Below are 110096 nucleotides of genomic sequence, written 5' to 3'. Positions count from 1 at the left end.
TCTCACAGTTCGCGAGCCCGGCACGGGTGGCCTCCGGGTCGAAGGCGCCCTGTGCCGCGAAGCCGACGACTGCTTCCTGGTTCTCCGGCTGACTCGTGGCGTAGTGGTGCTGTGCCGAGGTGTCCCATCGGCCGTAGAAGAAGGGGCTGATGGCCTCCCAGTCCGAGCCGGTGCCGTTCGTGATCGCCTCCAGGGCGGCGAAGGCCGACGGGAACCACGGCTCGTCCTTCCGCGCCAGCGCGAGCTCACGCCGCATCCCCCCGGGGACGTCGATGCCGACGGCTCGCGTGCCGGGGCCGACCAGGGCGAGCTTGCTGACGCTGTGCGGATACCGGGCCGCGTACTGCGCCGCGATGTTCGCGCCGCCGGAGTGGCCGAGCAGGTCCATCCGATGGAGTCCTAGGTGCTCGCGCAGGGCCTCTACGTCCTCGACGAGGCGGTCGCACCGATAGGAGGAGGGGTCGTCGGGAATCGCGGACCGGCCGGTGCCGCGGGTGTCCAGGACGATGAGCTGCCGGTGCGCGGCCAGACCACCGAGGTCGCCGAGGTAGCGGGAGCCGGCGGGGCCTCCGGGAAGGCAGACGACGGGGTCGCCGTCGCCGAGTACGTGGTGAGCGAGCCGGGCCCCGTCAGGAGCGGAGTAGAAGAGGGAGCGGCGGCGGGGATGAGCGTGAGCGTGGTCCATGAGGCGGATCCTGACAGCTATAACCAGGTTATACAACCCGGTTATAGAACCTGGTTATGCCGCCGGTGCCGCAGGACTGTATAACCGAGCCATGGCAGGTGGCGAGGACACTCACGCGAGCTCGAAGACGCTGACCGAAGGGCAGGCCGAGCGGATGCTCGCCGGCATGAACGAGGTCATTCGCGCGGGTGAGGAGATGCGGAAGCTGCGCGCGGAGATGATCAAGCTGTTCATCGATCTCGGCTGGACGCAGGAGAGGATCGCTGCGCTCGCGGACATGAGTCAGCCCGCCGTGTCCAAGCAGGTGACGAAGCACAAGGCGGGCGACCGGCCGCCGCGGATGGAGCTCCACCTCGACCAACGAGACCCCCCATGGCTCGAAGGCCGCCTGTGGGGCCTCGCCGAGGTGATCTCCGAGACCCTGGACGACAGCGCCCACTGTTCCCGTTACGTGGATGACCTCGGCCGAGGGAAGAAGCGCTTGACGCCCCAGAACGTGGACGAGCTGCGGAGGCTCGTCGAAGAGGATCTCCGGCAACACCGGACGAAACTCCCGGCGGGCTGCAGGTCCGCGTACGACGAGATCAGCCGCCACCTGGACGTCCCCACGAAGCCCTCCGCCACCTCCACGTCCGCCCCCGGCTCGGCGTCAGCACGTCGAACGCTGGCCCAGACGCTCCAACGCGCCCGGCTCGGAAGCCACGGCTAGCCCTGGGGTGTATGTGCCGAGGGGGAAGGGTTTTTCGGGGAGTGGTGACCTGTCGTCGCGTCAGGTCGGCACTGCGGTGGCGGTCTTGACCCGCTACAACCTCCGGCCGCGCAAGCGTGGAGAGCGTCAAGCCGCTGACGGCATGGGGCAGTTGCGTCGTCTGTTGGCGGCCGAGTGTGTTGTCGCGCCCGGCGGCCTGAGGATCCGGGACACCGTCACCGGGGTTACGGTCACGCCCGGATGCTGCTTCGGCCTGGAGAACTGGCGGGACTGGCTTGGCCTTTTGGGCGGCGATGAGCCTTGGCTCGGCCATGACACCGAACCGCGTGTCGAGCACGCAGGGTCGGTCATCCGGCTCTGGCCCGACGCGGACCGCCAGGAAGGGGCGCCCATCGCCATCCCCCGGGCGGAGTTGCGGGAACTCCTTGGCTCGGTCCAGGACGACCTCTCGGGCTTCCTGAAGGCCGTGGAGCGGTGGGCTTCCACGTACTTCGCGGACGTCGCTGCCGGGCTGGTCTCGGTCCTCGATGAGGCCTTCACCGTATCCGTGGCGCTGGACGATTCGCCGTAGATTTCGAAAGCGGGTGCGAGTACCGCAGGTAACGCCAGCGTTCCTCTCTCTCCCTGAATGCAAGTCACTCGAACTTCTTGTTTCCCGTGAGTCGGCTGTGCCAAGGTGAGCTTCCTCGCGCTCCGGGAATGATCAGATCCGCCTTTCCGTTCCGGATTCGTGCCGTCGACCCAAAAGGTCTTCTGTCGGCCGTATCGGACGGTCCGCGGTTTGTTGATCCATTTTCCCCTCTCGGTAAGCGATAGGTATGCACCAATCAGGCACCCATTTTTGATGGGTGTTGTTTTCCGCGTGCCGTCTTTCGGCTTGGAAGGAAAAGGTTCCGTGCAATCCCCCCACCCCCCACGCCCGACCCGCCCCCCTCGTACCGGTGCGAGCCCCGAAGAATCCGACACGAGCCTTGCCGCCCGGCTGCGAGGCGGGTCGGAGGGGGAGTCGGACCAGCCCGTAGCGCTGCTGCTCGCACGGCACTGGCAGGCGACGTACGACTACTCGGCCATCTGCCTCGCTTCTTGGTCGAGTTCGGCCTCGATGGTCGCCGCGGCGTCCTTCCACCGAGTGCTCGAACAGATGGCGAGCGCCGAGCCGGGCGGGGCCCTGCGTCCGTATCTCCTGGTGACCGTCCGGGAGACGGTCAGGGGATGGACCGTCGACGAGCGAATATCCGCCCTCATGCCGGAACTCCGCAAACCCACCGGCGGTCGCGGTATGCGGGCGGCGACGACCATGACACCCGAAAAGCGGCGACTCGCGGCACGCTCGTTCTGGGCTCTTCCCGGAGTGGCCCAGTGTCTGCTCTGGCACACCGCGGTCGAGGCCGACGACATATCCATACCGGCTGGTTTGTCGGGCTTGAGTGTCGACCTCGCTGCCGCCGCCCTCGAACAGGCGCGGGAGCAATTCCGGGCGGGCATCCTCCGCGGTCACCGGGAACTCGCGCCCACCGAGGAATGCCCCCTCTACAACCGAATCATCGACGTCACGATGCGTCGTGGCGGCACCTTGCTTCCCGATGTCCAGCAGCATCTGTCGTCGTGCCGCCACTGCTGTGACGTGACCGAACAACTCAGCTTTGTCGAGGGCGAGTTGGGCACGCTGCTCGCCGAAGCGGTCCTCGGGTGGGGCGCCCGCCGCTACCTCGAGTCGCGGCCGGGGCGAGGGGGCGCCACGAAGCGTGGCGCGGGAACTGCCGGTCAAGGCGGCAGGCACGCGGGCGGTGGTGGACGACACCGACCGCCGTCTCACGTCCCTCTGCCGGCCGGCGGCCCGCACGCGTCGACGCGTCCGCCTTCCAGGGCGCTGCGCACCGGTGCGGCCGTGGGGTCCGCGGCCCTGCTTGCCACGGTGCTGGTCATCGCCCTCTCGTCGGGTGACGGCGGCGGCGACGGTGCTGTTCCCCCGACCGGGATGACCGGCATGACCGGCAGCCATGACGCCCGCCCCAGCGCGGACCCCGAGCCGCCCTCGGCCGGTACCTCCCCACCCACATCGGCGGGGCAGCCCGGCAGGTCCGACCAGGGCAGGCTCCGCAATACGGAGGCAGATCTGTGCCTCGACGTCCGGGGCAAGGTGAAGCCCGGCGCCGAGGTGAAGCTCGCGAAGTGCTCGGCCGCGGAGAGCCAGCAGTGGTCGTACGACAAGAACGGGCTCCTGAGCAGCGCCGCCGATCCTCAACTCTGCCTCGACTCACACCGGGACGACGGCGTACTCATCCTCGGGCCCTGTGTGGCACCTTCGACCGCGCATGCCGACGAGGTGCGCTACGACCTGACTGCACGCGGGGAGTTGCTGCCGCGGTGGCACGAAGGACTCGCGGTGGCGCCTGCCTCGTCGCGCAAGGGAGCGGAGGCCGTGGTCAAGGTCCGTGACGGATCGCCGGAGCAACGATGGGAGCTCGACTCCTCGACGAGTTCCCCGAAATCACGGTCGACCAAGGGGAGGGCCGAACCCACCGTGAAGGGTGTGATGGGTGAGAAGGGCGGAAGGGGCGGCGAGGGTGACAAGGGCCGCGCCGGAGCGCCACGCGGTGGTGACCACGTCTGCACAGTCTCGACCTGCGAACCCACCTCGCCCCGCGCGCGGAGGCCAGGGCCTACGGAGAACACGGAGGAAGACCGAGGAGAGCGGGACGACGGCGCCAGGGGCCACGGTGGCGGAGGCCACGGCGAGGGGGGCCACGGTGGCGGAGGCCACGGCGAGAGGGGCCACGGTGGCGGAGGCCACGGCGAGAGGGGCAAGGGGGCGAAGGACAGGGACCGGCAGTCTTCGCCCTACTCGACCCGGCACGGCGAACCCGAAGAGCGGTATGCCGAAGCCGGCCGCCGCGCCGATACCGAACCGATCGGGCAGAAGCGTTCTCGTGAGCGCCTCGGGACTCCCGCCCTACGAACCGGAGTTCTCGGCCGGAGCGCCATCGAGTGAGGGGCGGCATGCCCCACGGATGCGTCCGTCGATCCGGCCGCCGCCCCGTCGGTGCCGTCAACTGTCAGTGGTACCTGCCATCGTGGGAGCCATGAGTGAGTCCGTGGAGCGCGTGGACGAGCGCGATCAGGTGGTGGCAGTCGTGGACCGGGACGAGGCCATTCGGCAGGGCTGGCTGCACCGCGTGGCGACCATCGTGTGTCGTGACACCGCCGGGCGCATTCTCGTTCACCGCCGGCCCGGGGACATGTCGCGCTTTCCGGGCCAGTTCAACTGGATGCTGGGCGGGGCCACGGAGGTGGGGGAGACGTATGAAGAGGGCGCCGCGCGGGAGTTGTCGGAAGAGCTCGGGGTCGAGGGGCGCCCGCGGTTCGTGTTCAAGTTCCTGTGCGCGGGCGTGATCAGCCCCTACTGGCTCGGCCTGCACGAGGTCGTGGTGAAGGGTCCGGTGAGACCGGATGCCTCGGAGATCGCGTGGCACGCCTGGTTCACGGAGCGCGAGTTGGCTGACCTGGTGCGTCACGAGGCGTTCGTTTCGGACGCTAGGGAAGCCTTCGACCGATACCGCGCCCTCCCGCAACCACCGAAAGCCCGTACGTGAGTTGAGCTATCGCGCCCGTAACGGTCGAGCCGCGGGTGAGCCCTCACCCCTCGCCGGCGGCGTACAACGTGCTGCCCACCTTCCGGGCCAGATGTGCGGTCCACCGGACGGTGTCGTCTCGGTCCGCCACGCCCGCGACTCCTGTGACCGAGACGAGTACGCCCCCGACGCGGGCGTGAGCGGCGTACTCGGTGCGGACATTGCCCTCGTACTCGATCTCGTGGATCTCCACGTACGCCTCGTCGCCGAGCCCCTTCAGCGGTTCCACGGAGTACTTCTCGTCGGCCGTGCCCGCTTCCATGTCGGAGGAGAAGGAGGGGCAGTGTCGCCTGATGTCCTGTTCGAGGCGCATGTAGTGGCGGGCCGATGCCGCGGGCAGCGAGGCGCGAGCCACTGCACGGCCACCGCTTCCCCTTCGTTACCGATGACGCGCTGCGTGTGGGCCGCCGTTTCCGTGCCGCGATAGGTGGCTGTGCCCAGCCAGGCCGGGTCCGCGTCCCCGAGGAGGCAGTACTGCCAACGCCCCCTCCGCTTTTCACGCGTGCTCTCGAAGGCCATCGCGAACTCGTCCCCGCGCGTCAGGTGCCGGCCGAACGTGGAGTCGGGCAGGAGCGCCTTCTTCAACTCTGCGCCAGAAAAGACCTGTTGGGGCCCGGTCATCGCGTCCCGGCCGGGTGCGGTCACCGGGCCGGTGGGCGACAGGACCTCGGGGGTGGGACTCGGCTCCGTACGCGATGGTGAAGGGGAGTGGGATGAAGGGGAGGAGAGGGGTGCGGGCGGCGTCACGCTCCTGCCCGTCCGGTGGTCCCTCTCGCCGCCGCATGACGTCAGCGCCATGGTCACCGCCACACCTGCCGCCAGCGTCGCGACCGCTCGTCGTCCGTTCACCGAATCCTCCTAGCCGGCCGATCATCGGCCGCGTCAACCTAGCCGAGAGCGGTGGTGGGGGGCGCGGGAGCCCGCGGTTAATGGCGTAGCGGCGTGGATCGCGCCGGTGACAGACTGCACCGATGATCGACGTTCTTCCAGGTGGTCTGACGGCGCGGCATCCCGTAGAGGGAGACCATCCACAGGTGCTCGCCGTGCTGGACGAGTGGTGGGGCGGCCTGAAGGGGCCTGCGGGGGCGTTGGAGCGTTCGCTGCTCCTGCCCAGGCTGTACTTCCAGCACTTCACCACCACCAGCCTTCTGGTCGAACGCGAGGGGGCGCAGGCCGACGGGCGGCAGGGTGACGGAGGGAACGTCGTGGCCTTCCTGGTCGGCTTCATGTCGCAGACCGAACTCGACGCCGCGTACGTGCACTTCGTCGGTGTCGACCCGCGACTGCACGGGCAGGGCATCGGGCGGGCCCTGTACGGGGCCTTCTTCGCTCTCGCCCGTTCACGCGGCCGCCGATACGTGCACTGCATCACCAGTCCGCAGAACACCGCGTCGCAGTCCTTCCATACGCGCCTCGGTTTCACGGCATCGGGCGTGAAGCCGGACTACGACGGTCCGGGCCTCGACCGGGTGACGTTCACGATCGACCTCGCTGCTCGGTGACGAGCCTGAGGAGCGGTGGGCCCCGGGGGATTCTCAGCTGTCGGGGAAGGGCGTCTTCGTCAGCTCTTCGGAGACCTGCCAGACGCGGTGGGCCTCCTCGGCGCCACGCAAACGGGAGTAGAGCTTCTGTTCGCCGGGAGGGCCGACCATGTGCCCCGGACCGCGAGGCCCGTAGAGCCCGCCACGCCGGGCGTCGGGGGAGGTGGCGGCGTACAGCGCGGGGAGTTTCGCGGTCTGTCGGTCCTGGGAGCCCAGGCGCTCCGCTGAACGGTCACCATCACGTCGTCCAACCGTAGAAGCAGGGGGTGTTGGCGGCGAGGTGTCCCGTGGGGGTTAATGGCGGGGTGGGTCGTCTGCTGCCGAGTGTCTGTGCGAGGGGCGGGAGTTGCCTGTGAGTTCTGAGTCTTCCGGGGCATTCGGTTCAGAAGGGTCAGGGGGGTCGGAGGGGGACCTGGGGCCGGAAGGGGCGTTGGAGTCGCAGGAGTCGTCGAGGGCTGATGGATTCACCGGCGGCGCGGCTGCGGGTTCCGGGCGGCGGTTTGTCGGCCGTTGCGTGGTCGTCAGCGGGGGTGCCCAGGGGATCGGCGCGGCGACGGCTCGGCGGCTCGCGGTCGAAGGGGCCGGGGTGGTGATCGCCGATGTGGATGTCGACGAGGGCGAGCGCACCGCGCGTGCCATCCGGGACGGCGGCGGTCATGCCGTCTTCCAGGCGTGTGACGTCGCGGAGGAAGAGTCCTGGGCGCGGGCGGTGGCGGCCGCCCGCGCCCGCTTCGGCCCGGTCTCCGGCCTCCTCAGCAACGCCTACACCGTCCGCGGCGGCGCCGCCGACGCGATCGAACCGGCCGACTGGAACCGGCAGTTGTCGGTCATGCTGACCGGCGCGTTCCTCGGCGTACGGGCCTGCCTCGACGACCTGCGTGTCACGCGAGGCGCGGTCGTCCTGGTCTCGTCCGTGCACGCGGTCATGGGGCTGCCCGGACGTCCCGCCTACGCCGCGGCGAAGGCGGGCCTGACCGGTCTGGCCCGCCAACTGGCGGTGGAGTACGCACCCGGCGTTCGGGTCAACGCCCTCCTGCCCGGACCCATCCTGACCCGGGCCTGGGACACGATCGGCGCGGCGGACCGGGCGCGCAGCGTCGAGCAGACCCCGGCGGGCCGCCTCGGCCACCCGGACGAGGTCGCGGCGAGCGCGGCGTTCCTGCTGAGCGACGAGGCGTCCTTCGTCACCGGCGCCAGTCTCGTGGTGGACGGCGGATGGAGCGTGTACAAGACCTCCGCCTGAGTCGGCCCACCGGCGCGCCGCCGACCTCGTACGTCAACTGCCGTGCTGCCCATGGAGGTTCACCGTTGAAGATCACCCGTGTAGAGACGTTCGCGGTGCCGCCCCGCTGGCTGCTGTGCCGCGGGGAGACCGACGAGGGAGTGGTCGGCTGGGGCGAGCCGGTGGTCGAGGGGCGCGCGGCAACGGTGCGTACGGCCGTCGGTGAGCTGGCCGAACTCCTCATCGGCAAGGACCCGTCGGGCATCGAGGACCACTGGCAGGTCATGACGAAGGGGTCCTTCTACCGGGGTGGCCCGGTCCTCTCCAGCGCGGTCGCCGGTCTCGACCAAGCATTGTGGGACATCGCGGGCAAGCGGCTCGGCGTGCCGGTGCACGTACTGCTCGGCGGCCCGGTCCGCGAGCGGGTACGCGCCTACAGCTGGGTGGGCGGTGACAGCCCCGCCCACATCACCGAGCAGGTGACGGCACAGGTCGAGGCGGGTTTCACCGCGGTGAAGATGAACGCGAGCGGCCGCATGAACCCGCTGGCCACCGTCGCCGACATCGACGAGATCGTCACCCGCGCCGCCGCGGCCCGCGAAGTCCTCGGCCCCGGAAGGGACTTCGCGCTGGACTTCCACGGCCGTTTCCACGCCGCGAACGCCCGCAGGCTGCTGCCCCACCTGGCCCCGCTCGCCCCCATGTTCGTCGAGGAACCGCTCCTGCCGGAGTACGGTCATCTGCTGCCGGCCCTGGTCGCGTCCTCACCGGTGCCGATCGCCACCGGCGAGCGCCTGTACTCACGACAGGACGTGCTGCCCGTTCTCCAGGCCGGCATCGCGGTCCTCCAGCCCGACCTGTCCCACGCGGGCGGCATCTCGGAGGTGCGCCGCATCGCCTCCCTGGCCGAGACCTTCGACACCCTCATCGCCCCGCACTGCCCCCTGGGCCCCGTGGCGCTGGCCGCCAGCCTCCAGATCGCCGTCGGTGTCCCCAACTTCCTCATCCAGGAACAGTCGATCGGCATCCACTACAACACCGGCGCCGACGTCCTGTCCTACCTCGCCGACACCGAGGTGTTCCGCTTCCATCAGGGCCACCTCCTGCGCCCGACCGGACCCGGGCTCGGCATCGAGATCGACGAGGCGGCCGTACGCGCGGCCGACGACAGCGAGGCCGACTGGCACAACCCGGTGTGGCGGCACGAGGACGGCTCGTTCGCCGAGTGGTGAGAGCGGCAGGGGCGCCGCCGTGAGCGTGCCGCCAGGTAAAGCCAGCCGTTGTCGGCCCTCACAGGGGCAGGGCGCGCTCGTTCACCACGTGCTTCATGACGAGCGTGGAGCTCAGGCGCTGCACCCCGGGCAAGGTGGCGAGCTTGTCGTCGTACAGCCGCTGGAAGGCGGGCAGGTCCTTGGTGACGATGCGTACGAGATAGTCCGGGTCTCCGAAGAGGCGCTCCGCCTGCAAGATCTCGGGGATCTCGGTGAGGGCGTGTTCGAAGGCGGAGACCGTGTCGCGGTCCTCCTGGCGCATGGTGACGAAGACCAGAGCCTCGAAGCTCAGTCCCACGGCGCGCGCGTCCAGGATCGCGCGGTAGCCGCGGACGGCGCCGCTCCGTTCGAGTTCACGCAGTCGGCGATGGCACGGCGAGAGGCTCAGCCGTACGCGCGCCGCCAGCTCCGTGACCGTAAGACGGCCGTCCTCCTGGAGCTCGGCAAGAATCTTCCGGTCCACATCATCCATGGGGGAGATTCTGCCACTCAGGCTGCCTGAGCTGGCAATACTTGGAAACACGTTTGGCCTATTCGGAACTAATCTCCTACTCAGAACCTGTTCGAGAGGGAGAAGTACGTCGTGGCCGTCAGTTCCATCACCGCCTTCTGGGCCGTCTCAGTCCTGCTCATCCTCGTGCCGGGAGCGGACTGGGCCTACGCGATCAATGCGGGGCTCCGCGATCGGTCCGTGGTCCCGGCCGTGAGCGGCCTGCTGCTCGGCTACCTCGCGCTGACCGCCGTGGTCGCCGCCGGCGTGGCCGCGGTGGTGACGCGGACGCCGTCCGTCCTCACCGCCCTGACGGTCCTCGGCGCCCTCTACCTCGTCTGGCTCGGAGCCACGACACTCGCCCGGCCCGCGGTCGCCGGGACGTCACCCCAGGAGGGAGACGGCGAGGCAGCGGGGGCCCGGGTCCTCAAGGGGGCGGGGATCAGTGGCCTCAACCCCAAGGCGCTTCTGCTGTTCCTGGCCCTGCTGCCGCAGTTCACCGCCCCGCACGGCAGCTGGCCGCTGGCGGCCCAGATCGGCGCGCTCGGCCTGGTCCACACGCTGAGCTGCGCCGCGATCTACCTGACCGTGGGCGTCCTCGCGCGCACCATCCTGCGGGCACGCCCCAAGGCCGCGCGCGCCGTCACCCGCGTCTCGGGCGCTGCCATGATCCTGATCGGCGTACTCCTCCTCGCGGAGAGCCTCGCGGCCTGAGGCGCAAACGGCGGGGGGCCTGAGGCGCACACGTCACGCCTGAGGCGCACACGTCACGCGGTGTCCTGCTCGCCCCGCCACTCGTGTGCGAGCAGGGACCAGATCTCCATGTCATGGCGGATGCCGTTGTACAGCGACTGCTCGCGCAGGGTGCCGTCCAGGTGCATACCCATGCGCTGGGCGACGGCCCGGCTGCGGGCGTTCCCCGTGCTGTTCCACCACTCGACGCGGTGCATGCGGCGCTCGCCGAACGCGTACGCGATCAAGTGCCGTACCGAGGCGCTGATCAGACCGTTGCCCTCGCCCGCCGGCTCGGCCCACACACCGATCTCGCAGTTACCCCTCTCGGCGTCGAAATGCACGAACATCACGCCACCGATCAGGACGCCGTCCCGCCAGATCCCGTAGATCCGCCCGGCATCGGCGGCCTGCTTGTCCGCGTAGCTCTGGAGGGTGGCGCGGGCGGAGTCCAGGTCGGTGGAGCGTGCGGCCCAGGGGATCCACGGGTCGGTGTTGGCGCGAGCCCGGTCGATGTGGGCCAGGAACTCGGCGTCCTGCCAGGGCTCCAGCATGCGGAGCTCGGCGTTCTCGGTCAGCGATATGGCGTACATGACTGGTCCTATGCGGTTGTCCGGCTGGGCGCGCGCGGGCGGGTGCCCCGGCGTCGTGCACCAGGTACGTAACGAACGTTGGGTATGTACTCTAACGGCCATGACGCCGCCCGCCCGTACAGACCATGACGCCCGCAGGACCGAGGTCTCCCAGGCCGTGTGGCGGGTCCTCGCCTCCCACGGTTTCGGCGGCCTCACCCTGCGCGCGGTCGCCGCGGAGATGGGGGCCACCACCGGCCTGCTCACGCATTACTTCCCCAGCAAGCGCGCGCTCCTGAAGCACGCCCTCGAGGTACTCGACCGGCACTCGGCCGACCGCCCACGCCCGGCGGCGGAACGGGCCGGTGAGGCATCCGGTCTGGCGATGCTGCGGGCGACGCTGCTCGACATCCTCCCGCTGGACCCGGAGAGCGCCGCGAGCAACCGCATCTGGGTGGCCTCCTGGGACGTGGCGCTCGCCGATCCGGAGCTGGCCCGCGAGCACGCCGAGCGCTATCGCCGTGCACGCGAGCGGATGGCCCAACACATCGCGCGGGCCCAGGAGGTGGGCGAACTTCCCCTCGGCCCGCGGCCTGATGACACCGCCGTGGCTGCCCAGAGCTTTGTGCTCGGCCTGGTCGTCCAAGCCCTGTTCGCGCCCCAGGAGTTCCCTGCCGAGCGGCAGATCGCGCTGGTCGACGCCTATGTGGCGCGGCTGGGCGACGGACGCCTCGGAGAAGCGGCGGGGTGATGGGAAGCCCCGGAGTGAACCGGGCGGCTCGTCGCGCCGGTCACCGCTGCATCCTCGGGTCGTGCGTCGGGTCGGCGTACATGGGCGGGCAGCCTTGCTCGACGGCCTCGGGGCGTAATTCGTAGTGCCAGGATTCGTTCCGGTAGATCTGGCACAGCCCGTAGCCCGCACCCCGTGCGGACAGCCACGCCGTGGCGTCGGAGCGTCCGATGTCGATCGCGCCCCCCGACACGTGGGGAGAGGTGTCCGGCGTGGCCACCCACCGGGCGGCCTTCTCCTTGGAGCCGTACGTGGAGACGGCCTCGCGCAGCAGCTGATCCTGATACTCCGGGGAACGCCAGCCACTGTTGACGTAGAACGTGATCTTGTCGTCCGCGGCGTCCTTCGCGGCCCGGCGCAGGGCGGCGAGCAGATCGGGGTCGAGTTTGGCCACGGCCGGAGTCTCGTCGTCGAAGACCGTCACGCCGTCGGGGACGGCGCCACCCGCCTTGCCCAGTGATATCGACGCCGAAGCGGATGAGGACTGCGATGACTGGCAGCCGACGACGCCCATGAGCGTCGCGCCGCCGATCGCGAGGGCGGCGATGACGATCGACCGGCCTCGGCGTGCGAAGACGGTCGACCGCCCTCGGCGTGCTGACGTATCTGCCGTCTCTGCTGTTCGTGCTGATTCGTTGTAGGTCATGTCCGCAGTCAAGGCAGCGCGGTGTTGCCGGCCCGTATGCGGTTTTCGATATGCCGACGATACGCGCCGACTCGTAGCCTCGGAGCATGCGAGTGCTGATCGTCGAGGACGAGCCCTACATGGCGGAGGCCATCCGTGACGGCCTGCGCCTGGAAGCGATCGCGGCCGACATCGCGGGGGACGGAGACACCGCTCTGGAGCTGTTGAGCGTCCACGCCTACGACATCGCCGTCCTGGACCGGGACATCCCCGGACCCTCCGGTGACGAGGTCGCCAGAAGCATCGTCGGCTCCGGCAGCGGAATGCCGATCCTCATGCTCACCGCCGCCGACCGTCTCGACGACAAGGCCACCGGCTTCGAACTGGGCGCGGACGACTACCTCACGAAGCCGTTCGAGCTCCAGGAACTCGTGCTCAGGCTCAGGGCACTCGACCGCAGGCGTGCGCACAACAGGCCGCCCGTGCGGGAGATCTCGGGGCTGCGGCTGGACCCGTTCCGCCGCGAGGTCTACCGCGACGGCCTCTATGTCGCGTTGACCAGGAAGCAGTTCGCCGTGCTCGAAGTGCTGGTCGCCGCCGAAGGCGGGGTCGTCAGCGCCGAGGAGCTTCTGGAGCGAGCCTGGGACGAGAACGCGGACCCGTTCACCAATGCCGTACGCATCACGGTCTCGGCGCTGCGCAAGCGGCTCGGCGAGCCGTGGCTCATCGCCACGGTGCCCGGGGCCGGATATCGCATCGGCACTCAGCCGGAGCGTGGACGCGAGGGAGCAGAGCATGGATAGGACGCCCGGGTTGAGCGTTCGCTTCAAGCTCACCCTCAGCTACGCCGGCTTCCTCATGCTGGCCGGCGGCCTGCTGCTCGCGGCGGTTTGGATGTTCCTCCTTCGGTACGTCCCCGATCGCGCGATGCTCTACGACCCCGATGTCAGACCCCACGGGGTCTTCCCCGTACGGTCCGTTCTCCTGGACGTCTTCGCTCCGCGGGCGGCCGCCGTCATGGCGTTCCTGCTGGTGTTCGGCCTCGTGGGCGGGTGGATCCTGGCCGGCCGGATGCTCGCACCGCTGACCCGGATCACCGACGCCACCGGCATGGCCACCAGGGGAAAGCTCTCCCACCGGATCCGACTGCCCGGCCGCAAGGACGAGTTCCGTGAACTCGCCGACGCCTTCGACATGATGCTCGAAAAGCTGGAGGCGCACGTCGCGGAACAGCGGAGGTTCGCGGCCAACGCCTCGCACGAACTGCGCACCCCCCTGGCGATCTCACAGGCACTGCTCGACGTGGCGCGCACCGATCCGACGCAGGACCTCGGCGAGACCGTCGACCGGCTGCACGCCGTCAACACCCGGGCGATCGAACTCACCGAGGCGCTGCTCGTGCTCAGCCGCGCCGACCAGACGTCATACGCGCCGGAGCCGGTCGACCTGTCCCTGCTCGCGGAAGAGGCCACCGAGACACTGCTGCCGCTCGCCGAGCGGCGCGGTGTCACCATCAAGACCTCCGGTGACATCGCCCCGGCCTTCGGATCGGCTGCGCTCCTGCTGCAGTTGACGACGAACCTCGTGCACAACGCGATCGTGCACAACCTGCCCGAGGGCGGCACGGTGCGGGTCGAGACCGGCGCCGGCCACGAGAGCGTGGTGCTCACGGTCGAGAACAGCGGCGAGATGCTCTCCCCGAGGTTGGTCTCGACTCTCACCGAGCCATTCCGGCGCGGCGTCGAACGCATTCACGGCGACCACGAGCACGAGGGCGTCGGCCTCGGTCTGGCCATCGTCAAGCGGATCACCGAAGTGCACGAAGGCACCCTCACCATCTCCCCCCGCCCGGCGGGAGGCCTCCGCATCTGCGTTCAACTGCCCGCACCACCGGCACATTTCACCAAGAGGACGTCCGACCAGTGAGTGAAGCGACACGAGAAGTCATGGCTGCGCGGCCTCAGGCCGATACCGAGGAGCGCGCCGAGGTCCTGGGCGCCGAGGAGAGCGGCCGCTCCCGGCCGGGCCCGTGGAAGCGCGGCCCGGTGTTCGCCGCGCTTGCGTTGCTGCTCGGCCTGCTCATGCTGCTGCACGCGAAGATCACGGACAGGGGTGGCCTCGGCAGCCTGGTGGAGACGTTCCTGCCATGGTTCGGCCTGTTCGTCCCGGTGCTGCTCGCCGGGGCGTTGTGGCGCCGCTCCGCCTCGGCTCTGCTCGCGCTGTCGCTGCCGGTCGTGGCGTGGCTGAGCCTCTTCGGCGGCCTTCTCATCGGCGAGTCCAAGGCGGGCGGCGACCTCACCGTGGTCAGCCACAACGTCAACGCCGAGAACCCCGACCCGGCAGGCACCGCGCGCGACCTGGCCGCTTCCGGGGCGGACCTGCTGGCCCTGGAGGAGATGACTCCGCAGGCCACGGTCACGTACGAGAAGGAGCTGGCGAAGGCGTACCCGCACCACGTGGTGAAGGGCACCGTCGGGCTGTGGAGCAAGCTGCCGCTGTCGGGGACCCGGGCGGTCGACGTCGTGCGGGGCGATGTCGGCCCGCTGGCGAGAACCCGGCCGGCCGACCATCCGAAGGACCCGCCCCGGGCGCTGCGCGCCACGGTGGCCACGGACCAAGGGCCGCTCGCCGTGTACGTGGTGCACCTGGGTTCCGTGCGGCTGCAGCCCAGGAACGGCTTCTGGACGGATTCGCGCGACTTCGGCGCGGACGCCCTCGCCAAGGCGGTCGCCGCCGAGCGCAACGAGCGGCTGGTGGTCCTCGGCGACATGAACGGCACCACGGACGACCGCGCGTTCGATGCCCTCACCTCGCAACTCCACTCCGCCCAGGACGCGGCGGGCGACGGCTTCGGGTTCACCTGGCCCGCGTCCTTCCCGATGGCGCGGATCGATCAGATCCTGGTCAAGGGAGTGCAGCCGCAGAGCTCGTGGGTCCTTCCGGACACCGGCAGCGATCACTTGCCTGTGGGGGCCGGGATCAGCTGGTGAGCACCGTACGTTGGTGGACGATGGGGCGGCTTGCCCTTCGCCGTGGACGAGGTACGAGAGTGACAGGAGGCGGCCGCTGTGGCGCGGACCGAGGAGACCCCGCAGGAGCAGGCAGCGGCCTGGGCCTCGCTGTTCCGGGAGCCGGGTCCTTCGGCGGGGCTGCGCGGGGCGTGGGCGCATGGTCTCGCCCGCAACCCGGCCACCCCGGACGACCTGCGGGGCGGCCTCCTCGGGCTGTCGCATCACCTGCTGTGGCGTCGCCTGCCGACCGCGGTGGTGGAGGCGGCCATAACCCATCCGGACTGGAAAATACGGACGTTGCTGGCCGAAGCGCAGCCGGGCCTCACGGCCGACCAGTGGAGCCGCCTGATCCTCGGGGAAGCCGACTCCCGGCGCCGGTGGATCCTCACCATGATCGCGGCGGACCGGCGCGTCGAGGTCGGCGGCGCCGCGCACCGGCAGCTCGCCGCCGACCCGTCCTCCCAGATCCGTGAGGAGGCCGCTCGCCTCACGGGACTGCCCGTGCGGCTCCTGACCGCGCTGGCCACCGACCCCGAACCGCCGGTGCGGGCCGCGGCCTGCCGCGAGGCGTGGCCCCATCTCGACGACTCTCGGCGGCAGGGGCTGCTGGCCGACCCCGACAGCAAGGTCCGCGCAACGGCGTTGCTGCGCCACCACCAGGATCACCCGCTGTCCCGAGCGGTCTACGAGGACGAGGGATTCACGGATGACGCGGTGGCGAGCTGTTGGCTGGAGCGCGAACTAGCCGAACACCTGGCCCACCACGGGGACGCGTCCCGGCGTGGCTCCCTGGCGAGCAATCCGCGTCTGGAAGCGGACCTTGTCGCCCTCCTCGCCCAGGACCCTGACGAGGACGTTCGCTCCATGGTGGCCAGGCGCCCCGACCTCACCGAGGAGCAGCGGGCGGCCATCCCCATCACCTTCGATGCGGGCGGCCATCACCACGCGCTCGACTGGGTCAAGGCGCTGCATCACGACCCCTCAGCCATGCGCCGCCTCGCTTCCTCCACCCACCCCCTCGTGCGCAGGAGCGTCGCCCGCGCCCGTCGTCTGCCGCCGGACGTCGTCGAACGCCTGGCCCGGGACGAGGACCGAGTCGTGCGCCTCTTCCTCGCCGAGTCCTGCGACGACGCACCCGCCCACATGCTCCTGGAGGTGTGGCAGTGGTGGACCGGCAGCCTGAGCACACCCGACCGCCCGCACGGACACCCGAACTTCCCCCGCAGCGGCCTTCTGCGCTACACCGACGACGAGAACCCCCGCATGCGCCGGCTGGCCCTGGACGACCCGGAGTCGACGCCCGAGCTGGTGGAGCGGTTCAGCCGGGACACCAGCGACGAAGTGCGCTGCCGAGCGGCCACCGACCCCCGACTGAGTGCGGCATCGGCCACACGTCTCCTCGACGACCCGCACGATTCCGTACGCCACGCTGCCGCTCGGCACCCGCGGCTGCCCGCGCGGGTGCTGGTTCGGTTGCTCGGGGACAGCAGCACCGCGGAGAACGCGGCCATGCACCCCTGCCTGCCCGTCGACGTCATGCGACAGATGATCGAACGCCTCCAGGGCTGACGGGCCGCCTCAGCGCCCTGGGGTTCGTGAGCGGTGGGCCGCGATGCCGGTGAGGGCCGGTTCGATTTCCGGGTGCAGGACCAGTGCGTCGTCGTAGTCGCCGCGGTGTTCGTGGCGGTAGGGGAGCGGCTCGGTGAACGGCAGGGCGCGGAGTCGCTCGCGCAGTTCGGCCGTGCGGTCCCGGTAGCCGGCCGCGTCGAGACGGTCGGCTCCGTAGACGACGTACGGCGGGAGCGCGTCCATCCCCGTGTACCAGAAGGTGCCGTGCAGCACGGGGAAGAGCACCTCGTCCAGCTGCCCGTGGATCCCGCGCGGCCCGAAGCCGGACTCCCGCGCGCCCACCGAGGTGATGACCATGGCGCGCTTGCCCGCGAGGCCGCCGTCGCCGTAGCGCAGAGTCCGCCCCGAGTGGTCCTGGAGTCCGAAGGCGAAGCCCTGCACCAGCACTCGGTCGAACCATCCCTTGAGGATGGCCGGCGGCCCGAACCACCACAGCGGGAACTGGAAGACCAACGTGTCGGCCCAGGCGATCTTCTCCTGCTCGGCGGCGATGTCGTCCGTCAACTCGGCGGCACTGTAGGCATGTTCCTGCTCGGCGCCGACCAGCAGCCGCCCGTCCGTCTCGCGGTGGAAGTCACCGGAGTCCACGACGGGCTTCCAGTTCATCGCGTAGAGATCGGACTCGCGGACCTCGTGCCCGAGATCACGCAGTTCCTGAATCCCGTCGTCACGCAGCGAGCCGTTGAGGGATTGCGGTTCGGGGTGTGCGAATACCCAAAGAATCTTCATGCCATCGATCCTGCGCCGCGGCCGGGCGTCGGACGAGTGGCCAGATGGTCAGGGAGTGCAAGGATCTGGCCAAGGGGTGGCGTCGGGGGGTCTGGGCAGCTTGGTCGCCGTCGCGTGGGTGCGGCCGGCTCAGCCCCCCGCGCGCGTACTCTCCCGCACCACCAGTTCGTATCCCGCGGTGAGCCGCGTGTGGGGGGCCATCGTGCCCGCGTCGATTCTGCGGAGCAGTGCGTCCACGGCCAGCTCCGCGATGCCTCGCTTGTCGGGGGCGATGGTGGTCAGGCTCGGCACGCTGTAGCGGGATTCCTCCACGTCGTCGAAGCCGATCACGGCCAGGTCGTCCGGGACCCGCAGGCCGCGTTCGTGCGCCACCCGCAGCGCTCCGGAGGCCAGCATGTCGTTGAAGCAGAAGACCGCGTCCGGCGGGTCGTCCAGCTTCAATAGTGTGTGCATCGCCGTGGCTCCGGCGGCTCGGGTGAACGACCTTGTGCCCGGCGCGAGTTGCGGGTCGTGCGGGACGCCGGCCGCGTGCAGTGCGGTCAGATAGCCGTGCATGCGCTGGACCGTCGTCGCGTGGGCGGGGCCCGCGGGCTGGCCGATGACGGCGACGCGGCGTCGGCCGAGGGACAAGAGGTGGTCGGTGGCCTCGCGTGCCGCCGCCGAGTTGTCTATCAGGACGTGGTCCGCGGGGATCTCGTACGACTGCTCGCCCAGGAGTACGAGCGGTACGCGGCCTTCACGGGCGGCGAGAAGCTGCTCGTCGAGGCGGAGCGGGCTGAGCAGCACGCCGTCGATGAGCGGGTCACTGAGCCCGCAGGCGATGCGGAGCTCCTCGTCCGCGTTGCCCCCGGTGTCCTCGATGAGCACGGTGCAACCGCGCTTCTTCGCGGCCGCGATGACCTGCGCGGCCAGCTCGGCGAAGTACGGTGCGACGAGTTCGGGCACGGCGAGGGCGATGATGCCGCTGCGTCCGGTGCGCAAGTGCCGTGCGGAGGCGTTGGGTTGGTAGCCGAGATCGGCGATGGCGCGCAGGACGCGCTCGCGTGTCCGGTCGGCGACCCTGATCTCGCCGCGGACGACGTTCGACACGGTCTTGATCGATACCCCGGCGCGCTCCGCGACATCCTTCAGGCGGGTGCCTGCCACCGCGTTCTCCTTCCCCCTGACCTCCCCCGACAGCAGCAGCGTACGTCATGGTCCAACGTTGTAACCGGCGGGAGCGGACAGTGATCGGCGCAGTACGTGAACAGGTAATGCAGGCCCAGGTGTTGACGTCGTATTGCCAGCTGAGTACAACGTTGTAAACGCAGCAGGCGGCCACAAGATGCGGTTGTCGCTGACGTGCATTGCAACGTTGTACTCGTTTCACGCCTTGCCTGCCTTGCCAGTCTTGTCCGCCGTGGAAGGACGCATGCCCATGCGGGACCGCATACCGACCCCGTCGCCGCCCGCCCCCTCCCGCCGCCGTGTGCTGCGCGGAGGGCTCGCGCTTGGTGCGGCCGGCGCCGCCGCGCTCACCGTCGGCGGCTGCGGCAGCACCATCGCGCAGGGGTTCACCGGCGGTGCGCCGTCGCCGTCCCGGCTGAACTTCTGGAACCCGTTCACCGGCGGTGACGGCGAGCGGATGCTGGCGATGCAGGACGCCTACCGGGCCGCACACCGATCGACCGAGCTGAAATCGGCGACGTTCCTGTGGGGCAACCCGTACTACACGAAGCTCACCCTCGCCACGCTCGGCGACCGGCCGCCGCAGGTCGCGGTGGTCCATCTGTCGAAGCTGCCCACGCTCGCCGAGGCCGGTCTGCTCACGGAACTGCACTCCGAGGATCTGGCGCGGCACGGTCTCACCGAGGACAAGTTCGACGCACGGCCCTGGCGGAAGTCCCAGTTCGGCGGGGCGCCGCACGCCGTGCCCCTCGACACGCATCCCTTCGTCCTCTTCTTCCGCACGGACATCGCCAAGAAGGCCGGACTCCTTGACGGGCAGGGCCAGTTGGTGGACGTGGACGGGCCCGACGCCTTCATCGACGCCTTGCGCGCGGCGAAGGAGGTGACCGGCGCCTGGGGCGGTTCGGTGGCCTCGGTGAAGGAGTCCTCGATGCAGTTCCGCCTGTTCTGGTCGCTGTACCGGCAGCTCGGCGGCGGCGACCTCGTGGCCGACCAGGGCAAGCGGGTGGTCATCGACACCGCCGCCGCGGCCGAGGCGCTCGCGTACATCCGGCGCCTCAGCCAGGAGAAGGTGATCCCGGCGAACACCGACGGGAAGGGCGCCATCACGCTCCTGACCACCGGCAAGGCCGGCTTCCTGATGGACGGCGTCTGGCAGGCCCTCGCGGTCCAGTCGGCGAAGGTGAAGTTCGACATGCGGCCCCTGCCGCGCGTCTTCAAGGACGCGCCCTACGCCTGCGCCGCCGACTCGCACGCCCTGGTGCTGCCGAAGGCGCCCACCGAGACGGCCCAACGCCTGGATCTCTCCCTGGGGTTCATCGCCTCGATGCTGCACTCCAGCAAGCTGTGGGCCGAGGGCGGCCACGTCCCCGCCTGGCTGCCGACGCAGCGTTCACGCGCGTACAAGGAACTGGTTCCGCAGTCGCACTACGCCACGGCCGCCGACGGGGCGGTCTATGACCCGGCCGCCTGGTACGGCGGCGCGGGAAGCACCCTGCAGATCGTGGTGGGCGACGCCGTGACCTCCGTCTTCACCGGCGACACCAGCCCTACCGCGGGCGCCGCGCGGCTGCGCCGCGACTTGCGGGAACTGGCGTCGCGCCCCGCTCCGGTGTGACCGGCCCACCCCCACCCGCCGCTCGGCCCCGCCTGCTCCACCTGCCCCCGGATCCCGTACGCCTTGACCGAAAGGCCGAACCGTGGCCACGACGACCGCTCCCTCCCCGACGTCCAGCAGAGGCGACCGCTGGGCAGGACCGGGAATGCTGCTGCCCTTCGCCCTCTTCTACCTGGTGTTCCTGGTGGGACCGCTCATCTACACCGTGGTGGCCGGATTCTTCGAGACGAGCCTGCTCAAGAGCGGCCTCGGTGACTTCGCCGGCCTCTCGAACTACTCGGCGGTCCTCGGCGACGCGGAATTCTGGCGGACCCTGCGCAACACGCTGTGGTTCACGGTCCTGACGACCGTGCCCCTCGTACTGCTCAGCCTGGCTCTCGCGCTGCTCGCCGACCGGTTCGTGCGCGGCCGTTGGTTCTTCAGGTTCGCGTTCTTCGCGCCCTTCGTGCTGCCGTCCGCGGTCGTCTCGCTGCTCTTCATGTTCATCTACGCCGACCAACTGGGCCTGGCCCAGGAGGTGGTGACGTGGTTCGGCGTCGAAACCCCGCCGTCCTGGCTCGGTGACCCGGACTGGGCGATGATCTCCATCGCCGCCGCCACGGTGTGGTGGACGATCGGCTTCAACTTCGTGCTCTACCTGGCCGGTCTGCAGGACGTGCCGCGCGAGGTGCACGAGGCGGCCGCCATCGACGGCGCCGGACCCTGGCAGCGCATCCGGCACGTGGTCGTGCCGATGCTCGGCCGTACGACGACGCTGGTGACGGTGTTGCAGATCATCGCCTCGCTCAAGGTCTTCGACCAGATTTACATGATGACCAACGGCGGCCCCGACGGCAGCACCCGCCCTTCGCTCCAGCTCATCTACGACACCGGGTTCGTCGAGGGCCGCGTGGGCTACGCCTCGACCGTGTCGCTGCTCCTGTTCCTGGTGATCCTGTTCGTCTCCCTCGTCTGGTTCGCCCTCGTACGCCGCGCCGAGAAGGAGAACTGACCATGACCGCGATCGCCACGCGACCCGAGACGCAACAGCGCGGTGGCACCGCGCCACCGGCCCCACGCCGCGACTCGGAGCGCCTGTTCAACCGGGTGGCGCTCGGTACGCTCATCGCCCTCGCGCTGCTGTGGCTGGTCCCGCTGGCGTGGGCGCTCGCCACGTCGGTGCGGCCCGCGCAGGAGGTCGTCACCGATCCCACCGGGTGGTTCACCGCGCACCCGACCCTGGACGCGTACGGCGAGATCTTCGACGCGGGCAAGCTGCCGTACTGGTACGCCAACAGCTTCATCACCTCGACCCTCACCACGGTCCTCACGGTGGTCATGGCGTCCCTGGCGGCTTTCGCCCTGTCGCAGACGCGGTTCAGGCTGCGCCGCGCCGCGTTCGTGCTGCTGCTCGCAGGGATCATGATCCCGGGCCAGGTCCTGATGATCCCGCAGTTCCTCGCGCTCCAGTCGGCGGGTCTGCTGAACACGTACTGGGGCGTGGTGCTGCCCCAAGTCCCCAATGTGGTGGCCGTGTTCGTCTTCAAGCAGTTCTTCGACGGGATCCCGCGGGAGCTGATCGACGCGGCACGTGCCGACGGCGCGGGCTGGCTGCGCACCTACTGGCAGATCGTGATGCCGATCTCCCGCCCGGCCGTATCCGCCGTCACGATCTTCGTGTTCGTCGGAGTCTGGAACAACTTCCTGTGGCCGCTGCTCGTGGTGACCGACCCCGAGATGATGACGCTGCCCGTCGGACTCACCTCCGTCCAGGACGTGTTCGGCGTCCCCTACGCCCAGCTCATGGCGTCCGCCGTGCTCGGCGCGATCCCGCTGCTCGCCGTCTTCGCGCTGTTCCAGCGCCGCATCGTCGAGGGCATCGCAGGCACCGGCCTCAAGTAGCCCACCCCGCACCCGAGTCAGAGACCGCACCACAGAGAGGCACCAGAACATGCCGCACACCGCACGGTTCGTCATCGACCCCGAGTTCAGCGTCGGAGACGTCGACCCGCGCCTGTACGGAACCTTCGTCGAGCACATGGGACGCTGCGTCTACACCGGCATCCACGACCCCGGGCACCCCACCGCCGACGCCGACGGATTCCGCGGCGACGTCGCCGAGCTGGTCCGCGAACTGGGCACAGGGCTCGTGCGCTACCCCGGCGGCAACTTCGTCTCCGGCTACCACTGGGAGGACGGCGTCGGCCCGGTCGCCGACCGCCCGCGCCGACTCGACCTGGCCTGGCGCTCCATCGAGACCAACCGCGTCGGCACCAACGAATTCCTCGGCTGGGCCCGCCAGTTGGGTCTCGACCCGATGATGGCCGTGAACCTCGGAACGCGCGGGATCGACGCAGCCCGCGCCCTGGTCGAGTACTGCAACCACCCGAGCGGCACGGCCTGGTCGGACCTGCGCATCAAGCACGGCGTGAGCGAACCGCACGGCGTGAAACTGTGGTGCCTGGGCAACGAGATGGACGGACCGTGGCAGACCGGCCACAAGTCGGCCACCGAGTACGGACGGCTCGCCGCCGAGGCCGGAAAGGCGATGCGCCAGGTCGACCCGTCCATCGAACTCGTCGCGTGCGGCAGCTCCAACTCACGGATGCCGACCTTCGGCACCTGGGAGCGCGAGGTACTGGAGCAGACCTACGACGAGGTCGACTACCTCTCCCTGCACGCCTACTACGAGGAGTTCGACGGCGACCGCGCCAGCTTCCTCGCCTCAGGCGCGCACATGGACCAGTACATCCGCGACGTCGTGTCGACCGCCGATCACGTGCGGGCGGTGCGGGGCGCCAAGAAGCACATCAAGCTCTCCTTCGACGAGTGGAACGTCTGGTACGCCGCCCGCTTCCCCGGCGAGCGCAACCTGGAGACCGCCGAGACACCCCGGCTCATCGAGGACACGTACAGCGTGACGGACGCCGCCGTGGTCGGCTCGCTGCTCATCACACTGCTGCGCAACGCCGACCGGGTGGCCGTCGCCTGCCTGGCCCAGCTGGTCAACGTCATCGCACCCATCCGCACCGAGCCCGGCGGCGCCAGCTGGCGCCAGACCATCTTCCACCCCTTCGCCCAGGCGGCCCGGTTCGCCACCGGACGCGTGCTGCGCACCGACGCCACCGGCCCGCGCATCGACACACCTCAGTATGGGGACGTATCCGCACTGGACACCGTGGTGACCCACGACGAGGAGACGGGCGCGCTCACCGTTCTCGCCGTCAACCGTGACCAGGAGCAGCCGCTGCGCCTGGAGGCCGCGCTGCGCGGTGCCGTCGCCGGATACCGCGTCGTCGAACACCTGGTCCTCGCCGACCAGGACCCGGACGCGGTCAACACCGAGGCGGCACCGGACCGGGTGGCGCCGCGCCGAGCGACCGAAACGCACATCACCACCGAGGGAGCGCTGACGGCCGAGCTGCCGCCGGTCTCCTGGAACGTCATCCGGCTCGCACCCCGACAGAACTGACCACAGCACACCGTTCGCTCCCCACCACCACAGAGTCAGGAGAGGCCCATGTCAGCGCACGACCCCGCACGACCACGTCTCCTCCGCCCCACGCTCCTGTTCCCCCTGTTGCTCGCCCTCCTGGCGGCGCTGTTCGTCACGCAGTCCGGGACGTCGGCCGACGCCGCGACCGGGACTTTGCTGCGCGACGGCACCGGCCTCTACCCACGCGCCGTCAGACTCGCCCACAGCGGCGAAGCCAACGGCCGGATCCTGGCCTCCGTGGTCACGTTCGACGGCAACAACGGGCTCGGCGCCATCCACGAGAGCACGGACGGGGGCGCGTCGTTCCGCGAAGTCGGCGCCGTGCGCGACCCCGAGGCGGCGGGCGGGCAGGGGCTGTGCTGCTCGACGCTGTACGAACTCCCGCAGCGCATCGGTGACCTGCCCGCGGGGACGCTGCTGTGGGCGGCGTCGATCGGACAGGACGAGCCGAACCGTCGCATGGCTCTACGGGTCTTCAAGAGCAATGACGTGGGCCGCAGTTGGAGCTACCTGTCCACGATCGCCACGGCGCCGAACGACAAGGGACTGTGGGAGCCGGAGTTCTCCGTCGATGCCTCCGGGCAGCTCGTGGCGCACTACTCCGACGAGACCGACGCCGCCCACAGCCAGAAGCTGGTGGCCGCCCGCAGTGCGAACGGGGTCACCTGGGCCGGACACCACGACACGGTGGCCGGCACGCTCGCCTCGGACCGGCCCGGCATGGCGGTGGTCCGCAAGATGGGCGACGGGACCTACTTCATGTCGTACGAGATCTGCGCGGCCGCCGGGCAGTTCGTGTGCGTCGTGCATTACCGGACCTCCAGCGACGGCTGGAACTGGGGCGCCACCAGTTACCTGGGAATCCGCCCGGAGACCGCCGACGGCAAGTACTTCAAGCACGCGCCGAACCTGGCGTGGGCGCCGGAGGCGGGTAACCCCAAGGGCAGGCTCTTCCTCGTCGGTCAGGTCATGTACAACCGCGACGGCAGCAGGGCGGCCGGCAGCGGGCGCACCGTGTGGGTCAACAGCGCCGGTGGCGCGGGCAGTTGGCGGGAGATTCCCGCGCCGGTCGCCGTCGAGTCGACGACCGTCGACTACTGCCCCAACTACAGTTCCAGCCTGCTGCCGTCGGCCGACGGCAACCGTCTCCTCGAGATCGCGACGGACTGGTCAGGCTCGGTCTGCAAGCCGTACTTCGCGACCGGGGCGGTTCCCGCGGCCTGAGCAGGCAGGTGTCCGGCAGGGTGAATGCGCAGCCACACGGGGGAGCCCGCCCGCGAGCCTGCGCCGCCCTGCCCGCGCCAGCCGCTACCGAGAGATCATGACCTACGACCCGCTCGACGAGATGTTCCGCCGGATCGACCTGGCGCAGGCCATGGAAGAGCAGTTCGGCAACAGCCGGGACTGGCCACTGCGCCTGCGTGCCGCGCATGCCCAGCTGGAGCAGCTGCGCAGACTGCTCGGCGACTCCCCCTACGAGACCTTCGCCGCGAGCGCCGTGGAAGCCGTACGGCGCCGTGCGGAGAGCCAGGGCCCGCGGGACCTGCACAGTCAGTACCTCGGCCGGGAGCTGCACGAGCAGGAACACATCCTCGGCGAGGACGCCGCACATGTCGCCTGGGGGATCGCGAGCGGGCTCACGGTGCTGCTCGACGACGAGCTGTACGAGAAGGTCATCACCGTCGCGGCGGCGGCGTGCGGGGCGGGAGCCGCCGCCGGCGCCTGAGCAAGGGGACCGAGGGGACAATGGCCGCATGACCACCCAGGCACAGGCCCAGCCACCGCACCCCGGCTCGTGCCGCTGCCTGTGCGGAGCCCACCCTGAGTTCCCCGCGTCATGCACCGGTCATGCCGAACCAGGCCTGACCGGTGCCTTCGACTCACCCTTGTGCCGCAACTGCCACGACATCCGCATGGGCCTCGCCCCCCAACGCGCCTCCGCCCTGGAAGCGGTCACCGCCACCTGCACCTGCCACTGCGGGGTCAACCACCCCAGCAGGCCCGGAGTTTGTGCAGCGGCCTCCGAGGACGGGGTGACGATCGACGGCAGACCTGCCTGCCCCGAGTGCGAGGAAGCCAGCCGCGGCAGCTGACGGTGTCGGCGAGGTGAGCAGGGAGAAGTTGAGCAGGAGGAACTTGAGCAGGAGGAACTTGAGCAGGAGGAAGGGGAGCACCCGTGCCGGGGTGCTCCCCTTCCTCCTGCTTCAGCTGCCCTCGATCACGGCGCCCTGAGGGGCGTCAGTGGCTCGGGCCCTGCTTGCGGTCGCGCCAGGACTCGCCCTTCGCGCGGCGCTCGCCCTTGGCGTCGTCGAACTCGATCTGCTCCTTGCGGACCGTGTCCGAGACCTCCTCGGTCTCGGTGACCTTCTCGGTCTCGAGACGGACACGCTCGACCGGCACGGACTCCTTGCTGACCACCGCCTTCTCGGCGTGCAGGGTCACCTCGGTCTGCTCCTCGCCGATGTTGGCGCGCGTGCGGTCACCCTCGCGGATGGGCTCGCGTACGACGCGGACCTCCTCGTGGGAGATCGGGACGGAGGTCTTCACGTCTTCGTTGACGACCACCTTGCGGAGGCGGGCCTGCCCGACCTCCTGCTCTTCCGTCCCGACGCGGAGGCGCTCCTCCGAGCGGATCATCTCGTCCCGCTTGCCCTCGTCGCCCGCGCCGGAGCGCGTCGCGAACTCACGCGCGCCCGCGTTGCTGCCGCGGCCCTCACCGGCGCCCATGCCCATACCGGCACCTGCTCCGGCCATGCCCGCGGTACCGGAGCGGCCACCTGCCGAGGGGGCAGGCGTGCCACTGGGGCGCGTGAGGCCGTAGTGGGTGTAGAGGTCCTGCTCCTCGCCCGGCTCGAGGTGCTGGTCGGCGTCCACGCGCGGGGCGTCCTTGACGGCTTCCTTCGTTGCCGTCACGTGGAGCTCGTCCTGCTGTCGGCGGGCTCCGGCGAGCGGCACGAAGCTCTGCTTCATGCCGAAGAGACCGGTCTTCACGGTCACCCACTCGGGACGCCCAGTTCGGTCGTCGAGATACACCTGCTCGACGCTGCCGATCTTCTCGCCGGTACGGTCATAGGCCGTAAGGCCCGCGAGCCCGTCGGCGCTGGTGAAGGCCTCGCCCTGAGTCATGGGTGATCACTCCCTCGCAGCGCGCGACGGGCAGAATCGAATCTCGCCACGGACGCCGCACGCGTCCCCTCCATCCCGCTCCGGACCGGAGCGGGGCGCAACCAGGAGAGTTACGGAGCGTGCTCGGACAGCTCGTTCGAGGTCCTTTTACGGGCTGTTTGCGGCGATCGGGGTGACTTCGCCCACCCTCCCCTCGACTCACCCATTCGAGTGACGGGATGTGCGGGTGCCGAGGGTGTCGGGGGCCCGGGTCCAGGGCATCGAGGGCCCGGGGCTAGGGCAGGGCTGCCCGCAGCAGGACCTGCTCCGTCTCGGAAGGGAAGAAGCCGGAGATCCCCTGCATCAGACGCAGTGCCGTGGTCACGCGCCGGGGGAGGGGCCGCGGCAGTCCGGCCGGAGTGAGGACTGCCACGCACGGCTGCGTCCGGGCCCGGTCCAGTTCGTGCTGGGCGCGCTGATCCTCTCCGTTGCGGATGTGCACCAGAGCGCGCCGGACACTGCCCGACGCCTGTTCCGAGACGCTCAGGAGGGCGGTGATGCCGGACGCGGTCGCATCGGCCCCGGTGGGGCCGGCGGCCGGCCGGGTCATGGTCGGCGCCGCACCGGCGAGCGTGCAGTCGCTGGCGGCCAGTCGGAGGTGGATGCTTGCCTGGTCCAGGATTTTGACGATCGCGCACAACCGTCCCGTGTCGAACGAGGCCATGGGATGACTCCTCTTCGATACCGCGTGGCGAACACGCGCACGAGTAGTTCGTCCTTCAGGCGTATCACCGCTGCACGCCGCACCCGAACCCCCATGGGGGGAGCGCACGCGGCGCGCAGGGAAGGGCGAACGCGAGCGCACCGCCCGGGATTTCCGCCCGGGGGCGCACAACCAGGGCCCGTCCTGGACGGCTGCGTACGGTCAGGCGGACGCGTCGGCCGGTACGCGCGCCATCTCCACCGTGAACTGCGCTCCGGCCAGCAGCGCCAGGTTGGACACCCAGAGCCAGACCAGGAAGACGACCACTCCGGCCAGTGAGCCGTAGAGCTTGCCGTAGGTGCCGAACCCCGTGGCGTACAAGGTGAACAGGCCCGAGGACAGGAGCCACAGCAGCGCTGCAAGGAGGCCGCCCGGCAGACTGCGGCGCCAGCCGCGCTCCGACGGCGGCGCGTTGCGGAAGAGCACGAGGACGAGCAGGACCACGAGACAGACCAGGGCGGGCCACTTCATGACGGTCCATGCGGTCTGTCCCGCGTCGCCGACCCCGATGCGCCGCCCGACGGTCTCGACGAGGGAGCCGCTCAGTACGAGCAGGAGCGCGCTCGCGGCGAGCAGCGCGAGCAGCGCGGCGGCGGTCATCAGCACGCGGTGCGCCTTGCGCCACATCGGCCGGGTGTCCTTCACGCCGTGCATCGCGTGCAGGGCCCGTCGGAAGACGGCCGCGTAGCTCGACGCGGACCACAGTGCGCTGACCCCGCCGGCGATCACCACGGTCACGGCGGCGGACCGCGCGCGGGCCATCTCGGTGAGGGCCTCGTTCAGGGCGCTGCCCGACTGCGCGGGTGCCCAGTCGGTGACCTCGGCGATGAGTGACTGCGTGGTGTGCGGACTGACCAGGCTGATCAGGCTGACCGTGACCAGGAGCGCGGGCAGCAGGGCGAGAATCGCGTAGTACGTCAGCGCCGCGGCCCAGTCCGACACGTCGTCGTTCCACATCGCCACCGGGGTGCGGCGCAACGCGGAGCCGCGCCGGGTCCACGGTGAGGGAGCTCCGGCAGGACCGGCGGCGGGGAGAGACCCGGGCCCGTCCGGGACGCCGGCGCGCCCCGCACCCTCAGGCGTCGCGGAACTGGTCATGGGCTGCTCCTCGCGGTTCGTGCGGACGGTTCGTGCGGACGGGGGGCGTGCGGACGGCGCACTGTGCCGTTTTCCCTGCTCGACCCCTTGGACACGTGTCGCGCGGGTCCGTCACGAGGAAGCGGGCGGAACGTAATCTTCCCCTTCCCGTCACCTGCGGGTCGCAGCGGGTCCGCGTACGGCGACCGGTAGCGGAGGTAGCCGTTCAGTGACATCGCGGACAGGGCTGTGACGGGGGAGCGGGCAACGGTCGCGGGATGTCGCGGGTCGTATGTGGCGTGGGGGTCGGGCAAGCCGGCCCTCCGGGAACGGGGAGTTGACGATGATGAGCGTTCGCATGAGCCGAGGACTGTGTGCCCTGGGTGCCGCGGTGGCCGTGGCGGGTGTGGTGGCCGGTACGAGCCCGGCGGCCGCCGCCGGTTCGCCCCGGTTCCTGGCTCCGGCGGAGCTGCCGCCGCACGCGTCGTCGGCGTGGGTCGCGGGCCCGGTGACCGCCGGGCAGCCCGACCCGCTGCCGATGTGCGTGGGAGAGGCCCTGCCGTCGATCTCCGTGCACCGCGACTACCGCACGGACCTGGACACCAACGCCCTCCAGGTGACGGTGGTCGAGCGCAGTGAGCAGCGTGCCAAGGACTTCGCGGCGCTGCTGCGCAAGAACCTGGAGGGCTGCTCGAAGAAGCTGATGCAGCAGTATCCCGACGTGACCGCGACCCAGAAGTTCTACGGGAAGCTGAACGTCGAGGAGGGCGCCCACGTCTACGGCGTCCACACCGAGGCCACGACGGGCTCGTCGGACATCAACATGCTCTCGGTCGGCCGGGACGGCACGACGGTGACGCTCGTCAAGTGGGGGCAGATGGGCAACTTCGCCCACGCGCAGGTGGCCGACTTCAAGACGACGACCATCAAGGCCGTCAAGAAGCTCTACTGACGGACCAGGACCGAACAACTGACGGAACTGGACCGAAACAGCGCCTCTGGTGCCGCCCATCGTCACGGCCGATGGGCGGCACCCGTGCGTGCAGATGGGCGGCATCCGTGCGTGAAAGGGGGATCTGGGCCGGGTTGGGACCCCCTACTTCCAGCCAGACTAAGGTTAGGCTAACCTTCACGCCGTGAGATCAGGTGAACGCGCAGGTAGCGCCACACGTCCGCGCGGTCACGAACTGTCCGCCGAGCACATGACCGTGTCGTACGACGGCGTCGACGTCGTCCACGACGCCGCCATCCAGCTCAGGCCCGGCGAAGTGACCGCTCTCGTCGGCCCGAACGGGAGCGGCAAGTCGACACTGCTGCGCACCGTCGCCCGCTTGCAGGGTGCCCGGCTCGGCACCCTGACCCTCGACTCCGGCACGGCCGACGCCGCCGACGCCTTCGACCTCACGTCCCGCCAGTTCGCCCGGCGCGTCGCGCTCCTGACCCAAGGACGCCCCACGCCCGGCGGTCTGACCGTCCGTGACGTCGTGGAGTTCGGCCGCTATCCCTACCGGGGGCGCTGGGGTCAGGCCGATCCCGGGGGCGCCGCCGTGGTGGAACGTGCGCTCGCCATGACCGGCGTCGACGGCCTCGCCGACCGCGCCGTCGACCAACTCTCCGGCGGACAGCTGCAGCGGGTGTGGCTCGCCGGCTGCCTCGCCCAGGAGACCGGCGTGCTCCTCCTCGACGAGCCGACCACCTACCTCGACCTGCGCTACCAGATCGAACTCCTCGACCTGATGCGCGACCTCGCGGACGACGGCGGCATCGCCGTCGGCGTCGTCCTGCACGACCTCGACCAGGCAGCCGCCGTCGCCGACCGGATCGCCCTCCTGGACGCCGGGCGCATCGTCGCCGACGGCGCCCCCGAAGACGTACTGCGGCCCGAGCGCCTCTCCGAGACGTACGGCATCCGCATCGAGGTCGACACAGACCCCCTCACCGGCCGGCTGCGCACCCGCGCGATAGGCCGCCACCACAGCAGAAGTGAAAGGCTCCACACCTCCTCATGAGACGCTCCCTGATCGCCGCGACGGCCGCCACCGCCGCGGCCCTCATCCTGTCCGGTTGTGGCACCTCCGAGCCCGCCAAGGCCAGTTCGGACAAGAAGTCCGAGCCGATCACCCTCACCGACGCCAACGGCGAGACGGTGAAGCTGGACGGGCCGGCCAAGAAGGTCGTCGGAACCGAGTGGAACGTCGTCGAGTCCATGGTCACGCTCGGCGTCGACCCCGTCGGTGTCGCCGACGTCAAGGGCTACAAGGCGTGGGACTCGGCCGTTCCGCTGAAGAACGACCCCAAGGACATCGGCACCCGCGGTGAGCCGAGCATGGACACCCTCGCCGGTCTCACCCCGGACCTCATCGTCACCACGACCGACATGTCGGCCTCCGCGGTGAAGCAGATGAAGAGGGTCGCCCCCGTACTCCAGGTCAAGGCCGCCGACGGCTCCGACCAGGTCGGGCAGATGATGGACACCCTCGACGTCATCGCCAAGGCCACCGGCACGACCGGGCAGGCCAAGAAGGCCAAGCAGTCGTATGAGGCCAAGGTCGCCGAAGGCAAGAAGGCGCTGAAGGAAGCCGGGCTCGACGGCTCGAAGATCGCCATGGCCGACGGTTACGCCGCCTCCAACCAGGTGTCCCTGCGCGGCTACACGAGCAACTCCCTGCTCGGCGCCGTCAACGAGGACCTCGGCCTCAAGAACGCCTGGAAGCTCAAGGGCGACAAGGACTACGGGCTCGCCACCACCGACGTCGAGGGCCTCACCGCGCTCGACGACGACGCGAAGCTCGTCTACATCGGCAACAAGGGCGACGACAGCTCCGACGTGTTCACCGACGAACTCGCCGACAACTCCGTCTGGAAGTCCCTGCCGCTCGTCAAGGACGACGAGGTGCACCGTCTGCCCGACGGCATCTGGATGTTCGGCGGCCCCGAGGCGATGGAGGCGTACATCGACGCCCTCGTCGACAGCCTGAAGAAGTAGGAGACCGTGGCCGTCACCGCAACGCCCTCAGCCACGCCCGAACGCGCGGCCGCATCCCCATCGGGCGCGGTCGCGGTGACGGCCGGTCTCGTACTTCTGGTCGCCGTTCTCGCCGTCGTCGACATCACGCAAGGCACCGCGTCCGTCGGCCCCGGCCACGTGTGGAAGGCCCTCACCGGGCAGGCCGAGCAGGGCGAATCCTCCGTCGTCATCGCCTCACGCATGCCGCGCATGGTCGCCGGGATACTCGTCGGCGTCGCGCTCGGCGCGGCCGGCGCGACCCTGCAGGCCGTCACCCGCAATGTGCTCGCCGCACCGGACACCCTCGCCGTCAACACCGGTGCCTACCTCGCGGTGACGATCCTGGTCGCCAGCGGCGCCACGGCCCCGCTGCTCGCCTCGTCGGGAGTGGCGTTCGTCGGCGGCCTCGCGGCGGCCGCCGTCGTGCTCTCGGTGTCGGGACGAGGCGCCGGAACGGTCCGCCTCGTCCTGGCGGGCAGCGCCCTCGCCCTCGGACTCAACGCCGTCACCGAGGCGTTGCTCCTGCTCTTCCCCGAACGGACCGAGGGCCTCTACCAATGGGGCCAGGGGAGCATCAGCCAGAACGGCTTCGACGGCGTGGTCCAGATGGCGCCCGTCATCGGGGCCGCACTCGCCGGCCTCCTGCTGATCGCCCGTCGCATCGACGCCCTGGCCCTCGGCGACGACGCCGCGCACGGGCTCGGCGTCCCGGTCCGTGGGACGCGCGTCTCGTCCGTCGTCCTCGCGTCGATGCTCGCCGCCGCGACGGTGACGCTCGCCGGGCCGATCGCCTTCGTGGGGCTGTGCGCCCCCGCCCTCGTGCGGCCACTCGCCGGTCGTTTCCGCGCCCTCGTACGCCACCGGGCCCGCATCCCCGTCGCGGGTCTGGTGGGCGCCACCCTCGTACTGGGATCGGACGTGCTGCTGCGCGCCGTGACGTCATCCCAGACCGCGGTCGCCGTGCCCACGGGCGTCATCACGAGCGTCGTCGGCGCCGTGTTCCTCGTCGTCATGGCGATGCGCACCCGCGACGGCGCCGGGGCCGTCGCGCCGGAGCGGCTGCGCATCCCGAGCCGGACGGCCTACGTCATCACCGTGGTGCTCCTGGTGGGCGCGCTGGTCGGCGTCACGATCGCCGCGGTGCTGGTCGGTGACAGCACGTTCCTGCTCGGCGACGTGGCCAACTGGGTCCGGGGTCAGTCGGGTCAAGCCATCACCTTCGTCCTCGACACCCGGGTGCCACGGGTGCTCGCCGCGCTCTGCGCGGGTGCCGCGCTCGCGCTGTCCGGCACGCTCGTGCAGTCCGTGACCCGCAACCCGCTCGCGGAACCCGGCGTCCTTGGGGTCTCCGGCGGGGCGGCGCTCGGCGCCATCATCCTCGTCACCTCGGTACCGGGCGCCGGATCGTGGAGCATCGCGGGAGCGGCGTTCGCCGGAGCCGCTGTCAGCTCCCTGGTCGTCTTCGGGCTCGCGGCGAAGGGCGGGTTCCAGAACAGCAGGCTCGTCCTCGTCGGCATGGGGGTGTCATCGGGATCCCTGGCCCTGATCAGCCTCGTCATCGTGCTCACCGACCGGTTCAGCGCGACCAAGGCGCTGATCTGGCTCTCGGGCTCCACCTACGGACGGAGCGGCACCGACATCCTGCCGGTCGCTGCCGTGCTCGTGGCCGCGACGGTCGTGGCGGTCTCCCGCCGCAAGGAACTCGACCTCGTGTCGCTCGACGAGGACACGCCTCGGCTCCTGGGGCTCGACCTGGCTCGTGGGCGCCTCGGCTTTCTCATCGTGAGCGTGCTGCTCAGCGCCACCGCGGTGGCCGCTGCCGGCACGATCGGCTTCGTGGGACTCGTGGCGCCGCACGCGGCACGCGCGCTGGTGGGCCGACGCCACGTCCGGGTCGTCCCGGTGGCGATGCTGCTCGGCGCGTCCCTCGTCTGCCTCGCCGACCTGCTGGGCCGTACCGTGATCGCCCCGGCGCAACTGGGCGCGGGGCTCATGACGGCGGTCGTCGGGACGCCGTACTTCGTGTACTTGCTGGTACGCAGCCGGCGTTAGCCGCGGGCTGCGCCGACCAGCGTGCCCGACAGCCGCACGGCCCCGCCGCGACGGGGGGACGCGGCGGGGCCAGTTGAGCGAGTGCCCCGCCGATCGAGCCTCACGCCTGCCGCGGGGGATTGTTTTCGGCGATTCCACCGGGCGGCAAGGCGCGAGGAGCACCGCGCCGCCCGCCACCGGGGCGGGTGGCGGGCGGCGCGGCGGGTGATGCGGGCGATGCGGGGCCGACGGGGGTCAGCGGCGCATCGGTATCTCCGCGGGTTCCCCGGACTCGGAGTCGGGGAACGTCTTCATGCGCACCGCTTCCGTACCGCTGTCGTTGTGCCGCAGCGCCCAGTTCTCCAGCGTCGTACGGCAGGCGTGGTCCAGATGCCGTACGGCGGTCAGGTCGAGCTCGATGGGCCGGTCCTTGGGCAGGGCCTCCAGCGTCTCGAGAATGCGGGGCAGCCGCAGGAACGTCGCGTTGCCCGTGAGGGTGACGACCATCCGGCCGCCGGTCAACTCCCGTACGTCCAGGTGGATGTGCGAGGTGTCCCAGGCGGACTTGACCACCGCGAGCACCAGGCCGAGCACCACGCCCTCGAACATGTTGGTCACCACGATGGCGATCGCGGTGGTGGCGAGCACCAGCGCCTCGCCCCGGTGCTCGCGGGCGAGCGGGACGATCGCCTTGACGGGGATCAGCTTGCAGCCCGCGTGGACCAGGACGCCGGCGAGCGCCGCCAGCGGGATGATGCCGAGTGCGGCCGGGAACAGCACGGCGAACAGCAGCAGCCACGCGCCGTGCAGGACCCGGGAGAGCGGAGTACGTGCGCCGGCCTCCACGTTGGCCGAGCTGCGGACGATGACCGCGGTCATCGGCAGCGCGCCGAGGACGCCACACGTCGCGTTGCCGATGCCCTGGGCGACCAGCTCCTTGTCGTACTGCGTGCGCGGGCCGTCGTGCATGCGGTCCACCGCGGCGGCGCTGAACAGCGATTCGGCCGAGGCGATGAGGGTGAAGGCGAGGACCGTGCCGAGCACGGCGACACTGCCGAGGGCCGCGAGGTCGCCGAACCCCGGCGGCTGAATGGCGTCGACCAGTCCGCGTACGGTCACGTTGGCCACGTCGAGGCGCAGCCCCGCGGCCACCGCGGTGGCCAGCGCGACGGCGGCCAGTGGTGCGGGCACCACGCGCACGGCCGCGGGCAGCTTCGGCCACAGCACGAGCACGGCGATGGTGCCAAGGCCCAGGAGCGCGGCGGTCAGTGAGGCGGTGTCAGCCAGCACGTCGGCGAGGAGTCCGGGCAGTCCGGCTATCTTGTCGAGCCCGGAGCGTGGCTGCTCGGCCCCGGCCATGGTGTAGAGCTGGCCGAGGATCAGAACGAGTCCGATGCCGGCCAGCATGCCCTGCACGACGGACACGGAGATGGCGCGGAACCAACGGCCGCAGCGCAGCAGGCCGAGGACGATCTGCAGGACGCCGGTGAGCAGCACGATGGCGCCGAGCATGCCGAGGCCGAACTCCTGTACCGCCTCGAAGACGAGGACGGTCAGTCCGGCGGCGGGCCCGCTCACCTGCAGGGCGCTGCCCGGCAGGAAGCCGACGACCAGGCCGCCGACGATGCCGGTGACCAGGCCCAGTTCGGCGGGCACACCGGAGGCGACGGCCACGCCGACGCACAGCGGCAGGGCCACGAGGAAGACGACGAGCGAGGCGAGGAAGTCCTGGCGCCGGACGCCCGGTTCACGCAGCGGGCGGAAGGGGGAGCGGAGAGTGGAGAGGAATGAGGACATGAGGGTGGGGGGTCCTGTCGTGAGAGCGAGCCGGTCGGTGGGGCGTGGCGGCTCTCACAGCGGACCGAACGCCGGCCGGCCGTCCTGCGAGGGGCGGTGGGCGGTGACGGTGCCTGTGTGCACTTCGTAGTACCAGGCGTGCAGGGTCAGTGAGCCTTCGCCGATCCGCTCTCTCACGCAGGGGTAGGCGCGCAGCCTCTCCACCTGGGCGAGCACGTGGGTCTGCACGGCTTCGGCCACGTCCGTGGAGGCGGGGGAGAGGCAGCGCAGGGCGGCGTCCGAGGCGACGGAGTGGTCCAGCCAGTCGCGCACGGCCGGTACGCCCGACAGGTCTTCGCCCCGCACCAGGGCGCCCACCGCGCCGCAGTGCGAGTGTCCGCAGACGACGATGTCGCGGACTCCGAGCACGCACACCGCGTACTCGATGGTGGCCGCCTCGCTCATGGGGTGACTGCCCTGGCCGAGGCCGTCGCGGGAGTCCCGCGCGTCACGGGAGGGGTAGGGCGGTACGACGTTGCCCGCTGTACGGAGTTCGAAGAGTTCGCCGGGGCGTGCTCCGGTGATCAGGGTCGGTACGACGCGTGAGTCGGAGCACGTGACGAACAGGGCTTCGGGCGACTGCCCGGCCTCGAGGGCCTGGAAGGCAGCGGCGTTTTCAGGGGCCGCGACATGCGTCGCGGCGAAGGAACGGGCGTTGTCGATCAGGGACTTCATGATGGCCTGCCTCCTGCGTCACTCCGGCGGAGCCGGGACGCGGTGTGGTCGGGTCGATGGTGACAGTGAGGCGGCGCGGGCCGCTGCATGGAACAGCGGGCACCACGTCGCCCCGGATTCAGCCTGTACGGCAGCTGTGTCTCTCACTTTGCCATCGCATTAACCTCTGATGACAGAGCAAAAACCTGCCAAAGATTGAGTAATAAACGCCCCTGAACTGCGAGTTGATCGAACGCTCAACCGCAGACCGAACCTCCACGTGAAGATCATGTGCAGCCGGTGAGATGGTTCCGTTCGCAGGCCTGTCGGTGCCGCCCGCTACCGTTCATCTGTGATCAGTGCCGCAGTGCCCCTTCTCTTTCTCGACGTCGATGGCCCCCTCCTTCCCTTCGGAGCGACACGACAACAGCTTCCGAACGGATATCCGACCTACGGCACCGGAGGTAAACCGTCGGAAGCCGACGCGAACCCGCTGATCACCCGGATCGATCCCGCGCACGGGCCGCGCCTGTTGGCGCTGCCGTGCGAGCTGGTGTGGGCCACCACGTGGATGGCCGACGCGAACGAATGCGTCGCGCCGTGGCTCGGTCTGCCGGAGCTGCCTCTTTTGCTCTGGCCGGACTCACCCGAAGAGTCCGATGAGTCCGAAGAGGACGAGCGGCGGGGCCTCCACTGGAAGACTCGCCCAGTTGTTCGGTGGGCGGCTGGGCGCGCGTTCGCCTGGGTTGATGACGAGATCACCGATGCCGACCGGTTCTGGGTGGAGGCCCACCACTCAGGGTCGGCCCTACTTCTGCGGGTCGACCCCACGCGAGGCATGACGGACGAGGACTTCGGCGTCCTCGGCAGGTGGCTGCGAGGCCACTCGGGCGTGCGTTGAAGCCGCCGCATCCGCGGACCTCGGGGGCACCCGTGTCACTGTGGTGTCATGTCCATCGACGTGCGCCCGGCCTCGGTCTTTGAGGATGTCCGGGCCGTGATCGGTCCCAAGTCGGCCGGTGCCAATGTCTGCTGGTGCCTGAGCTATCGGATCCCGTCCAAGCTCAACAACGAGCTGCGCGGGCCGGAGCGAGGGGAGTATGTCGCCGGGTTGTGCCGTGCGGAACCCCCGCCGGGGGTGCTCGCCTATGACGGGGGCGAGCCGGTGGGGTGGGCCGCGGTGGCGCCGCGCGCGGAGACGTCCTTCGCGCGGAACCGGAAGATTCCGCACGTCGACGATCTGCCGGTCTGGTCCCTGTGGTGCCTCCGGGTGCGTCCGGGCCACCGTAAGCAGGGGATCTCACACGCTCTCATCGCCGGCGCGGTCGACTTCGCCCGCGTCCACGGAGCGCCGGTGGTCGAGGCATACCCGCTCGACAACGGCGACGCCAAGGTCGACCTGACGATGGCGTACGCGGGGATCCGCAAGAACTTCGAACGTGCCGGATTCACCCACGCCGCCGACACCACCTCCGTGCTGGCCGGCCACCCCCGGATCCTGATGCGGCTCGACCTGCGCTGATCTACCGCTGCCCTACCCCTCGGAACGCGCAGGTCAGTTCGCGGCGTCCGGGTCGATGACGTGCACCGCGGCCTCCTCGGCGGACGCTGCCCCGCCGTCGATTCCCATGTCCTCGCCGACCATGTCCTGCGCGGCGTCGGTTTCCGGGTCCCCGCTCGCCCCCTCGTCCGGGGCGAAGAGGCGTCCTGCGCGGGCGTCGCCCACCTCCGCCTCGTCGATCGGCTCGCCGTCCGTGTCGGTCGTGTCGCCGATGCCGTCGTCGGCCTCGCCGGGATCGGGAACCTCGAGCGCGGGGTCGGGCCGCTCCTCGGACAGGCGTTCGTCCAGGCTCTCGCCCTCCTGCTGCTCCTGAGCGGTGGTGCCGGTGTGGCCCACCCCGAGGGGCCGCTCCGGGGGCGACCAGCCCTCGTCGTACGGATCCGCCCCGCGGTCGTTGAGCGTGTCCTCCGGATCGAGGATGCCCTCGTCCTCGCGGACCTCCTCCGCGGCGGGCTGGTAGACCTCGTCGCCCATGACCTCGTCGTCTCCCACGGTGCTCGTCCTCCTTCATGCGCGACTGATGCTGGTGTCCTGTCGTGTATCCACCCTGATCCAGAACACACGTTCCGGCATGCGGGGGAGGGGTCACCGTGTACCCGGCGGGCGCCACTCCAGGAGCAACAGCGTCGCGTCGTCGCGCAGTTGGTTGTCCTGCCGGTCGAGGATGGAGTGGATGAGCTGACGCAGGGCCTCGGGCGCCGGTTCGCCCGCCGCGGTCGCGCGGATGATGCTGTCCGTGAACCGCTCAAGGCCGAACTCGGCGCCACCCCCGGTCCGCAGCTCAGTGACGCCGTCCGTGTACATCAGCACCCGGTCACCGGGTTCGAGCGCCTCCTCATGGACCTCCCACGCCACACCGGCCAGCTCGGCTGGCGTCCCCATGGGCGGCTGGGCGGGCCGCTCCAGCGCACGGTCGAGCACGCGGTGGTCCCGGATCAGCAGGGGCGGCGGATGACCGCAGTTGCACCAGCGCAGCACGCCATCGGTCAGGTCGAGCTGGGCGAGGATCCCGGTGCAGAACTGCTCGGGCAGCCACCCGGCCAGCGCGTGCTGGATGGTCTGGACGAGCTCGGGCAGATCGGCCTCGGCGCGGCGGGCGTTACGGCAGCCGGCCATGGCCACGGCGGTCGTGAGCCCCGACGCGAGGTTGTGCCCCATCGCGTCGAAGATCGCCACATGCAGGGTCGACGGGGTCAAGGAGTGATCGAACGCGTCGCCCCCGATCTCGTACGCCGGTTCGAGGACGGCGGTGGAGATCACACGGGAGTTGCCGATCGTCCTGGGCGGCAAGAAGGCCCGGAGCATCTCGGCGGGCAGCTGCATGGCCTCGGACCGGGTCCGGCGCGCGAAGCTGTCGCTCGACGCACGCTTCGAGGTGATCGTCATGGCGAGCACGGAGGCCAGCATGCGGCAGCGCCGCAGCAGCGCGACATCGATGACCGACGCCGTGGCCCCGATCACCCCGAGGCGCTCGGCGCCGTCGATCAGCGGCAGCCAGGCGACGATTTTGCCCTGCGGCAGCTCCTCGACCCGCAGCGCGTGCGCCCGATAGGCCGAACCGGCGACGGAGTCGTCCACATCGAGGGACGGCATCCCCTCGGCCAGCGAGATCAGCCACCGCTGCTGGAGGTCCACGAGATACACGTCCACCCCGTCGAGCCCCACGGCGTCGGCGAAGCGCTGCGCCAGGGCGGGCAGCTCCATGGGAGCCGCCGCGTGCGCCGCGGCGAGCAGCTGCTCGAACAGCTGCTCCCCGGGGCCGGGCTGCCGGGGGCCTTGCTTCCCGGGAGCCCTGGCCCCGGGGTCGGGCTCCCTGGGATGGCTCGACATCTGTGATCACCGCCTCATCAGCAGTCTCACATCAGGCCCGGCATCCCGCCCGGCCTCGGACCGCAGGGGCCCCCATTTCACGTACAGGCGCCGTGTTTCGGGCCTCATCGGGCTCACCCCGGCCCCCCGGACCGGCCGTCTCAGTGATCGACCCCGGTCCGCGGAGGCCCGTCCGCGCAGCGTAAGGTCGCGGACCGGCCGTCTGCGGCCCAACCGAACCAATACAGTCACCCGAACAAGGAGCTGCTGGTCATGCCAGCCAATGACGCCGCTGAGGCGCCGATCTACGAAACCCTCGTCCAGGAACACGGCGACGTCCTCGCGACAGCCCGCAAGGCCGCCGAGGAGACCCAGCAGAGAGCCGAGGCCGTCCTCGACTTCCGGGGGCCGCTCGCGGTCGTGCCCGACGCCCCCTCCGCCGAGCCCGCGGCGTAGGCATCACCCCGGGGCGGGGAAAGCTCCCGCCCTCACATGCCCCGCCGCCCTTTGTGGGCGACGCTGGAAGCACACGTACGCCGTCACGGTCCCCGACGGCCGGAGGTGCTGATGGATCCCGTCGAGGCGCTGGAACGGATCGCCTTCCTGCTGGAGCGCGGCCGCGCCCCGACCTACCGGGTGCGGGCCTTTCGCACCGCGGCCGCGGTGGTCGGCGGTCTCGCCGACGGTGAGACCGCGCGGCGCGTCGCCGACGGCTCCCTGGAGTCGCTCAAGGGGATCGGCCCCAAGACCGCCGGTGTGATCCGCGAGGCGCTGTCCGGCGACGTGCCGGGGTATCTGGAGCGGCTCGAAGGCGAGGCGGACGCCCCGCTCGCCGGGGGCGGCGCCCGGCTCCGGGCGCTGCTGCGCGGCGACTGCCACCTGCACTCGGACTGGTCCGACGGCGGCAGCCCGATCGAGGAGATGGGCCGCGCGGCACAAGCGCTCGGCCACGAGTGGGCCGTGCTCACCGACCATTCGCCGCGGCTGACCATCGCGCGCGGTCTCTCGCCGGAGAGGCTGCGCGAGCAGTTGACCGTGGTGGCCGGCCTCAATGAGCGCTGGGCGCCCTTCCGGCTGCTCACGGGCATCGAGTGCGACATCCTCGACGACGGCTCGCTCGACCAGGAGCCGGAACTGCTCGACCAGCTCGACGTGGTGGTCGTCTCCGTCCACTCCAAGCTGCGCATGGACGCCGCGGCGATGACGCGCCGCATGGTCGCGGCCGTCAGCAATCCACGGGCCGACGTGCTCGGCCACTGCACCGGACGGCTCGTCACCGGGCGCGGCAGGCCGGAGTCGCAGTTCGACGCGGACGAGGTGTTCGCCGCGTGCGCGGCCGCCGGCACGGCCGTCGAGATCAACAGCAGGCCGGAGCGCCTGGACCCGCCGCGTCGGCTGCTGCGGACGGCCGTGGACGCCGGAGTGCTGTTCTCCGTGGACACCGACGCGCACGCGCCCGGTCAGCTGGACTGGCAGGTGATCGGGTGCGAGCGTGCCGAGGAGTGCGGGGTGCCCGCCGAGCGCGTGGTGACGACCTGGACCGCGGAGAAGCTGCTGGCCTGGACGCGGGAGAAGCGGGCGGCGGCCTGAACACGGCACGACGGCACGACGGCGCGACGGCACGACGGCGCGACGGTCCGGGGCCACGGCTTCAGCCGTGGCCGATGCCTTCAGAGACCGCCCGCGAGGACCCGGTCGGGCGTGAGGGGCAGCTCGCGCAGCCGTAGCCCCGTCGCGTGGTGCACCGCGTTGCCGATGGCCGCGGCCGTTCCCACGATGCCGATCTCCCCGATCCCCTTGCTGCCCATGGGGTTGAGATGTGCGTCGTCCTCGTCGATCCAGTGCGCCTCGATCGCCGGTACGTCCGCGTTGGCCGGTACGTGGTAGGCGGCCAGGTCGGCCTCCGTGAAGTCGCCGAAGGCGGGGTCCATGGTGCTGCCCTCGGTCAGCGCCATGCCCAGGCCCATCGTCATCGCCCCGATGAACTGCGAACGCGCGGTACGGGAGTTGAGGATGTGCCCGGCCGCGTAGACCCCGAGCAGCCGGCGTACCCGGACCTCGCCCGACACCGTGTCGACGCCGACCTCGGCGAAGTGGGCGCCGAAGGCATGGCGGGCGTAGTCGCTGTCCGCGTCGGCCTCGCCCGCGGTGTCGGCGGTGGCGCCGACGCCCTCCGGGGGCAGCTGCTGGCCCTCCTGTCCTGCCAGGCGTGCGGCGAGCCGCGTACAGGCCTCGTGGACGGCCCAGCCCCAGGAGGCGGTCCCGGAGGAACCGCCCGCGAGCGGCGCGTCCGGCAGGTCGCTGCTGCCGATCTCGGTCCGTACGGACTCCAGCGGGACGCCGAGCGCTTCGGCTGCGACCTGGGCGAGCACCGTGCGGGCGCCCGTTCCGATGTCGGTGGCGTTGACGCGGACCACGAAGCTGCCGTCCGGGTAGGCGTGGGCGCTCGCCTGTGACGGCGCGACGACCACCGGGTACGTGGCCGCGGCGACCCCGCTGCCCACCAGGACCGGCCCCTCGGCGCGCGAGCGGGGCCGAGGGTCGCGCTCGGACCAGCCGAAGCGCCGGGCGCCCTCGCGCAGGCACTCCGCGAGGTGACGGCTGCTGAAGGGCTTGGCGGAGTCGGGCTCCGTCCGGGTGTCGTTGCGCAGCCGCAGCTCCACGGGGTCGATGCCCAGGGTCACGGCAAGCTCGTCCATCGCCGACTCCAGGACGTACATGCCGGGCGCCTCGCCGGGCGCGCGCATCCAGGAGGGGCTCGGCACGTCGAGCGGCACCACGCGATGAGTGGTGCGGGCGTGCGGCGAGGGGTACATGACACGCGTGGCGGCGGCGGCCGTCTCGACGAACTCCTTGACGCGAGAGGTGTGCGCGGTCACCTCATGGATCACGGAGGTCAGCCTGCCGTCCCTCTCGGCGCCCAGCCGTACCCGGTGCAGGGTCGGCGAGCGGTGGCCCACCACGGCGGGCAACTGGCGCCGTGGCAGGACGAGTTTGACGGGCCTTCCGGTCTCGCGGGCGGCCATGGAGGCCAGCACCACGTGCGGGCGGGGTGTGCCCTTGGAGCCGAATCCGCCGCCGACGTGCTCGGAGACGACCGTGATGTCTTCCTTGGGCAGCGCGAAGAGACCCGCGAGGACGTCGCGGACGGTGGTGGCGCCCTGGCTGCTGTCGTGCACGGTCAGCCGCCCGTCCCGCCACTGGGCGGTGGCCGCGTGCGGTTCCATGGGGTGGTTGTGCAGCGGCGGCACCCGGTAGGTGACGTCGACGCGGGAGGGCGCGTCCGCGAACGCGCCCTCCGCGTCGCCGCGGACATGCTCGCCGGAGGTGCCGTCCTCGTCCTCCGGCACGTAGGCCTCGGGGTGATCGGCTTTCAGGGTGACGTCGTGCGGTTCTTCGGCGTAGGTGACCTGGACGGCTGCCGCGCCCTCGCGTGCTGCCTCCAGGCTGTCGGCGACGACGAGCGCGACGTACCAGCCCCGGTGCGGGACGCGCGCGTCCTGCAACACGGCGAGCGTCGCGTCGTCCGGCTTCTCCAGGCGCGGCGCGTTCAGGTGGGTGAGGACCTCGACGACACCGGGCAGCTCCCGGGCCGCCGTGTCGTCGACCGCGGTGACCGAGCCGCGCGCCACCGTGGCGGGCACCGGCCAGGCGTAGGCGCACCCCTCAGGGGTGTGCTCGGCGGCGTAGCGGGCGGTCCCGGCCACCTTCTGGGGGCCCTCCCTGCGCTCGGCGGGGGCCCCGAGGGCGCTGGCGGTGTCCGGCATGGGAGTTCTCCCTGGAAGCGGAGGCAGTCGGGTCACGAAGAGGTGAGGCGGCGCAGCACGTCGCACGCGAGATTGCGGGCGAGGCGCACCTTGAACGCGTTGTCCCGCAGCGGTTCGGCCGCGGAGAGTTCGGCGTCCACGGCGCTCAGGAACGCCTCGTCGCTCGCCGGGCCGCCGGCCAGCGCCTCCTCGGCGTGCCGGGCGCGCCAGGGCCGGTGGGCCAGGCCGCCGAACGCGATCCGCGCCTGGCGTACGACGGAGTCCTCGACGTCGAGGACCACGGCAACCGAGGCGAGCGCGAAGGCGTACGAGGCGCGGTCGCGGGCCTTGCGGTAGGCGGAGGGCAGCCCGGCGGTCCCGGGTGGGATCCGCACACCGGTGATCAGCTCGCCGGGTGCGATCTCGGTGTCCTGTTCCGGACGGCCGCCGGGCAGGCGGTGGAACTCGGCGACGGGCAGGGTGCGTCGGCCCCGCACGCCCTGGAGCTCCACCTGGGCGTCGAGCGCGGCGAGCGCGACCGCCATGTCCGAGGGGTGGGTGGCGATGCACTGCGGTGAGTGGCCGAGAACCGCGTGGTCGCGGTGGACGCCGTCGCGTGCTCCGCAGCCGGTGCCGGGCTCACGCTTGTTGCACGGCTTGCCCAGGTCCTGGAAGTAGGGGCAGCGGGTGCGCTGGAGGAGGTTGCCGCCGGTCGTGGCCATGTTGCGCAGCTGGCCCGACGCCCCCGCGAGGAGCGCCTGGGCGAGGACGGGGTAGCGCTCACGCACCAGCGGGTGGGCGGCGAGGTCGCTGTTGCGCACCGTTCCGCCGGCGCGGAGGGACCCGTCGGGCAGTTCCTCCACGGCGTCCAGCGGCAGCCTGCTGACGTCGATCAGCGTCCCGGGGCGTTCGACGCCCAGTTTCATCAGGTCGACGAGATTGGTGCCGCCGCCCAGATAGCGGGAGCCCTGACGGCCCGCGTGGGCGGCGGTCGCCTCCTCGACGCTGTAGGCACGCACGTACCGGAAGGGCTTCACCGGGCCACGTCCTCTACTGCCTCGACGATGTGCGGATAGGCGCCGCAGCGGCAGAGATTGCCGCTGAGCCGCTCTCGGATCTCGTCCCTGGTCAGCTCGACGGGGGCGCCCGTGTCCGCTTCCGGATCCGTCACGTGGGAGGCGCGGCCCGCCGCGGCCTCCTCCAGTGCGCCGACCGTCGAACAGATCTGGCCCGGGGTGCAGTAGCCGCACTGGAAGGCGTCGCGCTCCAGGAAGGCACGCTGTACGGGGTGCAGCCCTTCACCATCCTCGGCGTGAAGCCCTTCGACGGTGGTGATGTCGCACCCTTCATGGGCGACGGCCAGCAGCAGACAGCTGTTGGCCCGGCGTCCGTCGACGAGGACGGTGCAGGCACCGCACTGGCCGTGGTCACAGCCCTTCTTGGCGCCGGTGAGACCCATCTGTTCGCGCAGGACGTCGAGCAGTGTCGAACGGTGGTCGACGGTGGGGCGGCACGGCGTGCCGTTCACCGTCAGGGGCACTTCCGAGCGGAACACATCGGTCCCCATGGCGCTCTGCTCCCTCGTCGAAGCGTGGTCTGCGGTGTCACCGCGTAACCAGCCTGAGTCAGGACACACGTTCCGGCATCACGGCTTGCGGGCCAGGCCGCCGTGTTCGCCGATGGGCTCCGGGGTGGGGGAGTCGGGGGCCGGGCGCCAGAACGGGACCGAGACGACGCCCGGCTCCAGGAGTTCCAGGCCTTCGAAGAACGCCGCGATGCGGTCGACGGGCCGCAGGAAGTAGGGGACGGCGCCGGTTTCGTTGTAGGCGTCCTGGGCCTGCTCGTAGTCGGCGTCGGTGCCTCGGGAGCCGTCGTTGATCGAGAGGTAGCTGCCGGAGGGCAGGCCTTCCATCAGACGGGTGACGATGGCCCGCGCCTGGTCGTGGTCGCCGATGTGCCCCAGGATGTTGCTGAGGATCAGGGCGGTGGGGCGGGAGAGGTCGAGCGTCTCGGCCGCGGCGGCGAGGATGCGGTCGGGGTCGGACAGATCGGCGGCCACGTACGCGGTTGCTCCCTCGGGCGTGGAGGTGAGCAGGGGCGGGCGTGCGCGAGGACCATCGGGTCGTGGTCGACGTAGACGATCCTGGACCTCGGATCGAGCCGCTGGGCCACCTCGTGGGTGTTGTCCACGGTCGGCAGCCCGGTCCCGATGTCCAGGAACTGCCCGATGCCCGCCTCGGAGACCAGGTGGGTGATGTTGCGGCGCAGGAAGGCGCGGCTGCTGCGGGCGACGGTGACGATGCCGGGGAAGACGGCGCTGTAGGCGTCGCCCGCCGCCTCGTCGACGGGGTAGTTGTCCTTCCCGCCCAGCCAGTAGTTCCAGATCCGGGCCGAGTGCGGCACCGTCGTGTCGATCTTCTGATGCGCCGCGGGTCCGGGCGTCGTGGCGTGGTCGGTCATGGGCAGCGTCCGTCTTTCCCCGGGGCGTGAACTGTTCGACGCACAACCTATGTCCCAACCGCGCGGCCGCATACACCAGTTCACGTTTCTCGATGTGCTCTTCGACGCTACCGGTTCCGCTTCTGCCGCCAGCCGAGCACGATCCCGAGCACGACGAGTATCAGGACCGGGATCATCAGCCATGTCGGCATGCTCCCCACGCCCTTGTACGCGATCGCGACCACGTCAACAGATGTCTGCATGAGCCCTCCTGGGGTTCGGGTGTTCTGTCGAGTGCCCGCGGCGGCGAGGGAAACGCATGCGGTCCCGGTAGTTGTCCGCCCGCGCGGCCTCGGCGAGGATGCCGCCCTTACGTGAGGCGATCGCCGCGTTCTCCGGGGCGCGTGCGGCCGAAAGGAAGGCAGCGCGATGGGATCACACGCGGCGACGAGCCGACGCAGGCCGATCGTGCTCGCCGCGCTCGGCACCACCCTGCTCGCAGCCCTGCTGTCCATCCCGAGCGCCGGGGGAGCGCCGCAGTCGGCCGACGCCTGCGGCAGCGTCGGCACCGAGCTGCCGCGCGGCGACTGCGGGCCGTTCTGGCAGGTCGTCGCCGAGGACTTCAACGGTGACCGGGTGCCGCTCGGCGCGTTCAGCGACTGCGATCACCATGCCGACACCTCCGCCGCGTACTGCGGCGGCCTCGACGGCTCCTACCGCGCCAACTGGTGGGCCTACCCGACCGGTTGGCGTGACACCTCCAACGACCGGGACCGGGACGTCGTCGGTGTCTACCACCCGGAGGACACCGTGAGCGTGGGCCCTGCGCAGAACGGCGACGGCCGCATGCGCATCCGGATGTGGCGGCCCGCCGACGGAGGTCCTGTCCACGCCGCCGCGGTCGTACCGCGTGCCGTCATGCAGATGAAGTACGGCAAGTACAGCGCCCGCATCAAGGTGACCAAGCCGGCCCCCGGATACAAGTCGGCCTGGCTGCACTACGGCGGGGGCTGCGAGATGGACCACCCCGAGGGCAACTGGGCCGGGTCCCTCACCGCGTTCCACCACCCGTGCGGCGGTGGCGAACAGGGCACGTTCCGCGGCGCCGACGAGTGGACCGAGTGGCACACGGTGTCGACCGAATGGACCCCGGGGCACGTGCGCTTCTTCGTGGACGGCCGGGAGACCGGACACGACACCCGAGGCGTGCCCGACCAGCCGCTGTCCTGGATCCTGCAGAACGAGAGCGCGCTGGAAGGCCCGGGAGCGGCGCCCGGCAGCAGCGCCCAGCTGGAGATCACCTGGGTCGCCGCGTACGCGTACGACTGGAAGTAGCGCCGCAGGGCACCCGAGTACCCGCGCGGGGTGAGGTTTCAGCGGGAGCAGTTCGGCAAAGCGTACAAATATGGTGCAAATCGGCTACACGATGATGACCGAGCAGGCGGGCCCCCGTGCCCTCGTCGACGACCTGGTCGCGGCGGAGCGGGCCGGGTTCGACTTCTCCGTCACTTCTGATCACTACTTCCCCTGGCTCGACTCGCAGGGGCACGCGCCCTACGCGTGGAGCGTGCTCGGCGCGGCGGCGCAGGCGACCTCGCGGATTCCGCTCATGACGTACGTGACCTGCCCGACGGTCCGCTATCACCCCGCCGTGGTGGCGCAGAAGGCCGCGACGATGCAGCTGCTCTCCGAGGGCCGCTTCCGGCTCGGGCTCGGCTCGGGCGAGAACCTCAACGAGCACGTGGTCGGCGCGGGCTGGCCCTCGCCACAGGTCCGCCTCGACATGCTCGAAGAGGCGGTGGAGATCATCCGGGCGCTGTTCACCGGCGAGAACGTCAACCACCAGGGCACCCACTTCGACGTGTCGAACGCCCGCCTGTGGGATGTGCCCGACGAGCTGCCGCCCATTGGAGTGGCGGTTTCCGGCGGCCGGTCCTGCTCGTTGGCCGGGCGCCTTGCCGACCTGGTCATCGCGACCGAGCCCAAGGCCGAGCTGCTGGAATCCTTCGACCGGCACGGCGGCAGCGGCAAGCCGCGCGTCGGCCAGCTGCCCGTCTGCTACGACACCGACAAGGACGCGGCGATCGCCCGCGCCCGCGACCAGTTCCGCTGGTCGGTCGGCGGCTGGCCCGTCAACTCGGAACTGCCGGGGCCTTCCGGCTTCGCGGGCGCCACTCAGTACGTCACCCGCGAGGACATCGCCGAGCAGATCCCCTGCGGCGACGACGTCGACTCCTTCGTGGACGCCGTACGCCCCTTCGTCGACGCGGGCTTCACGGAAGTCGCCCTCGTCCAGGTGGGCGGCGACCAGCAACGCCCCTTCATCGACTGGGCGGAGCAGAAACTCCTTCCCGCGCTGCGCGAACTCTGAGCAGCTCAGGAACATCAGATACCTGTTCGCACATCGGGTACCCGTGATCACACGTCAGTTACCCGCGACCCACTGGAGCACAGCGTGAACGACACACCCGACCCGGCCGCATCCACCGCACGGTCCGACTCCCCGGACCTGGTGCAAGTGGTACTCGGCGAGTGCTCCGCGGCCGACGCGGACGCCGTCTTCGGGGTCCTGCGCGCCCACTTCCCGTCCGACCGGGGCGAAGAGGCGCCCCACCGGACGGAGCAGCCGCGCCCCGCCGTCTGGACCGGCGGATTCCTCGCCGCCGACAGCACGGGGCCGGTCCGCGGTGTGCTGCTCGCGGACTCGGTCACCGCCGACCTGCAAGGCAGCCCAGTGGCGGTGGACCGGCTGCGGGCCACGCTCGAATCGGCCTTCGTCGTCTCGGCCACCGGCACCGCGTCCGGCGACCAGGAAGTACAGGTCCAGCTGCGCCTGACGGGCGCCGAACACGGCGAGCCGCCGCTCCCGGGTCACTGAGCGGCTGCGCGGACGCCGACAGGGCCTACTCGCCTCCGTCGAACATGATGACCAGGCCGTGCGGCGCGTCGTCGCCGAAGAGGAGCTCGTGGAGCTCGGCGCCCTCGGTGGCGGCGGCGGTGCTGCGCGGGAACATGGCCTGCTCGTACGAGGAGAGGGCGGCCTCGACGTCTTCCGGGTGCGTGGCGATGGCCTTGCCGAGTTCGGCGCCGTCGTACATGGCCAGGTTGGCGCCCTCGCCGTTCGGGGCAGCGAGGTGCGCGGCGTCACCGAGCAGGGTCACCCCCGGCACGCGCTCCCAGCGGTGCTCGGCAGGCAGGGCGTTGAGCGTGCGCAGGACCGGGGCGGTCTCACCGTCGGTGATCAGCGCGGTGAGCTCGGGCGCCCAGCCGTCGAATTCCCGCGCGATCCGCGCGGCGGCCGCATCGGCATCGGTGAAATCGATGGCGTCGAACCACTCCTTCGGCTCGGTGAGCGCCACGTAGGTGTGCAGCGTCCCGCCACTTTCCCGGTGTGCCTGGATCCCCTTCCCCGGCGCGAGCGCGAACAGCGATCCGCCGCCCACCGCCTTGGCGGCGGCCGGGTGCCGGGCGTCGGCGTCGTCGAGATGGGTCTCGACGAACGATCTGCCCATGTACTCGGGCGTGGCGTCGGAGAGCAGCGGCCGCACCCGCGACCAGGCGCCGTCGGCGCCGATGAGCAGACCGGTGACGGCGGTGCTGCCGTCGGCGAAGGTCACTTCGTGGCGGCTGTCGCCCAGGGAGCGGACGCCGCTGACCTTGTGGCCCCACCGGACGGTGCCGGCCGGGAGGGAGTCGAGCAGCATCTGGCGCAGCGCCCCGCGCTGTACCTCCGGGCGTCCGCGTGCGCTGTCGTCGTCGTACAGGACGGTGCCGTCCGTGGCCAGGACCCGTGTCGCCTCGCGGCCCTCCAGGATGAGGCCCCGGAACTCGTCCATGAGGCCCGCGGCTTGCAGTGCCGGCTGGCCGGTGTCGTCGTGGATGTCGAGCATCCCGCCCTGCGATCGGGCCGTGGGGGAGGCCTCCGCCTCGTAGACCGTGGTCCGTATCCCGTGAACGTGCAGGACGCGGGCGAGGGTCAGTCCGCCGAGCCCGGCGCCGATGATCGCTATGTCGGTGGTGTGCGTGTTCATGGTGGCTCCTCAAGTCATGCGCCTCCCGGGGTGTGGGCCCGACGGGCCACCTCTGGTGACGTATCTCTGGAATGACGTTCCACAAACACACTGGAACCTCGTTCCAGAGTTGTCAAGCTGGAACGAGGTTCCAGAGGTATGCCAGGATGTGTGCATGGCAACGAGGACGCGTGGCGCGGAGCGCCGAGAGGAACCGCTCTCCCGGGAGCGCATCGTCGAGGCGGCGATCGCACTGCTGGACTCGGCGGGCGAGGGCGGGCTCACCTTCCGCGTGCTTGCCGAGCGCCTCGCCACGGGCCCCGGCGCCATCTACTGGCACATCGCGGGCAAGGAGGAGCTGCTCAACGCCGCCACCGACGCCGTGATCGCCGAGACCGTGGCCGGCGGCACCACCGACACGACGCCGCGGGAAGCGATCCGCGCCCTCGCGCTCGGCGTCTTCGACGCGATCGAGGCGCATCCGTGGGTCGGCACGCAACTCTCCCGCGCCCCGGGGCAGTCGCCGATGCTGCGAGTCTTCGAACACATCGGACGTCAGGTCCAGGCGCTCGGAGTGCCCCGCCAGGCCCAGTTCACGGCCGCGTCCGCGTTCCTGAACTACATCCTCGGCGTGGGCGGCCAGAACGCCGCCGACGCCCGCGCCCACCAGGCACGCAGGCCCGGCACGAGCCGCACCGACTTCCTCGACGCCGCCGCGGCCGCGTGGTCCGAACTCGACCCCGACGAGTACGCGTTCCTCCGCAGCGTCGCGGATCAGCTACGCGTGCACGACGACCGGGCGGAGTTCCTCGCCGGGATCGACCTCATCCTGACCGGCATCACCGCCGGTCACTGATCGGCCGGGCCGTACCAGACCGTCGTGGCGTTGCAGAACTCGCGGATGCCGTGGCCCGCGAGCTCGCGTCCGTAGCCCGAGCGCTTGATGCCGCCGAAGGGCAGGCCGGGGTGGGAGGCGGTCATGCCGTTGAAGAAGACGCCGCCCGCCTGGAGGTCTCGTACGCAGCGTTCCATGTCGGCGTCGTCGCGCGTCCAGACATTCGAGCTGAGCCCGAACGGCGAGTCGTTGGCCAGCGTCACGGCCTCGTCGAGACTCGCCACGCGGTACAGCGTGGCCACCGGGCCGAACGCCTCCTCCCGGTGGATGCGCATCTGCTCGGTCACGTCGGCGAGGACGGTGGGGGAGTAGTACCAGCCCCGCTCCTGCTCCTTGGGGCGCTGTCCGCCGCACAGTGCGGTGGCGCCGTGGGCGAGCGCGTCGTCGACGAGCTCCTCCAGATCGCTGCGGCCCTGCTCGGTGGAGAGCGGACCCACGTCGGTCTCCTCGCTCGCGGGGTCGCCGACGGTCAACTCCCGCATGCCCGCGACGAATCGGTCGCGGAAGGCGTCATAGACGTCGGCGTGCACGATGAAGCGCTTGGCGGCGATGCAGGACTGACCGTTGTTCTGCACCCGGGCGGTCACCGCGGTCGCCGCGGCGCGCTCGACATCGGCGCTCGGCAGCACGAGGTAGGGGTCGCTGCCGCCCAGCTCCAGGACGGTCTTCTTGATCTCGTCACCGGCGGTGGACGCCACCGAGCGGCCCGCCGGCTCGCTGCCGGTGAGGGTCGCCGCGACCACCCGCTCGTCGCGCAGGATGCCCTCGACGGCGCCCGAGCCGATCAGGAGCGTCTGGAAGCAGCCCTCGGGGAACCCGGCGCGGCGGAAGAGGTCGTCGAGATAGAGAGCGGTCTGCGGCACGTTCGAGGCGTGCTTGAGCAGACCGACGTTGCCCGCCATCAGGGCGGGGGCGGCGAACCGTACGACCTGCCAGAGCGGGAAGTTCCACGGCATCACGGCGAGCACGACACCCAGCGGGCGGTAGCGGACGATGGCCCGGCTCGCGCCGGAGTCCTCCACGTCCGCCTGCGCGGGGTGCTCGTCCGCGAGCAGCTCCTCGGCCCGCTCGGCGTACCAGCGCATGGCCTTGACGCACTTGGCCGCTTCGGCCTTGGCGGCCTTGATGGGCTTGCCCATCTCGGTGGTCATGGTCCGGGCGATGAACGCGTTGTCCTCTTCCAGCAGGTCGGCCGCCCGGTTCAAGAACTGGGAGCGCTCGGCGAAGCTGCTGGTGCGGTACGTGCCGAACGCGGTGTGGGCCGCCGCCACACGGCGCTTGACCTCCGCGTCCTCAAGCGGCTCGAAGGTTTCGAGCGTCTCGCCGGTGGCGGGATTGACCGTGGCGATGGGCATGCCGTTTCTCCTCGGGACGCATGGCGCGACCGCGGAGGGCCACCGTGGGGCTCCTCCCGGGAAACGCGCGCGGCTGGGGCTGCTGCAGTGGCTCCGGACGTAGCGGGCCCCGCGTTTCACCCTAGAGCGACATACGCGGAGCAGCATGCTCAGGGACCTGACGGGTGCCCGCACATCCGGAGCGCACACCTCCGCAGCAGATCTAGAGGATCTCCAGCGGCTCCTTGCGCACGGGCGCCGGGAACGCGGCGTCCAGCGTCTTGAGGTCCTCGTCGGTCAGGGCGACGTCGAGGGCGCCGTGGTTCTCCTCCACATGCGCCGCGGTGGACGCCTTCGGGATGGCGATGACGTCGTCGTGCCGCAGCACCCAGGCGAGCGCCACCTGAAGCGGAGTGCACCCGTGCGCCGACGCCACGGACTCCAGGGCCTCATCGCCGAGGAGCCGGCCCTGCTCCAGCGGGGAGTAGGCCATCAGAGGCACCGAGCGTTCGCGGCACCAGGGGAAGAGGTCGTACTCGGGGCCGCGGCGGGTGAGGTTGTAGAGCACCTGGTCCGTCTGCGGGCGGGCCCCGTCGGGGAGTTCCGCCAGGTCGTCGACATCGAGGTTGCTCACGCCCCAGGCACCGATGCTGCCGCGGCTCACCAGGCCTTCGAGCGCCTCGACGGTCTCGGAGAGCGGCACGCCACCTCGCCAGTGCAACAGGTACAGGTCGATCCGGTCGGTGCCAAGACGGCGCAGGCTCGCGTGGCAGGCGTCGACGGTGCCGCGGGCGTCGGCGTTCGACGGCAGCACCTTGCTCACCAGGAACACGTCGTCGCGACGCCCGCGAATCGCCTCACCGACCAGCTCCTCCGACGCGCCGCTCCCGTACATCTCGGCCGTGTCGATGAGCGTCATGCCCAGGTCGATGCCCCGGCGCAGGGCGGCGAACTCCTCGGTGCGGCGCGCGGGATCGTCGCCCATGCGCCAGGTGCCCTGACCCAGGGCGGGCACACTCGCGCCGGAGGGGAATGTCACCGTCTTTGCCGCAGTCATCGCGTATCCCTTCTCGTGTCCCTGCGTGTGCAGGCTCGTCACGCCCAGAACTTCACACGGTCCGGCGCCGTCGCACAAGCGATCACCACCAGTACGCGGGGTAGCGCGGCGCGCTGGGACGTGCACACGAGGCGGCCCACCCCGCGAGGACCACGACGACGACCGCCCCTGCGAGCAGGGGCACGAAGGTCGCGGGCCGGGGATGGTGCAGGACGATGACGACGGCCGTGGCGCACGCAGGGGAGTGCGGGGTGCGCGCCACGGTCATCACGGCGAGGCCGATGCCCGCTGCCAGCGCCGCGGCCCACGGTGCGCTGCCAAGGGCGGCGAGCACCGCGTACCCGACACCGGCGCACAGCAGATGGCCCGCGATCACGCTGCGCGGCTGGGCCAGCGGCAGCCGGGGGACGCTGTGCACGATCGCCGCGGATGCCGCGAGCGGGGGTATCAGGACCGGCTCGTGGACGACGGAACCGACCGCGACCAGGGCCAGCAGCACGGCCGTGACGGCGCTGATGTTGTGCAGGGTGGCACCGGTCGGCGGCGGGGCGGGGGCGCGGCCCGCCAGGCGGGGCAGGATGCGGGGGCGGACAGGTGGAAGCGCGCGCGGGTGGGCAGGCGCGGGCGGCGCCTCAATGATTTTCGTCGGTGCTCAAGAGAAGGACGTTCCGGACTTCAGCCGGCGGGACACCCGGACGGCGGGTGACAGAGGGCAGGAGTCGCCACGGCCGCCCATGCGGTCGGCAGGGGGCGCGGGCAGCATCGGCGGCCGAGGGTCGGGGCGTCCGCGTACTCACCCACGATCTTACGAAGCCCGGTGCCGCGGCCCGCGGCCAGGGCCGGTGATCACCGTGCTGACCAGGCCCAACACAGTGATCACGGGTTTCATGCCCTGCTCACGCCCTACTTGCGCCCACGTGGCGAGGTGGCTGATCGACGCTGGTTCCTGGCCCCGCCCCGTCCGTCGGGGGCTCGCTCGGCGACTCGGTCGTGCCCGCGCCTCGTAGCAGGACGAGGGAGAAGACGCCTGCCGCGGCCATGACGGTGGCCGCACCGAGCGCGGCGAAGCCCATCCCGTGCGTGAAGGCGTCGCGCGCCGCCGTCAGGACGCTCTCCGCCGTTGCGGCCGGGAGGTGCGCGGCCACGGTCGTCGCCCCGCCCAGCGTCTCGCGTACCGCGTCGGCCTGTGGAACCCCGGCCGGCAGGGCGTCGGCCATGTCACGGCTGTAGACCGCCGAACCGATGGAGCCGAGGATCGCCATGCCGAGCGCGCCGCCCAGCTCCTGGCCGGACTCGAGGACGGCCGCGGCCGAGCCCGCGCGCTCCGGCGGGGCGGCGCCGAGGGCGAGTTCGTTGGCCAGCGTCATGGCGGCGACCAGGCCGCCCGCGTAGAGCGATGCGGCGGTCAGCGGGACCCAGAGCGCCGTGTCGGTGTGCACCTGGGTCAGCCAGAGGAAACCGCAGGCGGCGAGGAGGAAGCCGCCACCCATGACGTACGCCCGGTCGACTCGCTGCGCGAACGCCGCCGCTGTTGGAGCCGTGACGGTCATGCCCGCGGCCGGCAGCATGCTCCACAGCGCTGCCTCGAACGGGCCCATGCCGAGGACGGACTGCAGATACTGCGTGAGGAAGACGGCCATGCCCACCGTCGCGAACATGGCGAGGAGATTGGCGACCATCGGGCCGCCGAAGGCGCGCCGGCCCAGCAGTCCCAGGTCGATCATCGGGTTCGCCACCCGCCGCTGCCTGCGGACGAACGCGCAGCCGAGCGCCAGTCCCGATGTGACGCCGAGGGCCGGCAGCGGCTCGTAGCCGTGCTGGGCCAGTTCCTTGATGCCGTAGATGACCGGGAGCAGGGCGGCGAGTGACAGCGCCGCGCTGAGCAGGTCGAAGCGGCCCTGTTGCGGCGTCTTGAACTCCGGCACCAGGAACGGCACCAGGGCGAGCAGTAGCACCATCGCGGGCAGATTGATCAGGAAGACCGAACCCCACCAGAAGTGTTCAAGGAGCAGTCCGCTGACCACCGGGCCGAGCGAGATACCGGCGGCCATGACGGCCGTCCACACGGTCACCGCCTTGCCCCGCTGCTTCTCGTCGCGGAAGAGATTGCGGATCAGGGCGAGCGTCGACGGCATCAGGGCGGCACCGCCGAGCCCCAGCAACGCCCGTACGGCGATGAGCAGTTCGGCCGAGTGTGCGTACGCGGCGGCGATCGAGGCCGCACCGAAAACGCTGGCGCCGACGAGCACCAGGGTGCGCCGCCCGATCCGGTCGCCGAGTGCGCCCATGGTGATGAGCAGGCCGGCGAGGACGAAGCCGTACATGTCGAGGATCCACAGCTGCTGGGTGGCGGTGGGCTCCAGGTCCTGGCTGATGTAGGGGATCGCGAAGTAGAGGACCGAGACGTCCATCGAGACAAGCAGCAGGGGCAGCATCAGGACGCCGAGGGCGGTCCATTCCCTGCGGCCCGCACGGGGGTTGGGTGTGTTCTCCATGTCCGACACGGAATCGGGTCGGCGCGTACGCCGCAAACGATGACCTAGTGCGCTTCCCCAATAAGTGCCTGTGCACTGGGGGATCGGAGAGATAGTGCACTAGTACAGTGCGCTCATGGCCACCGATCCGCCCTATCTCCGTATCGCGCGCGACATCCGGCAACGGATCGACTCCGGCGATCTCGCCCCGGGTGACCGTGTGCCCTCCACCCGGCGCATCACCCAGGAATGGGGTGTGGCGATGGCGACGGCCACGAAGGCGCTCGCCGCGTTGAACCAGGAGGGGCTGGTGCGTGCCGTGCCCGGTGTCGGCACGGTGGTGGCGGAGCCGGTGCGGGAGAGCCGTGTGGCCTCCGGTCAGGGCCTGACCCGCGAGCGCATCATCCGCAGCGCGATCGTGTTCGCCGACTCGGAGGGGCTCGGCGCGCTCTCCATGCGTCGCGTCGCGGCCGAGTTCGGGGTCTCCACCATGGCCCTGTACCGGCATGTCCCGAGCAAGGGCGAACTCGTACGGCTGATGTCGGAGGCGGTGTTCAGCGAGGAACCGCCGGGACCTCGGCCGCGCGGCTGGCGTGCGCAACTGACGCAGGAGGCACGGTGGTTGTGGGGCCTGTATGAACGTCACCCCTGGCTGGGGCGCGCCATGGCCGGACTCACCCGGCCGATGGCATCGCCCCACGCCATGCGGTACACGGAGCGGGTCCTTGCCGCCCTGAGCGGGGTCGGGCTCACGCCGTACCAGATGATCCACGTCCACCTCGCGCTCCTCGGGTACGCCCAAGGGGTCACCCTGGCCATCGAGCTGGAGTCCCACGCGCGGCAGGACACCGGCATGACCCCGGAGGAGTGGATGGCGTCCAACGAAGCCCGGATGGAGGCGATCCAGACCTCCGGGGGCTATCCGGTCCTCTCCACGCTGTTCGGCGACGACGAGTTCGATCTCGAGCTCGGCGAGCTCTTCGAGTTCGGACTCCAGCGGTTCCTGGACGGGGTCGAGGCACTCATCGCGAAGCGCTGAACCGATCCGTCAACGCACCATGCAGGGGCGCTTGTCGTCGAACTGCCAGTCCGGGATGAGGTAGCGCATGCCGGTGGCGTCGTCGCGTGCGCCCAGGGCCTTGTGCCGGTAGAGGTCGTGGGCCGCCAGGAGACGGTCCATGTCCAGCTCGACACCGAGGCCAGGGGCGTCGGGTACGGCGATCTCCCCGCCGACGATGCGGGGCGGGGCGGTGGTGAGGCGCTCCAGGCCCTCCTGCCAGATCCAGTGGGTGTCCAGGGCGTTGTAGTCGCCGGGGGCAGCCGCTCCGCAGTGGGTGACCATGGCCAGGGAGATGTCGAAGTGGTTGTTGGAGTGACACCCCCAGGTGAGCCCCATCGCGTTGCACAGCTGCGCCACACGTACGGAACCCTGCATGGTCCAGAAGTGCGGGTCCGCCAGGGGTATGGAGACCGACTGGAGGGCCAGGGCGTGGGTCAGTTGCCGCCAATCGGTGGCGACCATGTTGGTGGCGGTCGGCAGTCCGGTGGCGCGGCGGAACTCGGCGAGGACCTCGCGCCCCGAGTAGCCGCCCTCGGCGCCGCAGGGGTCCTCGGCGTAGGCGAGCGTGTCGGTCAGGGGGGCGCACAGCTCGATCGCCTCGCGCAGGGACCAGGCGCCGTTGGGGTCGAGGGTGATGCGGGCCCGGGGGAAGCGGTCCTTCAGGGCGCGCACGGCCGCGACCTCCTGCTCGCCCTCCAGGACGCCGCCCTTGAGCTTGAAGTCCCGGAAGCCGTAGCGGTCGTGGGCGGCTTCGGCCTGCCGGACGATCGCCTCCGGGGTGAGGGCCTGCTCATGGCGGATGCGGTGCCAGTCGACGGGGGAGTCGGGTTCGCGGACGTAGTCGAGATCGGTGCGGTCGGGGTCGCCGACGTAGAAGAGGTAGCCGAGGACACGGACGGAGTCGCGCTGCTGTCCGTCGCCGAGCAGCGCCGCGACGGGCACCTCCAGGTGCCGGCCCAGGAGATCGAGCAGCGCGGACTCGACGGCGGTGACGGCGTGTACGGCGGTGCGCAGGTCGAAGGTCTGGGCGCCACGGCCGCCGGAGTCGCGGTCGGCGAAGCGGTCGCCGATCTCGCGCAGGACGCGCTTGTAGTCACCGACGCGGGCGCCGACGACGAGGGACTCGGCGTCGCGCAGGGTCTGGGTGATCCTCTCGCCGCCCGGCACTTCGCCCAGGCCGGTGCGGCCTTCGGAGTCCTTGAGGACCACGATGTTGCGGGTGAAGTAGGGGCCGTGGGCACCGGAGAGGTTGAGCTCCATGCAGTCCCGGCCTGCGACGGGATAGACGCTGAACGCGGTGACGGTCGGCTGCCTGTTCATGATCAGGAATTCCTCAGGTGTGAGAGGGCGGGCGGAGGGATGGCCGGGCGGGTCAGAGGCTGAGGACGTCCAGCGCCCACTCCACCGCGAGGACGCCGCCGAGGCCGAGGATCGCGAGCACCGTCGTATAGGTGGTGCGGACCTTGATCGCCTCGATGACCGAGAGGTTGAAGTACTCCTTGAACAGCCAGAATCCGGGGTCGTTGACGTGCGAGAAGGCGATCGATCCGCAGGACACGGCGAGCACGAGCATCTCGGGATGGACACCGCTGCCCGCCAGGAGCGGCAGGACGACACCGGAGGCGGTGACGACCGCGACCGTCGCGGAGCCGAGCGCGATGCGCAGGATCACCGCGATGAGCCAGGCAAGGACGAGCGGCGAGACGGTCCAGCTGTCGGTGGTGTCCTTGATGTGGTCAGAGATGCCGCCTTCGACGAGGACGTTCTTGAACGCGCCGCCCGCTCCGATCACCAGGAGGATCATGGCCATGGCCTGCGCGGCCGACGTACAGGAAGCGCTGACGTCGGACAGGCTGCGGCCGATGCGCGGCCCGAACGCCCAGATCGCCAGGAGGAGTGTCAGGAGCAGGGCGATCGGCGCGGAGCCGATGAAGGTGACGACGTGCAGGAACGGGCTCGCTCCGGAGGTGGCCATCTCGGTGACCGAGGCACCGGCGATCAGTACGACGGGGAAGAGGGCCACGGTCAGCGACAGGCCCATGCCGGGCATTTCCTCGTCGGTGAACTCGCGTTCGCTGACCAGGCCCTTGGGGATGGACGGGTTCATCGCCCTGACGAACGGCAGCCGCGGCCACGCCAGCGCGATCAGCGCTCCGACGGGTATCGCGATGAACAGGCCGTAGACCAGGGTCAGACCGACGGAGGCGTCGAACGTCGCGGCCACGGCGGTGGGGCCGGGATGCGGCGGCAGGAAGCTGTGCATCGTGGAGAGCGTGATGGACATCGGAAGGCCGATCCACAGCAGCTTCGCCCCGGTGACGCGCACGAGCGTGAACGCGATGGGCACGATGATGATGAAGGCGACCTCGTAGAACATGGTGACGCCGATGAGCATCGACGTGACCACCATGGCCACTTGGACCCAGCGCGGTCCGAACGCGTCCAGCATTTTGTCGGCGATGCGCTGGGCGGCGCCGGAGTCCCCCATGACGCGCCCGACCATAGCACCGAGCCCGATGACCAGCATCGTGTCGCCGATCTGGCCGCCGATGCCCTCCGAGAGGACGTCCGGGATCGTGGCTACGGGAATTCCCTGCACCAGCGCGACGCCGACGGCCACGAGGAGGAGGGCGGCGAAGCCGTTCAGTTTCAGGCGGGTCATGAGGAACAGCAGGATCACGACGCTGACCCCGACCACGACGAGCGGCATGTCAGTTCCCCACCAGATCGAGGCCCGCGTCGAGCACCTTCTCCAGGTCGGCGGTGTCGGCCGGGCCGGGATCGGTGAGGGGCGCGCGCACCGGGCCGACCGGGAGGCCGCGCAGCCGGGCGGCGGCCTTGACCAGCGAGACGGCGTAGCCCGGCGCCCGGTCGCGCAGTTCGACCAGCGGGACGTAGAACTCCCTCAGGAGCCGGTCCACCGCCGTGTCGTCCCGCTCCCGCAGCGCGGCGAAGAAGGCGTCTGCGATCTCGGGGGCGAAGGCGTGGACGGCGGAGGAGTAGGCGGGGACGCCTACGGTGGCGTAGGCGCGGGCCTGGATCTCCGCGGTGGCCGCGCCGTTGAAGAAGAGGAAGCCGTCGGGGGCGGCAAGGGTCAGGCGCTGCAGCCGGTCCAGGTCGCTGTGCCCGTCCTTGAGGCCGATCACGGTGGGGATGTCCGCGATGCGGCGCAGGGCGTCGGCGCCGAAGGTGACCTGGCCGCGCTGGTAGGCGATGAGGGGCAGCCGGGTGCCCGCGGAGATGCGGCGCAGCTGCTCCACCAGGCCGTCCTGCGAGGCCTCGACCAGGTAATGGGGCATCACCAGCAGGGCGTCGGCGCCCTCCTCCTCGGCGATCCGGGCGAACCGCAGTGACTGGGCCCATCCGTATCCGGTGCCCGCCACCACCGGCAGCCGCCCGTCGGCGACTTCGACCGTGACCCGGATGACCGCGCGGTACTCCTCCTCGTCGAGTGAGAAGAACTCGCCGGTGCCGCAGGCGGGGAACACCGCGCCGGGCTCGGTCGCCAACTGGGCGGTCAGATAGGCCCGGTAGGCCTCCGCGTCGAGGCTGCCGTCACTCCGCATGCTCGTGAGCGGGAAGGACAGGACTCCGCGCGCCATGCCTTCACGCAGTCGCCGGGCGACGTCCCGGGGCGTCGTACTGAGCTTGTTCGTGCCGGACTCGCTGGGCTCATTGGACTCGCTGCGCTCGCTGGGCTCGTTCACGAATCTCATCTCTATATGCAGATGCTGTCCACGTATGAGAATGGAGGCTAGAGTCATGAACGATCAGGGGTCAATGGGTTCGGCGCCGCGGATCTACGATGGGCGGATGCCGGAGAGTGGAACGGGCCGCGGAGCGGGCACGGGCGTCCGCAGAGCGGATGCGGGTGTCCGCGGCGTGAAGTCGGCGCTGCGCACGGTCGCGCTCCTCGAACTGCTCGCCGAGCGCGCCGACCGGCCCGCCCGACTGGACGAGCTCGCCGAGGAGTTGGACGTACCGCGCAGCAGCATGTACCAGCTGCTGCGGACCCTGACCGACTGCGGCTGGGTGCGCACGGACACCACCGGATCCCTCTACGGCATCGGGATCCGCACGCTGCTCACGGGTACGAGTTACCTGGACGGTGACGCGCGGGTGCGCGCCATCCGCCCGTATCTGGACGAGGCCTCGGACGCCCTGGGCGAGACGATCCACCTGGCGCGGCTCGACGGCCCGCACGTCGTGTACCTCGCGACCCGTGAGTCGCACGAGTATCCGCGCACCATCAGCCGGGTCGGCCGCCGAGTCCCCGCGCATGCCGGAGCCCTGGGTAAGGCGCTGCTCGCCGAACGCCCGGAAAGTGAACTGCCGCTCGCCGAAGGCGCGTTGACCGCGCGCACGCAGCGCACGCACACCGACCGTGCCGCCCTCCTCGCCGATCTCCGGCGGGTCCGCGAGCGTGGTTACGCCATCGACCGCGAGGAGACGGTGACCGGCATCGCCGGCTTCGGCTTCGCCCTGCGGTGCGACGTGCCGGCCGTCGACGCCATCAGCTGCTCGGTGCCCGTGGCCAGGCTCACCGACGAACACCAGGACCGCGTCGTGTCCGTCATGCGGGAGATCCGGACGAAGGTCGAGGCTCTCCTGTCACCTGCCTCTGGTGCTCCCGACTGGCGCTGACCGGGTCCGTCGCCTTGCCCGTCGGCCAGCCCGTCGGCCGACTTGATAGGTAAGCCGCCACTTGCCTATTATGGGAGTCATGTCGGAGGATGTTTTCAAGGCGCTGGCCGACCCCACCCGTCGGCACATCCTTGACGAGCTGGTGGAACGGGACGGCCAGACCCTGTTCGAGATATGCGCCAGGCTGCTGAACAAGCACGGCCTCGGGATCTCCCGCCAGGCCGTCAGCCAGCACCTGGCCGTACTGGAGACAGCCGGCCTCGTCCACTCGCGACGCGAGGGGCGCTACAAGTTCCACGACCTGAACACCGAACCGCTCGAGCTCATCGTGACCCGATGGCTCAGGCCCCAAGCACCGGAGCGAACTCCATGAGGATTCACCTGACCAGCGTTTTCGTAGATGACCAGGAGAAGGCCCTGCGCTTCTACACCGACGTGCTCGGCTTCGTGAAGAAGCACGACGTCCCTGTCGGCGACGACCGGTGGCTGACCGTGGTCTCGCCGGAAGACCCCGAAGGCACCGAACTGCTCCTCGAGCCCTCGGGTCATCCCGCGGTGCAGCCGTACAAGACCGCGCTCGTCGAGGACGGCATCCCGGTGACCTCCTTCGCCGTGGAGGACGTGGCCGCGGAGTTCGACCGCCTGCGAGGGCTCGGGGTGAAGTTCACCCAGGAGCCGGTGGAGATGGGCCCGGTCACCACCGCGGTCCTCGACGACACCTGCGGCAACCTCATCCAGATCCAGCACTGAGCCGGGATTCAGATTCAGCACTGGGCCGAGATCCAGGTCCAGCACTGATCCGGAACCCAGGAAATCCAGCCCGGAAAAGTCGGTAGCGCGCCGGGTCATCGCGGACGACCATGGCCCGCATGAGCGACCAACCCGAACGATGGAGCCAGGCGACCACCTACCCCGACATGTGGGCGGACCCCGACGACGACCCCCGCAACAGCGACGGGGTCAGTCCGGACGGTGAGCTGGCGACGCTGCAGGACTTCCTCACGAGCTACCGCCTGACCCTGAAGATGAAGTGCGAGGGCCTGGACGCGGAGCAACTGGCCCGGCGTTCCGTTCCGCCGTCGACGATGTCACTGCTCGGCCTGCTGCGGCACCTCGCCGAGGTGGAGCGGGACTGGCGCAACTGGATCAGGGACGGCGAGCCCCTGCCGAAGCTGTACGGCGAGCGCGACGCGGACTTCAACGGGGCCGTCGGCGACCAGGCGCTGGTCGACGCCGCCCACGCCGACCTGGCCCGCGAGCAGGCGGCGCTGGACGCCGAACTGGCCGAATATCCGGACCTCGGTGAGCGCGTGGGGAAGGAAGGCTTCGCCATCCGGGAGCTGATGGTGCACAGGATCGAGGAGTACGCCCGGCACTGCGGGCAGGCCGACCTGTTGCGCGAATGCATCGACGGCAGGGTGGGCCAGTGACGGGACCGGCGGGACGGTGTGATGGGGTGAGGCTGCGGACCCGCTCGTAAACCTGTGCGATATGCGCCCCTTGTGGGTGTTCCTGCTCACGTCTTCCGCTCGGCTGCGGCCTGTCGCCTGGACGACCGGCTACCGAGCGGTGTGTGCATTGTGCGAAGATCCGGAGACCGTTCGACGGTCGCCGCGGCAGACACGCCGTGGCGGTCGACTGTCGGCAACGGCCGCATGGCCAGGCGGACTTACCGGATGAGGAAGGCGGGAGCAAGCGGTGGCGTCACAGCCATGGACTTCCGGCGTGCGTTCAGTCGGCGAGAGCGACACCGCGGCCGCCCGGCAGTTGTCGCAACCGTTGGTACTGCTGGTGGAGGACGACGCAGGCGACGCGCTCCTGGTCGAGGAACTCGTCGCCGACAGCGCACTCAAGATGCGTCTGCAGTGGGTGCGCTCCATGGCCGAGGCACGTGAGGCGCTGGCCTTCGAGGTACCGGACTGTGTGCTGCTCGACCTGCATCTTCCGGACGCCCAAGGGCTGGAAGCCGTGTCCATGGTCCGTTCCCACGCCGATCAGGTCGCGATCGTCGTGCTCACGGGCCTCGCCGAGGAGGAGACCGGCTCCGCCGCCGTCGCCGCGGGGGCCCAGGACTACCTCGTCAAGGGCCGCGTCGAACCGGACCTGTTCGGCAGGGCCGTGCGCTACGCGATCCAGCGCAAGCAGGCCGAGCAGGCGGCCGTCGCACTGCAGGCCGGCCAGATGCAGGCCCAGGAGAACACCAGGCTGGAGCGGGGGCTGCTGCCGAGGCCGCTCCTGAACAGTGCGGGCGTGGACGTCGTGGCCCGCTACCGGCCCGGACGTGCCCAGGCCCTGCTGGGCGGCGACTTCTACGACATCGTCCAGAGCGCGGACGGCACCGTGCACGCACTCATAGGGGACGTCTCCGGACATGGACCCGATGAGGCGGCCCTCGGCGTCGCGCTCCGCATCGCCTGGCGCACGCTGGTGCTCAGCGGCATCACCGGCCCCGAACAGGTGGGCCGACTCGAAGAGATCATGCTGGCCGAGCGGGTGAAGCCGTACGTCTTCGCCACGCTGACCAGCCTCTCCGTCCCGGCCGGAGCACCGTACGCGCGCCTGACGCGCGCGGGCCACCCCGGGATGCTGCTGCGCACCCCGGACGGTGGCGTCGAGTGGGTGGAGGTGGCCGGCGGGCCGGCCCTGGGCGTCGCGCCCGGTGTGCCGCTCTGGCCGGTCGAGGAAGTGACCCTGCCCGCGGGGTCGGCGCTGGTGCTGTTCACCGACGGCCTTTTCGAGGGACACATCGGCAAGGGACGGGAGCGCCTGGGCGAGGAGAGACTGCTGGACCTCGCCAGGGAGCTGGGCGCGCTGACACCGTCGGCGTTCGTCGACACGCTGATCCAGCGGGCGGAGAACCTGGCCGAGGAGCAGGGCGGCCTCGCCGACGACGTGGCCGTGGTGCACCTGCACTGGCACGGGGACGGCGAGGGGCCGACGGAAGCCGTGACCGAGGGCCGCTACAAGAGCAGTATCGGAGAACAACGCCGTGGTTGAGACGACGAGCAGAGCATGGATCGGCCGGCGGCTGACCGTGCAGGGCTGGTTCCAGCTGGTCCTTGTCCTGATGGTGCTCCTGGTGGTCGCGGGCACCGTGGTCGGCGCCCGTCTGCTGGGCACGACCGCGGACGTGACCGACCAGCTGGTCGACCGCCTGGAGCCGGCCCGCACGCAGACCTACCGTCTGCAGGCCGCCTTGGTGAACCAGGAGACCGGCATCCGCGGTTACGCCATCACGGCCGACCGCCAGTTCCTCGACCCCTACGTCAAGGGCAAGCGGGACGAGGCCCGCGCCGCCGCACAGCTGCGCGAGCTCATCGGGGACCAGCCCCGGCTGATGGCGGACCTCAAGGCGGTCCAGCGCCAGGCGGCGGACTGGCGGCGTGCGTACGCCGAACCGCTGGTGGCCGAGGTCACGCCCGGGGAGCCACGAGCCGTCGCCGGGACGAACGCCGGGCGCGGCAAGGAGGTGTTCGACGAGATCCGGACGGTGTGGGCCACGCAGAACGCCGACCTGACCCGGGCCGTCGACGACGGCAAGGCCGAGCTCGAAAGCTCCCGCACGATGCGCACCGTCATCCTCGGCGCCATGGTGGTGGTCTTCCTGCTGGCGGGGATGGCCCTCGCGTTCCTGGTGCGCGCGCTGGTGGCCCGGCCCCTCGAGGCGCTGCGCGGCTCCTCCCGCCAAGTGGCGCGCGGCGACTTCGACCATGTCATCACCATCGACGGCCCCGCGGACCTCAGGGCGGTGGCGGCGGACGTGGAGGGCATGCGCCTGCAGATCGTGGAGGAACTGGGAGCCTCACGCCGCCAGCGGGACGCGCTGACCCAGCAGGCGGCCGAACTGGACGCCCAGGCCGTGGAACTCCGCCGCTCCAACGCGGAGCTCGAGCAGTTCGCCTATGTGGCCTCCCACGACCTTCAGGAGCCGCTGCGCAAGGTCGCCTCCTTCTGCCAGCTACTGGAGAAGCGGTACGGAGACACCCTCGACGACCGTGCCAAGCAGTACATCGACTTCGCGGTCGACGGCGCCAAGCGCATGCAGGTCCTCATCAACGACCTGCTCACCTTCTCCCGCGTCGGGCGCCTCAACGACGCCCGGGTGCCCGTCGACCTCGACCAGGTCCTCACCAAGGCGCTCGCCAACCTGGACACCTCCGTCCGGGACACCGACGCGCTCATCGAGCGCCCCGAGACCCTCCCCGAGATCGTCGGTGACCCGACGCTCCTGACGATGCTCTGGCAGAATCTCGTCGGCAACGCGATCAAGTTCCACCATCCCGAGCGTGCCCCGCTGATCCGGATCACCTGCGAGAAGGACGAGAGCTCCGGCAACTGGAACCTCTGCGTCACCGACAACGGCATCGGTATCCCCGAGGAGTTCGCGGAGAAGGTCTTCGTGATCTTCCAGCGACTGCACGGCCGCGATGCCTACGGCGGCACCGGCATCGGCCTGGCCCTGTGCAAGAAGATCGTCGAGCACCACGGCGGCCACATCTGGATCGACAGCGGCCATACCGGCGGCACTCGCCTGTGCTTCACCCTGCCGTCCGACGCCGAGCCCGACGCCGACACCGACACCGACCTGGACACCGCGGAGAACACCGCGCTCCGCACCGAGGAAGAAGCCCTGACATGACCACTCCTTCTGCCGCGCCGGTCGACGTGCTCCTCGTGGAGGACGACCCGGGCGACGAGCTGATGACGCGCGAGGCGTTCGAGGACAACAAGATCCGCAACAACCTGCACGTGGTCCGGGACGGCGAGGAAGCCCTCGACTTCCTCTACCAGCGCGGTGACCACACAGGAGTGCCGCGTCCCGATCTCATCCTGCTCGACCTCAACCTCCCCAAGTACGACGGGCGTCAGGTCCTGGAGAAGATCAAGTCGGACCCGGACCTCCAGGACATCCCGGTGGTGGTACTGACCACGTCGGCAGCGGAGGAGGACATCCTGCGCAGCTACAAACTGCACGCGAACGCCTACGTCACCAAGCCGGTCGACCTGGACCAGTTCATCGCCGCGGTACGCCAGATCGACGACTTCTTCGTCCAGGTCGTACGGCTGCCGCGACGTCAGGCCTGAGGCGGCGCAGCGGGGGAGGGGGTGTCGTTCCCGGTGGGAGGGGCACCCGCTAGATTCCTCGGCTGTGACTGAGACTTCCTCCTACCTCAAGACAACAGCCGATGCCTACGGGGCCGTCGCCCTCCTCTACGACGAGTTGTCCCGCACCGCGTTCGACGCCTTCCCGCTGGACCGCGCGGTGATCGCCGCGTTCGCCGAACTCGTGGCGGAGCGCGGCGGACAGGTCGCGGAACTGGGATGCGGCACCGGGAGGACGACGGCGCGCCTGCGGGACCTCGGTCTCGACGTCTTCGGCATCGACCTGTCGCCGGGGATGATCGACCTCGCCCGTGCGAACCACCCGGGCCTGAGGTTCGAGGTCGGTTCCATGGACGCCCTGGACCTGGCCGACGGCGTGCTGGCCGGCATCGTGTCCTGGTACTCGGTCATCCACACCCCGCCGCAGGAACTTCCCCCGTACTTCGCCGAGTTCGGGCGGGTGATCGCGCCGGGCGGCCACCTTCTGCTGGGCTTCTTCGAGTCGGAGGGCGAGCCGGTCACCGCGTTCGACCACAAGGTCACGACCGCTTACCGGTGGCCGGTCGACGGCCTCGCGGAATTGGCCCGCGAGGCCGGGTTCGTGGAGATCGGCCGGATGCTGCGCGAACCGATCGAAGGCGAACGGTTCCGCCGCGGCCATCTCCTGATGCGCGCGGGGGACTGACTCAGGCGGCTGCTGGAATCCTCCGGGTCCGCGCGGCGGAAATGGACTCGCCCCAGCCCGGCGCTGTCCTTATCCTCGGCGGAGCGGGATCGCGCGGTCCCGCAGGTTGCGGAGCCGTGGCAGAGCGGCCCATTGCGATCGGCGTGCGGGAAGCCCCTCGCACGTCGACTGGCGGGACCCGGGCGGGCCTTGCCCTTCCCCGCCCGCGGGTTCGAATCCCGCCGGCGCCGCAGCCGATCCGTACGAGAGCTGCCGACTGGAGTCCGCATGAGCACGCCCGCCTCCGCCGCTCCGGTGTTCGTCGGAGCGGAACAGACCGCGGCCGCCGGGCGAGGGGAGATCAGCGTCCTGTGGTCGCTCGGCGGCCCCACGAGGGATCTGGACGCCGGTGTCGTCCGGCTGGCCCCGGGCGCGAGCATCGGCGAGCATGAGGAGCACGAACTCGGGGTCCTGTTCACGGTGCTGAACGGCACCGGTGAACTCCGTACCCCGGACGCGACCTGGCAGCTCACTCCCGGCGCCCTCGCATGGCTTCCCGCGGGCGTGACGCGCTGCGTGGACGCGGGGCAGGAGGGGCTCGTCTACACGACCGCCCACCGCCGCCGCCCTGCCCTCGCCACCGGTCCGGGCGCGGGAACCGACGCGGGCGAGCCGGTCTGCCTGCTCGGTCGCGTCTGCCCCGACTGCGGGCGACTCGCCACCGAACGTGACGCCCGGTTCTGCGCCCGCTGCGGAACACCGCTGGCCGACTGACGGGCACCCTCGACCGCCCCGGACAGGAGCTCCTCACGATGCCCGAACCGAAGTCGGTTCACCCCGGTGCGCAGGACGTTCTGTCCGGTGACCATCGCTTTGCGCACCTCCTCGCCGAGAACGTGCACTGCGTGCTCGGGGACCGGATGGTGCTGCGCGATGTCTCGCTGAAGGTGTCCCGGGGCGAGCGGGTGGGCCTCATCGGCGAGAACGGCCGGGGCAAGTCGACGCTGCTGCGCGCCATCGCCGGGGCCCTCCCGCCGCAGCGGGGTCACGTCGTACGGGCCGTCGCGGGCCAAGTGGGCTTCCTGCCGCAACAGCCGGGCTTCCCGGAAGGCGCGACCGTCGAGACCGTGATCGCGCGGGCTACGGCGGAGTTCGCCGACATGGCCGAACGGATGCGGGAAGCCGAGGAGTTGATGTCGTCGGGCAAGGACGAGGACGACCTGAGCGAAGTGTTCGACGAGTACGGCAGGCTCCAGGACGAGTTCGCCCGACGCGGTGGCTGGGAGCTGGACGCCCGCGTCGGCGAGGTGCTCGACGTCTTCGGGCTCGGCGGCGTGGACCGGCGTCGTCCCACCGAGACGCTCTCGGGAGGCGAGCGTTCCCGTCTGGCGCTCGCCGAGTTGGTCCTCACCGAACCCGCGGGGCTGCTCCTCGACGAGCCGACGAACCATCTCGACGACCGTGCGGTGGACTGGCTCGTCCAGTGGCTCGCCACGTACCAGGGCCCGTGTCTGATCGCCTCCCACGACCGGACCCTGCTCGACACCGCGGTCACCGCCATCGTCGACCTGGACGGCCCCCGCGGCTCCACCGTGCGCTACGGCGGCGGCTACCGCGACTACCTCGACGAACGCGCCGCGGCCCAAGCGCGTTGGTGGCAGCAGTACCGCGACTGGCGACAGGAACTGGCCCGGGCGCGGCAGCGGCTCGAGCGGGCCGGCAGGTCCGGGCGCACCTTCGGAGCGATGCGGGACGGCGACAAGCTGTCTTACAACCTGGCGGGAGGCGGCGCCCAGGCTGCGGCGTCCCGTGCCACCCGCGCGGCCCGGCAGCAACTGGCGCGGCTCCTGGACGAGGAAGTGCGACGCCCGCCTGAGCCACTGGCCTTCCACCCGCCGTTCCAGGCTTCGGAGAAGGGGGAGCCCCCGCACGGCGTGCTGCTCCGGGCCGAGGGCCTGGTCGTGGGCGATGTGGTGCGTGGTGTGGACCTGGAGCTCACCCCCGGCTCGCTGCATGTGATCACCGGAGTGAACGGCGCGGGCAAGTCCACGCTCCTGACCGCCCTGGCGGGTCTACGAGCGCCGGACGCGGGGGCGGTGGTGCGTGAACCGGGGCTGCGCGTGGGCTACTTGCCGCAGGAGAGCCACTTCTCCCAGGAGCGGCGCGGTGTGCTGGCCACCTTCGCCGCACACCGCGCCGCCTACGTCGACGACGCCGCGCAGGAGCTGACCCGGTTCGGCCTGTTCGGGGCGCCGGACTTCGATGTTCCGGTGAACCGCCTCTCCGTGGGCCAGCTGCGACGCCTCGACCTCGCCCTGCTGTTCTCCCGGCGCCCGCACCTGCTGCTGCTCGACGAGCCGAGCAACCACCTCAGTCTGGCGCTGGTCGAGCAACTGCAGGAGGCAGTCGAGCAGTTCACGGGCCCGGTCGTGCTGGTCACCCACGACCGGGCCCTGCGCGAACGCCATCGGGACAGGCTGTGGGAGCTGACCGACGGACGGCTGGTCCGGCGGGCCTGAGCCGCCAGGCCGGCGTCAGTTGTCCACGTCTCCGTACGTGGTGCCGACCTTGAGCCCGTCGATCCAGTTGATGACGCGCTTGTCCTTGACCTCGGAGCCGTAGGATCCGAAGCGGGTGTCGTTGCCGAGGTCGTCCCAGGTGCGGCCGGAGAACTCGGCGACCTTGGTGCCGTTGTAGAAGGCCGACACCCACCCGGCGGAAGCATCCGAAGAGGTGTGGATGCCGAGCACGATGCGCTTGTACGTACTGGTCGTGACGGGCGTGGACCACTTCAGCGTCCACTTCTCACCGGGCTCGATGTGGAACAGCTTGAGCGCACCGCCCTCGACCTTCATCAACACCGGGTAGTTCTGCTGGTGTTGGTCGTTCGTGCCGTACGACTTCCACTGGAAGATCGTGCCCGCCTCCGGGGTGTTGGTGGAGGTGTCCCAGCCGATCCAGTACGTCGAGTTGTTCCTGAAGGTGTACCGCGAACCGCCGACGCTGATCCCGTGTGCCTCGCAACGCTCGAGGCCGAGCGGCTTGTTGAACTTGAAGACCTGGCCGCGGCCGTCGTTGTTGTCCTGCGCGGACACGCTGCCGGGCGAGTCGCACAGGGTCGAGGAGAACACTCCGGTCCCGCCCGAGGCGTCCCCGTCCCAGATCACGGAGGCGTCGGCGGGTGCCGCGGTGAGCAGGACCAGGGAGGTGGCGGCCATGAGTGTGCCGGTTCGTTTGCGCATGAGGGGGCTCCTTGCGAGTGGGGGGAGGGATACGCGTGGAGGGTAAGCGGTTTCTAGCACGGTCGTCGTTGAACGCTCAAGGGGTAAGCGGTAGTTGAGGTCCCCGATATAGAAACCGGTATCTTCCGCAAGTCGGTTCGTCGGGGGTGGTGACGCCACGCCGTCACACCTCTAACATCCGATGTACGCGCCTCAGCCCGTCCCCATGCTTGTCTCCTGACCCGTTGAGCGCCCGAACTGGCTCTTAACGTCGGATGAATCAACTAGGGGCAGTTGTAGAGGAGATTCGTGATGCGCAAGGTGATCGGCGTCGTGCTCGCGCTCCTGCTCGCTGTCGTCGCCGACGTCGGAGCGGCAGCGGCCACCCCTCCCGCCGCGGCCACCCCTCCCACAGCGGTCACCACGCAGGCGGACCGTCCCATCGGCCCCCGCCCGCAAGGCATCCCCGGCGAGATCGAGACCAGCGACGACAAGGACCTCGCGGCCTGGCAGCGGCTCCAGTACGGGATGTTCATCCACTGGGGCCTGTTCTCCGAACTGGGCGGCGTGTGGAAGGGGAAACCGGTCACCAAGGGCTACAGCGAACAGATCCAGATGTGGGCGGACATCTCCGAGAAGGAATACCTCGAAGTGGCCGAGCGGTTCAGGCCCGACCGGTTCGACCCGGCGGAGATCTGCTCCCTGGCGAAGCAGGCGGGGATGCGCTACGTGGTCATCACCAGCAAGCACCACGACGGTTTCTCCATGTTCGACACCGGCACCACGGACTACGACGTCGTCGACGCCACTCCGTACGGCAAAGACCCGCTCAAGGCGCTCGCGGACGAATGCCGAAGCCAGGGACTGAAGTTCGGCTTCTACTTCTCACTCGTCGACTGGCACCAGGGCCACGACTTCGACGGCGACAACAACAATCCGATCCCCGCCTCGATGGAACCCGTCATCGAGGGGCAGCTCCGTGAGTTGATGACCGGTTACGGGGACATCGCCGAGGTGTGGTTCGACATGTCGTCGCCCACCGCGGCCCAGAGCGAGAAATTCACCGGGATCGTCCGTGAACTCCAGCCGAAGGCGGCGGTCAACAGCCGGGTGTGGAACAACAAGGGCGACTTCCGGACGCTCGGCGACAACGAAATCCCCACGGTGGCGCTCGACGGCGCCTGGCAGACTCCCGCGTCCATCTACCACGAGACCTGGGGCTACCGCAGCTGGCAGAAGCGTGAGGATCTGCCGGGCAAGGTGAAGGACTTGGTCGGCGGCCTCACCGGAGTGCGCGCACGCGGCGGCAACTACCTCCTCAACATCGGCCCGCGAGGGGACGGTTCGGTCGTGGAGTTCGAGGCCGACGTGCTGCGTGGCATGGGCGCCTGGTTGAAGCGCCACCCCGACGCCGTACTCGGTGCTTCTGCCACCCGCTTCGGCGGCCGGCCGTGGGGCGAGGTCACCGTCAACGACCGCGATCTGTTTCTCCACGTGAGTCAGTGGCCGACGTCCGGTGAACTCCGGCTGCCGGGCCTTGCCACCTCCGTACGCGATGTCCGTGAGGACGGCTCGAAGGACCGGCTCGCGTGGCGCTGGGACGGCGACGACCTCGTCGTGAAGCTGCCCGAGCGCCCGCACGACGACGTGCTCCCCGTCGTGAAGGTCGAACTCGGCGGCGAACTCCGGATCATCCCGGAGCGCACGGTCGCCATCGGCCAGGACAAGGAGACCGTGCTGGACCCGGACGACATCGAGCACGGCTACAGCTACGCCGACAACGGCAGCTACTACAGCACCCGCCGGACCACGGTGCGGCACACCGCCTACCTCACGGCCGACCGCACCGAAAGGCTCTCGGTGGCGGTCCGCGGAGAGGCACGGCCTGAGGCGCTCTACCGGGTCCAGGTCGGCAAGCACACCAGGCTGGTGAAGGGGGCGGACCTGACTGACCGTGCCGTCGGACCCTTCTCCGTACGCGCTGGAAAGGTGACCCCCGTGACCATCACCCTGGCGGCTCCGGAGCACGCGGGGGAGGAACTCGGCCTGCGAATCGACGCGTTGACGGTCGAACCCGCCGAGCACCCGACGCAGAAATCCAATTGACGTCGTAGAGACTCCCGTTCGGCCGCCCGGTGACGATCAGCCGAGCACGACCGGGAGTTTCGCGGCCAGGCCGCCCAGCGCGGACTTCTCCGCGTCGGTCGGTCCGCGCCGGCCCGTGCCGACCAGCAGTGCGTCCGCGTCGGAGAAGGAGGCGGGGAAGGCGGCGCCGACGATCTCCTCCAGCATCTCGCGGCACCGGGCGAGCCCTTCCACGGGAGGACCGGCCACCCCCGGAAGGTGCGCGATCAGGTCGAGGTGGTGCAGCGTCCACTCCATGACGTACGTGGTGAGGTAGTCGCCCGTGGTGAGAACCTCGTCGCGCGTGCTCACCCGGGCGGCGGTGTCGGCGAGCCCGGCGGCCCGGCCCGCGGCCGAACCGAGGTCGTCGAGGTGGAACTTGAGCAGCCAGGGCTCCTCGTACGCGGCGGCGAGCCGGACGGTCAGCGCGTCGAGCGGATCCTCGCCGGTCGGCGGCGTCGCGGTGACGTCCCAGTAGGTCAGCGCGTCGCGGGTCGGCTCCGCGTCGGCCGGCGTCGCGAGGGTGATCAGTACGTCCTGGGCGTCGATCACCAGGTGGCACACCAGGTCCCGCACGAGCCAGCCCGCGCAGCCGGAGGGCTGCGCGAAGGCCTCGTCGGGGAGTTCGGCGACCGCAGTGCGCAAGGCTGTCCAGGAGCGCGAGAAGAGATCCACGGCGCCAAGGTAGTGCGGCGCGGCCAACGGGGACAAGCACTCCCGCCGCACTCCCGTCGCGGGGCCCGCGGCACTTCCTCACTCCAGCGGCGTGGCCCGGATCGCGGAGATGTCGAACTGCAGCCGCACCTTCTCGCTCACCATGGCGCCGCCCGTCTCCAGACGCTGGTTGTAGACGAGGCCCCAGTCCGTGCGGTCGATGGTGGTGGTGCCGTCGAAGCCGGCCCTCTCGAAGCCGAACGGGTCCACGACCGATCCGAGATAGTCCAGCTGCAGCTCCACGGGCCTGGCGACGCCGCGGATGGTCAGCTCCCCGGCCATACGGAAGGTCTCCCCGCCCTCGTGGACGGTGGAGGTGCTGCGGAACGACATCTCCGGGTGGCGGCGCGCGTCGAAGAAGTCCCCGCCGACGAGGTGTGCGTCCCGCTGTTCCACGCCCGTGTCGACGCTGTCCACCCGGATGACGATCTCGGCCCGCGACTCGGAGGGCCGGGCTCCGTCGAAGTACAGCGTGCTGTCGTAGTCCCCGAAGGCGCCTCGCACGGTCGTGACCATCGCGTGCCGCACGGAGAATCCGATGCGGCTGTGCGGGCGGTCGATCGTCCACTCCCCGGTCAGCGCGCGCAGCGCCGGGTCGAGTGCGGCACCGGTGGTGGCAGAGAAAGGCGTGTGGTGGCCGACCGCCGGTACCGGCTCGAGGGTCGGGGTCTGGCGACGGCTGAAGATACCCATGATGTCGCGTCGTCTCCTTCGGAATTGATCACTCCGTGTTATCACGCCAAAGGCAGGTGCCCCTCAGCGAGATGAGGGGTCTCGTCCGGGTTCGACGCGGCGGGCTGGAAAGATGCACAAGATCGGCACGGATGTGGATGCACGGTTCGCTGGCCCGGGGTCACACACCGTCACCCGGCTCGAATAGTCCGGCGCCGAGGCTGTCATCCGCATTCAAAAGGTGCATACTTGAAATAATTCTGAGGGTCGGAGGCGCAAATGATCGCACTCGGAATCATCCTGCTCATCATCGGCCTATTGGCCGGTATCTCCATCCTGTGGACCATCGGCGTCATCCTCGTCGTCGTCGGTGTGATCCTGTGGGTTCTCGGATCCGTGGGCCACGCGGTGGGCGGGCGAAAGCATTATTGGTAGGCGCGGCGGAACCGCATGACCCCGCAGACGCGACAGGCCTGACGTCTCGCGTCAGGCCTGGCGTTTGCGGTGGTAACGGTTCCGCGATGTGCCCTGCGGGCCCTTCGGCCCGAAGTCCGCATGCGGATGGCTCCTCCGGGTAGCAGGCTGAACTCGATCACCTGCTGGACGGAACGGAGTCGGTGTATGGCCGGCAAGGACGGCGGGCAGCGGACGGAAGCCGCAGCCCAGGGGCGGTTGGACCGTGTGCGCCAGTGGTGGGGGCGAGCCCGGGACACAGCGGGCTACGAACGCCACACCCTGCTCCTGGTCGTCAAGAGCACATTGGCCGCGACGCTGTCCTGGGTGGTCTCGTACTACCTCCTGAACGCGCCGTCACCGGCGTTCGCGCCGTTCTCCGCGGTGTTGATCATGCAGGTGACGGTGTACCAGTCCCTCCTGCAGTCGTTGCGCTATCTGGGCGCGGTGGCTGTCGGCGTGGCGATGGTGGCGGGCCTGGGGTTCCTGGGCGGCCCCGACCTGCTCACGTTCGTCCTGGTCGCCCTGGTGGGCCTGTCCATCGGACGGTGGCCCGCGCTCGGCTCGCAGGGATCACAGGTCGCCACCGCGGCGTTCTTCGCCTTCTCCACCTACGCCGCCGCCACGTCCGCCTCTCAGAAGATCACCCAGCTCGGGGAGATCATCCTGCTCGTCCTCATCGGCTGTGGCATCGGGGTCATCGTCAACGTCACGGTGGCCCCGCCGATGCGTTACCGCAGCGCCGAGTACGGGATCCGAACACTCTCCACCGCCCTGGGCGGGCTGGTGAGCGACATGTATCCGGCGCTGCGCGAGGGCGAACTCGACGAGGAGCGCTGCAGCCAGTGGCGTCGGCGGGCCGAGCAGACCGGAGGCCTGATCACCCAGGCCCGGGAAGGTTTCCGTACGGCCGAGGAGAGCCTCTATTTCAACCCGCGCCGCCTGCTGCGCAGGCATCGGGGCCGGGCTTCGTTCGAGGGGTACGGCGCTGTGCTCGGAGCCCTCGAACGCTCGCTGTACCAAGTGGCGTCACTGACGCGCAGCCTGCATCAGTGGCAGGAAGAGGAAGGGGGCCGGCACGACGACCGGGCCTTCCTCGACGACTACTCCGACTTCCTGGAATCCCTGGCGAAGATCGCTCAGGTCCTCGGAGAGCTGGACGAGGACACCCTCATCGAGCAGGCCCGGCAGTTGTGTCAGCTGGCCGACGAGGCCCAGGGGTGCTGCCAGAAGGTGACCGACGGAGCGAGCCGGGCCGGCCTTCCGCTGGCCGACCCGACTCGTCCGTACGGAGTCCTTGTCGTGGAATCCACCCGGCTCATGGAGGAATTCCAGCACTCCTGCGACGTGCTGCAGAAGCACGTCGACCAAGAGCTGTGAAGGACCCTGCTGTCAGTGGTGGCCATGGGCGCTGGAGGAAGCTCCGCCGAACAGTCGCGCGACGGCGCGGAAGGGGAGCGTCACCACCGTGGCAATGGCTCCACCGATGGCTCGGAGTACATCTGCAATGGCCTTCAGCATGAGGGACCTCCAAAGAACGTCTTTACTGGCCGGGCGTCAGTTCGTTAACTGCTGCACAGCTTCTTGACTACCGGTTGCCCTGCGAACGACGACGAAAACATGGGCCGCTTACCTGCGTTTTTCTTCCCAGGTGCTTGATTAGGGTTGATCCAATCGGGAACGCCTTGCAGGGATACGACCCGGTCACTGACGAATGGAGCTCCGCATGCGCGCGTTGTCCTTGGTATGCACCCTGAATTCTTCGCCCACCTCATCCAGCAGCCACACACTGTCCGACCAGGTGATGGCGGAATTCGAGAAGCTGGGCGTCGAGGTCGAGACGGTCCGGGTGGCCGATCACGACGTACGCCCTGGTGTAGCCGTCGACCTGGGCAACGGCGACGCCTGGCCCGCGCTGCGCGAGAAGGTGCTGGCCGCCGACATCCTGCTGCTGGCCACGCCGATCTGGCTCGGCCACCCGTCGAGTGTCTGTCAGCGGGTCCTGGAGCGTCTGAACGCGGACATGTCGGAGACCGACGACGCGGGCCGGCCCCTCATGTACGGGAAGGTCGCGGCGCTGGCCGTGGTCGGCAACGAGGACGGCGCCCACAACGTGAGCGCGGACGTCTTCCAGGCCTGCAACGACCTCGGCTTCTCGCTGGCGCCCTACGCGGTCACCTACTGGGTGGGCGAGGCGAAGCAGGGCACCGACTACCAGGATCTGGACGAGACGCCCGAGGCCGTCGCCTCCACCACGCACGCCCTCGCGGTCAACGCCCACCACCTGGCCGAGCAGCTCGCCCGGCAGCCCTACCCGGCACCCTGACGAGCTCTCCACGAGGACAGGGGCCGGTAGATGGACGTGAGCTAGATGGACGTGAGCGCGGCGGACGTCGGCTACGCCTGCATGGGGATCGGCGCCCTGCTGGCCGCGGTGCTGCCGAGGCTGGTGGCGCGCCAGCCCATGTCCATGCCGATGGTCTTCCTGGCCGTCGGATTCCTCGTCTACCTGCTTCCGACCGGGCTCCCCGACCTCGATCCCTACGAGCACAGGGCATGGCTGGAGCACCTCACCGAGGTGTGCGTCATCGTGGCCCTGATGGGCGCGGGTCTCGCGATCAACCGGCCGTTCGGCCGACGCTCCTGGTCCACCGCGTGGCGCCTGCTCGGCATCACGATGCCCCTGACCGTCGTGGCCACCGCGCTGGTCGCCTGGGGCCTGGTGGGCTGGCCGCCGGCCGTCGCGCTGCTCCTGGGCGCCGTGCTCGCGCCGACCGACCCCGTCCTCGCGGCGGAAGTACGGGTCGGCGAGCCCACCGACGCCGAGAACGACGAGGACGAGGTGCGCTTCGCCCTCACCGGGGAAGCGGGTCTCAACGACGGGCTCGCCTTCCCCCTGGTCCTGGCCGCGCTCGCCATGTTCGCCGCCTCGGAAACGGGCTGGTCAGGCGAGTGGGTGGGCCACTGGCTGTGGAGCGACGTGCTCGTGCGCGTCACGGTCGGCGTGGCGGTCGGCCTGCTGGTCGGCCGGCTGCTCGGGTGGATGTTCTTCCGGGCCGGCTGGGAGGCGCTGCGGCTGTCCGAGCACCGGGAGGGTTTCGTCGCGCTCGCGGCGACCTTCGTCTCGTACGGCCTCACGGAAGTGCTGCACGGCTATGGCTTCCTCGCCGTGTTCACGACGGCCTGCGCGATCCGGGCCGCCGAACGCGCCCATGGCTACCAGCTGGTGATGCACACGTTCATGGAACAGGTGGAGAGGCTCCTCACGGCGGGGGTGCTGCTCCTCATCGGAGGGTTCATCGCCTGCGGCGGGCTCTCCGCACTCTCCTGGAGCAGCGCGGTGACGGCCGTGCTGGTGCTCCTCGTGATCCGTCCGCTGACCGGGTGGATCGCCCAGCTGCGGGGGAGGACGACGCCGGGGGAACGCGCGGTGACCTCCTTCTTCGGCATCCGCGGGATCGGTTCCGTGTTCTACCTCGCGTACGCCTTGGGGGAAGGGGATCTCCGGGCGTATCAGGAGGAGTTGTGGGCGGTGGTGACGTTCATCGTGCTGCTGTCGGTGATGGTGCACGGGGCCGCGGCCTCGCCCGTGCTCAGACGCCTGGACAGGGTCGGCTTCCGCTGACGCCGCGGCGGGCCGGCGCGCCGCTCCCCGGTCAGGCCTCGACGGCCGCCCCCACCTCCCAGGGACTCGGACCGGTGCCGTCGAGCCAGGCATGCAGCTCTTCGCCGTTCACGCACACGATGCCGCACTGCTCGGCGTACTCCAGGGCGGGCGCGGTGAAGTCGCTCGTCGTGACGAGCGCCGCGATGTCGGCGTCGTGGACGGTGAAACAGGTGCCGCCGAAGCGCTGCAGATCCTGCGAGCCGACCTTGTTGTCGTCGCCGTAGCGCTTGCACTGGATGACGACGCGGAGCCCGTCGGAGGTGACCGCTATGACGTCCGCGCCCAAGTCGCAGGCGCCGCCCACCACTTCCACCTCCCGGCAGGCGTCGCGGGCGCACAGGTCGGCTATCGCGTGCTCGAAACCGTCGGGGTCCAGTTCGGTGTAATCATCCGCAGGAGCGAGCGCGACGGTGGTCTCCTCACCGTCCAACACCGCTTCCGCGGGGGCCTGTTCTGCGGGGTCCCGTTCCGCAGTGGCCCGTTCTGCAGTGGCCTGTTCGGCCACCTCCTCCAGCGCTTCGGCGGCATGGCGCGCGTATCTGGCCGCGGAGAAGCGGCGCCACCTGGAACGGCACAGATACGCGGCCCCGATGCCCACCGCGATGACGGAGGCGGCCCACGCGGGGCGGCTCTCGATGATCTCCGCCGCGGTGCGGACCACGAAGGCCAGGACACACAGGATGATCGCCAGCAGCGCGAAGAACAAGGCAGTCGCACGGAGATTGAAGCGCCGCTCACGGTCCATACGTTGAACCGGGCGCGAGGGTACGGTCATTGCACTCCCTTACGGAGAACGGCAGGAAAGATCACTCGTCTCCGTGTGCCCAAGATCAACGAACTCAAGATCGTTTTGCTGCGATGACTGTCCTGGTGCGATGACTGTTCCGGCCCGGCGGCTGCTCCGGCGGGCCGCCCGCGGGTGCGCTCCACGTGCCGCCCGGCGGAGTCACTCCTAGGCTGGTGTCCTCGGGGCTGTCACGGAGGTACCGCATGCCCCGACCCGTCTGGTCAGGCGCGATCTCGTTCGGCCTGGTCACGATCCCGATCAAGGTTCTGCCGGCCACGGAGAACCACAGCATCAGCTTCCACCAGTACCACCTGGAGGACATGGGTCGGGTGCGCACCCGGAAGATCTGCGATCTCGACGGCAAGCAGCTCACGAACGCCGAGATCGGCAAGGGTTTCGAGGTCAGCAAGGACACCATCGTCGCGGTCACCGACGACGAACTGGACGAGATGCCGCTCCCGACCGCGAAGGCGATCGAGATCGCCGGCTTCGTGCCCTACGAGTCGATCGATCCGATCCGGATCGGCGAGGGGTACTACCTCCAGGCCGACGGGCAGGTCGCGAACAAGCCCTACACGCTCCTTCGCAAGGCCCTGGAGCGGAACAGCAAGGCCGCCGTCGCCAAGTTCGCGTGGCACGGGCGTGAGCGTCTGGGCCTGCTGCGCGTGCAGGACGACGTCATCGTGCTGCACGCCATGAAGTGGGACGACGAAGTGCGCGATCCGCAGGAGCTGGCCCCCAAGGCGATGGACCTGGACGACGACGAGATCGACCGGGCGATCCTTCTCATCGACTCCATGACCACGGACGGCATCGGGGGCCAGGACTGGGCCACCGACCGCTACACGGAAGCCCTTGAGCAGGTCATCGAGGCGAAGGCCGAGGGCAAGCAGCCGCCCAAGCCGGACGAGTCACAAGCTCCGGCCGGGCAGGTTCTCGACCTGATGGACGCACTCCAGGAGTCCGTACAGAAGGCCAAGTCGGCCCGCGGTGAGACCGGCAAGGACGCCACGGTCCACGAGTTGCCGAAGAAGAAGTCGGCGGCCAAGAAGGCCACGAAGAAGACGGCGGCCAAGAGCGCCCCGGCGAAGAAGTCCGTCGGCAAGAAGGCGGCAGGCACGAAGACCACCGCCAAGAAGGCGACCGAAAAGAAGACGGCCGCGAGAAAGCCACGGCGTACTGCCTGAGCGAGCCGCCTGTTCCTCTGCGGGCGGCTGTCCGCGAGGCTCCCCCTGGTCGGCACCCGATAATGCGGATCTGCAATTTTTATTGCGAGAGTGAAGTGGCGGTGTCGATCCTGTCGGGAACATCTCCGGCGTCGAAGGTGCGCGTCGAACCGCACCCGGCGCGTCTGCCGACGAAGGGACACTCCGATGCCGATGCCGATGCCGATGCCGATGACCGACAACGGCCCTCCGCGGGCCGGCGCCGACGAGAAGGCGACTCTGCGCGGCTTCCTCGACTATCTGCGCGACTCGATCGCGGACAAGGCCGCGGGGGTGCCCGAACCGCAGGTCCGGACGGCCGGTGTGCCCTCGGGCACCAGCCTTCTGGGGCTGCTCAAGCATCTGGCGTGCGTCGAACGGTTCTACTTCCTCGGTGAGGACACCGAGGACTGGCCCGCGAGCATGCGGCCGTCCGCGGAGGACTCCCTCGACGGCGTGCTCGCCGACTACCGGAAGACCGTCGCGCGAGCGAACCAGGTCATCGACGCCTGCCCTGACCTGACACTTCCCGCCCCGCGACCCCCGCGCCGAGGGGCTGCGCCATCCATGCGCTGGGTCCTGGTGCACATGATCGAGGAGACCGGCCGGCACGCCGGCCACGCCGACATCCTCCGAGAGCGGATCGACGGGTCCACGGGCCGCTGACCCGAGCGGCGGGCCTGATGGAGGCCCAGGGGCTCCGCTTCCCGGCCTGATCGGATCCGGGAAGCGGTCAGCCCCACCTCATGCGCCGTGCCTCAGACCAGTTCGGGTTGCGGTTCCGGTTGAGGCGCCGGAACGGTCTTCGGCTCCCACAATTTGGTGGTCCGCACATAGCCCTGGACCACCGAGATCATCGCCAGCACGAGAAGTGGTCCGAATATCCACGGGTGCCTGGCCATCTGCATCGGCAGAAAGCGGAAGGACACCAGGAGAAGTGTGAACACCGTCGTGCCGTAAGCGACCAGCAGGATTGCCGACCTGTCCCAGCCACGGTCCAGCGAGCGCAGCGCCGCGTCGATGGTGAACGCGAAGACGACGCCGGCGATGATGTCCACGCCGTAGTGGTAGCCGAATCCCAGCGTCGCGCCGAGGGTGGCCACCAGCCAGAAGACGCCCGCATAGCGCAGGACCCGTGGGCCCTTCCGAGAATGAATGAAGATCGTCGTGGCCCACGCCGTATGCAGGCTCGGCATGCAGTTGCGCGGAGTGATCTCGTCGAACGGCATCGACTGGGGGACGCTGATCGACGGCACCGTGTGCGGCCACAGGTTCGCGATCGCCCACTGCTCGCCACCGGTACCGAAGGCACCATCCCCGTAGGTGAAGATCGGGCCGACCACCGGGAAGATCATGTAGATGGCCGGTCCCAGCAGGCCGATGACCAGAAACGTACGGACGAGATGGTGGCCGGGGAAGCGCCGCTCGGTCGCCACGTTGCGCAACTGGTACAGCGCGACGATGACCGCGGCCACCGCGAGCTGGATGTACACGTAGTCGAGCACGTGCTCGCCGACCGGACCCGTCGCCGAGACCAGCCGGCCCACCAGCCACGAGGGGTTGCCCAGCGCGTGATCGGCCGTGGCCACGTACTGATCGAGCACCGCGGGGCGGGTCTTGGACGTGATGAGCAGCCAGGTGTCACCCGTCTTGCGGCCCGCGACCAGGAGCAGACTCAGCCCGACGCCCTTCAGGAGCAGGACACGTTCCTGGCCGGTGCGGCGCGTGACCGCGATGACCGCGCAGCCGAGGATCACCCACAACGCGCCGTTGCCGAACATCATGTCGGCGCCGAGAGGCCAGCGCACCAAGAAGAAGACGACATCGATGCCGACCGCGATCCCCATCGCGATGAACCGTTGCCGCCAGGTGAACACGACCATCATCAACGCCATGCCGGCGTAGAGCAGCGGCCCCGACTTCGGGGCGAAGATCACCTCTCGCGCCTGGTTGGTGATCGGTCCCGCCACGCCGTAGTGGCGCGCGGCGATCTCCAGCGCGACGAGGAACCCGAGGGCGATCACGGCCGCCGCGGTCCACAGCATCGCCCGCGGCCTGCGCCACGCGGCGAGCACTGTTCGGAGGTCTATTCGCGAGGAATTTCGCGATGCTATAGGTATCAATTCTTTTGGCCGATTTGTTAGTTGTGGTTAATGGCTCACTCTTCGTGCTGGATGGCGTGCTTTTCTGGTGATGTATGAGCGATCGGGGCACTCGTCGTGAGTTCGATCATGTTAGCGGAGCATTGCGGGTGGGTTTCGCCCCTTGGAACACCAGGAGTTCGGAAAACTCAGGCAAGGGAGTCCCAACCGTTCTCCAGCAACTCGAAGGCGCGGATGACGACCTGGCGGGGGTGGTCGTGACCGTGGGCGGCGCGCGGCGCTTCGAGGGCGAAGTGGGCCAGCGCGGCGCAGGCTGGATCGTCGGCCGGTCGGCCGCTTTCCTCGGCGATGGCCCTGGCCAGGGCGGAGCTGTGGCGCAGCCACATGTTCTGGACGTAGTCACGCAGGGCCGGGGTGGTGTTGACCAGGTCGGCGAAGGCGGTGAATCGGGCGTCGCTGTCCGCGGACGCCATGCGGTGGCGCAGCGCGTGCTCCCGTAGTGCCGCGGGGATGGACCGGCCCCGGGGTCGGTCACGCACGGCGGTGAGCAGGAGGGTTTCCTGAGCGGCGTCCTCGTCGAAGACGAGGGCCTCCTTGACCGGGAAGTGCTTGAACAGCGTGGTGGTGGACACGTCCGCGGCGTCCGCGATCTCGCGGATGCCGACATCGTCGTACCCGCGCTCCAGGAACAGCCGCAGGGCCGCATCCGCGATGGCCTGGCGGGTGGCGGCCTTCTTGCGCTCGCGGCGCCCCATCGGTGTCTTCGACGGTGCCTCTGCCGGAGTCTCCGGAGGGGCTTGCGGGCGGTCTTCCGCGGGAGCCTGCGCAAGGGCGCCGGTCTCGGTATCGGTCATGCCCTGACTCTACCGCTTCGGTTGCTCAGTTTCAAAAGTTGAGTCGTTGCACTTATTGAGTTGGTGTGCTCTTCTGGGCTTGCGGCCCGCAAGGTGCAGCCGCCCGTGTGCAGCCGCCGCTGCGCAGCCCGAATGGAGCACCACCATGAACACCACGTCCGAACCCCGCATCGCCATCATCGGCGCCGGTCCAGGCGGCCTGACCTGCGCCCGCGTCCTGCAGGAGCACGGCATTGCCGCCACGGTCCACGAGGGCGACGCCTCCCGTACCGCCCGAGACCAGGGCGGCACCCTGGACATGCATCCCCACTCCGGCCAGCACGCCCTGCGCGCGGCCGGTCTGCTGGACGACTTCCTGGCCCAGGCCCGCCCCGAGGGTCAGCAGATGCGGCTGATCGGTCGCGACGGCCGGGTCCTGTTCGACGCGCTTCCGCCCGAGGGCGACGCCACCGAGGGCAATCCCGAGATCGACCGAGGTCAGTTGCGCGACCTCCTCCTCGCCTCCCTCGACCCGGGCACGGTGCGCTGGGGACGCAGGCTCGCCCGCGTCGAACCCCTCGGTGACGGCACCCATCGACTGCACTTCGCCGACGGCACGGTCACGGAAGCCGACCTCGTCATCGGGGCCGATGGCGCCTGGTCCAGGGTGCGTCGACTGCTGTCGGACGCCACTCCGGTCTACACCGGCGTCACCTTCGTCGAGATCGGCCTCGACGACGCCGACCGCCGTCACCCCGCCCTCGCCGAACTCACCGGCGACGGAACGATGATGGCCCTCGACGACAACCAGGGCTTCGTCGCCCAGCGCAACAGCGGTGGACACATCCGCGTCTACGTCGGCATGCGCACCGACGAGCACTGGCACCGGAAAGCCGGCCTCGACCTCGCCGACACCACCGCCCTACGGCGCGCCCTGCTCCGCGAGTTCACCGGCTGGAGCCCCGACCTGCTCGGCTTCATCACCGGCACCGACACGGGCTACACCAACCGCCCCCTGTACGCCCTGCCCGTCCCGCACACGTGGCCGCACACGCCCGGCCTCAGCCTCGTCGGCGACGCCGCCCACCTGATGTCCCCTATCTCCGGTATGGGTGCCAACCTCGCCATGCTCGACGGCGCCGACCTCGCCCACGCCCTCGTCGACCACCCCGCCATCGACCAGGCGATCACCGCGTACGAGAAGATCCTCCTGCCGCGCTCCGTCGAGGCCGCCGAAGGTGCGGCGGAGGGCATCGACGGCGCCTTCGCGCCCGACAGCGCCGCGCAGACCCTCGCCCACATGACGCAGCGCCCCTGAGGCACCTGAGGCCACGGTGATCTGAGACCACGGTCAACGGCGGGAACGTTCGAAGGCGGGAACGGTCAGGGCGGGAACTGCCAACTGCCGTAGATGCGCGGCGTCTTGGTCTATACCAACAACCGTCGTCCCAGTATCCTCATGCGTGGCCAGTAGCACACCATCCCCCCACCCAGGTTGCGTGCTGGCGCGGGCGACACCCCACCGAACTCTGCCCCCAGCAGCCGGGTGACCTCCCCTTCGCCGCCTCCAGGAGGATCACGGTGAACGTTCGCACCAGAAGCTCGGCGATCATCGGCACCATCTGCCTCATAGCCTCTCTCGCCTTGGCCACCGCGTCCGCCGACGAGCCCGCATCCCCGCGGCAGGCCCCGACGGTGGCGCTCAAGAAGGTGACCACGGCCACGAACCCGACCGCCGGCACCGCCGGTCCCGGCGGCACGGTCTGGCTGGCCGAACGGGCCGGAACCGTACGGGTGCTGGGCCCTCAAGGGCTCGGCAAGCCCGTCCTCGACATCTCCAAGGAGACCACCACCGACGGCGAACGCGGTCTCCTCGGCATCGCGTTCGACAAGAAGTTCGCGCACTTCTACATCTCGTTCACGAACCTCGAAGGCACCAGCACCGTGGACGAGTTCGCGGTGCGCCACGGCAAGCTCCGGCCCGAGACCCGGCGCACCGTCCTCACACAGACACAGCCGTACCCGAACCACAACGGCGGCGACATCAAGATTGGCCCCGACGGCTATCTCTACATCGCGTTCGGCGACGGCGGCTCGGGCGGAGACCCGCACGGCAACGGGCAGAACCTCGACACCCTGCTCGGCAAGCTGCTGCGGATCGACCCGAGGGGCGGCGAGCCGTACGCGATCCCGCAGGACAACCCGTTCGTCGACGACCCCAAGGCCAGGGACGAGATCTGGGCGTACGGGCTGCGTAACCCCTGGCGGTTCTCCTTCGACGCGGGCACGGGCGACCTGCTGATCGGTGACGTCGGGCAGAGCGCGTGGGAGGAGATCGACTGGGCCCCGGCGGACAGCAAGGGCGGCGAGAACTACGGCTGGTCCCAGATGGAGGGCACCCACCCCTTCCGGGACGGCACGGAACCCGCGAACCACGTGCCGCCGGTCCACGAATACGACCGCACCGGCCTCGGCTGCTCGGTGACCGGCGGATACGTCTACCGCGGCAAGGCGATCCCCGACCTCAAGGGCCAGTACGTCTTCAGTGACTATTGCGACGGCACGGTCCGCGCCCTGCAGATGGAGAACGGCAAGGTGACGGGCGTGAACGACCTCGGAGTGAACGGCGGCGAGGTCATCTCGTTCGTACAGGGCGGCAACGGCGAGCTGTACGTGCTCGACATAGGCGGCAGCGTCTACCGCATCGTCCCCGCGTAACGACGGCTGGTACGTGCCGCGACCCGAGGCGGAGGGCTGCGGAAGGCTCTGGTGCGCAGACGCTCCGGTGCGGAGACGGACGGCACTGGTGGCAGAGTGGAAGAGATTGTTCCCTCTTTGCCCCTTGCTCCGTCTCCGCCCAGGGAAGGTAGTTTCCGCATGCGTCTGCTGCTCATACGCCATGGTCAGACCCCGTCCAACCTCAAGCACCTCTTGGACACCGGGGCGCCGGGCCCGGGGCTGACGCCGCTGGGGCAGGACCAGGCGGCGGCGGTTCCGGAGGCGCTGGCGGCGGAGAAGATCGACGCCCTGTACGTGTCCACGCTGCTGCGCACCCAGCTGACCGCGGCGCCCCTCGCCGCGGAGAGGGGTCTCGAACCCCGCATCCGGGACGGCATCCGGGAGCTGATCGCCGGGGACCTGGAGATGCGGGGCGACGACGAGGCCGCCACCCTCTACATGGGCACCGCCTTCGCCTGGTCCGGCGGCGACACCGAGCGCAGGATGCCCGGCGGTGAGAACGGCGTGGAGGCCTTGGGGCGCTTCGACGCCGTCGTCGCAGAGGCCGCCGCGACGGGTGCGGGGACGGTGGCGTTGGTCAGCCACGGTGCCGTGATCCGTACCTGGGTGGCGGCCCGTGCGGAGAACGTCGACGTGGCGTACGCGGCGGGTCACCCGCTGCGGAACACCGGCGTGGTGATCCTCGAAGGCTCGCCCGACCAGGGCTGGCGCGCCCTGGTGTGGGAGGGGCGCCCGCTCGGCCCCGAAGGAGAGTCGCCCGAGGACAGCGGCCCGGCGGGAGAGGTCACCATTCCGGTGGCGTGAGCCGCACGGCACCCTCGCTCGCAGATGCCTGCTCCAGATACCCGCAGATGCCTGCTCAGGAGGCGCTGCGGTGCGGGTGCTCGTACGGTGGCCGCATGCGTTCCCGAGGACGCTGTGGGTGGGCCCGTTTCCGTTCGCACGTGACGGGCCCACCCTTCTCGTGTCCGGGGGAGTGGCGTACGTCAGGAGCGCCGAGCGGCCCACACGCTGCGTTCGGTGCGGACCGCGAGGTCGTCGCGGCGCAGGACGCTGAGCGGGCCGTCGGTGTCGAGAAGTCGGTCGAGCGAGCCGAGGTCCTCCGCGGAGAGGGCGTGAGCGGCGCCGGCGCGCAGACGCTGCAGGCTGCTGAGCGCGTAGCGGCCGACCGCGCTGTCGCGGGAGCCGTCGACGTTCACGGTGATGACGCGTTCGCCCTCGACGGTGAACCCGGCGGCCGCCAGCTTGGGGCCCCAGTCGGCGCCGCGGTGCGACACGTGCTCGGCGGCGTGGTGCGCGAGGGCGGCATGGCAGCGCTCCTCCAGGCCGGGCCGGTCCGCCGGGGCGTCGGCGGGCAGGAAGCGCGGGAAGCCGGCCAGCTCGACGACGGCGAAAAGGCCGCCGGGCGCGAGCAGCTCGTACACCTTGCGCAGGGCGCGGTCGGGGTCGGCCATGTGGTGCAGCGACGCCGACGCCCACACCATCTCGGGCCGGCCGAGGTCCGGCCAGTCCGCGTCGAGATCGGCCGACACCGTGCGCACCCGGTCGGCCAGACCGAGCTCGTCGGCCTTCGCGCGCAGGCGGCTCAGATGGTCGTCCGACGCGTCAACGGCGACGACCTCCGTCCCGGGGAAGCGTGTGAGCAGGGCGAACGTACCCGCTCCGGTCCCACATCCCAGGTCCACGACGCGGGACGGCGCCTTCTCGACGGGCAGCCAGGCCGTGATCGACGCGATGTGCTCGGAGAGCACCTCCGCGTCCAGATCGAGGATCTCCGCCTGCCTGCCGACGTCCGGCTCATGCTGGGGGGTGTGGTCGGCGCCGTGGTGGCCTGTGCCCGTGTGCGTGTGCGTGTGTGTGGAAGCGTGGGTCATGTCGGCGACGCTAGGTCGGTCATGCCGTCGAGGCATCATGAATCCCAGGGTGCGCAAGAAGGTGGCGCGCCACACTGCCGCAGAGGCAACCGACGGGCACGTCATCGGCGCGTCACCGGCGATCGACGGCCGTCTCATCCGCTCTTGTTCTCGTCCTCTCGCTGATGACCGCGGCGGGCGTCGCGGTCGAAGATGCCCAGGATCTCGCACGGTCCGCCTTCGGCGCCGATGGCGTGGGGGAGCATCGTGGGAAACTCCGCCGCCTGGTTGGTCTCGATGCGCAGGCGCCGGTTGCCCAGCAGTAGGACCGCGGTGCCGGACAACACGACGAGCCACTCACGGCCGGGGTGCGCGCGCATGCGTGCGGGGTTGTCGGGCGGCGGGTTCGTCATCCGTTGGCGTACGACGCTCATGCCTGGCTCCGCCTTGATCGGCCAGCGCATGAGTCCATGGGCTCCGTCGATCGCCGGGCTGGTGATGACATCGTCGGTGGCCGTCTCGACGAGCTGGTCCAAGGAGGTGTCCAGGGCTCGGGCGAGGGTGACGAGCTGGTCGAGGGCCAGGCGACGCTGACCGTTCTCGATGCGGCTGAGCGTCGACTGGCTGACCGAGGCGCGGGTTGCCAGCTCCTCCAGGGACCAGCCCTGCGCCACCCGAAGGGCCCGGATCCGCTTGCGCACGAGGCTGTCCATCTCGCCATTGTCTTGCGTCATGGGCAACATCGTATGCCTACCTCGCAAGGCACGCCTATCGTCGCGGGAACCGCAGCCGCCCGGCGCCCTCAGCCGTACGTCGGCCAAGGAGACGGGCCCGCGGTCGAAGAGCCCGTCGCGCATCCGTTCCTGACCTCCGAGGCGAAGAGGAAGCAGAGTCGCAAAGCCGCCTGGATGTGAGGAGCCCGCACCATGGACCAGCGTCGGTCGAAGGCGGGGGTGCGCCTACGCGGTCGACTCCTCGGCGCGCCCCGACTCGATCCCGTGCCGCAACTGATGCAGACCACGCCGGGAGTGACTCTTCACGGTGCCCAGGGGCATCCCGGTCCGCTCGGCGATCTGGGCATGCGTCAGGTCGTCGTAGAACGCCATGCACAACACCTCGCGCTGGTGCCGGGGCAACCGGGACAGGGCATCCGCCAGAAGCACCCGGTCCAGGACGGCATCCGACACGCGCTCCTCAGGGGGTTGCGGGTCGGCGAAGTGGGCCACCGAGTCGATCAGCGTGAGGCGCCTCGTCCTGGCCGCCAGCGCGTCGATGATCTTCCGGCGCGTGATGCCCACGAGCCAGGCGCCGAGGGACCCGCGTTCCGGATGGAAACCGTCCCGTCCGCGCCAGGCGCCGAGGAACACCTGCTGGGTGACGTCCTCGGCTTCGTAGGTGTCGCCGAGCGAGCGAGCGGCCATGGTATGGACGAGCGGGCCCCAGTGCCGGTAGGTCGCGGCGAAGGCGTTCTCGTCCGCGGCGCGCAGGCCACGGGCCAGATCGTCCTCGTACAGCCTCTTCTCCGCACTCGGTGTGCGCACCCCCGTGCTCAGTGGCGGGCGGACACCGGCGGATCGCGTGTACGTGCTCATGGCTCTGCTCCTCCTGCCGTGCGTCCCGTGTGAGGGCGGAAGGCCTTCTGCGGACCCCCGAGGCGTGCGGCGTGCGTGCTGCGGCGGGGTCTGTGGCCCAGTGTTGTGAGCCGAAAACGACGCAACAACTTGCGTCGCTTATGCGTCGTAAGGTGGGAGACGTGAGCCTGACGGGAGACGACCGGGGCGAGGACACACGGCGCGTCGGCAGGCTGACCACCGGTGAACTGGCGAGGCGGCTGGGGGTGGCGCCCACCACCATCCGTTCGTGGGACAGCCGCTACGGCCTGGGGCCCTCGGTGCGTACCGGTGGACGTCATCGCCGCTGGACCGCCGTGGACGTGGCGCGGCTGGAGCGGATGTGCGCGCTCACGGCGACGGGTCTGCCCCCTGCCGAAGCCGCCCGTCTGGTGCTCGGCGAGGCGAGCCCGGCGGTGTCGGAGAGCCTTGCCGAGCCCTCTGCCGGTGCCCCCGCCGGTGCCGCCCCCGTACCGCGGGTCGCGAACCGGCAACGCAGCCGGGCCCGGACAGGTTTTCAACTCGGCGATGTGCGCCAGGAGTGCAGGGGAGTCGCTCGCGCGGCCCTGCGACTCGACGCCGCCGCGCTCGACGAGTTGTTGGGGGCGGCCATCGAAGAACACGGCCTGGTCGCCGCCTGGACAGAGGTGATCATGCCCACGCTGCAGGCGGTCGGCCGCAAATGGGAGAGCTCGGGGGAGCGGTACGTCGAAGTCGAGCACTTCCTGTCCTGGCACATCTCCGGCGCGCTGCGACGCCACGCACCGCCCGTGGCCGCCGGCCGCCCCGGCGCTGTCACGGTCCTGGCCTGTGTGCCCGCGGAGAATCACACGCTGCCGCTCGAGGTACTGGCCGCCGCCCTAGCCGAACGATCCCTCCCTGTGCGGATGTTCGGCGGCGCGCTGCCCGTCGAGTCACTGGTCGAGGCGGTACGCAGGACCGGGCCGGTCGCCGTGGGGCTCTGGTCGCAGTCCCGTACCACCGCGAGCCGGCCGCTGGCCCAGCACGTGGCTTCGATGGAGTGGGGTGTGCGCGGCGCACGCAGGAAGCCGGTCGTCCTGCTCCTCGGGCCCGGCTGGGCCGGGCAGAGCGCGCCGGGGGTCCAGCATCCGCTGAGCCTGGCCCAGGCGGTCATGGCGGTGGAATCGGTCGCGCTCAGGTGATGGTTTGTCGTCCGTCGGGGCCCGGGTCGCAGTGGCGCCTGGCCCGGCCGGGCGGAACGTGCTCGGGTGGACGTGGTGTTCGCCCCATTCTGTCGCGTGGGCCGACACCAAGCCCGCCAGGCACGGGGATTCGCGTCCGAGAAGACAGCCAGGGAAGAAGCAGATGACCAGTCAGCCCCGTGGGATCGTGGACACCGTCGTCGTCGGAGCGGGCCTCGCCGGCCTTGCGTGCGCCCTGGACCTGCAGCACGCCGGACGGCGTGTGGCGTTGCTGGAGGCGTCGGACGGCGTGGGCGGCCGGATGCGCACCGACCGCCGGGACGGGTTTCTCCTCGACCGCGGCTTCCAGGTGTTCAACACCTCCTACCCCCAGGTGAAACGGCGTCTGGACCTGCGCAGTCTCCAGTTGAGGCCGTTCACCCCGGGCCTCATCGCCCACACCTCGACAGGCCCCGTACGTCTCGCGGATCCGACCCGGCAGCCGAAGGCCGCACGGACACTGCTGCCCGGGAGGGTGCTTCCGGCCCGTGACCTGGCGGCCCTGGGCGCGCTGACCGCCCGTGACGCCCTGCTGCCCGCCGGGTTCCTCAAGCGGCGCCGGGACCGCTCCACGGCCACCGCTCTGGCCGATGCCGGGGTGTCGGCCGAGAGCGTCGACGAAATCCTGCGGCCGTTCCTGTCCGGCGTGTTCCTGGAGGACCGCCTCGAGACCTCCGCCCGCTTCTTCCATCTGGTCTGGCGCAGCATGGTCAGAGGAACGCTCTGCCTGCCGTCCGACGGAATCGGCGCCGTGCCGGCTCAGCTGGCCAACGGGCTTGATGACGGTGTCCTTTCGCTGGAGACGCCCGTCGCCGCGGTCACCGATGCGGGGGTGCTTCTGACGGACGGCCGTGAACTCCCGGCCAGGTCCGTCGTCGTGGCCACGGACGCGGCGTCGGCGGCCGGCCTGCTGCCCGGCCTTGCCGTACCGGACGGCCGCACGGTGACCACGTACTACCACGCGGCTCCGCGCACGCCGCTGCCGGAGCCGACCTTGCTGGTCGACAGCACTGGTGCGGTGCTCAACACCTGTGTGCTGACGGAGGCCGCGCCCACCTACGCGCCCCCTGGCACCGCGCTGATCTCCAGCTCCGTGCTCGGCGCGCACACGCTGGGAGTCGAGGAGGCCGTGCTGCGGCGCCTGGCCGAGTTGTACGGGACCGACACGAGCGAGTGGCGGCAGGTCGCCGTGTACACCGTCGAAGGAGCCCTGCCCGTGATGGAACCCCCGTGGCCGCTGAGCCGCACCACGCGCTTCGCGCCGGGCCGTTACGTCTGTGGGGACCACCGGGCGACCGGGTCCGTCCAGGGCGCCCTGTCATCGGGGACGCGGGCCGCCAGGGAGGTGCTGAGTGACCAGGCGCGTGCCTGAGGGCGACCGGGCCGAACGCGAGCCTCGGACGGCGCTTCACGTGAGCCGCGCCGCCGAGCCCGCCGACCACACGTCGGATGTGGTCATCGTCGGCGGCGGCGCGTCCGGCCTGAGCCTCGCCCACCAGTTGGCAGCGGCCGGCCGCCTCGACTTCACCCTGGTGGAGGCGCCGGACGGCCCGCGGCGACCGCCCGAGCGGACCTGGTGCTACTGGGACCAGAACACCGGCGGGTCCCAGGCCACGGGGGACGAACAGGACACTGGCGACCTTCAGGAAGCAGTCTCCGCGTCCTGGTCCCGGCTGCGCATCCACCCGACCGACGGCCGCCCGGTCACCGTCGACCCGTCCCCGCTGCGTTACCGCATGCTCCGGTCCGCCGAGTTCGAACGGCTGGTGTACTCCGGGCTCGCACGCTCCTCCGGCGCGCACGTCCTGCGCGCGACGGCCGACACGGTGCGCGACACGGCTGACGGCGCGGAGGTCCGCTGCACCACACCCGAAGGCCGGGCGCTGACCCTGCGCGCCCGCCACGTGTTCGACTCGCGGCCACGTCCGCTGCTGCCGCCCGCCCGGACCGAACTGATGCAGCACTTCCGCGGCTGGTTCGTGCGGACGGACACGGACCGGTTCGACCCGACGGTCGCCGATCTGATGGACTTCAGGGTGCCGCAGCCGCAGCACGGGCTCGCCTTCGGCTACGTGCTGCCGCTGTCGCCGAACCAAGCCCTCGTCGAGTACACCGAGTTCTCCCGTACGCCGCTGACCACCGAGGCCTACGACGCGGCACTGACCCGCTACAGCCGCGACGTGCTCGAACTCGGCGCCCACACCGTGGAATCGGCGGAGCAGGGCGTCATCCCCATGACGGACGGCCACTTCACCCGCAGGGTCGGGAGATCCGTCTTCCGGATCGGCGCCGCGGGCGGTGCCACGCGCCCTGCGACCGGCTACACCTTCGCCGCCGTACAGCGGCAGAGCCGGGCCATCGCCGCCGCCCTGCGCGATGGCCACGCGCGTGTGCCACCACCGCACGGGCGCAGGGCACTCGCCATGGACGCCGTGCTGCTGCGGGCCCTGGACACCGGGCGGGTCGACGGCCCCGACTTCTTCACCCGCCTGTTCCGCCGCGTCCCGACCGAACGCCTGCTGAGATTCCTCGACGGCGACACCTCTGTGCGGGAGGAGTGGACCATCGGCCTGCGCACCCCGATCGGCCCCATGCTCCGCACCGCTGTCGAAGTCCCCTTCCTTCCCCGCCGTGCCCGCCCCGCCCCACGAATCGGAGAGAGCCACCGATGACACTGCTGCGCGACCACGACCTGGCACGCGCCTTCGACCACGCGGCGCGCACCTACGACAGCCTCACGGCACTCAACCCCGGCTACCGCACGGACCTCCTGCGTTCGGCACGCCGCCTCCAACTGCCGCACGGCGGCGCCGGGCTCCGCATCCTCGACCTCGGATGCGGCACCGGAAGCTCCACCCGGGCCCTCCTGCGGGCCGCGCCCCACGCCCGCATCACGGCAGTCGACGCCTCCGCGGGAATGCTGCGCCGCGCGCTGGCCAAACCATGGCCGGGCCACGTCCGCTTCCAGCACCTCACCGCGGAGGAGGTGGCCCTCAGGGAAGAGGAGCCGTACGACGCGGTGTTCGCCGCCTACCCGTTCCGCAACGTCACCGACCCGGACGGCCTGCTCGCGGCCGTCCGGACGATGCTGCGACCGGGCGGGCGGCTCGCCGTCCACGAGTACAGCCTCAGCGGATCGGCCGCGCATCGTGCGCTGTGGACAGCCGTCTGCCAGGGGGTGATCGTGCCCGCGGGCACACTCAGCGGGGACCGTGCCCTCTACCGTCACCTGTGGCGAAGCGTCCTCGACTTCGACACCGCACCCGCCTTCACCGCGCGTCTGACGGATGCGGGGTTCACCGGCGTGCGCGTCGCTCCCGTAGCCGGATGGCAGACCGGCATCGTGCACACCTTCCTCGCCCGCAACGCCTCACAGGGCGCAGAGGGCACAGAGAGCACGGCAGTTGGGGGAGCCGCGTGAGCGCCCGGCAGCCTGCCGCCCGGCGAGGCCGTGACCGCAAGGCCGAGCTGCTGCGGCCCGCCCCCGGCCGTAACCGCTTCGAGCGCGACGACGCACCGAGCGTCGCCGTGGTCGGCGGAGGCATCGCCGGACTGGCCGCGGCCACGTTGCTGGCCGAACGTGGCGCCCGCGTGACCCTCTACGAACAGCGGGAATCACTCGGCGGCCGGCTCGCCGGCTGGCGCACCCGCCTGGCCGACGGCTCCGAGACCACCATGAGCCGCGGCTTCCACGCCTTCTTCCGCCAGTACTACAACCTGCGCGGACTACTGCGCAGGACCGACCCCGCCCTCGACCGGCTCCGGCCGCTGCCCGACTACCCCCTGCGGCACAGCGGCGGGATGACGGACAGCTTCGCCCGCGTCCCGCGCACACCGCCCTTCAGCGCGCTCGGGTTTGTCGCTCGAAGCCCCACCTTCGGCTGGCGCGACCTCACCGCCATGGATGCCAGGGCGGCACTGCCCCTCCTCGACGTCCGCGTGCCCCACGTGCACGAGCGTTTCGACTCGATGAGCGCGACGCGCTTCCTGGAGAGCGTGCGTTTCCCCGAAGCCGCCCACCACCTGGCCTTCGAGGTGTTCTCCCGCAGCTTCTTCGCCGACCCGCGCGAACTGTCCGCCGCGGAGCTCCTGTTGATGTTCCACATCTACTTCCTCGGCTCCTCCGAGGGCCTGCTCTTCGACGTGCCCACAGAGCCCTTCCCGCAGGCTCTGTGGAATCCGCTCGGCGACTACGTGCAGCGCCACGGGACGGACATCCGCACCGGCACACCCGTCCGTGAGGTCCACGCCGACGGTGACAGGGGAGTCGAGGTGCGGACCGACACCGCCGCCCACCCGTACGAAGCGGCCGTCCTCGCCCTCGACCCCGGAGCTCTGCGCGGCCTCGTCGCCGCCTCGCCCGGCCTCGGCACCCCAGCCTGGCGTGAGGACGTCGCCACCCTGCGCACCGCGCCGCCCTTCCTCGTCTCCCGGCTGTGGCTGGACCGCCCGGTCCGAGCCGACCGCCCCGGTTTCCTCGGCACCAGCGGTTACGACGGCCTCGACAACATCAGCGTCCTGGAACGCTACGAAGGCGAGGCAGCCCGCTGGGCCACCCGGACCGGCGGGTCGGTCGTGGAACTGCACGGATACGCCGTCGCCGCCGGCACGCCACAGGACAGCGCGCAGAAACGTCTCCTGGACAGCCTGCGCCGGATCTACCCCGAGACCCGCCCGGCCCGCATCGTGGACGCCCGGCACGAATGGCGGGCCGACTGCCCGCACTTCCCGGTCGGCTCCTATGCCCGGCGGCCCACGGTGCGCACTCCCCACCCGCGCGTGACGCTTGCCGGTGACGCGATCCGCTGTGACCTGCCCGTGGCCCTCATGGAGCGCGCCGCTACCACCGGCTTCCTGGCGGCCGGAGCTCTCCTTGCCGACTGGGGTGTCAGGGGGCAAGCACTGTGGACGGTTCCCCGGGCGGGGCGCTCCCCGGTCCTGCGGGCGCTCGGCAAGCTGGCGAGGCGCTGACGGCGGCTGCCCTCACCCGGGGAAACGCCCCGAACTGCGCAGCGTCCAGCGCCGCTCGGCGTAGGCGAGATCGTCGCGCCACAGGCGTGCGGCCGTGGCACGCATCAGGGGCCGCAGCGCGGGCGCCGCTGCCCGTGCCACAGCGAACCCCCGCCGGTCCGACGTGGCGACGACCGCCTCCACCACAGCCGTCCGCGGCTGCCGGTCGGCCTCGGCCGTCAGTGGCGTGGCATGGGTCTCCACCACGGACGTGGACCCCTCGCCCTCGGTGATGTGCATGACGACCGTACGCGGCTCAGGAGCGGTGAACTCCACCCGGACCGGCACCACGAGACGGCTCGTCACCCGGAACGAGACATCGACGACGAAGGCGTCGTCCTGATCGCCCTGCGGCGCGCGCGCCACGGTCAGATCCACGAACGAGTACGGATGGAACCAGGAGCCGTGCCAGGGGTCGAGCCGGTTGGCGATGACGTCCTGCGGTTCGCACCGTCCGACCGTCGTGAACACCGCGTCCACCCCGCTGTCCGCCCTGGGCCGCACGGGAAGCACGGGGTACTCGGTCGGTTCCTCGCCGCCGACGGAGTCCAGCCGTACCCACACCAGGACCCCGTCGTCGTGCGCCGGGTACGGTTCCCAGCCCGCGAACGACCCGCCGTCCAGGGCGAGTCCGTGCCAGTGGCACACCAGCGTGCCGCACACCACCCGGCTCTCACGCAGCGGCGCACCGAGGTGCGGGCAGGCTCCGGGGCCCGCGTGCAGCCGGCCCGTGTCCGACCGCCACAGCACCACCTCGACCCCGCCGACCGTCCTGCCGTAGGGCCGTCCACCGGCACGCACGTCCCGCGAGGTGCCGACCACGAACCAGTTGCCGGAGGGGCGGGCCGACGCCCGCTTGAGCGCGTCGGCGATCAGTGCCGGGCGTGCGTCCCGCCAAGTCGGCTCCTGTGCGGCCCAGTTGAACCGTCGGCGGCGCCGCAACGGCGGCGTCCAGCGCGGCCGTTCCGCTCGGTCACTCACTGCGCGGGCCCTTTCGTCCGGGAGGTGGCGCTCAGCGGCGGTGCCTGGTCCGAGGTGCGGACGCGCCACCGCGCGGCGGCGCAGCGGAGGACTCCGGCGGCGGCCGTCGTCGCCCGCCGGCCGCGCGACACCACCGCACGACGTTGCAGCACGGTGTATTCCTGCTCCGCGATCGCGTCGAGGATGCCGCCGTACAGGGTGAACGCGGCGCGGATGCACGGGCGCACCCGCGGGTCGAGCATCGCGATGCCCGGTTCCGCGTGCCGGTACACCTCTCGCGTCATGGCTTCGGCGGCGACGAGCGCGGCGCGGATGCGCGGGTCACGGCGCCCCGTGCGGCGGCTCCACTCCAGCAGCGGCCGGTCCACGCCGTGCGCGGCCAGCAGATCCGCCGGCAGATAGACGCGCCCCCGGTCGAGGTCCTCACCCACATCCCGCAGGAAGTTGGTCAGTTGGAAGGCCACACCGAGGGCCGCCGCGTGCGGCGCCGCTTCCTCGCGTGCGACGACCGTCCCGAGTACGGGAAGCATCTGCAGCCCGATCACCGCCGCCGAGCCGTGCATATAGGCCCGCAGGTCTGCGTAGGTCGCGTAGTCCGTCACCTGTAGGTCGCTGCGCATCGAGACCAGAAAGTCGGCGAACAGCGCGTGCTCGATGCTGTAGCGCTCGGCGGTGTCGGCGACCGCCCGGACGACGGGCTCGTCGCCGCCGCCGGTGCGCAGCCCGTGCGCGAGGTCGCTCTCCAGGCACCGCAGCAGCCGGTCGCGCTCCTCGGCCGTCCGGTGCCGGTCCAGATCGTCCACGATGTCGTCCGCCCAGCGGGCGAAGCCGTACAACGCGTGCACGGCCGTGCGCCGTTCGACGGGGAGGAGGCGGGTGGCCAGGAAGTACGTCCTGCCGTGGCGGGCGTTGAGCTGTCGGCACCGGGCGTAGGCGGCGCGCAGATCGGGGTCGGTGATCCCGGCGGCGTCCAGTTCACGACGGGTCATGGACGCCTCCGGTGACGCGGTCGGCGGCGAGTTTGCCGCTGATGAGGACCGTCGGCACGCCGACCCCCGGGGTGGTGCCGCAGCCCGCGAGGACCACGTTCTCCAGGTCCCGTACGAGATTGCGCGGGCGGAACGGGCCGGTCTGGGCGAAGGTGTGGGAGACCGAGAACGGGCTGCCGGCCGCGTGTCCCTGCGCCGACCAGTCCAGCGGGGTCACCAGCTGCTGCTCCTGGATGCTGTCCGCGAACCCGTCAAGGCCGCGCCGCTCCAGCTCGGCGACGAGGCTGTCGCGGTAACGGGGGCCCAGGTCGCGCCAGGCGGTGGCCGATGGACCGACGGTGGTGTTGGGGCAGGGGGCCAGTACGTAGTGCAGGTGCCCGCCCGGAGGAGCCAGACCGGGATCGTGTGTCGTCGGCCGGGTGATCAGCAGGGACGGGTCGCTCATCAGCCGCCCCGAACGCGTCAGTTCGTCGAACGTGCCCTCCCAGGCCGCGCCGAAGGACAGGGTGTGGTGGGCGAGGCCGGGCCAGGTGCGGTCCGTCCCGGCGTGCAGGACGACGGCGGACGGCGAGTGCCGCAGGCGTACGGGGCGCCGCGGGGCACGGCCGAGCAGCCGGTGCGCGGTGGGCAACTCGCAGGTCAGCACCACCGCGTCGCACGAAATCCGTTCTCCCGAGGCCAGCCGCACGGCACTCACCCGCCCGGACGAGCGTTCCAGCGAGGTCACTTCGGCCGACCAGCGGAACTCGGCACCCGCGTGCGCCGCCGCGTTCGCCATCCCGCGTGGCAGGGCGTGCATCCCGCCCTTGGGGAACCACACACCGGCGACGGTGTCCATGTAGGCGATCACCGCGTACGCCGCGAGAGCCCTGGCCGGAGCGACTCCCGCGTACAGGGCCTGGAAGGAGAAGACCCGGCGCAGGCGGGCGTCGGAGAGGAACCGGCCGATCTTCCTGTCGAGCCGGCCGAAGCCGCCGAGGGCCGCCAGTCGGGCCAGATCCGGGTGCAGCAGCTGGAAGGGCGAGTCGAAGTTCGTGTCGATGAAGCGCCGCATCTGGGCCTTGTACAGCTGCTCGAGCCAGCTCCGCAGACCGCGGTAACCGGCCGCCTCCTTCGGCCCGGCGAAGCGCCTGACCTCGTCCTCCATCGCCTCGCCCTCGGTGTGTACGTCGAGTGCCGATCCGTCCGCGTAGGCGGCGCGGTAGGCGGGGTGGAGGGCCGTCAGCTCGACGTGGTCGGAAAGGCTGTCGCCGACAGCTGCGAAGGCTTCGTCGGCCAGGTGGGGCATGGTGAGCACGGTGGGGCCCGTGTCGATCTGGAATCCGCCCAGTCGCACACGGCCGGCCCGGCCGCCGGGGCCCGAGTCCCGCTCCACGACCGTCACTTGGCGACCTGCGCCCAGCAGATGCAGGGCGCAGGCGAGCCCCGACAGCCCGGCGCCCACCACGACGACGTGATCCGTGGGCCCCGGCAGTGTCCTCACGCGGCCTCCCCGGTGTCCTTCAGGGAGACGCCGGAGGCCCGTTCGACCAGCGCGGCGAACTCACGTCGTACGAAAGGCTCCGCGCCGGTCCGGTCGAAGTGCCGCACACTCGTCGCCGCCAACTCCGCGATCTTCGACTCCACGACGGTCCGTGCCCCGGTCCGCTCCAGTGCCGTCCGCATCCGGTGCACGGCGGCGTCGGTGGGGACGGGCGCGGTCGGGGCCAGGGCTTCGGCTGCTTCCTTGTCGTGACAGGCGGCGGCCAGTTCGAGGCCGGCCGCGAGCAGGTAGGTGACCTTGCGCGTCCGGAGGTCGTCGTCGGCCGGTTTGCCCGTCACCGCCGGGTCCCCGAAGGCGCCCAGGAGGTCGTCGCGGAACTGGAACGCGAGTCCCGCGCACTGTCCGGCGGCGCGCAACGCTTCCAGGGTGGTTGCCTCGCCACCCTGCAGGGACGCACCGAGCGCCAGCGGCCTCGCGACCGTGTACAGGGCGCTCTTGAGCGTGGCGATGCTCACCGCCTCGTCGACTCCGGTCGCGCCGGTGGCCTGCGCGTGGAGGTCCCGGTACTGCCCGGCGACCATTTCGCGGCGCATGGCCTGCCACTCGCGGTGCAGCCGGACGCCGTACGGCGAGTCGAGAGCCGTCTCGGTCAGCAGATCGTCGGCCCAGGCCAGGGCGAGGTCGCCGGCGAGCACCGCTGCGGACGTCGCGAACGCCTGGGGCGCTCCCGCCATCCGCGCGGCGCGGTGCATGCGGGCGAAGTCCACGTGCACCGCGGGCGCGCCGCGGCGTAGCAGCGATTCGTCCATCACGTCGTCGTGTATGAGAGCGCATGCCTGGACGAGTTCCAGGGCCGCGCCCGTGCGCAGGAGCGCTGTGGCGTCCCCCCTGCCGCCCGCAGCCCGCCACCCGCACCAGGCGAACGCCGTACGCAGCCGTTTCCCGCCACGCCAGACGAACGCGGTGACCCGGCCCGCGACGTCGCGGGCGAAGACGGGATCCACGTCGTGGGCCCGGCACAGCCCTTCGCTGAGTGCACGCCCGAGTTCCGCCTCGACGGCCCGGATGGCGTCGCGGGCCGAGAGCGGACCGTCGACCGACCTGTCCGGTTCGGTCTCGGTGGACCGCAATCCCAGCATGCACAACCCCTTCTCACTCTCGGTCACCTGCACACCAGTGCTTCTGGCGATCGCCCTTGTGTGGATGCGCTGATTCCTGCCCGCTACGGGGCTGCCGCTGACCGAGCTCACTTCACTGGCCCAGTGGCGCGGGCGTCATGGAGCCGCGTCACCTCGCGCGCTCTCCTCCCGGCGGACCTGTGCGAGGTCGGTGATCTGTTCCAACTGGCGCACCGGCCGGGAGGTGCGGTGGTTGTGGCCGAGCAGTTGCCGGTGCCGGTCCAGGAACGTCCAGTAGCCGGCGGTGTAGGGGCAGGCCTGCTCGCCCGTCCGGTCGCCCGGCCGATACCGGCACGGTGCGCACAAGTCGCTCATGCGGTTCACGTACGCCCCGCCCGACGTGTAGGGCTTGGTCGTCATCCGGCCGCCGTCGGCGTACTGGGACATGCCGACGACGTTGGGGACCATGACCCAGTCGTATCCGTCCACGAAGCAGCGGTGGAACCAGTCCGTGACCGCGGCGGGATCCCAGCCCCGCTGGAGGGCGTAGCTGCCGAGAACCATCAGCCGGGGGATGTGGTGGGTCCATCCCGTGTCCCGCACCTGGGCCAGGACCGTGTGCAGGCAGCGCGCCTCCACCGCGTCCGCGTCCAGGTCGTTCCACCAGTCGGGCAGCCCGGCGGTGTGCCGAAGGACGTTGGAGTCGCGGTACTCCTCGCCGAAGTACCAGTAGAGCTGCCACACGTACTCGCGCCAGCCCGCGATCTGGCGGACGAATCCCTCCACGCTGCCCAGCGGCGCCCGGCCGGCGCGCCACTGCGCCTCCGCCCCCTCGACGCATTCGGCGGGGTCGAGCAGGCCGAGGTTGAGTGAGGACGACAGCAGGCTGTGGCTCATGACCGGGTCGGCGGCGAGCATGGCGTCCTCGTGCGGTCCGAACGTACCGAGCCGGTGTGCGAGGAAGCGTTTGAGTGCCGCTCGTGCCTCGGCTCGGGTCGCGGGGAACAGACGTGGGCCGTCGCGTCCGACGAAGGACACGTCCCCGTCCTTCTCCCAGCGATCGAGGTCGTGGCGGACCTCGTCGTCGATCTCGTCCTCGCGCGGCCGGTACGGCGCCGCGACCGGCAGGGTTTCCGAGCCGCGTGGCGGCGGCTGCCGGTTGTCGTGGTCGAAGTTCCACCGGCCGCCGGCCGGGGCGTCGCCCTCCATCAGCAGGTCGTGTCCCCGGCGGACCCACCGATAGAAGTCCTCCTGCCGCAGCCGCTTGCCGCCGTGCCCGTCGGCCCATGCCGCGAAGTCGTCCATCGGCACCAGGAAGCCCCGCGCCGGGCCCGTCGTGACCTGGGGAAGCGAGCGCAGAAGCCGAACGGCGGCGTACGAGGTCGGGTGGTGGACGGTGACCGGGTGGCTGCCCGCCGTCCGCTCCAGTGCTTCCCGGTAGCTGTCGGCACGGACATAGGTCAGCCGGTCACCGAGCTCGGCCGCCCGGTGGCGCATGGCGGACAGCACCAGATGAGCCTTGGCCCGGTGGAAACGCCGACGCCGGAACACAGAACGGGCCTCGATCATCAGCAGCGGGGTGTTGCGACCGGGGCCGCCGTCACCGCCGTTGCTGAAATGCGGGCCGAGTTGGTCACCGAAGAGCCAGTGCATGACGCGTCTCTTCTCAGTCGCGACCGCGGGCTTCCTTGAAGCGTGCGAGTCCGTCGGCGAGGTCGATCAGCGGTTCCGGGTAGTCGAGGTGGGCGCGTCGGCTCTCGGGGAGCCGCCAGGGCTCGTGCACCACCCGGGCCTCCAGGTCCCCCAGTTCGGGCACCCACCGGCGGACGTAGGCTCCCTGCGGATCGAAGCGTTTGCCCTGCACCACCGGATTGAGGACGCGGTGGGGCCGGGTGTCGGTGCCGGTTCCCGCGACCCACTGCCAGTTGAGCTGGTTGTTGGTGATGTCGCCGTCGACCAGCAGGTCGAGGAAGTGCCGGGCGCCGATCCGCCAGTCCACGTACAGCGTCTTGGTCAGGAAGCTCGCCGTCAGGAGGCGGGCGCGGTTGTGCATCCAGCCCTCGTGCCGCAGTTGACGCATCCCCGCGTCGACGAGCGGATAGCCCGTACGCCCCTCGCGCCACGCGGCGATGTCCTTGGCCGCGTCGTCCTCGCCGCGCCAACGGTCGTGCCGGGTGCGGTAGTCCTGGACGGACGCCTCGGGCCTCGATGCCAGCACCTGGTGGTGGAAGTCGCGCCAGCACAGCTGACGGACGAACGCCTCCGCACCAGGACCGCCGTGCTTCCGGGCGCGCTGGACGAGTTCGACCGGTGACAGGGCCCCGAAGTGCAAGTACGGCGAGAGCCGAGAGGTCGCGTCGCCCGCCAGGTCGTCGTGCCGATCCGCATAGGTCGCAAGGCCCGAACGCTTCCAACGCGAGAACAACGCGCGCCCCGCCTCCTCGCCCCCGCGGGGAATGCCCGGCGAGATGTCGGACCCGGTGCCGCGGGACGGCAGCCGATCGCCGCGGATGGCGTCGGGAACGCGCACGGTGCGCGGCGCCGGGCAGGTCTCCCTCAGTCGTACGCCCGACCAGCGGCGGAGGTAGGGGGTGAACACGGCGTAGTGGTCAGTGCCGGTCGGGGTCAGGGCTCCGGGGGCGACAGCGGTGATCACACTGTCATGGACGCGCAGTTTTACGCCGCGTGCGCCAAGACAGTCCCGCAGCCGCTCCTCCCGCAGGTGGGCGTACTGGGTGACACCCGCCGCCATGTGCACTTCCTCGGCCCCGCACTCCGCGGCGACCCCGGCGACCTCCTGGGCGACCGGCCCTGTGCGCACGACCAGGCGGCCACCACGCCGGCGCAACGAGGCGTCGAGGTCGGCCAGACATTCGGCGAGGAAGGCGCTGCGATTGGGCGCGTCGAAGCCGGCCGCGTGCACACCGGGGTCGCGCACGAAGAGCGGCACCACCTCGTCGGCCCCCGCCAGTGCGGCACGCATCGGCGGATGGTCGTGCAGACGCAGATCCGAGGTGAACAGGACGACCGCGACGGTCATGTCGTCACTCCTGGGGGAAGTCTTCGGGCGGCTCGGGCCGCCCGCGTGACTACTTCATGCGGATGTGGCCTGGTGGATGCACGGAGAGACCATAGCTCCCAAATATGTGTTTTGCTCCAAAAAGCTCATGAAAGGGAATCCGGTGCATCGGGTGGCTCCGAATTACTCATGCAACGGGCGTAACGCGGCACCACACCGGCTGTCCCGGCCGGTGTTCCTGCGCCCCCGATCCCTCATCGAGGAGGGCATTGCCATGAGTGTCCACCACCTCCGTCGAACGGCCGTCGCGGTCGTCGCGGGACTGGCCCTGCCGGTCTCACTGGGGCTTCTCGCCCCCATGGCTCACGCCGGTGACATGACCGAGCCCTTCGGTCCGGCGTGTTCCACCGTCCCCAAGGACGGCGCGGGCAGCTTCAGCGGTATGGCCGACGACCCGGTCGCCACCGCCGCGTCCAACAACCCGGCCCTGTCCACGCTCGTGTCCGCCGTCAAGAAGGCGGGCCTGGTGGACACGCTGAACAACGCCAAGGACATCACCGTGTTCGCGCCGACCAACGACGCCTTCGCGAAGATCCCGAAGGCCGATCTGGACAAGGTCCTTAACGACAAGGCGCAGCTCACCAAGATCCTCACCTACCACGTGGTGGGCGAGAAGCTCGCCCCGGATCAGCTGACCAAGGGATCGTTCAAGACCATGGAGGGCAGCAACCTCACCACCTCGGGCTCCGGTGAGTCGTACAAGGTGAACGACTCCGCCAAGGTCGTGTGCGGCAACGTCAAGACGTCCAACGCGACCGTCTACATCATCGACTCGGTCCTCATGCCGACGATGTGACGGTCTGTCAGCACAGCGGCATTGTGGGGGAGTTCCTCGACCTCGCGGCTTCAAGGCCGCGAGGTCGAAGACTTTCGGGCGACCCGGGCCTCACATCTTGGGCATGAGAACGGTGTCGATGATGTGGACGTTGGCGTTGGCGGTCTTCACGTTGCCGCACACCACGTTGGCGCTGTCGTTGACCTTGTAGGACTCGCCGGAGCCTGCCGTGGTCAGCTTGGACTTCTCCAGCGTCTCGTAGGAGCCGCTCTCCAGGTCCTTGGGGGCGAGCTTCTGGCCCACGACGTGGTAGGTCAGGACCTTGGTGAGCATGGCCTTGTCGTTGAGGACCTTGTCCAGATCGGCCTTCGGGATCTTCGCGAACGCGTCGTTGGTCGGCGCGAACACGGTGATGTTCTCGGCGGTGTTGAGTGTGTCGACCAGGCCCGCCTTCTTGACCGCGGTCACCAGGGTGGACAGCTCGGGGTTGTTGGACGCGGCCGTGGCGACCGGGTCCTTGGCCATCCCGTCGAAGCTGCCCTTGCCGTCCTTGGGCACAGACGCACACGCCGAACCGAACGGCTTGTCACCGGCCATGTCACCCGAGGAGCCTTCGCTCGCTTCGTCGGACTTCTTGGACTCGCTCGCCGCCGTGCTGTCGTCCGCCTTGTCCTTGCTGTCATCGCCGGAACACGCGGCCAGCGACAGGGGCAGGAGCGCGGCGGCGGCCACGGCGATGGCGGTGCGGCGGATGCGAAGGGTGGTGCTCATGAGTGTTCTCCTTGCGGGGATGGGCGTAAGAGCTGCGTACGTCGGGGGGCCGAGCTGTGTCCCCCCGCTCACACCTGTCATTCGGAGCCGTGTGCTGGACGGCTTGGTCAGTGACCCGGTGCGATTTCCTGGCCCCGTACGAATTTCCTCGGCCCGGACGAACAGCTCAGGCAGCGAACTCGATCAGACCGACCGGTGGCAGGGTCGGAGTCCTGGATCCGCCCGCAGGCTCGACGGTGAGGCCCATCCCCGTGGCCCCTTGCAGCGTGCCGTCCATGAGGACGGTCTGATCGCCGCTCCTCGACTCGAGCAGGCCTGCCGCGCGCATCGTCCCCCGGTCGTTGAACCACATCTCGTACACCTTGTCCCCGGGCGGCGCGTCGAGCCCTGAGACGGTGAAGACCGCGCGGTTCTGGCTCTTAGAGGTCACGACGACACCCCGCGCCCCATCGGAGAGCGCCGCGGCCCGTGTCTTCGCGTCCGGCGCGGCAAGAACCGCGGCGACCTGATCCGCCTGCGCCCGTGCCTGGCTCGCCTGTTCGCGAGCGTCCCGCGCTTCCTGATGCTGCCAGGTGGCCACTCCGCCGAGCGCGGCGGCAGCCAGACACGCGGCCAGCGTCCAACGGCCCGCGCCACCCGCCCATCGGCGGCTCCTGCCCAGCCACCCTGTCGAGCCTTGAACCTCGGAGGGCCGCGAGGCGTGCGCGGGCTCCTGGGGCACCTGGGCGATCCGGTCGAGGACCGATTGCTTCAGGGCGGGCGGCGGAGCGGCGGGCGCGGTGAGCTGCGCCGCCGTGGCCAGGAACTCCGCTACTTCCTGCCGACACGGCCCGCAGGAGTCCAGGTGCGTCTCGAAGGCGTCGACCTCGTCCGGGGGCAACGCGTGCAGGGCGTAGGCGGCGGCGAGGGTGTGCGGGTCGATGACGCTCATGCCAAGCCTCCGAGACAGTTGCGCAGCCGAATGAGCCCGTCCCGCATGCGTGTCTTGACCGTGCCCAGGGAAGCGGAGAGGCGCTGAGCCACCTCGCGGTAGGTCAGTCCCTCGTAATACGCCAAGGTGATCGATTCACGCTGTACCTCGGTCAACGACTGCAGGCACCGCCGTACTTCCTCGCGCTCCAGGCGCGTTTCGACCTCGGCCTCGGTCACGTCGAACGCGGGCATGCGCTCGCGCAGGGCGACCACCTCCTCGCGCGCGGAGGCCGCGGTCACCGAGCGGACGCGGTCCACGGCCCGGCGGTGGGCCATGGTCAGCACCCAGGTCAGCACGGTCCCTCGCTCGGGCCGGTAGCGGTCGGCGTGCCGCCAGACCTCCACCAGCACTTCCTGTGTCACTTCCTCGGACTGCGCCGTATCGCGCAGAACCGCGCGCACGATCCCGAAGGCGGGCCCGGACACAGCGTCGTACAGCTGCGAGAACGCCTGCTGATCGCCGTCCGTGACCCGCTTCATCAACGCCGGCAGATCGGGCTCGCCCGCAGGAATGCCACCGATGAACACCGCTTGTCTCATGCCTCCCCATCATGGCCCCACGCGAACGGCAGCCGATGCCGTGCGCCGCGCCCGCGCGGAGCGACGTGTGCCGAGCCTCTCTACCAGTGATTCGTAGCCGACGGGCGGACGGATGGGTCTCGGTTTCCTGGTCGAAGGGTGAGGGGGCGGCCGGCGGCCTCCTCATTCCTCCAAATGAGGGAGGGCAACCAATCCGTACAGGGGCGCGGGTACGGATAGCGGGTGTGAAAGACGAGCTGAGAACATCACGGCGCCGGACTGCGTGGCGCCTTATGGGGCTGGGCGCACTGAGCGGACTGCTGGCGGCCTACGCCGCACTGGCGGTCGCCGAGTTGGTGTCCGCCGCGGTGCGACCCGAGTCCGGGCCGGTGGTGGCGGTCGGCGGGGCGGCGATCGACCGTACGCCGTCATCGGTCAAGGACTGGGCGATCAGAGAGTTCGGGACGAACGACAAACTCATCCTGCAACTGGGCATTCTCGGCGTCCTCACCCTGTTCGCGCTCGTCCTCGGTGTCGTGGCTGTCCGGTACCGCCGCAGCGGTTCGGCCGGTGTGCTGCTGTTCGGCGTCGTGGGCGCGCTCGCGGCGACGAGCCGCCCCGACTCCACGAGCGTCATGGACGGGCTGCCCTCCGTGGTGGGCGCGGTGGCGGGAGCGGGGCTCCTCTACTGGCTCGTGGGCCGGCTGCGGTCGCCCCGACCCGCAGCGGCCCCCGCCGCAGGGATGGCGCGGGAGAAGGACGAGGCGGACGGGCCCGTGGACGAGCCCGGCCAGCCTGCTCGGCAATCTGCTCGGCAGCCTGGTTGGGACCGTCGGGGGTTCGTCATCGCCGCGACGGCGGCAGCGGCCGCGTCGACCGGCGCGGGTCTGCTGGGCCGGTCCCTGAACGGCTCGCAGGGGAAGAACGCCGTCGAGGCCCGCAGCCAGGTGACCCTGCCGGCCCCCGCCTCCGCGGCCGCTCCGGTGCCCAAGGGCGCCGCGCTGCGCGTCCGGGGCATCAGCTCGTTCATGACGCCCAACGACGACTTCTACCGAGTCGACACCGCGCTGGTGGTACCCAAGGTCGATGCCAACACCTGGGAGCTGCGCATCCACGGCAAGGGCGTGACGCGGGAGCTCACCCTTACCTTCGACGATCTGCTGCGGATGGAACTGGTCGAACGCAACATCACGCTCGCCTGTGTGTCGAACGAGGTCGGAGGCCCGTACGTGGGCAACGCCCGGTGGATCGGCGTACGCCTGGCCGACCTTCTGAAGCGCTGTGGTGTGAAGCCGCCCTCGCGAGGCGGCCCCGCGGATCAGCTCGTGGCGCGGTCGGTGGACGGCATGACGATCGGCACCCCGGTCGAGGACGTGATGGACGGTCGTGACGCGTTGCTGGCGCTCGGCATGAACGGGCAGCCGTTGCCGTTCGAGCACGGCTTTCCGGTGCGGATGATCGTGCCGGGGCTCTACGGATACGTGTCCGCCTGCAAGTGGATCAAGGACATCGAGCTCACCACGTTCGACGACTACGACTCGTACTGGGTGAAGAGGGACTGGGCGCGCGAGGCGCCGATCAAGACCCAGTCGCGTATCGACACCCCCAAACCGTTCGCCCGTCCAGAGGCGGGGACCGTGATGGTCGCCGGAGTCGCCTGGGCCCAGCATCGCGGAATCCGGAAAGTGGAGGTCCGTGTCGACGACGGGCCATGGCAGGTCGCCGATCTGGCCGCCGAGGACACGCGGGACACCTGGCGCCAGTGGTCCTTCCCCTGGAAGGCCACCTCCGGAGGCCATACCCTCACCGTCCGTGCCACCGACGGGACGGGCGAGACACAGACGGAGAAGCGCACCCGCCCCATCCCCGACGGAGCCAGCGGCTGGCACTCGGTGGTCGTCACCGTCTGAGGACGACGGCGGCTCGGTTATCCCCGCCAGCACTGGGCACCCATCCGTCCCCGCGGCGACTTTCATCGTTCTGCTCATCGACGGCACCGCTTTCGAGTCCGCCCCGCGGCAATGGCCGGACTATCCGTGCCCCGCCTCTGCCACAGCCGAAAAGGGCGTCCATCCAACGGACTTCACCGAGTCGGTGCGGCCCTACGCAGGCGCAGGGCCGCACTTGGTGACGTCGGACAACTCCTTGTTGGTGGACCGGATGCCGTCCCGCTGGAAGGTGCCGCCCCGGCGGGACGCCACCACGTCCGAGCTGGTCGTGTGCGCCTACGAGAAGGACACCGGTGAGAGGGTCGAGGACTGCCGCTACCACTAATCCCCCCTCCTAAGACATCGACCAGGAGGATGTGATCGCCGAACTCCGGCCCTATGTCGAAGGGCCGGTCAGGAAGGGAAACGGGTAACTCCGGTAGGTGACGGGGAAGTCCGACAGGTGTCAGGCCTTCACAGGCCTTCAGGCGCCGTCGAGTTGAGCCGCCTTCTTGCACTCTTCGGTGCCGTCGCAGGTCTTGAGCCGGGCTAGGGCGCCGTGCAGCTGCTCGCGGCGTTCCTCTGACAGAGCGTCGGCGGTGTTCTTCAACTGCATCGGGTCGGCCTTGAGATCGTAGTACTCCCGTTCCCCGGTGGCGTATTCGACGTACAGTTCGTCGGGGGTCCTGATCGCCTCATAGGTGGGCGGGTTTCCGGCCTTCTCCGGTCCCGCGTCCGGGTCGTGTTTTTTCTTGGACGCGGAACGGCGGTGTTCGATGAGCACGGCTTCTCGCCCGTCCTCCGCCGGCTTTCCTCGCAGCAGGTCGGCGAAGCTCTGTCCATCGGTGTCGGCATCCGGTGTGACTCCGGCGAGGTCGAGGAAGGTGGGGTTCAGGTCGGTGTTCTGCGTGAGAGCGTCGACCTCTGCGCCCGCCTGCACCCCCGGCCCGGTGACGGTCATCGGCACCTTGATGTCGGTGTCGTAGGCGGTCTGCTTTCCCGGTCGCAGGCGGTGCTCACCCAGGTGGAAGCCATTGTCGGAGCTGAACATGAAGTAGGTGTTGTCGGCCATGCCCTTGGCCTTGAGCTGGTCCTGAAGCCGTCCGATCATCGTGTCGATGGCCTGCACGGAGCGCACCCTCTTGGCGAAGTTCTGGTCGATCTTCCGCTGCTCCTTCTCGCTGAGCGGAGCAAGCTCACGCTGCCACTGCGGGGCGTCTTCGGTGGCGCGGTCGTACGCCTCCGTGCGGGGCGCCTTCAGATGGGGAAAGGAGTCCGCGTCGCGCGGGGCCGGTGTGGCGGGCCCGTGCGGGGTGAAGGGCGAGAGCTGGAGCATGAACGGCTTCTGCTCCTTCGCCGAGGCATCGATGAAGGAGCCTGCCTTGTCGGAGATCACGTCCGTCAAATAGTCCTCCGGGTCTTTCCCGTAGTGGCGGACCGTGCCGTTCTCATTGAGGTCGTAGTTGAACTCCGGGTAGCCATTGCCGGCGACAGCCCACTCGTCCCAGCCCGGCGGGACGTACCCCTTTGAACCGTTTTTCTTCTCCGCCGGCTGGTAGCCGTTGAGGTATTTGCCCATGAAGCCGGTCCGGTATCCGGCGTCCTGCATCTTCGGGGCGTAGCAGCGTTTCTCGTTGCCGTTCTTCGTGAACGCGCCGTAACCGCCGTCATCTCCGGTGTTGGTGAACACCCCGGTGTTGTGGGGGAAGTCGCCGGTGAGGGTGGTGGAGCGGGAGGGGCAGCACAGCGAGTCGGTGACGAAGAAGTTGGAGAGGCTGGCGCCCTCCTGCTGCATCTTGCGGACGTGCGGCATGTACTGCACCAGATTCGATGACAAATCATCGGTGAGCACGTACACGATGTTCGGCTTCGAACTGTCCTGCTGGTTCGAACTGTCCTGCTGAGAGGCGGACTTGTTCGTGGACGTCTTTGACGAACCGGATTCCGCGCCGCTGGAACAGGAGGACATCAGGACGGCCAACACTGCACACCATACGGCGAGCAGTATGGGGCGACGTCGTGCACCCGTCATGAGCATCACCTCCGCGAGTAGGGGTCGAGAACGCCCCGGAGGCTAGTGGCCCACTTTGTGGGATTCTTGTGACGCGCGGCGGCCCGCGGC

The 110096-nt window shown here is 70.3% G+C and carries 107 protein-coding genes, 1 tRNA gene and 2 pseudogenes (1 of these 110 cut by a window edge); 62 read left to right on the top strand and 48 right to left on the bottom strand.

All coding sequences use genetic code 11. From position 1 onward, the window contains the following. Nucleotides 1-685, bottom strand: the 5' portion of a protein-coding gene (locus ACIBCK_RS34320; RefSeq protein ID WP_399396621.1) for an alpha/beta fold hydrolase. 176 nt of this gene lie to the left of the window's left edge; 685 of the gene's 861 nt are visible here — the first part of the coding sequence; the start codon lies at nucleotides 683-685; its stop codon lies off the left edge, out of view. Nucleotides 686-776: 91 nt separating this feature from the next. On the opposite strand from ACIBCK_RS34320, the gene ACIBCK_RS34315 reads away from it, so the two are divergent. From ACIBCK_RS34315 to ACIBCK_RS34300, 4 genes are all read left to right on the top strand, one after another. Next, complete coding sequence (locus ACIBCK_RS34315; RefSeq protein ID WP_399396619.1) at nucleotides 777-1394, top strand: sigma-70 family RNA polymerase sigma factor; 618 nt, start codon at nucleotides 777-779, stop codon at nucleotides 1392-1394. A 142-nt stretch (nucleotides 1395-1536) separates the two neighbouring features. Beyond that, a complete protein-coding gene (locus ACIBCK_RS34310) occupies nucleotides 1537-1965 on the top strand; it encodes a hypothetical protein (protein WP_399396618.1) in 429 nt (142 codons plus the stop codon). A 324-nt stretch (nucleotides 1966-2289) separates the two neighbouring features. Next, entirely contained in the window at nucleotides 2290-4386 is a 2097-nt protein-coding gene (locus tag ACIBCK_RS34305; protein ID WP_399396616.1) for an RICIN domain-containing protein, read from the top strand. A gap of 91 nt (nucleotides 4387-4477) precedes the next feature. Beyond that, nucleotides 4478-4987, top strand: a complete 510-nt coding sequence (locus ACIBCK_RS34300; RefSeq protein ID WP_399396614.1) for an NUDIX hydrolase — start codon at nucleotides 4478-4480, stop codon at nucleotides 4985-4987. A gap of 43 nt (nucleotides 4988-5030) precedes the next feature. Here the strand turns inward: ACIBCK_RS34300 and ACIBCK_RS34295 are convergent, their stop codons facing one another. Next, the gene (locus ACIBCK_RS34295) at nucleotides 5031-5381 is read right to left on the bottom strand and encodes a hypothetical protein (protein WP_399396612.1); all 351 of its coding nucleotides are present in this window, start codon (nucleotides 5379-5381) and stop codon (nucleotides 5031-5033) included. Nucleotides 5382-5997: 616 nt separating this feature from the next. On the opposite strand from ACIBCK_RS34295, the gene ACIBCK_RS34290 reads away from it, so the two are divergent. Further along, nucleotides 5998-6528 (top strand): GNAT family N-acetyltransferase, encoded by a 531-nt coding sequence (locus ACIBCK_RS34290; RefSeq protein ID WP_399396610.1) that lies wholly within the window; start codon nucleotides 5998-6000, stop codon nucleotides 6526-6528. A 33-nt stretch (nucleotides 6529-6561) separates the two neighbouring features. Here the strand turns inward: ACIBCK_RS34290 and ACIBCK_RS34285 are convergent. Further along, nucleotides 6562-6765, bottom strand: a pseudogene (locus ACIBCK_RS34285) (short chain dehydrogenase); the annotation flags it as partial. A gap of 316 nt (nucleotides 6766-7081) precedes the next feature. On the opposite strand from ACIBCK_RS34285, the gene ACIBCK_RS34280 reads away from it, so the two are divergent. Then, nucleotides 7082-7810, top strand: a complete 729-nt coding sequence (locus tag ACIBCK_RS34280) for an SDR family NAD(P)-dependent oxidoreductase (protein WP_399396608.1) — start codon at nucleotides 7082-7084, stop codon at nucleotides 7808-7810. Between the two features lie 65 nt (nucleotides 7811-7875). Continuing rightward, nucleotides 7876-9021: a galactonate dehydratase gene (dgoD, locus tag ACIBCK_RS34275; RefSeq protein WP_399396606.1), complete on the top strand. Its 1146-nt coding sequence runs from the start codon at nucleotides 7876-7878 to the stop codon at nucleotides 9019-9021. Nucleotides 9022-9079: 58 nt separating this feature from the next. Here dgoD and ACIBCK_RS34270 read toward each other — a convergent pair whose 3' ends face one another. Beyond that, nucleotides 9080-9532: an Lrp/AsnC family transcriptional regulator gene (locus tag ACIBCK_RS34270; RefSeq protein WP_367047826.1), complete on the bottom strand. Its 453-nt coding sequence runs from the start codon at nucleotides 9530-9532 to the stop codon at nucleotides 9080-9082. Between the two features lie 111 nt (nucleotides 9533-9643). On the opposite strand from ACIBCK_RS34270, the gene ACIBCK_RS34265 reads away from it, so the two are divergent. Next, nucleotides 9644-10264, top strand: a complete 621-nt coding sequence (locus ACIBCK_RS34265) for a LysE family translocator (RefSeq protein ID WP_399396604.1) — start codon at nucleotides 9644-9646, stop codon at nucleotides 10262-10264. Nucleotides 10265-10317: 53 nt separating this feature from the next. On the opposite strand, the gene ACIBCK_RS34260 is transcribed toward ACIBCK_RS34265, so the two are convergent. Further along, nucleotides 10318-10875 (bottom strand): GNAT family N-acetyltransferase, encoded by a 558-nt coding sequence (locus ACIBCK_RS34260; RefSeq protein ID WP_399396602.1) that lies wholly within the window; start codon nucleotides 10873-10875, stop codon nucleotides 10318-10320. Between the two features lie 100 nt (nucleotides 10876-10975). Between ACIBCK_RS34260 and ACIBCK_RS34255 the strand changes: the two genes are divergently transcribed. Next, a complete protein-coding gene (locus ACIBCK_RS34255; RefSeq protein ID WP_399396600.1) occupies nucleotides 10976-11605 on the top strand; it encodes a TetR/AcrR family transcriptional regulator in 630 nt (209 codons plus the stop codon). Between the two features lie 40 nt (nucleotides 11606-11645). Here the strand turns inward: ACIBCK_RS34255 and ACIBCK_RS34250 are convergent, their stop codons facing one another. Beyond that, nucleotides 11646-12290, bottom strand: coding sequence for a M15 family metallopeptidase (locus ACIBCK_RS34250; protein WP_399396599.1), 645 nt, complete (start codon nucleotides 12288-12290; stop codon nucleotides 11646-11648). Nucleotides 12291-12376: 86 nt separating this feature from the next. Here ACIBCK_RS34250 and ACIBCK_RS34245 point away from each other — a divergent pair, with 86 nt between their 5' ends. The 4 genes from ACIBCK_RS34245 (at nucleotide 12377) to ACIBCK_RS34230 (ending at nucleotide 16849) form a co-directional block, all read left to right on the top strand. Further along, entirely contained in the window at nucleotides 12377-13072 is a 696-nt protein-coding gene (locus tag ACIBCK_RS34245; RefSeq protein ID WP_367047836.1) for a response regulator transcription factor, read from the top strand. Continuing rightward, nucleotides 13065-14195 (top strand): sensor histidine kinase, encoded by a 1131-nt coding sequence (locus ACIBCK_RS34240; protein WP_399396596.1) that lies wholly within the window; start codon nucleotides 13065-13067, stop codon nucleotides 14193-14195. Before ACIBCK_RS34245 ends, ACIBCK_RS34240 begins: the two co-directional genes overlap by 8 nt. A 20-nt stretch (nucleotides 14196-14215) precedes the next feature. Continuing rightward, a complete protein-coding gene (locus tag ACIBCK_RS34235) occupies nucleotides 14216-15259 on the top strand; it encodes an endonuclease/exonuclease/phosphatase family protein (RefSeq protein ID WP_399396594.1) in 1044 nt (347 codons plus the stop codon). A gap of 78 nt (nucleotides 15260-15337) precedes the next feature. Beyond that, entirely contained in the window at nucleotides 15338-16849 is a 1512-nt protein-coding gene (locus tag ACIBCK_RS34230; protein WP_399396593.1) for a PE-PGRS family protein, read from the top strand. A 9-nt stretch (nucleotides 16850-16858) separates the two neighbouring features. On the opposite strand, the gene ACIBCK_RS34225 is transcribed toward ACIBCK_RS34230, so the two are convergent. Beyond that, nucleotides 16859-17638: an NAD(P)H-dependent oxidoreductase gene (locus tag ACIBCK_RS34225; RefSeq protein WP_399396591.1), complete on the bottom strand. Its 780-nt coding sequence runs from the start codon at nucleotides 17636-17638 to the stop codon at nucleotides 16859-16861. A 129-nt stretch (nucleotides 17639-17767) separates the two neighbouring features. After that, nucleotides 17768-18784: a LacI family DNA-binding transcriptional regulator gene (locus ACIBCK_RS34220; RefSeq protein ID WP_399396590.1), complete on the bottom strand. Its 1017-nt coding sequence runs from the start codon at nucleotides 18782-18784 to the stop codon at nucleotides 17768-17770. Between the two features lie 271 nt (nucleotides 18785-19055). Between ACIBCK_RS34220 and ACIBCK_RS34215 the strand changes: the two genes are divergently transcribed. From ACIBCK_RS34215 to ACIBCK_RS34185, 7 genes are all read left to right on the top strand, one after another. Beyond that, the gene (locus ACIBCK_RS34215) at nucleotides 19056-20423 is read left to right on the top strand and encodes an extracellular solute-binding protein (protein WP_399396588.1); all 1368 of its coding nucleotides are present in this window, start codon (nucleotides 19056-19058) and stop codon (nucleotides 20421-20423) included. 82 nt (nucleotides 20424-20505) lie between these two features. Continuing rightward, nucleotides 20506-21414 (top strand): sugar ABC transporter permease, encoded by a 909-nt coding sequence (locus tag ACIBCK_RS34210; RefSeq protein WP_367047850.1) that lies wholly within the window; start codon nucleotides 20506-20508, stop codon nucleotides 21412-21414. A gap of 2 nt (nucleotides 21415-21416) precedes the next feature. Further along, complete coding sequence (locus ACIBCK_RS34205) at nucleotides 21417-22304, top strand: carbohydrate ABC transporter permease (protein WP_399396586.1); 888 nt, start codon at nucleotides 21417-21419, stop codon at nucleotides 22302-22304. A gap of 49 nt (nucleotides 22305-22353) precedes the next feature. Beyond that, nucleotides 22354-23874, top strand: coding sequence for an alpha-N-arabinofuranosidase (locus ACIBCK_RS34200; RefSeq protein WP_399396584.1), 1521 nt, complete (start codon nucleotides 22354-22356; stop codon nucleotides 23872-23874). A gap of 48 nt (nucleotides 23875-23922) precedes the next feature. Beyond that, complete coding sequence (locus tag ACIBCK_RS34195) at nucleotides 23923-25122, top strand: sialidase family protein (protein ID WP_399396582.1); 1200 nt, start codon at nucleotides 23923-23925, stop codon at nucleotides 25120-25122. Between the two features lie 97 nt (nucleotides 25123-25219). Continuing rightward, nucleotides 25220-25624 carry a hypothetical protein gene (locus tag ACIBCK_RS34190; protein WP_399396580.1) on the top strand — a complete coding sequence of 135 codons (405 nt, stop codon included), beginning with the start codon at nucleotides 25220-25222 and terminating at the stop codon, nucleotides 25622-25624. Nucleotides 25625-25652: 28 nt separating this feature from the next. Then, complete coding sequence (locus ACIBCK_RS34185) at nucleotides 25653-25991, top strand: hypothetical protein (RefSeq protein WP_399396578.1); 339 nt, start codon at nucleotides 25653-25655, stop codon at nucleotides 25989-25991. Between the two features lie 145 nt (nucleotides 25992-26136). Here ACIBCK_RS34185 and ACIBCK_RS34180 read toward each other — a convergent pair whose 3' ends face one another. From ACIBCK_RS34180 to ACIBCK_RS34170, 3 genes are all read right to left on the bottom strand, one after another. After that, nucleotides 26137-27024 carry a DUF2382 domain-containing protein gene (locus tag ACIBCK_RS34180; protein ID WP_399396576.1) on the bottom strand — a complete coding sequence of 296 codons (888 nt, stop codon included), beginning with the start codon at nucleotides 27022-27024 and terminating at the stop codon, nucleotides 26137-26139. Between the two features lie 274 nt (nucleotides 27025-27298). Beyond that, nucleotides 27299-27727 (bottom strand): hypothetical protein, encoded by a 429-nt coding sequence (locus ACIBCK_RS34175; RefSeq protein ID WP_399396575.1) that lies wholly within the window; start codon nucleotides 27725-27727, stop codon nucleotides 27299-27301. A 201-nt stretch (nucleotides 27728-27928) separates the two neighbouring features. Next, on the bottom strand, nucleotides 27929-28864 hold the full coding sequence (locus ACIBCK_RS34170) for a YihY/virulence factor BrkB family protein (RefSeq protein ID WP_399396573.1): 936 nt from the start codon (nucleotides 28862-28864) through the stop codon (nucleotides 27929-27931). Between the two features lie 337 nt (nucleotides 28865-29201). On the opposite strand from ACIBCK_RS34170, the gene ACIBCK_RS34165 reads away from it, so the two are divergent. The 4 genes from ACIBCK_RS34165 to ACIBCK_RS34150 all read left to right on the top strand — a co-directional run bounded on the left by ACIBCK_RS34165 (nucleotide 29202) and on the right by ACIBCK_RS34150 (nucleotide 33902). After that, nucleotides 29202-29795, top strand: coding sequence for a hypothetical protein (locus ACIBCK_RS34165; RefSeq protein ID WP_399396571.1), 594 nt, complete (start codon nucleotides 29202-29204; stop codon nucleotides 29793-29795). Nucleotides 29796-30045: 250 nt separating this feature from the next. Then, complete coding sequence (locus ACIBCK_RS34160; RefSeq protein WP_399396696.1) at nucleotides 30046-30852, top strand: ABC transporter ATP-binding protein; 807 nt, start codon at nucleotides 30046-30048, stop codon at nucleotides 30850-30852. Beyond that, nucleotides 30849-31829 carry an ABC transporter substrate-binding protein gene (locus tag ACIBCK_RS34155; protein WP_399396569.1) on the top strand — a complete coding sequence of 327 codons (981 nt, stop codon included), beginning with the start codon at nucleotides 30849-30851 and terminating at the stop codon, nucleotides 31827-31829. Before ACIBCK_RS34160 ends, ACIBCK_RS34155 begins: the two co-directional genes overlap by 4 nt. A 6-nt stretch (nucleotides 31830-31835) precedes the next feature. Further along, on the top strand, nucleotides 31836-33902 hold the full coding sequence (locus tag ACIBCK_RS34150) for an iron ABC transporter permease (RefSeq protein ID WP_399396567.1): 2067 nt from the start codon (nucleotides 31836-31838) through the stop codon (nucleotides 33900-33902). Nucleotides 33903-34136: 234 nt separating this feature from the next. Here ACIBCK_RS34150 and ACIBCK_RS34145 read toward each other — a convergent pair whose 3' ends face one another. After that, nucleotides 34137-35678: a SulP family inorganic anion transporter gene (locus ACIBCK_RS34145; protein ID WP_399396566.1), complete on the bottom strand. Its 1542-nt coding sequence runs from the start codon at nucleotides 35676-35678 to the stop codon at nucleotides 34137-34139. Between the two features lie 54 nt (nucleotides 35679-35732). Further along, nucleotides 35733-36392, bottom strand: a complete 660-nt coding sequence (locus tag ACIBCK_RS34140; RefSeq protein ID WP_399396564.1) for a carbonic anhydrase — start codon at nucleotides 36390-36392, stop codon at nucleotides 35733-35735. A 334-nt stretch (nucleotides 36393-36726) separates the two neighbouring features. Between ACIBCK_RS34140 and ACIBCK_RS34135 the strand changes: the two genes are divergently transcribed. Together ACIBCK_RS34135 and ACIBCK_RS34130 are read left to right on the top strand one after the other, a co-directional pair. Beyond that, entirely contained in the window at nucleotides 36727-37272 is a 546-nt protein-coding gene (locus ACIBCK_RS34135) for an HAD domain-containing protein (RefSeq protein WP_399396695.1), read from the top strand. 48 nt (nucleotides 37273-37320) lie between these two features. Further along, the gene (locus ACIBCK_RS34130) at nucleotides 37321-37893 is read left to right on the top strand and encodes a GNAT family N-acetyltransferase (protein ID WP_399396561.1); all 573 of its coding nucleotides are present in this window, start codon (nucleotides 37321-37323) and stop codon (nucleotides 37891-37893) included. Nucleotides 37894-37926: 33 nt separating this feature from the next. Here the strand turns inward: ACIBCK_RS34130 and ACIBCK_RS34125 are convergent, their stop codons facing one another. Together ACIBCK_RS34125 and ACIBCK_RS34120 are read right to left on the bottom strand one after the other, a co-directional pair. After that, complete coding sequence (locus ACIBCK_RS34125) at nucleotides 37927-38406, bottom strand: DUF5709 domain-containing protein (RefSeq protein ID WP_399396693.1); 480 nt, start codon at nucleotides 38404-38406, stop codon at nucleotides 37927-37929. A gap of 111 nt (nucleotides 38407-38517) precedes the next feature. Further along, entirely contained in the window at nucleotides 38518-39762 is a 1245-nt protein-coding gene (locus ACIBCK_RS34120; RefSeq protein ID WP_399396559.1) for a PP2C family protein-serine/threonine phosphatase, read from the bottom strand. A gap of 252 nt (nucleotides 39763-40014) precedes the next feature. Between ACIBCK_RS34120 and ACIBCK_RS34115 the strand changes: the two genes are divergently transcribed. Together ACIBCK_RS34115 and ACIBCK_RS34110 are read left to right on the top strand one after the other, a co-directional pair. Next, a complete protein-coding gene (locus ACIBCK_RS34115; RefSeq protein WP_367047880.1) occupies nucleotides 40015-40197 on the top strand; it encodes a hypothetical protein in 183 nt (60 codons plus the stop codon). Between the two features lie 111 nt (nucleotides 40198-40308). Further along, nucleotides 40309-41331: a PHP domain-containing protein gene (locus tag ACIBCK_RS34110; RefSeq protein WP_399396556.1), complete on the top strand. Its 1023-nt coding sequence runs from the start codon at nucleotides 40309-40311 to the stop codon at nucleotides 41329-41331. An 80-nt stretch (nucleotides 41332-41411) separates the two neighbouring features. Here the strand turns inward: ACIBCK_RS34110 and ACIBCK_RS34105 are convergent, their stop codons facing one another. The 5 genes and pseudogenes from ACIBCK_RS34105 to ACIBCK_RS34085 form a co-directional block, all read right to left on the bottom strand. Then, nucleotides 41412-43508 (bottom strand): xanthine dehydrogenase family protein molybdopterin-binding subunit, encoded by a 2097-nt coding sequence (locus tag ACIBCK_RS34105; RefSeq protein WP_399396555.1) that lies wholly within the window; start codon nucleotides 43506-43508, stop codon nucleotides 41412-41414. A 32-nt stretch (nucleotides 43509-43540) separates the two neighbouring features. Further along, nucleotides 43541-44524, bottom strand: a complete 984-nt coding sequence (locus tag ACIBCK_RS34100) for an FAD binding domain-containing protein (RefSeq protein ID WP_399396553.1) — start codon at nucleotides 44522-44524, stop codon at nucleotides 43541-43543. Beyond that, a complete protein-coding gene (locus ACIBCK_RS34095) occupies nucleotides 44521-45054 on the bottom strand; it encodes a 2Fe-2S iron-sulfur cluster-binding protein (protein ID WP_399396551.1) in 534 nt (177 codons plus the stop codon). The genes ACIBCK_RS34100 and ACIBCK_RS34095 overlap by 4 nt, the downstream gene beginning before the upstream one ends. A gap of 78 nt (nucleotides 45055-45132) precedes the next feature. Further along, a pseudogene (locus ACIBCK_RS34090) lies at nucleotides 45133-45947 on the bottom strand (SAM-dependent methyltransferase). A gap of 107 nt (nucleotides 45948-46054) precedes the next feature. Then, nucleotides 46055-46189: a hypothetical protein gene (locus tag ACIBCK_RS34085; protein WP_399396549.1), complete on the bottom strand. Its 135-nt coding sequence runs from the start codon at nucleotides 46187-46189 to the stop codon at nucleotides 46055-46057. 166 nt (nucleotides 46190-46355) lie between these two features. Here ACIBCK_RS34085 and ACIBCK_RS34080 point away from each other — a divergent pair, with 166 nt between their 5' ends. The 3 genes from ACIBCK_RS34080 (at nucleotide 46356) to ACIBCK_RS34070 (ending at nucleotide 48804) form a co-directional block, all read left to right on the top strand. Then, nucleotides 46356-47261 (top strand): glycoside hydrolase family 16 protein, encoded by a 906-nt coding sequence (locus ACIBCK_RS34080; RefSeq protein WP_399396548.1) that lies wholly within the window; start codon nucleotides 46356-46358, stop codon nucleotides 47259-47261. Between the two features lie 70 nt (nucleotides 47262-47331). Beyond that, complete coding sequence (locus tag ACIBCK_RS34075; RefSeq protein ID WP_399396547.1) at nucleotides 47332-48297, top strand: LLM class F420-dependent oxidoreductase; 966 nt, start codon at nucleotides 47332-47334, stop codon at nucleotides 48295-48297. A gap of 84 nt (nucleotides 48298-48381) precedes the next feature. Continuing rightward, the gene (locus tag ACIBCK_RS34070; RefSeq protein ID WP_399396546.1) at nucleotides 48382-48804 is read left to right on the top strand and encodes a hypothetical protein; all 423 of its coding nucleotides are present in this window, start codon (nucleotides 48382-48384) and stop codon (nucleotides 48802-48804) included. A 25-nt stretch (nucleotides 48805-48829) separates the two neighbouring features. Here the strand turns inward: ACIBCK_RS34070 and ACIBCK_RS34065 are convergent, their stop codons facing one another. Further along, nucleotides 48830-49957 (bottom strand): FAD-dependent oxidoreductase, encoded by a 1128-nt coding sequence (locus tag ACIBCK_RS34065; RefSeq protein WP_399396544.1) that lies wholly within the window; start codon nucleotides 49955-49957, stop codon nucleotides 48830-48832. Between the two features lie 154 nt (nucleotides 49958-50111). Here ACIBCK_RS34065 and ACIBCK_RS34060 point away from each other — a divergent pair, with 154 nt between their 5' ends. Continuing rightward, nucleotides 50112-50792, top strand: a complete 681-nt coding sequence (locus tag ACIBCK_RS34060; RefSeq protein ID WP_399396542.1) for a TetR/AcrR family transcriptional regulator — start codon at nucleotides 50112-50114, stop codon at nucleotides 50790-50792. On the opposite strand, the gene ACIBCK_RS34055 is transcribed toward ACIBCK_RS34060, so the two are convergent. From ACIBCK_RS34055 to ACIBCK_RS34040, 4 genes are all read right to left on the bottom strand, one after another. Beyond that, entirely contained in the window at nucleotides 50786-52186 is a 1401-nt protein-coding gene (locus tag ACIBCK_RS34055; protein ID WP_399396540.1) for an NADP-dependent succinic semialdehyde dehydrogenase, read from the bottom strand. The two genes, ACIBCK_RS34060 and ACIBCK_RS34055, sit on opposite strands and share 7 nt — an antisense overlap. 202 nt (nucleotides 52187-52388) lie before the next feature. After that, on the bottom strand, nucleotides 52389-53222 hold the full coding sequence (locus ACIBCK_RS34050; RefSeq protein WP_399396538.1) for an aldo/keto reductase: 834 nt from the start codon (nucleotides 53220-53222) through the stop codon (nucleotides 52389-52391). A gap of 82 nt (nucleotides 53223-53304) precedes the next feature. Continuing rightward, nucleotides 53305-53721, bottom strand: a complete 417-nt coding sequence (locus tag ACIBCK_RS34045; RefSeq protein ID WP_399396536.1) for an HPP family protein — start codon at nucleotides 53719-53721, stop codon at nucleotides 53305-53307. A 397-nt stretch (nucleotides 53722-54118) separates the two neighbouring features. Further along, nucleotides 54119-55717, bottom strand: a complete 1599-nt coding sequence (locus tag ACIBCK_RS34040; protein WP_399396534.1) for an MFS transporter — start codon at nucleotides 55715-55717, stop codon at nucleotides 54119-54121. Nucleotides 55718-55832: 115 nt separating this feature from the next. Between ACIBCK_RS34040 and ACIBCK_RS34035 the strand changes: the two genes are divergently transcribed. Next, complete coding sequence (locus ACIBCK_RS34035; protein ID WP_399396532.1) at nucleotides 55833-56735, top strand: TetR/AcrR family transcriptional regulator C-terminal domain-containing protein; 903 nt, start codon at nucleotides 55833-55835, stop codon at nucleotides 56733-56735. A gap of 9 nt (nucleotides 56736-56744) precedes the next feature. On the opposite strand, the gene ACIBCK_RS34030 is transcribed toward ACIBCK_RS34035, so the two are convergent. The 3 genes from ACIBCK_RS34030 to ACIBCK_RS34020 are packed head-to-tail and all read right to left on the bottom strand — an operon-like array spanning nucleotide 56745 to nucleotide 60370. Next, entirely contained in the window at nucleotides 56745-58076 is a 1332-nt protein-coding gene (locus tag ACIBCK_RS34030; protein ID WP_399396530.1) for an enolase C-terminal domain-like protein, read from the bottom strand. 52 nt (nucleotides 58077-58128) lie between these two features. After that, nucleotides 58129-59466, bottom strand: a complete 1338-nt coding sequence (locus ACIBCK_RS34025; RefSeq protein WP_399396529.1) for a gluconate:H+ symporter — start codon at nucleotides 59464-59466, stop codon at nucleotides 58129-58131. A gap of 1 nt (nucleotide 59467) precedes the next feature. Then, the gene (locus ACIBCK_RS34020) at nucleotides 59468-60370 is read right to left on the bottom strand and encodes a 5-dehydro-4-deoxyglucarate dehydratase (protein ID WP_399396691.1); all 903 of its coding nucleotides are present in this window, start codon (nucleotides 60368-60370) and stop codon (nucleotides 59468-59470) included. Between the two features lie 199 nt (nucleotides 60371-60569). On the opposite strand from ACIBCK_RS34020, the gene ACIBCK_RS34015 reads away from it, so the two are divergent. The 11 genes from ACIBCK_RS34015 (at nucleotide 60570) to ACIBCK_RS33965 (ending at nucleotide 69686) form a co-directional block, all read left to right on the top strand. Continuing rightward, the gene (locus tag ACIBCK_RS34015; protein ID WP_399396528.1) at nucleotides 60570-61400 is read left to right on the top strand and encodes an IclR family transcriptional regulator; all 831 of its coding nucleotides are present in this window, start codon (nucleotides 60570-60572) and stop codon (nucleotides 61398-61400) included. 79 nt (nucleotides 61401-61479) lie between these two features. Next, entirely contained in the window at nucleotides 61480-61773 is a 294-nt protein-coding gene (locus tag ACIBCK_RS34010; RefSeq protein WP_399396526.1) for an ArsR/SmtB family transcription factor, read from the top strand. Beyond that, entirely contained in the window at nucleotides 61770-62150 is a 381-nt protein-coding gene (locus ACIBCK_RS34005) for a VOC family protein (RefSeq protein ID WP_160509478.1), read from the top strand. Before ACIBCK_RS34010 ends, ACIBCK_RS34005 begins: the two co-directional genes overlap by 4 nt. 110 nt (nucleotides 62151-62260) lie before the next feature. Continuing rightward, nucleotides 62261-62830 carry a DinB family protein gene (locus ACIBCK_RS34000; protein WP_399396525.1) on the top strand — a complete coding sequence of 190 codons (570 nt, stop codon included), beginning with the start codon at nucleotides 62261-62263 and terminating at the stop codon, nucleotides 62828-62830. Between the two features lie 295 nt (nucleotides 62831-63125). Continuing rightward, entirely contained in the window at nucleotides 63126-64397 is a 1272-nt protein-coding gene (locus ACIBCK_RS33995) for a PP2C family protein-serine/threonine phosphatase (RefSeq protein ID WP_399396524.1), read from the top strand. Nucleotides 64398-64467: 70 nt separating this feature from the next. Continuing rightward, complete coding sequence (locus ACIBCK_RS33990; protein ID WP_399396690.1) at nucleotides 64468-66039, top strand: CHASE3 domain-containing protein; 1572 nt, start codon at nucleotides 64468-64470, stop codon at nucleotides 66037-66039. Next, the gene (locus tag ACIBCK_RS33985; RefSeq protein ID WP_399396522.1) at nucleotides 66036-66485 is read left to right on the top strand and encodes a response regulator; all 450 of its coding nucleotides are present in this window, start codon (nucleotides 66036-66038) and stop codon (nucleotides 66483-66485) included. Before ACIBCK_RS33990 ends, ACIBCK_RS33985 begins: the two co-directional genes overlap by 4 nt. A gap of 64 nt (nucleotides 66486-66549) precedes the next feature. Further along, complete coding sequence (locus ACIBCK_RS33980) at nucleotides 66550-67188, top strand: class I SAM-dependent DNA methyltransferase (RefSeq protein ID WP_399396520.1); 639 nt, start codon at nucleotides 66550-66552, stop codon at nucleotides 67186-67188. A gap of 110 nt (nucleotides 67189-67298) precedes the next feature. Further along, nucleotides 67299-67418 (top strand) — tRNA-Ala (locus ACIBCK_RS33975). A gap of 37 nt (nucleotides 67419-67455) precedes the next feature. After that, nucleotides 67456-67941 (top strand): cupin domain-containing protein, encoded by a 486-nt coding sequence (locus tag ACIBCK_RS33970; protein ID WP_399396518.1) that lies wholly within the window; start codon nucleotides 67456-67458, stop codon nucleotides 67939-67941. 38 nt (nucleotides 67942-67979) lie between these two features. Continuing rightward, nucleotides 67980-69686 (top strand): ABC-F family ATP-binding cassette domain-containing protein, encoded by a 1707-nt coding sequence (locus ACIBCK_RS33965; RefSeq protein ID WP_399396516.1) that lies wholly within the window; start codon nucleotides 67980-67982, stop codon nucleotides 69684-69686. Nucleotides 69687-69701: 15 nt separating this feature from the next. Here ACIBCK_RS33965 and ACIBCK_RS33960 read toward each other — a convergent pair whose 3' ends face one another. Next, nucleotides 69702-70409 (bottom strand): hypothetical protein, encoded by a 708-nt coding sequence (locus tag ACIBCK_RS33960; RefSeq protein WP_399396514.1) that lies wholly within the window; start codon nucleotides 70407-70409, stop codon nucleotides 69702-69704. A gap of 291 nt (nucleotides 70410-70700) precedes the next feature. On the opposite strand from ACIBCK_RS33960, the gene ACIBCK_RS33955 reads away from it, so the two are divergent. After that, the gene (locus ACIBCK_RS33955; RefSeq protein ID WP_399396512.1) at nucleotides 70701-72494 is read left to right on the top strand and encodes an alpha-L-fucosidase; all 1794 of its coding nucleotides are present in this window, start codon (nucleotides 70701-70703) and stop codon (nucleotides 72492-72494) included. A gap of 36 nt (nucleotides 72495-72530) precedes the next feature. Here ACIBCK_RS33955 and ACIBCK_RS33950 read toward each other — a convergent pair whose 3' ends face one another. Continuing rightward, on the bottom strand, nucleotides 72531-73187 hold the full coding sequence (locus tag ACIBCK_RS33950) for a maleylpyruvate isomerase N-terminal domain-containing protein (RefSeq protein ID WP_399396510.1): 657 nt from the start codon (nucleotides 73185-73187) through the stop codon (nucleotides 72531-72533). A 78-nt stretch (nucleotides 73188-73265) separates the two neighbouring features. Further along, a complete protein-coding gene (locus tag ACIBCK_RS33945; RefSeq protein WP_399396509.1) occupies nucleotides 73266-73919 on the bottom strand; it encodes a YceI family protein in 654 nt (217 codons plus the stop codon). Between the two features lie 258 nt (nucleotides 73920-74177). Between ACIBCK_RS33945 and ACIBCK_RS33940 the strand changes: the two genes are divergently transcribed. Continuing rightward, a complete protein-coding gene (locus ACIBCK_RS33940; RefSeq protein WP_367047933.1) occupies nucleotides 74178-74333 on the top strand; it encodes a DUF6131 family protein in 156 nt (51 codons plus the stop codon). 186 nt (nucleotides 74334-74519) lie between these two features. After that, nucleotides 74520-75731 (top strand): aromatic acid exporter family protein, encoded by a 1212-nt coding sequence (locus tag ACIBCK_RS33935; RefSeq protein ID WP_399396506.1) that lies wholly within the window; start codon nucleotides 74520-74522, stop codon nucleotides 75729-75731. 12 nt (nucleotides 75732-75743) lie between these two features. Here ACIBCK_RS33935 and ACIBCK_RS33930 read toward each other — a convergent pair whose 3' ends face one another. Beyond that, complete coding sequence (locus ACIBCK_RS33930) at nucleotides 75744-75872, bottom strand: LPFR motif small protein (RefSeq protein WP_351165998.1); 129 nt, start codon at nucleotides 75870-75872, stop codon at nucleotides 75744-75746. Nucleotides 75873-76077: 205 nt separating this feature from the next. Here ACIBCK_RS33930 and ACIBCK_RS33925 point away from each other — a divergent pair, with 205 nt between their 5' ends. Next, on the top strand, nucleotides 76078-76677 hold the full coding sequence (locus ACIBCK_RS33925; RefSeq protein WP_399396504.1) for a flavodoxin family protein: 600 nt from the start codon (nucleotides 76078-76080) through the stop codon (nucleotides 76675-76677). 45 nt (nucleotides 76678-76722) lie between these two features. After that, nucleotides 76723-77976 carry a cation:proton antiporter gene (locus ACIBCK_RS33920; RefSeq protein WP_399396502.1) on the top strand — a complete coding sequence of 418 codons (1254 nt, stop codon included), beginning with the start codon at nucleotides 76723-76725 and terminating at the stop codon, nucleotides 77974-77976. 31 nt (nucleotides 77977-78007) lie between these two features. On the opposite strand, the gene ACIBCK_RS33915 is transcribed toward ACIBCK_RS33920, so the two are convergent. Next, on the bottom strand, nucleotides 78008-78793 hold the full coding sequence (locus tag ACIBCK_RS33915; RefSeq protein ID WP_399396500.1) for a restriction endonuclease: 786 nt from the start codon (nucleotides 78791-78793) through the stop codon (nucleotides 78008-78010). Nucleotides 78794-79008: 215 nt separating this feature from the next. Here ACIBCK_RS33915 and ACIBCK_RS33910 point away from each other — a divergent pair, with 215 nt between their 5' ends. Further along, nucleotides 79009-79992 (top strand): Ku protein, encoded by a 984-nt coding sequence (locus tag ACIBCK_RS33910; RefSeq protein WP_399396498.1) that lies wholly within the window; start codon nucleotides 79009-79011, stop codon nucleotides 79990-79992. Nucleotides 79993-80178: 186 nt separating this feature from the next. Next, nucleotides 80179-80676: a DinB family protein gene (locus ACIBCK_RS33905; RefSeq protein WP_399396496.1), complete on the top strand. Its 498-nt coding sequence runs from the start codon at nucleotides 80179-80181 to the stop codon at nucleotides 80674-80676. 92 nt (nucleotides 80677-80768) lie between these two features. On the opposite strand, the gene ACIBCK_RS33900 is transcribed toward ACIBCK_RS33905, so the two are convergent. Both ACIBCK_RS33900 and ACIBCK_RS33895 read right to left on the bottom strand, forming a co-directional pair. Then, complete coding sequence (locus tag ACIBCK_RS33900; protein WP_399396688.1) at nucleotides 80769-82055, bottom strand: phosphatase PAP2 family protein; 1287 nt, start codon at nucleotides 82053-82055, stop codon at nucleotides 80769-80771. Between the two features lie 245 nt (nucleotides 82056-82300). Next, complete coding sequence (locus ACIBCK_RS33895) at nucleotides 82301-82867, bottom strand: TetR/AcrR family transcriptional regulator (protein ID WP_399396686.1); 567 nt, start codon at nucleotides 82865-82867, stop codon at nucleotides 82301-82303. A gap of 244 nt (nucleotides 82868-83111) precedes the next feature. Between ACIBCK_RS33895 and ACIBCK_RS33890 the strand changes: the two genes are divergently transcribed. From ACIBCK_RS33890 to ACIBCK_RS33880, 3 genes are all read left to right on the top strand, one after another. Then, on the top strand, nucleotides 83112-84263 hold the full coding sequence (locus ACIBCK_RS33890) for an FAD-dependent oxidoreductase (protein ID WP_399396494.1): 1152 nt from the start codon (nucleotides 83112-83114) through the stop codon (nucleotides 84261-84263). Between the two features lie 263 nt (nucleotides 84264-84526). Further along, nucleotides 84527-85663 (top strand): PQQ-dependent sugar dehydrogenase, encoded by a 1137-nt coding sequence (locus tag ACIBCK_RS33885; RefSeq protein ID WP_399396493.1) that lies wholly within the window; start codon nucleotides 84527-84529, stop codon nucleotides 85661-85663. A gap of 159 nt (nucleotides 85664-85822) precedes the next feature. Beyond that, on the top strand, nucleotides 85823-86488 hold the full coding sequence (locus tag ACIBCK_RS33880) for a histidine phosphatase family protein (protein WP_399396491.1): 666 nt from the start codon (nucleotides 85823-85825) through the stop codon (nucleotides 86486-86488). Nucleotides 86489-86670: 182 nt separating this feature from the next. Here the strand turns inward: ACIBCK_RS33880 and ACIBCK_RS33875 are convergent, their stop codons facing one another. From ACIBCK_RS33875 to ACIBCK_RS33865, 3 genes are all read right to left on the bottom strand, one after another. Continuing rightward, nucleotides 86671-87558: a class I SAM-dependent methyltransferase gene (locus tag ACIBCK_RS33875; RefSeq protein ID WP_399396489.1), complete on the bottom strand. Its 888-nt coding sequence runs from the start codon at nucleotides 87556-87558 to the stop codon at nucleotides 86671-86673. Nucleotides 87559-87692: 134 nt separating this feature from the next. Continuing rightward, nucleotides 87693-88271 carry a helix-turn-helix domain-containing protein gene (locus ACIBCK_RS33870; RefSeq protein ID WP_399396487.1) on the bottom strand — a complete coding sequence of 193 codons (579 nt, stop codon included), beginning with the start codon at nucleotides 88269-88271 and terminating at the stop codon, nucleotides 87693-87695. 225 nt (nucleotides 88272-88496) lie between these two features. Further along, entirely contained in the window at nucleotides 88497-89129 is a 633-nt protein-coding gene (locus tag ACIBCK_RS33865; protein ID WP_399396486.1) for an RNA polymerase sigma factor, read from the bottom strand. A 140-nt stretch (nucleotides 89130-89269) separates the two neighbouring features. Between ACIBCK_RS33865 and ACIBCK_RS33860 the strand changes: the two genes are divergently transcribed. The 5 genes from ACIBCK_RS33860 to ACIBCK_RS33840 all read left to right on the top strand — a co-directional run bounded on the left by ACIBCK_RS33860 (nucleotide 89270) and on the right by ACIBCK_RS33840 (nucleotide 95320). Further along, nucleotides 89270-90310, top strand: a complete 1041-nt coding sequence (locus ACIBCK_RS33860; RefSeq protein WP_399396484.1) for a MerR family transcriptional regulator — start codon at nucleotides 89270-89272, stop codon at nucleotides 90308-90310. 163 nt (nucleotides 90311-90473) lie between these two features. Beyond that, a complete protein-coding gene (locus tag ACIBCK_RS33855) occupies nucleotides 90474-91721 on the top strand; it encodes an NAD(P)/FAD-dependent oxidoreductase (RefSeq protein WP_399396482.1) in 1248 nt (415 codons plus the stop codon). Nucleotides 91722-91761: 40 nt separating this feature from the next. After that, the gene (locus tag ACIBCK_RS33850; protein WP_399396684.1) at nucleotides 91762-93021 is read left to right on the top strand and encodes a lycopene cyclase family protein; all 1260 of its coding nucleotides are present in this window, start codon (nucleotides 91762-91764) and stop codon (nucleotides 93019-93021) included. Continuing rightward, entirely contained in the window at nucleotides 93018-93770 is a 753-nt protein-coding gene (locus ACIBCK_RS33845; RefSeq protein ID WP_399396480.1) for a class I SAM-dependent methyltransferase, read from the top strand. The genes ACIBCK_RS33850 and ACIBCK_RS33845 overlap by 4 nt, the downstream gene beginning before the upstream one ends. Further along, nucleotides 93767-95320, top strand: coding sequence for an FAD-dependent oxidoreductase (locus ACIBCK_RS33840; protein ID WP_399396478.1), 1554 nt, complete (start codon nucleotides 93767-93769; stop codon nucleotides 95318-95320). Before ACIBCK_RS33845 ends, ACIBCK_RS33840 begins: the two co-directional genes overlap by 4 nt. 12 nt (nucleotides 95321-95332) lie before the next feature. Here the strand turns inward: ACIBCK_RS33840 and ACIBCK_RS33835 are convergent, their stop codons facing one another. The 6 genes from ACIBCK_RS33835 to ACIBCK_RS33810 form a co-directional block, all read right to left on the bottom strand. Next, the gene (locus ACIBCK_RS33835) at nucleotides 95333-96340 is read right to left on the bottom strand and encodes a DUF5914 domain-containing protein (protein WP_399396476.1); all 1008 of its coding nucleotides are present in this window, start codon (nucleotides 96338-96340) and stop codon (nucleotides 95333-95335) included. Beyond that, on the bottom strand, nucleotides 96337-97329 hold the full coding sequence (locus tag ACIBCK_RS33830) for a phytoene/squalene synthase family protein (protein ID WP_399396474.1): 993 nt from the start codon (nucleotides 97327-97329) through the stop codon (nucleotides 96337-96339). The genes ACIBCK_RS33835 and ACIBCK_RS33830 overlap by 4 nt, the downstream gene beginning before the upstream one ends. Next, nucleotides 97316-98812: a phytoene desaturase gene (locus ACIBCK_RS33825; protein ID WP_399396473.1), complete on the bottom strand. Its 1497-nt coding sequence runs from the start codon at nucleotides 98810-98812 to the stop codon at nucleotides 97316-97318. Before ACIBCK_RS33825 ends, ACIBCK_RS33830 begins: the two co-directional genes overlap by 14 nt. Continuing rightward, complete coding sequence (locus tag ACIBCK_RS33820) at nucleotides 98809-99951, bottom strand: polyprenyl synthetase family protein (RefSeq protein WP_399396471.1); 1143 nt, start codon at nucleotides 99949-99951, stop codon at nucleotides 98809-98811. The genes ACIBCK_RS33825 and ACIBCK_RS33820 overlap by 4 nt, the downstream gene beginning before the upstream one ends. A 135-nt stretch (nucleotides 99952-100086) precedes the next feature. Then, complete coding sequence (locus ACIBCK_RS33815) at nucleotides 100087-101583, bottom strand: cryptochrome/photolyase family protein (RefSeq protein ID WP_399396470.1); 1497 nt, start codon at nucleotides 101581-101583, stop codon at nucleotides 100087-100089. Nucleotides 101584-101596: 13 nt separating this feature from the next. Continuing rightward, nucleotides 101597-102970 (bottom strand): cryptochrome/photolyase family protein, encoded by a 1374-nt coding sequence (locus tag ACIBCK_RS33810; protein WP_399396468.1) that lies wholly within the window; start codon nucleotides 102968-102970, stop codon nucleotides 101597-101599. A 253-nt stretch (nucleotides 102971-103223) separates the two neighbouring features. Here ACIBCK_RS33810 and ACIBCK_RS33805 point away from each other — a divergent pair, with 253 nt between their 5' ends. Further along, entirely contained in the window at nucleotides 103224-103805 is a 582-nt protein-coding gene (locus ACIBCK_RS33805) for a fasciclin domain-containing protein (protein ID WP_399396467.1), read from the top strand. A gap of 90 nt (nucleotides 103806-103895) precedes the next feature. On the opposite strand, the gene ACIBCK_RS33800 is transcribed toward ACIBCK_RS33805, so the two are convergent. The 3 genes from ACIBCK_RS33800 to sigK all read right to left on the bottom strand — a co-directional run bounded on the left by ACIBCK_RS33800 (nucleotide 103896) and on the right by sigK (nucleotide 106067). Beyond that, nucleotides 103896-104555, bottom strand: a complete 660-nt coding sequence (locus ACIBCK_RS33800; RefSeq protein ID WP_399396465.1) for a fasciclin domain-containing protein — start codon at nucleotides 104553-104555, stop codon at nucleotides 103896-103898. A 166-nt stretch (nucleotides 104556-104721) separates the two neighbouring features. Then, the gene (locus tag ACIBCK_RS33795) at nucleotides 104722-105486 is read right to left on the bottom strand and encodes an anti-sigma factor (protein WP_399396463.1); all 765 of its coding nucleotides are present in this window, start codon (nucleotides 105484-105486) and stop codon (nucleotides 104722-104724) included. After that, nucleotides 105483-106067, bottom strand: coding sequence for an ECF RNA polymerase sigma factor SigK (gene sigK / locus ACIBCK_RS33790; RefSeq protein WP_399396461.1), 585 nt, complete (start codon nucleotides 106065-106067; stop codon nucleotides 105483-105485). Before sigK ends, ACIBCK_RS33795 begins: the two co-directional genes overlap by 4 nt. A 272-nt stretch (nucleotides 106068-106339) precedes the next feature. On the opposite strand from sigK, the gene ACIBCK_RS33785 reads away from it, so the two are divergent. Continuing rightward, nucleotides 106340-107956 carry a sulfite oxidase gene (locus ACIBCK_RS33785; RefSeq protein ID WP_399396458.1) on the top strand — a complete coding sequence of 539 codons (1617 nt, stop codon included), beginning with the start codon at nucleotides 106340-106342 and terminating at the stop codon, nucleotides 107954-107956. 184 nt (nucleotides 107957-108140) lie between these two features. Next, on the top strand, nucleotides 108141-108320 hold the full coding sequence (locus tag ACIBCK_RS33780) for a hypothetical protein (protein ID WP_399396456.1): 180 nt from the start codon (nucleotides 108141-108143) through the stop codon (nucleotides 108318-108320). A gap of 138 nt (nucleotides 108321-108458) precedes the next feature. Here the strand turns inward: ACIBCK_RS33780 and ACIBCK_RS33775 are convergent, their stop codons facing one another. Then, entirely contained in the window at nucleotides 108459-110006 is a 1548-nt protein-coding gene (locus ACIBCK_RS33775) for a sulfatase (protein WP_399396455.1), read from the bottom strand. Nucleotides 110007-110096 lie beyond the last annotated feature (90 nt).

The organism is Streptomyces sp. NPDC051218 (genome assembly GCF_044455475.1).
Taxonomy (GTDB): Bacteria; Actinomycetota; Actinomycetes; order Streptomycetales; family Streptomycetaceae; genus Streptomyces.
This window is presented reverse-complemented; position numbering and strand designations above follow the sequence as displayed.

Bases quoted from the DNA above. Each gene is read 5' to 3' on its own strand.
- ACIBCK_RS34315 (WP_399396619.1), top strand. From the start codon at position 777: ATGGCAGGTGGCGAGGACACTCACGCGAGCTCGAAGACGCTGACCGAA.
- ACIBCK_RS34310 (WP_399396618.1), top strand. From the start codon at position 1,537: ATGGGGCAGTTGCGTCGTCTGTTGGCGGCCGAGTGTGTTGTCGCGCCC.
- ACIBCK_RS34300 (WP_399396614.1), top strand. From the start codon at position 4,478: ATGAGTGAGTCCGTGGAGCGCGTGGACGAGCGCGATCAGGTGGTGGCA.
- ACIBCK_RS34290 (WP_399396610.1), top strand. From the start codon at position 5,998: ATGATCGACGTTCTTCCAGGTGGTCTGACGGCGCGGCATCCCGTAGAG.
- ACIBCK_RS34270 (WP_367047826.1), bottom strand. From the start codon at position 9,532: ATGGATGATGTGGACCGGAAGATTCTTGCCGAGCTCCAGGAGGACGGC.
- ACIBCK_RS34260 (WP_399396602.1), bottom strand. From the start codon at position 10,875: ATGTACGCCATATCGCTGACCGAGAACGCCGAGCTCCGCATGCTGGAG.
- ACIBCK_RS34255 (WP_399396600.1), top strand. From the start codon at position 10,976: ATGACGCCGCCCGCCCGTACAGACCATGACGCCCGCAGGACCGAGGTC.
- ACIBCK_RS34250 (WP_399396599.1), bottom strand. From the start codon at position 12,290: ATGACCTACAACGAATCAGCACGAACAGCAGAGACGGCAGATACGTCA.
- ACIBCK_RS34245 (WP_367047836.1), top strand. From the start codon at position 12,377: ATGCGAGTGCTGATCGTCGAGGACGAGCCCTACATGGCGGAGGCCATC.
- ACIBCK_RS34240 (WP_399396596.1), top strand. From the start codon at position 13,065: ATGGATAGGACGCCCGGGTTGAGCGTTCGCTTCAAGCTCACCCTCAGC.
- ACIBCK_RS34235 (WP_399396594.1), top strand. From the start codon at position 14,216: ATGGCTGCGCGGCCTCAGGCCGATACCGAGGAGCGCGCCGAGGTCCTG.
- ACIBCK_RS34225 (WP_399396591.1), bottom strand. From the start codon at position 17,638: ATGAAGATTCTTTGGGTATTCGCACACCCCGAACCGCAATCCCTCAAC.
- ACIBCK_RS34215 (WP_399396588.1), top strand. From the start codon at position 19,056: ATGCGGGACCGCATACCGACCCCGTCGCCGCCCGCCCCCTCCCGCCGC.
- ACIBCK_RS34205 (WP_399396586.1), top strand. From the start codon at position 21,417: ATGACCGCGATCGCCACGCGACCCGAGACGCAACAGCGCGGTGGCACC.
- ACIBCK_RS34200 (WP_399396584.1), top strand. From the start codon at position 22,354: ATGCCGCACACCGCACGGTTCGTCATCGACCCCGAGTTCAGCGTCGGA.
- ACIBCK_RS34195 (WP_399396582.1), top strand. From the start codon at position 23,923: ATGTCAGCGCACGACCCCGCACGACCACGTCTCCTCCGCCCCACGCTC.
- ACIBCK_RS34190 (WP_399396580.1), top strand. From the start codon at position 25,220: ATGACCTACGACCCGCTCGACGAGATGTTCCGCCGGATCGACCTGGCG.
- ACIBCK_RS34185 (WP_399396578.1), top strand. From the start codon at position 25,653: ATGACCACCCAGGCACAGGCCCAGCCACCGCACCCCGGCTCGTGCCGC.
- ACIBCK_RS34180 (WP_399396576.1), bottom strand. From the start codon at position 27,024: ATGACTCAGGGCGAGGCCTTCACCAGCGCCGACGGGCTCGCGGGCCTT.
- ACIBCK_RS34175 (WP_399396575.1), bottom strand. From the start codon at position 27,727: ATGGCCTCGTTCGACACGGGACGGTTGTGCGCGATCGTCAAAATCCTG.
- ACIBCK_RS34170 (WP_399396573.1), bottom strand. From the start codon at position 28,864: ATGACCAGTTCCGCGACGCCTGAGGGTGCGGGGCGCGCCGGCGTCCCG.
- ACIBCK_RS34165 (WP_399396571.1), top strand. From the start codon at position 29,202: ATGAGCCGAGGACTGTGTGCCCTGGGTGCCGCGGTGGCCGTGGCGGGT.
- ACIBCK_RS34160 (WP_399396696.1), top strand. From the start codon at position 30,046: ATGACCGTGTCGTACGACGGCGTCGACGTCGTCCACGACGCCGCCATC.
- ACIBCK_RS34155 (WP_399396569.1), top strand. From the start codon at position 30,849: ATGAGACGCTCCCTGATCGCCGCGACGGCCGCCACCGCCGCGGCCCTC.
- ACIBCK_RS34145 (WP_399396566.1), bottom strand. From the start codon at position 35,678: ATGTCCTCATTCCTCTCCACTCTCCGCTCCCCCTTCCGCCCGCTGCGT.
- ACIBCK_RS34140 (WP_399396564.1), bottom strand. From the start codon at position 36,392: ATGAAGTCCCTGATCGACAACGCCCGTTCCTTCGCCGCGACGCATGTC.
- ACIBCK_RS34130 (WP_399396561.1), top strand. From the start codon at position 37,321: ATGTCCATCGACGTGCGCCCGGCCTCGGTCTTTGAGGATGTCCGGGCC.
- ACIBCK_RS34125 (WP_399396693.1), bottom strand. From the start codon at position 38,406: ATGGGCGACGAGGTCTACCAGCCCGCCGCGGAGGAGGTCCGCGAGGAC.
- ACIBCK_RS34120 (WP_399396559.1), bottom strand. From the start codon at position 39,762: ATGTCGAGCCATCCCAGGGAGCCCGACCCCGGGGCCAGGGCTCCCGGG.
- ACIBCK_RS34115 (WP_367047880.1), top strand. From the start codon at position 40,015: ATGCCAGCCAATGACGCCGCTGAGGCGCCGATCTACGAAACCCTCGTC.
- ACIBCK_RS34110 (WP_399396556.1), top strand. From the start codon at position 40,309: ATGGATCCCGTCGAGGCGCTGGAACGGATCGCCTTCCTGCTGGAGCGC.
- ACIBCK_RS34105 (WP_399396555.1), bottom strand. From the start codon at position 43,508: ATGCCGGACACCGCCAGCGCCCTCGGGGCCCCCGCCGAGCGCAGGGAG.
- ACIBCK_RS34095 (WP_399396551.1), bottom strand. From the start codon at position 45,054: ATGGGGACCGATGTGTTCCGCTCGGAAGTGCCCCTGACGGTGAACGGC.
- ACIBCK_RS34085 (WP_399396549.1), bottom strand. From the start codon at position 46,189: ATGCAGACATCTGTTGACGTGGTCGCGATCGCGTACAAGGGCGTGGGG.
- ACIBCK_RS34080 (WP_399396548.1), top strand. From the start codon at position 46,356: ATGGGATCACACGCGGCGACGAGCCGACGCAGGCCGATCGTGCTCGCC.
- ACIBCK_RS34075 (WP_399396547.1), top strand. From the start codon at position 47,332: ATGGTGCAAATCGGCTACACGATGATGACCGAGCAGGCGGGCCCCCGT.
- ACIBCK_RS34065 (WP_399396544.1), bottom strand. From the start codon at position 49,957: ATGAACACGCACACCACCGACATAGCGATCATCGGCGCCGGGCTCGGC.
- ACIBCK_RS34060 (WP_399396542.1), top strand. From the start codon at position 50,112: ATGGCAACGAGGACGCGTGGCGCGGAGCGCCGAGAGGAACCGCTCTCC.
- ACIBCK_RS34055 (WP_399396540.1), bottom strand. From the start codon at position 52,186: ATGCCCATCGCCACGGTCAATCCCGCCACCGGCGAGACGCTCGAAACC.
- ACIBCK_RS34050 (WP_399396538.1), bottom strand. From the start codon at position 53,222: ATGACTGCGGCAAAGACGGTGACATTCCCCTCCGGCGCGAGTGTGCCC.
- ACIBCK_RS34040 (WP_399396534.1), bottom strand. From the start codon at position 55,717: ATGGAGAACACACCCAACCCCCGTGCGGGCCGCAGGGAATGGACCGCC.
- ACIBCK_RS34035 (WP_399396532.1), top strand. From the start codon at position 55,833: ATGGCCACCGATCCGCCCTATCTCCGTATCGCGCGCGACATCCGGCAA.
- ACIBCK_RS34030 (WP_399396530.1), bottom strand. From the start codon at position 58,076: ATGAACAGGCAGCCGACCGTCACCGCGTTCAGCGTCTATCCCGTCGCA.
- ACIBCK_RS34025 (WP_399396529.1), bottom strand. From the start codon at position 59,466: ATGCCGCTCGTCGTGGTCGGGGTCAGCGTCGTGATCCTGCTGTTCCTC.
- ACIBCK_RS34015 (WP_399396528.1), top strand. From the start codon at position 60,570: ATGCCGGAGAGTGGAACGGGCCGCGGAGCGGGCACGGGCGTCCGCAGA.
- ACIBCK_RS34010 (WP_399396526.1), top strand. From the start codon at position 61,480: ATGTCGGAGGATGTTTTCAAGGCGCTGGCCGACCCCACCCGTCGGCAC.
- ACIBCK_RS34005 (WP_160509478.1), top strand. From the start codon at position 61,770: ATGAGGATTCACCTGACCAGCGTTTTCGTAGATGACCAGGAGAAGGCC.
- ACIBCK_RS34000 (WP_399396525.1), top strand. From the start codon at position 62,261: ATGGCCCGCATGAGCGACCAACCCGAACGATGGAGCCAGGCGACCACC.
- ACIBCK_RS33990 (WP_399396690.1), top strand. From the start codon at position 64,468: ATGGTGCTCCTGGTGGTCGCGGGCACCGTGGTCGGCGCCCGTCTGCTG.
- ACIBCK_RS33985 (WP_399396522.1), top strand. From the start codon at position 66,036: ATGACCACTCCTTCTGCCGCGCCGGTCGACGTGCTCCTCGTGGAGGAC.
- ACIBCK_RS33970 (WP_399396518.1), top strand. From the start codon at position 67,456: ATGAGCACGCCCGCCTCCGCCGCTCCGGTGTTCGTCGGAGCGGAACAG.
- ACIBCK_RS33965 (WP_399396516.1), top strand. From the start codon at position 67,980: ATGCCCGAACCGAAGTCGGTTCACCCCGGTGCGCAGGACGTTCTGTCC.
- ACIBCK_RS33960 (WP_399396514.1), bottom strand. From the start codon at position 70,409: ATGCGCAAACGAACCGGCACACTCATGGCCGCCACCTCCCTGGTCCTG.
- ACIBCK_RS33955 (WP_399396512.1), top strand. From the start codon at position 70,701: ATGCGCAAGGTGATCGGCGTCGTGCTCGCGCTCCTGCTCGCTGTCGTC.
- ACIBCK_RS33945 (WP_399396509.1), bottom strand. From the start codon at position 73,919: ATGGGTATCTTCAGCCGTCGCCAGACCCCGACCCTCGAGCCGGTACCG.
- ACIBCK_RS33940 (WP_367047933.1), top strand. From the start codon at position 74,178: ATGATCGCACTCGGAATCATCCTGCTCATCATCGGCCTATTGGCCGGT.
- ACIBCK_RS33935 (WP_399396506.1), top strand. From the start codon at position 74,520: ATGGCCGGCAAGGACGGCGGGCAGCGGACGGAAGCCGCAGCCCAGGGG.
- ACIBCK_RS33930 (WP_351165998.1), bottom strand. From the start codon at position 75,872: ATGCTGAAGGCCATTGCAGATGTACTCCGAGCCATCGGTGGAGCCATT.
- ACIBCK_RS33925 (WP_399396504.1), top strand. From the start codon at position 76,078: ATGCGCGCGTTGTCCTTGGTATGCACCCTGAATTCTTCGCCCACCTCA.
- ACIBCK_RS33920 (WP_399396502.1), top strand. From the start codon at position 76,723: ATGGACGTGAGCGCGGCGGACGTCGGCTACGCCTGCATGGGGATCGGC.
- ACIBCK_RS33915 (WP_399396500.1), bottom strand. From the start codon at position 78,793: ATGACCGTACCCTCGCGCCCGGTTCAACGTATGGACCGTGAGCGGCGC.
- ACIBCK_RS33910 (WP_399396498.1), top strand. From the start codon at position 79,009: ATGCCCCGACCCGTCTGGTCAGGCGCGATCTCGTTCGGCCTGGTCACG.
- ACIBCK_RS33905 (WP_399396496.1), top strand. From the start codon at position 80,179: ATGCCGATGCCGATGCCGATGCCGATGACCGACAACGGCCCTCCGCGG.
- ACIBCK_RS33900 (WP_399396688.1), bottom strand. From the start codon at position 82,055: ATGCTGTGGACCGCGGCGGCCGTGATCGCCCTCGGGTTCCTCGTCGCG.
- ACIBCK_RS33895 (WP_399396686.1), bottom strand. From the start codon at position 82,867: ATGGGGCGCCGCGAGCGCAAGAAGGCCGCCACCCGCCAGGCCATCGCG.
- ACIBCK_RS33890 (WP_399396494.1), top strand. From the start codon at position 83,112: ATGAACACCACGTCCGAACCCCGCATCGCCATCATCGGCGCCGGTCCA.
- ACIBCK_RS33880 (WP_399396491.1), top strand. From the start codon at position 85,823: ATGCGTCTGCTGCTCATACGCCATGGTCAGACCCCGTCCAACCTCAAG.
- ACIBCK_RS33875 (WP_399396489.1), bottom strand. From the start codon at position 87,558: ATGACCCACGCTTCCACACACACGCACACGCACACGGGCACAGGCCAC.
- ACIBCK_RS33870 (WP_399396487.1), bottom strand. From the start codon at position 88,271: ATGACGCAAGACAATGGCGAGATGGACAGCCTCGTGCGCAAGCGGATC.
- ACIBCK_RS33865 (WP_399396486.1), bottom strand. From the start codon at position 89,129: ATGAGCACGTACACGCGATCCGCCGGTGTCCGCCCGCCACTGAGCACG.
- ACIBCK_RS33860 (WP_399396484.1), top strand. From the start codon at position 89,270: ATGCGTCGTAAGGTGGGAGACGTGAGCCTGACGGGAGACGACCGGGGC.
- ACIBCK_RS33855 (WP_399396482.1), top strand. From the start codon at position 90,474: ATGACCAGTCAGCCCCGTGGGATCGTGGACACCGTCGTCGTCGGAGCG.
- ACIBCK_RS33845 (WP_399396480.1), top strand. From the start codon at position 93,018: ATGACACTGCTGCGCGACCACGACCTGGCACGCGCCTTCGACCACGCG.
- ACIBCK_RS33830 (WP_399396474.1), bottom strand. From the start codon at position 97,329: ATGACCCGTCGTGAACTGGACGCCGCCGGGATCACCGACCCCGATCTG.
- ACIBCK_RS33820 (WP_399396471.1), bottom strand. From the start codon at position 99,951: ATGCTGGGATTGCGGTCCACCGAGACCGAACCGGACAGGTCGGTCGAC.
- ACIBCK_RS33815 (WP_399396470.1), bottom strand. From the start codon at position 101,583: ATGCACTGGCTCTTCGGTGACCAACTCGGCCCGCATTTCAGCAACGGC.
- ACIBCK_RS33810 (WP_399396468.1), bottom strand. From the start codon at position 102,970: ATGACCGTCGCGGTCGTCCTGTTCACCTCGGATCTGCGTCTGCACGAC.
- ACIBCK_RS33805 (WP_399396467.1), top strand. From the start codon at position 103,224: ATGAGTGTCCACCACCTCCGTCGAACGGCCGTCGCGGTCGTCGCGGGA.
- ACIBCK_RS33800 (WP_399396465.1), bottom strand. From the start codon at position 104,555: ATGAGCACCACCCTTCGCATCCGCCGCACCGCCATCGCCGTGGCCGCC.
- ACIBCK_RS33795 (WP_399396463.1), bottom strand. From the start codon at position 105,486: ATGAGCGTCATCGACCCGCACACCCTCGCCGCCGCCTACGCCCTGCAC.
- sigK (WP_399396461.1), bottom strand. From the start codon at position 106,067: ATGAGACAAGCGGTGTTCATCGGTGGCATTCCTGCGGGCGAGCCCGAT.
- ACIBCK_RS33785 (WP_399396458.1), top strand. From the start codon at position 106,340: ATGGGGCTGGGCGCACTGAGCGGACTGCTGGCGGCCTACGCCGCACTG.
- ACIBCK_RS33775 (WP_399396455.1), bottom strand. From the start codon at position 110,006: ATGACGGGTGCACGACGTCGCCCCATACTGCTCGCCGTATGGTGTGCA.